We start from the raw sequence: 83,200 nt of genomic DNA on the forward strand, positions 1-83,200 counted from the left end.
GGGGGTTTTCGTTGCCACTCCGCGGGTGGTGCGGGAGGCGGGGGGGGGGGTAGGCCACCCCCCCCTCTTGGGGTGGGTTTTTGTCGTCAAACTCCCGTCTGCCCGGGCGACGACGGGAGTTTGACGACAGGCCCTACGCGTCCGTGTGGTGGAGGGTTTCCAGGCGGGCCAGGTCGTGCCCGGTCAGGCGGAGGGCGCCGGCGGCGACGTTGGCGTCGAGGTGGGCGGGGTTGCCGGTGCCGGGGATGGCGAGCATGTGGGGGCCGCGGTGCAGGGTCCAGGCGAGGCGGACCTGTGCGGTGCTCGCCCCGTGCTCCCTGGCGACGGCGAGGAGTTCACCGCTCTCGGAGCCGCCCGCGCCGTCCTCGCGGCCGGCGGCGGCGATCGAGTAGAACGGCACGAAGGCGATGCCCTGCTCCCCGCAGTGGCGGACGAACGCGTCCTGCTCGGGGCGGACGCCGATGCCGTACATGTTCTGCACGCAGACGACCGGCGCGATGGTCCGGGCCTCGGCGAGCTGCTCGGGGGTGACGTTGGAGACGCCGAGGTGACGGATGAGCCCGGCCTCGCGGAGCTCGGCCAGGGCGCCGAAGCGGTCGGCGACGGAGTCGGTGCCGAGGACGCGCAGGTTGACCAGGTCGAGGTGGTCGCGGCCGAGCTGGCGGAGGTTCTCCTCGACCTGGCCGCGCAGTTCGCGTGCGGTACGGGCGTGCTCGGCCCATTCCCCGGAGGGGTCGCGCCGGGGGCCGACCTTGGTGGCGATGACCAGGTCGTCCGGGTAGGGGCCGCCGAGGGCCCGGTTGATCAGCTCGTTGGCGGAGCGCAGCGGGGAGAAGTAGAAGGCGGCGGTGTCGATGTGGTTCACCCCGAGTTCGACGGCGCGGCGCAGCACGGCCACGGCCCGGTCGCGGTCGCTGGGCACGGCGTCGGCCCGGAGGGCGGGTCCGTCCTGGGGCACCCGCATCGCCCCGAATCCGATGCGGTTGACCGTCATGTCCCCCAGGGTCCAGGTGCCCGAGGCGGCGGCGGTGACGGTGATCGTTTCTGTGGTCATCCGGTGATCATCCCGCGCGTGCCGGGATCCGCACCAGGGGTTTCGGGGGCTCGGGGCCGGGTCCGTCCGCAGGGGGGCGGGGTGCGTTGGCGCCCGCGGCCCCGTCGCGGCTGAGGCGACGGGGCCGCGGGGGCGGGTCATGGGGTCAGGGGGGTCAGGGGGTGAAGGTCCAGCGTTGGGCCGGGGTGGATGCGCACGGGGTGCGGGTGAGGAGGCCGTCGCCCGACGGGGTGAGGCACTGGCCCGCGGCGCGGAGGCTGCCGTCCGGGCCGGGCTGCCAGGTCTGGGTGGGGGTGCCCGCGCAGGGTTGGACGGTGACGCGGGCGGCGTCGGCGGCGTCCAGGCAGACGCCGTTCAGGCCGGTCAGGCGGCCGTCGCTCTGGAGGGTCCAGCGCTGGTTGGGGCCGCCGTGGCAGGAGTAGAGGGTGGGGGCGGTGCCCGGGGCGGTGGCGCTGTGGGGAAGGTCCAGGCAGGACGCGGAGGCCGCGTTGACGAGGGTGGCGTTCGACGGGAGGGGGGTGGGGCGGCCCGTGAGGGTGATCTCCGCGGCGCTGGTCCACGGGCCCCGGCCCCCGGCTTCCGTCAGGGCCCGCAGGCGGAGGTAGCGGCCGGTGCGCGGGGCCAGGGTGACGGATTTCAGCGTCGCGGTGTCGGCGAAGGTGCCGGTGGCGGCCGGGGTGCCCCAGTCGGTGGTGGTGTCGGAGACGTAGACCTCGTAGCCCCCGATCCGGCCGTTGACGCCGCCGTCCTGGCGCGGCAGGTAGCCGAGGCCGTCGACGGTGTAGCGGGCGCCCAGGTCGATCCGGATCTCGTGCGGCAGGGGGGCCGGCTTGTTGGAGGACCAGGCGGTGTGCCAGAAGGTGGCGGGGTTGCCGTCGAAGGCGTTGACGGCGGCCCCGTTCTCGGCGGCCGTCTCCTGGCTGTCGGCGGAGACCAGGGTCCAGGCGGACTGGGAGAGGGGGGACGAGGTGACCGGGATCGGGTCGGCGGCGGGGATCGTGGTGCCGGTGGCCGTGAGGGAGAAGGCCGTGGCCTTCGGGCCGGTCTTGATCCAGAGGACGCCGCCCCGGTCGGCCGGGTCGAAGAACCAGCCGGTGGTCGCCGCGTCGTAGGCGGCCTTGCTCGTCAGCCGGGGCGGGGTGGCGCCGTCCAGGGTGAGGGCGGAGGGCGCGGAGGCCACGTGGAGGGTGAACTCGTAGCCGCGGGAGGCGGGTTGGCCGGCGTAGCTTCCGGTGGGGGCGCCCACGTCGACGGTGACCGTGCCGGCGCCGCTCGCCGGGGCGGTGACGTCGACGCGCTGGCGGGCGTAGGCGCCGGAGGCGTAGGCGCGGGTGCGGCCGTCGTCCTCGTAGAGGTCGAAGGAGGAGGCGCCGCGGGGGTGGATGTCGTAGGTGAGGGTGGAGACGGGCTTCTCGCCGCCGTAGTTCATCTGCGGCCACATCGGGACGACGGCCCCGCCCTTGACGAAGAGGGGGAGGGTGTCGAGGGGTGCCTGGTAGCCGTTCAGCCAGCCGGGGCCGCTGTACGTCCTGCCCGTCCAGTAGTCGGTCCAGGTGCCGGCCGGGAGGTAGATGCCGTCGCGGACGGCGGTGTCGGAGACGACGGGTGCGACGAGGAAGGAGTCCCCGGCCATGAACTGGCCGCTGGTGAGGTTGCCGCGGGCCACCGGGTCGTCGGGGTACTCCAGGACCATCGCACGGGTGCTGGGGACGCCGGTGTCGTGGGCGACGCGGCTCATCGTGTACAGGTAGGGCATCAGCCGCATCTTGAGCTGGAGGTACTTGCGGTTGATGGAGAGGTAGGGCTCGGTGAAGCGCCAGGGCTGCTTGTCCTGGTAGCCGGCGGACGGGTTGGTCGCGCCCCAGCCGGACATGGTCATGAAGGCGGGGGTGAAGGCCTTCCACTGGAGGTCGCGGGTGTACGTCTTGGGGCTGCCGCCGAAGATCCCGTCGACGTCGCCCGAGGCGTAGTTGAGGCCGGAGAGGCCGGCTCCGGCGATGGCGGGGACGTGCCAGCGCATGTCGTCCCAGGTGCCGTGGGTGTCACCGGTCCAGACGACGGCGTTGCGCTGGGTGCCGGCCCAGCCGTCGACGGTCCAGACGTAGCGGCGGGCGTCGGAGTTCTTCTCGATGCCGTCGACGGCCTGCTGGACGCCCTGGAAGGCGGTCTTGTAGCCGCCGCCGATCCAGGCCACGTCGGTCTTGACGCCGCGGGAGCCGGCCGTGCCCACCTCGTCGGCGATGGAGCCGAGGCCGGTGGAGGTCCACAGGCCGGTCTGGAAGCCCTTGGCCTTCAAGGCGTCGACCGTGGACTTCAGGGGGGCGGTGTAGCCGCAGCCGTAGCCGTCGTTGGGCAGGAACCAGCCCGAGGGCATGTCGGCGGCGCGGGCGTCGGTGGCGTAGCCGACCACGTCGGGCGTGGTCTGGTGGCGGAGCCTGTTGTGGTCGCCCTGGTAGGCGGGGTTGGAGGCGTTGAAACAGTCGGCGTTGCCGAGTTCGAAGCCCCACATCGGCGCCATGAAGGGCTTGCCGCTGACGTCGGTGTAGGCGTCGAGGACGGATTTGAGGGAGTCGCCCGTGAAGTACCAGGCGTCGAAGCGGTTCTCGTCGTGGGTGAGGGTGGTGGGCGCGTTGAAGGCGTACGAGCCGGGGGCCCAGGTGTTGCGCATGACGCCGTAGTCGCGGGTGGACATGTAGAAGGGGGCGGGGCTGGCGTTGTCGTTCTCGCGCCAGTTGTTGTCGACGGCCACGGGGACGGTCTTGTCGCGCAGCGCCCACTCGCCGAGGCGCAGGCCGGTGCCGTAGAACTGCTCGTCGGCGCCGCGGGCCAGGGTCTGGACGGTCTTGCCGCCGCCCCACCTGGTGGGCTGGGTCTCCTGCCAGACGGGGGTGGTGTCGTCGGCCCGGTAGAGGGAGAACATCAGCGGCGACTTGTTGACGTGGAGGGAGAGGGAGCCGGTGGTGATCCGGTAGTACGCGCCCGCGTCGGCGTAATTCGCGGCCACCGGGCCGAAGTCGGTGGTGGGGGCGAGGTCGGAGCCGGCCGGGTCGTCGGTGAAGGAGCCGTCGGGGGACAGCCAGAGCCGGAAGATGTCGGCGCGGGCGATGGTCACCCGGGCCTTGGCGCCGCTGGTGGTGCTCACGGTGAAGGTGCCGCCCGACTGGGACAGGGCGGTGGCCGAGCCGGCGGTGGTGGACGGTGCCGCCGGGGCGGCCGCCGCGCGGGCGGTGGCCGGCCCGGCGGCCGCGAGCCCGGCGACGGCGAGGGCACCGGCGAGTAGGGCCGCGAGGCCGGGGCGGATGCGGGTGCGGGGGTGTGGGGGGTCGTGCCGGGTGCGGGGGTGGTCGTGCCTCGTGGTCGGACGTTTCTGACTCATGGGGCAGCTCCTCGTGCGGTCCGGATCGCGGACAACCGCTTTGGCATGCACCCGGAAAGATAGCGACCCCGGCACGGTTCTTGAAGGAACTTGCTCGAAGTCCCGCGATAGCGCGCAGATTTGAGCAGAGGGAGGCAGCCGGTCTCCCGGCTCCGTTACGCCCGGGCGGAGGGCCCGCGGCGCGGCCGACGGGGGCGGAGTATGACCGAACGGTCACAGGCCGCCGGGCGCGGAACGCGGGGGCGGGGTCGAACATCTAGGTGATCAGCGGGCCGGAGACGGCCCTGTCGACATGACGGCGAGACCGGCGCGGCCGGGTACGAACAGCAAGGTGGCGTGGATGAAGGCGGAAACGGTGCCGGGCGGCGAAGGAACCCTCGCCCCGGCCGGGCGGGTGGAGGCCGACGCGGATGCCCGCGCCCTGGCCGTGCAGGAACAGGGCGGCGCGGAGCCGGAACAGGATGCCGCCTCCGCCCCGGAGAACCCGCCGTCCGCTGCCACGCCCGAGGACGCGGACGCCGCCGCCCCGAAGGCCTCGGAGGACGAGGCCCCCCGGGCCGCCGGCGCCTCCGCCCGCACGGAGCGTACGCGGACCGGTGCCGATGCCCCGGCCGGGCGGAAGCCCGGCGAAGCGGAGACGGCGTCGGGCGGCGGCGCCGGGCGGGAGCGGGCCGACGTCATGGAGCCGCCGGCCACGGCCCGGGACGCAGCCCCCGCGGCGCCGGGCACCCCGGACCTCCCGGACCCCGGGACCGCCGGCACCGGCCCCGTGGCCGATGTCCCCGCGGAGGCGGAACCCGGCTCCGTGGCCGATGTCCCCGCGGAGGCGGAACCCGGCTCCGTCGCGGGCGGCGCCGCCGACCGGGATGCCACGGCCGCGGTGCGGCACGCCCCGACGGTGAAGAAGCCCCGCGTCGCGGACGCCGCCGCCTCCGGCCGGGCCTCCGCCGAAGCCGAGCCGACGGCCGGGGACGCCCCGGCCGGGGACGCCCCGGCCGGAGGCGGCACCCCCACGGAGAGGGGCTCCCGCCACGGTCAGGACGACGGCCCCGAGCACGGGGATGCGGACGCCGCCGCGCCGGAGCCCGACGCGCTGGACGAGGAGGCCCCGGCCGAACCCGCCGCCACCGCGGAAGGCCCGGCAACCGAGAGCGGGGACGGCCCCGCGCGGCCGCGCCCGACGGTGGCCGAGGCCTCCCGTACCGCGCACTCCGGCGAGCCCGGCGCCAGGGCCGAGGACGCGAGCACGGTCGCCGCTCCCGAAGAGGACGGCGCCCAGGGCCCGGCCGCGGGGGACCGCGTCACGCGGACCGGCGGCCCCGGCCCGCAGGACGACCGCCGTTCCGCGGCGAAGGCCGGCGACGGCGGCACGACCGGGGCTGGCGGCGCTGCGGCACCCGTACGCCGTCCCGCGTGGGCGAAGCAGGACGACCGGCCGGACGGCGAAGCCGCGACGGGCACGGCGAAGCCGGACGGGACCGCACGCGCCCCCCGCCCCTCCTGGGCCAGGGGCGACGACGAGCCGGAGCGCCCCGAGGACGACGGCGCGGCCGCCACCGGTTCCGGAGGGACAGCGGGGGCGACTCGGGACCGGCCCCCGACCGGGGCCCGGGAGGGCGGCCCGGCCTCCCCCGAGGCGGCGCCCGACGCCCCGGAGCCGACGGCCGGGGAGCAGCGCGAAGGCGAGACGCGCGACCACCGTACGGGAGGACGCGACGAGCCCCCCGCGCAGCGGAAGGGCACGCCGGCCGGCCGACCGGCCACGCCGCACTCCGGCCCCACGGCAGCGCGGCCCCGTGACCCCGAGCGGACCCGCGAGTTCCGCGCGCTCAAGGACACCGGCGCCGCCGGGCCGAAGCCCGGGCCGGCCCCCACGGCCCCGCCGTCGGCCCCGGTCCTGGAACCCACCCGGGAGACCCCCCGCCCGGCCCTCGACCTGCTCGCCGAGCTCACCAACACCCCTGCCCCGCCGGAGACCCCGCGCCGTACCGTCACGCGCCGCGTCAAGGTGTGGACCCCGATCGTCCTGCTGCTCGGGGCCGCCGTCGCGGGCGGCCAGATGCTGCGCCCGCTCCCGGCCCCGCGGCTCGTCGCCGCAGAGGACTCGGTCACCCTGGAGGGCTCGCTGTCCATCCCCTGGCCGGCCAAGGGCCAGGGGGCCGTCCGCGTCTCGGGTTCCGGCGACATCGCCACCTTCGGGGAGCAGAAGCCCGTGCCGACGGCCAGCGTGGCGAAGGTGATGACGGCGTACGTCATCCTCAAGAACCATCCGCTGCGCACGGGCGATGCGGGTCCGCAGATCGAGATCGACGCGCAGGCGGCCGCCGAGAGCGCCTCCGGGGACGAGTCGCGGATCAAGTTCCTCAAGGCCGGGCAGAAGTTCAGCCAGCGGGAGATGCTCAAGATGGTGATGATCCCGTCCGCCAACAACATCGCCCGCCTGCTCGCCCGTTGGGACGGGGGCAGCGGCGGTGAGGCGGCCTTCGTCGCCCAGATGAACGCGGCCGCCCGGGAGCTCGGGATGCGGAACACCACGTACACGGACCCCAGCGGCCTGAACGCCGGCACCGTCAGCACCGCCGTCGACCAGCTCAGGCTCGCCGAGGCGGTGATGCAGGACGAGACCTTCCGCGCGATCGTGGCGACGCCCTACGAAACGATCAAGGGCGTGGTCGAGCCGCTCATCAACAGCAACACCCTGCTCGGGGCCAAGGGCCTGGGAAGCAAGGGCATCAAAACGGGGTCCAGCACTCCCGCCGGCGGCACCCTGGTGTGGGCCGCGGAGAAGTCGGTCGGCGACGAGACGCCCCTGCTCCTCGGCGCGATGATGGACCAGCACGCGCCCCCGCCCGACCGGGACGCCGCCGACAGCCTCGACCTGGTGCTGAAGAACAGCGGCACGGTCATCGAAGCCGTCCGCAAGGCCCTCGCCTCCACCCCCGTGATCCACAAGGGCCAGCTGGTGGGCCACGTCTCCGACGGCCTCGGCGGCCGTACCCCGCTCGTCGCGACGAAGGACCTGTCGGTGATCGCCGTACCGGGCCAGACGCTGCGGCTCACGCTCGGCCCGGCCGGCGGCACGTCCGTGCCGCACGAGGCCCGGGAGGGGACCGAGGTGGCGGTGCTGACGGTGGGTGAGGGTCCGGGTGCGAAGACCGTCCCCGTGGCGGTCGGCACCCGGCTCGCCGAGCCCTCGTTCGGCAGGCGCGTGACCCGGCTCTCCTGACGGGGAACCGGCGGGGGCGCGCCGCTACGGGTTGGCGATGACCAGCAGGGTGCGGGCCGGGGCCGCGCCGTCGGGCAGGGCGCAGCGGTGGGGGACGTCGCCGCGGTGGTGGGCGCTCTGGCCCGCGCGGAGGGTGAGGGGGGTCTCGCCGCGGAGCTCCAGGACGATTTCCCCCTCCAGGACGTACAGGAAGTCCTCGCCGGGGTGCTCGAACCAGCCCCGCTCGCCCTGTCCGGGCTCGAAGTGGTGCTCGTACGCCTCCATCAGCCCGCTGCGGCCGCCCGGGATGAGGACCTGGGCCACCTGGCCCGCGGCCTCGGAGACCCGGATGACCTGGGGGTCGCTCTGGTGGCTGATCACGCCCGGGCGTTCCGGGGGGCGCAGGAAGGTGCCGGGGGCCACGTCGAGGGCTTCGGCGATGCGGTAGATCGAGCTGAGGCTCGGTGTGGCCAGGCCGCGCTCCAGCTGGCTGAGGAAGGGCTGCGAGAGCCCTGAGCGGGAGGCGAGTACGGCCATGGAGACGCGGCGTGCCGTGCGGCAGTCGCGGATCGCCTGGCCCACCTCTATCGCTTCGGGCGCGGGTTCGGTTCGGGGTCGGGACACGCTGGTGAACGTACCCCATCGGTTTCGGGGCCCCGGGCGGGCGCCGAAGGTTTCGTACTGCTGCAACAGCCCGTTCATAAGTGTGGTCAATTATTGATCTCACTTATCAACGGCGGCCGCCGCCGGAACGAACCGAGGAGTACCCCGTGCAAGCCACCCCCTCCCCCGCCGCCCGGGTCGGCCCCGCGCTCGGCGCGGCCGGCGCCGTGCTGGCGCTCTGGTCGCTGGCGGCCTGGTCCGGTGCGGTGGCTCCGGGTCTGCTGCCCGGTCCGGCCGCCACGGCGGCCGCGCTGGCCGAGGGCGTCCGCAGCGGCGTCCTGGCCGAGGACCTCGGCGCGAGCCTGGCCCGCGCGGGCCAGGGCTTCGCGCTGGGGGCGTCCGTCGGCGGCTCGCTCGGGTTCGCCACGGGCTACCTGCCGCGACTGTCGGCGGCCGTCACCCCGGTGGTGTCCTTCCTCCGCCCGATCCCGGCCGTCGCGCTGGTCCCGCTCGCCACCGCCTGGTTCGGGATCGGCGAGAGCGCCAAGCGCCTGCTGATCGCGTACGCCGTCGCCCTCGCGGTCTGGCTCTACGTCCACGACGGGGTCTCGCGGGTGCCGGTCTCGCACCTGCGGGCGGCCCGCACGCTGGGGGCGCCGCTGCACCGGCGGTTCACCGAGGTGCTGCTGCCGGCCGCCGCGCCCGCGCTGCTGGCCGCGCTGCGCTACGGCGCGTCGGTGGCGCTGCTGGCGTTGGTCGCCGCCGAACTGGGCGGCGCCGACAGCGGGCTGGCGTACCGGCTCCAGGTGGACGGCCAGTTCCTGCGGGTGGACCGGATGTTCGCGGGTCTGATCGTCCTCGGACTGCTCGGGGTGGCCGCGGACCTGGTGCTGGCCGCCGTCGGACGCCGCTTCGTGCACTGGAGCGCCTCATGAGCCTGGAGGTACGGCTGGAGGGACTGTCGGTCGGGTACGGGGGCGCCGCGCCGGTGCTGGAACCGATGGACCTGACGTTCCCGGCGGGTTCGTTCACCGCGCTGCTGGGCCCCAGCGGCTGCGGGAAGTCGACGGTGCTGGGCGCGGTGGCCGGCTTCGTGCGGCCGACGGCGGGACGGGTGACGGCCGGTTCCGAGCCGGTGCGGGAGCCGGGGCCCCAGCGGGGCGTCGTCTTCCAGCACTACGCGCTCTTCCCGTGGCGGACGGCCCTGGGCAACGTCGAGTTCGCCCTGAAGCGGCTCGGGCTGCCGCGCCCGGAGCGGCGCGCGCGGGCGCTGGCGGCGCTGGAGGAGGTCGGGCTCGCCGACGGGGCGCGCAAGTACCCGGCCGAGCTGTCGGGCGGGATGCAGCAGCGGGTGGCGCTGGCCCGGGCGCTGGCCGCCGAGCCGGAAGTCCTGCTGCTGGACGAGCCGTTCGGGGCGCTGGACGCGCTGACGCGCGGCCGGATGCAGGAGCTGCTGCGGGAGCTGTGGCGGCGGCGCGGCACGACGGTGCTGTTCGTGACGCACGACATCGACGAGGCCCTTGCCCTGGCCGGGCGGGTGGTGGTCCTCGGCGGCTCCCCGGCCCGTGTCCAGGCCGACCACCCGGTCGCCCCGGGCCCCCCGGACCCGTCCCTGCGGGCCCTGATCGCCGGCCACCTGGGCACTGCCTGACCCCGCCACGACCGAGGCACCCAGCCCCCATACGGCGACCCCGGCCGGCCCGGCGGACCGTGCCGTCCGGCGGGCGGTGGGACCGGCGCACCGCGCCGGCCGGACCGCCAAGCCCCCCCCGTAGAACTCCCCCTCCCCCCTCCCGAAAGGACCCCCCATGCCCAGACCCCGTGCGGCCGCCGCCGTGCTGTTCGTCGCCGTCCTGTCCCTGTTCGCCACCGCCTGCGGAAGTGGCGGCGGTGACGGCGGCGGCAGCAGCGGGAAGCCCGCCGCGCGCCACGAGGCCACCATCGCCGGGAGCGACCAGCTCGGCGGGGCGCCCGTGTACCTCGCGCAGGAGCGGGGACTGTGGGCCGCGGAGGGCGTCGCCGCCACCGTGACCACCCTGCCCACCGGGCGGGACGCGCTGAACGCCGTGCTCGGCGGGCAGGCCCGGTTCGGGGTCGTCGGCGACCTGCCCGCCGTCACGGCGGCGCTCGGCGGCCGGGACGTGCGGATCGTCGCCGAACTGTCCCGGTTCTCGGACTGGCGGCTGCTCACCCGTACCGACCGGCAGGTCACCGGCTTCGCCTCGCTGAAGGGGCGCAGGATCGGGGTACCGCAGGGCACGAACGTCGAGTACGCCCTGAGCCGGATGCTCGCCTCCGCGCAGCTGACGGCCGCCGACGTGACGGTGGTCAACCTGGCCCCGAACCAGGTCACGGCCGCCCTCGCGCGGGGCGACGTCGACGCCGGGGTGACCTTCCCGAGCTTCTACGCGGCCGCCCGCACCGCCCTCGGCGAGCGCTACGCCGAACTCCCCTTCTCCGGCTACACGGCCCGCACCCTGCTCGTCGCCGGGCCCGGCGCGGCCGACGGGGACACCACCGCCGTCCTGCGTACGGTGCTGCGCGCCCGGCAGGCCGCGGAGGCCGACCCGGCCGCCGCCCGCGCGGCGGTCGTCAAGCAGTCCAAGGGCGCGCTGGAGCCCGGCTACGTCGAGGACTTCCAGCCCCGCTACACCTACGGCCCGAGCCTGACCCCCGACCTCCTGGCGCAGCTGGCCGACGAGGCCGCCTGGGCCAAGGCCGCCCAGTCCCTCCCCGGCCCCGCCGACCGGCAGGCCCTCCGCGCCCGGCTGAACCCCGGCCCGCTCAAGGCCGCGGACCCGGCCGCCGTCACCCTCACCGACTGACCCCCTCCCCTGACATCCCCCGACACCCCCCATGTCCCGAACCACCCCAGCGACCGACAGGAGCACCCCATGAGCGTCGACCAGAACACCCTGCGCCGCCGCGGCACCGGCCTGCGCGCCCACGACCCCGGGCGCAGCTACGGCGGCTACACCCTCTACACGCCGATCGCCGGCGAGGGCCGGATCCACCTCGTGGACATCGAGGGCAGGACCGCCCACACCTGGAACTCCCCGCACCCGCCCGGCCGCCAGGCCCGGCTGCTCCCGAACGGCAACCTCTTCTACGCGGCCAAGGACACCTCGGGCCCGACCCTCTTCCCCATCTGGGACGTCTACCACGGCGGCATCTTCCAGGAGCTGGCCCCCGACTCCACGGTGCTGCGCGAGGTGCGCCACCCCTTCCACCACCACGACGCCACCGTCCTGCGCAACGGCAACCTGCTCATCACCACCGTCGAGCCGCTCGCGCCGGCCGACGCCGCCCGGATCCGCGGCGGCATCCCCGGCTCGGAGGCCCCGGGCGGGGTGATCTACGGGGACGTGGTGTACGAGCTGACCTGGGAGGGCGAGACCGTCTGGCGCTGGGCGGCGATCGAGCACCTGGACCCGGAGGAGGTGCCGCTGAACCGGCACTTCGCCCGTGAGCACTGGCCGATGGCCAACACGGTCGACGAGCTCGCCGACGGCGGTGTCGTGGTGGGCTTCCGCAGCGCGTCGACGGCGGTGGGCATCGACCGGGCCGACGGCTCGGTGCGCTGGCGGATCGGGCCGGACGTGCTGGCGCAGCAGCACTACCCGCACGAGCTGCCGGGCGGCACCATCCTGGTGTTCGACAACGGGACGTACCGGGACACGACTTCGGTGCCGTACTCGCGGGTGCTGGAGCTCGATCCGGCCACGGGCAAGGAGGTCTGGTCGTACGAGGACAACCCGCCGCAGAACTTCTACAGCCCGTACATGTCGAGTGCGCAGCGACTGCCGAACGGGAACACCTTCATCGCGGAGGGCTCGTTCGGCCGGCTCTTCGAGGTGACCCCGGAAGGGGACGTGGTCTGGGAGTTCGTGGTGCCGGAGTTCGGTTCCTTCCGCGAGGGGACGGGCATGGAGTCCTCCCGGGGCGCGCAGAACTCGGTGTTCCGCGCCTACCGCCACGGCGCCGACGAGATCCCCTGGCTCTGACGCTCCGGGCGGAAGCGAATGTTCCACCGGCGGGATCCGGCCACCCGGGTCCCGTCGGCCTGTCCGGCCGCCGCTCCGGCGGCGCCAGCGGCGGCCGGCCGGGGTGGCCGGAAGCAGACCAGGCGGGATGAACGGCACCTTACGGGCTGGTAACTTGCGCGAGTTGATCAAGGTCGGAGTCCGGCACCCTCCCGGTGCCCCCGGCCCGAGCCACCCCCCTGACCGAGGAACCACATTGGCACGCACCGTCCGCACGACGGCCCTCTCACTCGCGCTCCCCTTCGCCCTGCTCCCCGCCGCCCCGGCCTTCGCCGACGCCCCCACCCCGCACCTGGACTCCGTCGAGCAGGCTGTGCGCCAGTCCTCCCCCGGGCTGGAGGGCTCGGTCTGGGAGCGCACCGCGGGCAACCGGCTGGGCTCCTCCGCCCCCGGCGGCTCCGACTGGCTGCTCCAGACCCCCGGCTGCTGGGGCGACCCCTCCTGCACGGACCGGCCGGGCTCGCGCCGCCTGCTCGACACGATGCGCGAGGACATCGCGAAGGCGAAGCAGAGCGTGGACATATCCACGCTGGCACCCTTCCCCAACGGGGCCTTCCAGGACGCGATCGTGGCGGGCCTGAAGGAGTCGGCCGCGCAGGGCAACCGGCTCCAGGTGCGCATCCTGGTCGGTGCCGCGCCGATCTACCACGCCAACGTGATCCCGTCCTCCTACCGGGACGAACTGACCGCCAGGCTCGGTCCGGCGGCGGCGAACGTCACCCTCAACGTGGCCTCGATGACGACCTCGAAGACCGGGTTCTCCTGGAACCACTCCAAGCTCGTCGTGGTCGACGGCGGCACGGTGATCACCGGCGGCATCAACAGCTGGAAGGACGACTACCTCGACACCACGCACCCGGTGAACGACGTCGACCTGGCGCTGTCGGGCCCGGCGGCGGGCTCCGCCGGCCGCTACCTCGACACCCTGTGGGACTGGACCTGCCGCAACAAGGGCAGCTGGGCCAGCGTCTGGTTCGCCTCGACGAACGACGCGGGCTGCATGCCCACCCTCCCCCGGCCGGCCGCCCCGGCCGGCGGCGGTGACGTCCCGGCCCTCGCGGTCGGCGGCCTCGGCGTGGGCATCCGCCAGAACGACCCGGCCTCGGCGTTCAAGCCCGTCCTGCCGACGGCGTCCGACACCAAGTGCGGTGTCGGGGTGCACGACTACACCAACGCCGACCGGGACTACGACACGGTCAACCCGGAGGAGAGCGCCCTGCGGGCGCTGGTCGCCAGCGCGACCAGCCACGTCGAGATCTCCCAGCAGGACCTCCACGCGACCTGCCCGCCGCTGCCCCGCTACGACGTCCGCCTCTACGACGTCCTGGCCGCGAAGCTGGTCGCCGGGGTCAAGGTGCGCATCGTGGTCAGCGACCCGGCCAACCGCGGCGCGGTCGGCAGCGGCGGCTACTCGCAGATCAAGTCGCTGAACGAGGTGGGCGACGCGCTGCGCGGCCGGCTGACCGCGCTGACCGGCGACGAGCGCCGGTCGAAGGCAGCGATGTGCCAGAACCTCCAGCTGGCGTCCTTCCGCGCCTCGGACCGCGCGACGTGGGCGGACGGCAAGCCGTACGCCCAGCACCACAAGCTGGTGTCGGTGGACGACTCCGCCTTCTACATCGGCTCGAAGAACCTGTACCCGTCCTGGCTCCAGGACTTCGGCTACGTCGTCGAGAGCCCGTCGGCGGCCCGCCAGGTGGCGGACTCACTGCTGGCGCCGCAGTGGAAGTACTCGCAGGCGACCGCGACGTACGACTACGCGCGCGGCCTCTGCCAGAACTGAGGGCCCGCGGCCGCTCCGGGTCAGCGCCTGCGCTGACCCGGGGTGGCCGCCGCCAGCAGCAGCGCCTCGGAGACCAGGCGCGCGCCCCGGGAGAGCCGGCCGAGCTGCTCCAGCTCGATGGCGTACATCCGGATGGTGTTCTCGATGACCGACTCGGCGACGCCCATGGTCGGCAGCTCGGCCCGGCTGGTGTGCAGGGCGACGCGGACCGCGCGCATCTCGTGCTGGAGCTGGAGCTGTACGTGCCGGGCCAGCAGGGCGTGGTGACGGGTCAGCGTCAGGTAGCTGCCGTAGCGGGCCGGCAGGAGGTCCCGCAGCCAGCGCGTGGCGGTGCGTTCCCAGTCGTGCGTGCCGGGGGCCTTGACCTGGAGGGGCCAGTCCGGGCTGCGCGTGAGGGTGGCCGTCTGGGGCATCTCGTCACTTCCGAGGGGTGTGGAACTCTGATCGAGAGACTGTCGAAAGGGGGCGGCCTCGGCCCAGGGGTTGACCGAGGCCGCCAGGGGCGCTCCTCCGGGGATCCGTAAGCCCTGACCCGACACCCGGTGCCGCCGTGAGGAGGTTCGGCGTACTGGGTGTCCGTTCGAGGTGGACGCGGGGAACGTCCGCCTTGGCGTCGATGGGATCCGGAGCGCCTGCGTCAGTAAACATATATACCGTCGAGTAAGCAAGGGTATGAAAAATTTCATGCATACCCGGCTCGTGAATATCTGCGGTGCGCACGGGGTGGAGAACCGCCCCTAGAGGAAGAAACCGTGCTGGTCAGCGGCCTGCTCGTACTGTTCGAGCCGGGCCTGGGTCCGTTCGGGGTCGGCGTCCGCCATCGCCTGGAGCAGGGCCGCGGAGAGCATGCCGGGAGCCGCGTAGGAGTCGAAGACCAGCCGCGATCCGGTGCCGGCCGTCAGCACGATGTCGGCCTCCTCCACCAGCGGGCCCACCGTGGGGTCCGTGATCAGGACCACGCTCAGCCCCGCGCTGCGGGCCGCCCGCAGCGCGGCCAGGGTCTCGTGGGCGTGCCGGGGCATCGCGAAGGCCAGCACCCAGCTGCCGCCCGCCGCCCGCGACTGGAGCAGGGCGTCGTAGGCCACGCTGCCGCCCCGGGTCACCAGGCGCACGTCGGGATGGATGCGGCGGGCCGCGTACGCGAAGTACTCGGCGAGCGAGACGGAGATGCGCAGACCCAGCACGGTCAGCGGGACCGAGCGGGCCAGCTCGCGGCCGATGCCGAGGACCTGGTTGGTGTCGGCGAGCAGGCGCCGGACGCTCTCCAGGTTCTCGATCTCGGCGTCGACGGCGGCCTGGAGCTCGTTGTGCCGGATCTGCTCGCGGGTGTCCGGGGTACCGCCGGCCACCGCGCTCAGCGCCATCGGCTGGAGCACCTCGCGCAGGGCCGGGTAGCCGCTGAACCCGAGGGAGGCGGCGAACCGGGTCACCGAGGGCTGGCTCACGCCGACCCGCTCGGCGAGTTCGGTGATGGAGAGGAACGCGGCCTCGGTGAGGTGGTCGATCAGGTACTGGGCGATGCGCCGCTGGCCCGGGGAGAGCCGGTGGCCGTCGAAGAGCGCCAGCAGCCGGTCCGCCGCCGGTTTCTCCCGCTCCGGCGGCGGGCTCTGGCTGGGCGTGATCGCGGCCGCCTGCGCGCGTGCCTGCTGCCCGGATGACACCGGCGGCCTCCTTCTCACGTCACTCTCCTTCCAACATAGCCCACGCTCCGTGGCCGGATGATCGTCCGGCACGGTACGGGGTGGCCGCGCGGGTGCGCCGCACCGGTACCGGGTACCGGTGCGGCGCCGGGTCACCCCTGCGGCCGGGCCGGGCGGCCCGAACCCCTGGTCAGGGAGTACCCCCAGATGCCCGCGAGGGCCCCGAGGACCCCGCCGGCGGCGGTCCACAGCCAGCGGTCGGACCACCAGCCGCCGGACCAGCCGCCCTCGGGAGCGCGCGCCTCGCGCTGCTGCTCCGAGGCTCCCCCGATGCCCGGGACCAGGGGCTCGCCCAGGGCGGCGTCGACCGCCTGCGCCCCGCCCGTCTCCTTCACCTCGGCCTCGACCTGCGCCTTCACGGGCAGACCGTGGTCGTCCTCGGGCACGCCGACGACCGTCAGGCGGACGTAGTAGCTGCCCGGCAGCGGGTCGTTCGACCACGGCTCGGCCCCGGAACGGACCGTGCGCAGGGTGCAGGACAGCTCGGCGGTGGCGGCCTCCTTGGCCACCGCCACGTGCTGGTTGCCGTACGTGCAGGGCTGCCGGCGGCGCAGGCCGTCGTACAGGTCCAGCTGCCAGGTCTGCGCGCCGTGCCGGGAAGCGGACGCGGGCAGGGTCACGGTGGCCCGTACGGTGAGCCGCTGGCCGGTGTCGGCGGGCACGGCCCAGTAGAGGTAGTCGCCGGTGGACGCGGCGGCGGTGGCCTTCTGGCCCGGCCGGAACAGGGCCGCGGTGCGGAACCCGGTACCGGCCTCGGTGGGCGCGGCGCCGTCCTTGCCGGTGCCCCCGGCCGCGCTGGGCGTGGGGCTGGGGGCCGCGGTGGCGGCGGCCGCCGGGGCCAGCAGGGCCGCGCCCGCGAGGAGGGCGGCGGCCAGGGTGCGTACGGTACGCATCAGTTGGTCCTCCAGACGGAGATGCGCCAGCGCGAGATCCAGCCCCAGACCAGACCGGCGAGGAGGCCGGTGAGGACCAGCAGGCCGAGCAGCCACCAGCCGCGGCCGAGGCCGAAGGAGGCCACGTCGGAGCCGTCGTCGGGGCCGTCGACCAGGTCGACGGTCAGCTCGACGGGCATGCCGGGAGCGGTCTTGACGGCCGGGCCGGCGGAGAAGGAGTTGCCGACCTGGAGGCAGACGGTCTCGGGCTTGTCGGCCTCGTCCCCGTCCGCCTCGGCCTTCGGGTAGCGCAGGCCGGTGGAGATCACGTCGGTGCGGCCGTCGCCGGCCTCGGAGCCTCGGACGATCTCCCGGCCGTGCACGGTGGTCGCGCGCAGCAGGATCCCGTAGTCGTTGTTGACGGCCCGGTCGGCGCCGATGCTGACCGAGGCGCGCAGCTCCTGGCCGGGGCGGACGTCGACCTTGTACCAGCGGTGCTCGCCGAAGGTCTCGCGGTCGCTGTAGAGGCCGGCCTTCAGTGCCGGGGCGTTCTCGCAGCTCTTGGCGCCCTCGGTGGCCACCGGGGTGGCGACGGGATCGGCGGCCCGGACGACGAGCTGTCTGACCCTGCCGGAGAGTTCGGCGGTGTGCGCGACGGAGGTGTAGGTGCCTCCGGTGGCCTCCGCGATGCAGGTCAACTGGGCGCGGGTCTTGGCGTCGGGGACGAGCCCGAGGGTGTCCACGACGAGGTGGATGCCCTTGGCGGCGATGTCGCGGGCCACTTCGCAGGGGTCGAGCGGGGCGCAGGTGTCCTCGCCGTCGGTGATGAGCACGATGCGGCGGGTGGCGTTGCCCCCGTCCAGGTCCTGGGCGGCGGCCTGGAGGGCGGGGCCGATGGGGGTCCAGCCGGTGGGGGCGAGGGTGGCGACGGCGGTCTTGGCCTCGGTGCGGTTGACCGTGCCGACGGGGTAGAGCTGCCTGGTGTCCTTGCAGCCGACCGCCCGGTCCTCGCCCGGGTAGGTGGCGCCCAGGGTCCTTATGCCCAGGCGGACTTCGTCGGGTACCGCGTCCAGGACCTCGTTGAAGGCCTGTTTGGCCGCGGCCATGCGGGACTGGCCGTCGATGTCGGTGGCGCGCATGGAACCGCTGACGTCGAGCACGAGCTCGACCTTGGGCGGCTCCTTGGCCGGCCCGTCGGCAGCGGCGGCGGTCTGCGGGAAGAGCCCCGCGCTCAAGGCGACGAACAGGCCGAAGGCCCCGGCCGCCAGCCGTTTTCTTGTGATCATCGCCGGATCGTATTGAGGATCCGGCGGGCAGTCCAAACCGCGTTCGGTGACCGGGATCCGTCCCGGCCCGGCCGGGACGGCCGGGCGGGGACGCCTTCCTGACGGGGGGACTACCAGCGCACGGGGAGGCGGCTCACCCCGTGCATCAGGGCTCCCGGGAGCCACTCCAGCGGGCCGCCGGCCGGATCCAGCGCCAGGTCCGGGAAACGTTCGAGCAGGCCCCGGACGGCGATCCGGCCCTCCATGCGGGCGAGCGGGGCGCCGATGCAGAAGTGCAGCCCGTGCCCGAAGGCGAGGTGGCCGCCCGGGGGGCGGCGGATGTCGAACACGTCGGGTTCGGGGAAGCGGCCGGGGTCGCGGTCGGCGCCGGCCAGCGAGACCAGGACGGCCTGGCCGGCCGGAATGGTCACCCCGCCGATCTCCACGTCCTCGGCGGTGTAGCGGTAGGTGGAGTTCTGCACGGGGCCGTCGTAGCGGAGCATCTCCTCGACGGCCCCGCCCAGCAGCCCGTCGTAGTCGGCGCGCAGGTCGGCCAGTTGGGCCGGGTGCGCGAGGAGGGCCCGTACGCCGTTGGAGATGAGGTTGACGGTGGTCTCGTGCCCGGCGACCAGCAGCAGGAAGGCCATGCCGATCAGCTCCTCCGGGGAGAGCTGGTCGCCGTCCTCGTCGCGCGTGCGGATCAGCGCGCTGAGCAGGTCCTCGCCCGGGGACTGGGCCTTGGCCGCGACGAGGTCCGCGAGGTAGGCGCTGAGCTGCCGGTGGGCCGTGTTGTCGAGGGTGCCGGGCTTGGGGGCGACGACGTCGTTGGACCACTCCCGGAAGCGCTCGCGGTCGAGGTCGGGGACGCCGAGCAGTTCGCAGATGACCGTCATCGGCAGCGGGAAGGCCAGATCCCGGATCAGGTCCGCCGACCGTTCGGGGCGGGCGGCCATCGCGTCCAGCAGCTCGTCGGTGACCTGCTGGACGCGCGGCCGCATCGCCTCCACCCGGCGGGCGGTGAACTCCCGGGCGACCAGACGGCGCAGCCGGGTGTGGTGGGGCGGGTCGGATTCGAGCATGTTCGCGTTGGCGGCGGTGGGCTCGATCTCCGGGAACAGGTCCGTGGCGTGCCAGTCCTTGCGCAGGCCCGGGTGCGTCAGCGCCGCGCGGGCCTCCTCGTAGCCGACGACGAGCCAGTACGGCTCGGACAGGCGGGTGTTGTGGTCGCTGACCAGGTGCACCGGGCCCGCCGCGCGCAGCTTCGCGAAGAAGGAGTGCGGGTCGGCGTCGAAGTCCGGGCTGAGGGGAACGATGTCCGATACAGGCATCTCGCCACACTACGACGGCGACCCCGCGCCGCGCCCAGGGGAATCCGGCCACTCACCGGCGGGAGTGGCCGGTCTCCGGCGGTCAGCCCGTGCGGTCCGCGAGCCCGGCCGGGAGCCGTCCGGTGTGGACGACGCCCAGGTGCTGGGTGGCGCGGGTGAGGGCGACGTAGAGGTCGCTCGGCGGGAAGCGGTCCGGCTCGGCCACGACGACCGTGTCGAATTCCAGCCCCTTGGCCTGGCGCGGGTCCAGCAGGACGACGGGGCGGGTGAGGTCCGGCTCCTCCCCCGCCCGTACGCCGGGCAGCGCGGCGGCCAGCTCCGGGTGCAGGGCGCGCGGGGCGATCACCGCGAGCCTCCCCTCGGCGGGTGCGGTCTCGCGCACGGTCGCGGCGACGGCCGCCGCGAGGTCGTCGGCGCGGCGCACCAGGGGCCGTGCGCCGGTGGAGCGCACGGAGCGGGGCGGCTCGAAGCCGGGGTGGTGGGCGCGCAGCACGGCGGCGGCCAGCTCCATGATCTCGGCGGGCGTGCGGTAGTTGACGCCGAGCCGGACGCGCTCGAAGCGGTCGCCGACGTACGGGTCGAGGATCCGCTTCCAGGAGCCGCAGCCCGCCTCGTCGCCGGTCTGCGCCGGGTCGCCGACGAGGGTCATGGAGCGGGTGGGGCAGCGGCGCATCAGCAGCCGCCAGGCCATCTCGGACAGCTCCTGCGCCTCGTCGACGATGACGTGCCCGAAGGCCCAGGTCCGGTCGGCGGCGGCGCGTTCGGCGGCGGTGCGGTGGTCGGCCTCCTCGTGCCGCTCGGCCATCCGCTCGGCGTCGATGACGTCGTGCGCGGCGAGGTACTCCTTCTCCGTGTCCTCGAACTCGTAGGACTCCGAGCCCAGGGAGAGGTCGAGGACGCCCTGGGCGTAGGCGACGCGCTCCAGCCGGTCACGTTCGGCGGCGGCCCGTTCGGCGGTGTCGTCGACGCCGAGGAGTTCGGCGGCCTCGTCGAGCAGCGGGACGTCGGCGGGGGTCCAGTCCTCCGCGTCGGCGGCGGGCCGGCGGATCAGCGCGGCGTCCTCCTCGGAGAGGTGCGTGGGGTCGGCGAGGAAGTCGGAGACCAGCTGCCGGGGGGTCAGGTGCGGCCAGAGGGTGTCGATGGCGGCGTGCACCTCGGCGCTGGTGGCGATCTCCTTGCCGAGCTGGGCGACGTCGTCCGGGCCGAGGAGGTTGGGGCCGCCGTAGGGGTCGGCGCCGAGCCGGTCCGCGAGCTGTTCGGTGAGGGCGTCGATGACGGCGAACGCGAAGTAGGGGCGGGCCAGGTTGTGGGGCAGGCCGGTGGTGCGGGCCCGGTCGCGGGCGGCGTGGGCGATGGTGCGGTCCAGCAGGAGGGTGCCGTAGTCGTCGTGGTCGATCTCCAGGGCGGCCTCGGGGACGACGTCGTTGTCCTCGCCGCTGCCGGCGGGCACCGACTCGGGGAGGGTCTGCCGGTCCGCGACGGCCTTGGCGAGCACCTCGGCCATGGCGGCGCGGCCCTTGACCTCGGCGGCTCCGGGGCGGTCGGTCCCGGTCGCGTGGAGGCCGGGGAACAGGTCGCCGGGGGCGGCCAGGAGGACCCCGGTCTCACCGAGGGAGGGCAGGACCTCCCCGATGTAGCCGAGGAAGGCGGGGTTGGGGCCGACGATCAGCACGCCGCGCTTGCCGAGGAGCTCGCGCTGGGCGTAGAGGAGGTAGGCGGCGCGGTGCAGGGCGACGGCGGTCTTGCCGGTGCCGGGCCCGCCCTCGACGACGAGGACGCCCTGGAGGGGCGAGCGGATGACGTGGTCCTGCTCGGCCTGGATGGTCCGCACGATGTCGTGCATGCGGCCGGTGCGGGCGGCGTCGAGGGCGGCGAGCAGCACGGCGTCCGCGTCGGCCCCCTCGTAGCCGGTGCGCTCGGTGTCGGTGAGGTCGAGGATCTCGTCGTGCAGGGCGGTGACCTCCCGGCCCCGGGTGGTGAGGTGGCGCCGGCGGCGCAGGCCCATGGGGACGTGGCCGGTGGCGAGGTAGAAGGGGCGGGCGACGTCGGCGCGCCAGTCCAGGACGAGCGGGGTGCGTTCGGCGTCGTCCTGTCTGATTCCGATGCGGCCGATGTGGTGGTCACGGCCGTCGGAGAACTCCAGGCGGCCGAAACAGAGGCCGTTTTCGGCGGCGTTCAGAGCGGAAAGCAGCCCGGACTGCTCGGCGACCATCACATCGCGTTCCAGCCGCGCCTGGTATCCGTTGCCACTGGCGGCCAGGGCACCTCGGACGGCGCGTTCGGCCTTGTCCCGCAGGTCTTCGAGGCGCGCGTAGAGCATGTCGATGAATTGCTGCTCGCTCTGGAATTCCTTGTTTGACAATTTCGCTCCCTGCGCGATACGATGTCCCTGCAAAGCTTCCTCACGCCTTCTTTCCATTCTAGGCGTGAATCATCGAATATACGCAGACGCACGCCCCGGACGTCAATTCGTCCGGGGCCTTTTTCGTATCTCCGCAGGTCTCCCCCGCCGGGCCGTCCGCACCGCTCGCCGCGCGGGCGGGGGCGCCCGGACGAGTCAGGGGGTTCGCGTCATTCGCGTCATATGAGGTGATATGTACGTGATCTTCTAGCATGGCGTTCCTCCCCTCCCGCCCCGGCCTTCGTCCACCGAGGAGCGCACCGCATGTCCCGAAGAGCACCCCGGTCCGCCGCCCTGTCGGTCGCGCTGGCCGCCGCCCTGGCCGCGAGCGCCTTCCTCACCGCTCCCGCCGCCCGGGCCCACGAGGGCGGCGCCGACCACGAGCACGCCGACGCCGAGGCCGCCTTCATCGGCGCCGACCACGCCCGCGCCCACGCCGAGCGGCGCAGCGCGGCCGCGGGCGCCGCCGACTACCCGCAGGCCACGCGTACCGCGAGCCTGGCGGCGCTGACGAAGTCCCAGGCGGCCGCCAACCGGGCCGTCGTCCCGGCCCGGGACGGCCGGTTCGCGGAGTTCTTCCCCTCCCCCGACTTCGGCGTCCACCTCGCCCAGCTCCCCACCGGCAAGGTGCTGCTCTTCTCCTTCGAACGGGTCGAGGTCAACCCCACCAAGGAGACCGGCCCCACCGACCGCATCGGCCGCACGAACGCGGGCCGCGCCTTCCTGTGGGACCCGGCCAGGGGGACGGGAGCACGGGCCTTCAAGGAGGTCCGGCCGCCGACCGTGCTGATGCCGGACGGGACCCACGTCCCGCGCCCCGCGCCGTTCTTCTGCGCCGGGCACGCCTTCCTGCCCAACGGGATGCTGGCCGTCTTCGGCGGCAACGCCGGCGGCAAGGGCGGCAGCGGGGCGAAGCTCTCCTTCGTGTTCGACCCGTGGACCGAGACCTGGTTCCGCAACCGGGACATGTCGGTGGGCCGCTGGTACCCGTCGGTGGTCACCGGGGCCGACGGCCGCCAGACGATCATGTCCGGCCAGTCCGAGCGCGGTACGGGCACCCCGACGGCGGTGGTGGAGCGCTTCCCGGCGAAGGGGCTGCCCGTGCCGTGGCGGCCGTACGACATCCCGGCGGGCATGGCCGTGCAGCGGTTCCGGGCCGACGCCCCGTTCCGCAACGACTACCCGCACCTGTTCTCGCTGCGCGACGGCATGATCTACGGGCTGGGCCGCGACGCCGACCAGCAGTGGCTGTTCGACCCGGTCCGCGAGACCCGCGCCGACCTGCCCCGCCGCCCGGCGGACTTCCGCGGCTACGGCTCGGCCGTGCCCCTGCCGGCGGGACTGCGCGGCCCGGACTCGGTCCTGGTCCTGGGCGGCGACCCGCACGACCCGAACACCTACCGGCTGGCCGGCGGCCGCTGGAGCACCGAGGAGCCCCGGGCCTTCGGCCGCACCCAGGACGACACCCTGATCCTCCCCGACGCCACCCTCCTCACCGTCAACGGCGCCCTGAGCACCCGCGACTACGGCCACGGCCCCTTCAACCCCGAGGCCGACCTCAAGTACCGGCGGACGGAGCTGCGCGACGCCCGCGGCCACTGGCGGCTCGGCCCGGCCCAGCGGCTGCCCCGCGGCTACCACTCCAACGCCCTGGTGATGCCGGACGGGCGGGTGATGGTGACCGGCGACGAGCTCCAGCAGATCGCCAACGACCCCGACATCCGCGACGCGATGGACGGCAGCATCGAGATCTACGAGCCCGCCTACCTCCACCAGGGCGGCGCCCGGCCGGCCCTGGACCGGGTCCCGGGCGGCGAACTCGCCTACGGCGCCCCCTTCGAGGTCCGCAGCCGCACCGCGTCCGCCGTCCGCCGGGCCGTCCTGCTGGCACCGACGACGGTCACCCACGCGGTGAACACCAGCCAGCGGCACCTGGAGCTCGCCGTCACCGCCGTACGGGGCGACGCGATCACCCTGCGCACCCCGCCGGGCGCGGCGGACGCCCCGCCCGGGTACTACATGCTCTTCCTCCTGGACGGGCGCGGGGTGCCCGGCACCGCCAAGTGGGTGAAGCTCGGCCGCCGTTAGACCGTCCGGCCGTCCGGCCGTCCCGGGCGGGTCGCCCGGACGGCTGTGGACAACCCCTTCCCGGCGCGACACGCCCACGAACGGCCTCGTAGCGTCGTCAACGCCGGGCCCTGCGGGCCCGCCCAGGGGGAGATCTCCTGCCGAGAGGCCGTGACGATGCCCAGCGAAGACGCCCTGTCCAGCCTGCTCCGGGTCCACCGGGGCACCGCCTGCCCCGAGGAACTGGCCGCGATCACCGTCGTGGTCGCCTGCCTCGCGGGCCGCGCCGGGCAGCCCCCGGCCGCCCCCGGGCACACCGCGGCGCACCGCCGCCCGCACCCGCGGCCCGGGGGCCGCGGATGCTGGGCGGGGTGCTGGACCTGCCGCTGAGCCGGGCGCCCGTCAGGCGCGCCGCAGCAGCCGCGCCATCGCGTCCTGGAGCGCCCCGCGCGGATCGGCCTCGGCGCCCTCCGCGCGCCAGGCGACGAACCCGTCCGGGCGGACGAGGACCGCTCCGTCGGCCGGGAGCTCGTGCAGCTCCGCCCAGTCGGCGCCGTCCGGCTGGACCAGGTCGGCCTCCGGCGCCGCGCCGACGGTGTAGGCGTCCAGGCGTGCGCCCAGCTCCCGCGCGACATGGCCGGCCGCCTCCTTCCAGGGCGTGCCCGGGCTGCTGAGCAGCACGAAGGAGGTCTCGTACAGGTCGAGCAGGGAGATCCGCCGCCCCGCCCGCGTCAGCCACATGTGCGGGGCGCGGGTGCCGACGTCCCCCTTGAGCCGCATGGTCTCGGGGATGATCGGCCGGCCGGGGTCGCCGCCGACGACGGCGCCCCGGGGGTAGCAGTAGCCCATGGCGGTGGTGAGGACCCCGCTGCCGGGGCCGCCGCCCATGGTGGGCGGGGGCACGTACCCGGGGTGGCTGTGCTCGGCCGAACGGGCGGAGGCGCGCTCGCTGGTGGCGCGGGCGACGGGGAGCCGCTCGTCCTCGTAGGTGTGCAGCAGGGCGGGTCCGGCGGAGCCGTTCAGCACCGCGGCGATCTTCCAGGCCAGGTTGTGGGCGTCCTGGATGCCGGTGTTGGAGCCGAAGGCCCCGGTCGGGGACATCTCGTGCGCCGCGTCGCCGACGACGAACGCCCGGCCGACCCCGTACTGCTGTGCGACCCGTTCGGCGGCGTGCCAGGGGGCCTTGCCGCCGATCTCCACGTCCAGGTCGGGCACGCCGATGGCGGCCCGGATCTGGGCGATGCAGCGCTCCTCGGTGAAGTCCTCCAGCGTCTCGCCCGTCTCGGGGTGCCAGGGGGCGTGGAAGACCCACTGGGTCTCGTTGTCCACCGGCAGCAGCGCCCCGTCGGCGCCCGGGCGCATCAGGTAGCAGACGATGAACCGCAGGTCGCCCAGGAGGCCGGCGAGGCGCTCGGAGCGGAAGACGATGCTGACGTTGTGGAAGAGCTCGCCGCTGCCCGCCTGCCGGATGCCCAGGGCTTCGCGGACGGGGCTGCGCGGGCCGTCGGCGGCGATCAGGTAGTCGGCGCGGACGGTGAGGTGCTCGCCGGTCTCCCGGTTCTTCACCAGGGCGCTGACCCCGTCGGCGTCCTGGTCGAAGCTCATGAGCTCGGTGGAGAAGCGCACGTCGGCGCCCTGGGCGCGGCTCTGGGCGGCCAGTACCGGTTCGATGTTGTTCTGGCTGCACAGGCACCAGCCGGTGGGGCTGAAGCGGGCGAGCGCCCCGGAGGGGTCGACGGCCTTGATGAGCCACTTGTGCTCGCCGCCGATGAGCGCCTGCGTCTGCAGGATGCCCTGGTTGGCCTCCAGGGCGGAGGCCTCCTTGCGGATGGCGGGTTCGACCCCCGCCGTCCGGAACAGCTCCATGGTGCGGGCGTTGATCCCCCGTCCGCGCGGGTGGACGGAGGTTCCGGCGTGCTTCTCGACCACCATGTGCCTGATGCCGTGGCGGCTCAGGAACAGCGAGGTCGAGAGGCCCACGAGGGAACCGCCCACGACGAGGACCGGTACACGGACATCGGCATGCTCTTCCATCGGCTGCGGGCTCCTGTTTCGTGTGGGGGCTGTGGAAGGACAGTGGACGGCTTATGCCCTCGATCGGCCTCATTGCCCGGGCGAGTCGCGTCTTGTCACCCGCTTGATCCGGAGATGTCGCGATCCGTACCCGGCCGGATGACGATGAGCGACAGCGGCGGCCCCTCCCGTCCGGACCGTCCGCGTCCGGTGACCGGGGGCCACGGGCCCGCCGTCGCCGGGCGGTGGCCGGGAAGTCGCCGCCGAACGACGCAGGGGAGCGCGTACGCGCCGGCGTCCGTGCCCTCACGAAGGAGTGAGCAGATGACAACCACCCTGTCCGAACGGGTGTCGCAGTCCGCGTTCGACGGATCCATGCTCCGGGTCGTCCTGCTGATGGACCTCCACGAGGGCGCCCAGCAGCGGTTCTTCGAGGCCTACGAGCGGCTGAGGCACGACATCGCCTCGGTGCCCGGGCACCTGGGCGACCAGCTCTGCCAGTCCTTCGAGAACCCCTCGCAGTGGCTGATCACCAGCGAATGGGAGAGCGCGCCGCAGTACCTCGCCTGGGTCAACAGCGAGGCGCACGCCGAGCAGGTCCGGCCGCTGGGCGCCTGTGCCCGCTCGATGCGCCCGCTGAAGTTCACGGTGCTGCGCGAGACCGGCCGGCGCTACGACACCCCGCAGAGGGGCTTCCGCGGGCGGCTGCAGGACGGGCCGCGGCTCGGCGAGGGCATCGTCCGGCACGCGCTGACCTTCACGGTCAAGCCGGGCAGCGAGGAGAAGGTCGCCGAGATCCTGTCCTCGTACTCCTCCCCGGCGGCCCGCGTCGACGACCACACCCGGCTCCTGCGCACCTCCCTGTTCATGCACGGGAACCGGGTGGTGCGGGCCGTGGAGGTGCAGGGCGACCTGACCGCGGCGCTGCGGCACGTCTCGGAGCAGCCCGAGGTGCGGGCCGTGGAACACGCCATCAACCCGTACCTGGAGCAGGACCGGGACCTGGCCGACCCGGAGTCCGCCCGGATGTTCTTCATGCGCGCGGGCCTGCCGGCCGTCCACCACGTCGAGGCGCACGGGCCGCAGCCGGACCGGATCACCCGGCACGCGCTGTTCTACCCGGCCAAGCCGGGCTGCGGCCCGCTCGTCGCCCGGTTCCTGGCCCGCCAGGACGAGGCCGCCGCGAAGATCCCCACGAGTCCGGTGCTGAGCAGCAGCATCTTCCAGCGGGACGACGTCGTGGTCCGCCTGCTCGACGTCACCGGGCCGGCCGACGGCCGCTTCGCGGGCGGGTTCGGCCTGGACGGCCCGCGCGGCGCCGCGGTGCTGGACCGGCTGCTGACCGGTGCCCCGCACGCCCCGCACCCCATGGACCTGATCACCGACCGCCGGGCTCCGGCGCAGCCTTGATCCGGACGGGCGGCGGCACCCGGCACCGGGTGCCCGCCCCCGGGCCCGTTCCACCCCCACCCCGACCGGCAGCCCGTGAGAGGGCTCCCGTCCGCCAGGAGGAAGTCCGCCGTGACGAAACATCACCCGCGCATCGTCGACCTCAGCGAGACCCAGCCCAACCGCAGGCGCGGAGGCGATCTGCGCGCCGTCCTCACCCCGACCTCGGTGGGCTCGACCAGCGGCTTCATGGGCCTGGCGGTGATGGCCCCGGGCGAGTCGATCGCCGAGCACTACCATCCGTACTCCGAGGAGTTCGTGTACGTGGTCGCCGGCACGCTGGAGGTCGACCTCGACGGGGACACCCACCCGCTGCGCACCGACCAGGGGCTCCTGGTCCCGCTCAACGTGCGCCACCGGTTCCGCAACGTCGGCTCGACCGAGGCCCGGATGGTCTTCCACCTCGGCCCGCTCGCCCCGGACCCGAAGCTGGGGCACGTGGACACGGAGGAGGCGCCGAACCCGGACGCCACCGCCTGGGCGGAGCGCCCGCCGGAGCGCACGGGAGCGGTCTCGTGACCCGCCGGCGGGTGGCCGTCACGGGGGTGGGGGTGGTCGCCCCCGGCGGCATCGGCGCCCCCGCCTTCTGGGACCTGCTGTCCAACGGGCGTACGGCGACCAGGGGCATCACGCTCTTCGACCCGGACGGGTTCCGCTCCCGGATAGCCGCCGAGGTCGACTTCGACCCCTCCGAGCACGGTTTCACCGGGGACGAGGCGGCGCGGGCGGACCGGTACATCCAGTTCGCCCTGGTCGCGGCCCGCGAGGCGATGGCCGACGCCGGCCTGGAGCTGGACGGCGAGAGCGCCTGGCGCACCGGCGTGTCCCTGGGCACGGCGGTGGGCGGCACCACCCGGCTGGAGCACGACTACGTCGACGTCAGCCAGCGGGGCGCGTGGTGGGACGTGGACCACCGCCTCTCCTCCCCCTTCCTGCACCGGGCCTTCACCCCCGCCACCCTCGCCTCGGCGGTGGCGGAACAGACGGGGGCGCGCGGCCCCGTACAGACCGTGTCCACCGGCTGCACCTCCGGGCTCGACGCCGTCGGCTACGCGGTGCACTCCATCCAGGAGGGCCGGATGGACGTCTGCGTCGCGGGCGCCTCCGACTCGCCGGTCTCCCCCATCACCGTGGCCTGCTTCGACGCCATCAAGGCGACCTCGGCGAACAACGAGGACCCGGCGCACGCCTCCCGGCCCTTCGACGCCGACCGGGACGGTTTCGTCCTCGGCGAGGGCGGGGCGGTCCTGGTCCTGGAGGAGCTGGAGCGGGCGCGGGCCCGCGGGGCGCGGATCTACTGCGAGATCGGCGGCTACGCGACCTTCGGCAACGCCCACCACATGACCGGGCTGACCGCCGAGGGCCTGGAGATGGCCCGGGCGATCGAGAAGGCCCTGGCGCAGGCCCGGGTCGACGCCCGGGAGATCGACTACGTCAACGCGCACGGCTCCGGCACCAAGCAGAACGACCGCCACGAGACGGCGGCCGTGAAGCGGGTGCTCGGGGACCACGCCTACAAGACGCCGATGACCTCCATCAAGTCCATGGTGGGGCACTCGCTCGGCGCCATCGGGGCGATCGAACTCGCGGCCTGCGTTCTGGCGATGACCCACCATGTGGTCCCGCCTACCGCGAACTACGAGACCCCCGACCCGGAATGCGATCTGGACTACGTGCCGCGCACCGCGCGCGGGCACACCCTGCGCAACGTGCTGTCGGTGGGGAGCGGCTTCGGCGGCTTCCAGTCCGCCGTGGTCCTGACCCAGCCCAAGGAGGTACGCGCGTGAAGAGCCGTACTGCCGGTCCCGTGGCGGCCGTCACCGGTATCGGTGTGGTCGCGCCGAACGGGATCGGCGCGGAGGCCTTCTGGAAGGCCACCCAGGCCGGCGACAGCGTCCTGGACCGGGTGACTCGGCAGGGCTGCGAGCACCTTCCGGTGCGGGTGGCGGGCGAGGTGCGCGGGTTCGACCCGGGCTCGCTGGTCGAGGACCGGTTCCTGGTCCAGACGGACCGCTTCAGCCACTACGCGCTGGCCGCGGCCGACCTCGCGCTGGAGCACGCCCGGCTGGGCCGCGCCGACTACGAGGACGACCCGTACGCGGTGGGCGTGGTGACGGCGGCCGGGTCGGGCGGCGGAGAGTTCGGGCAGCGCGAGCTCCAGCGGCTGTGGGGGCAGGGCCCCCGCTACGTGGGCCCGTACCAGTCGATCGCCTGGTTCTACGCGGCCAGCACCGGCCAGATCTCCATCCGGCGCGGGTTCAAGGGCCCGTGCGGGGTGGTGTGCAGCGACGAGGCGGGCGGGCTGGACGCCTTCGCGCACGCCGTGCGGGCGCTGCGGCAGGGCAGCCGGGCGATGCTGGTCGGCGCGACGGAGGCCCCGCTCGCCCCCTACTCGGTGGTCTGCCAGGTGGGGTACGAGGGGCTGAGCACCGCGGACGACCCGGAGCGCGCCTACCGGCCCTTCACGGCGAAGGCCTGCGGGTTCGTCCCGGCCGAGGGCGGTGCGATGTTCACCGTCGAGGACGCGGCCGGGGCCGCGCGGCGGGGCGCGCCCGTCCGGGCCCTGCTGGCCGGGCACTGCGCCACCTTCACCCCGCCCGGGCGGCCGGAGGACTCCGAGGGGCTGGCGCACGCCGTCCGCGGCGCCCTGCGGGAGGCCGGCTGCGCGCCGGAGGAGGTGGACGTGGTCTTCGCGGACGCCCTGGGCACCCCCGAGGCGGACGCGGCCGAGGCGGCGGCGCTGCGGTCGGCACTGGGCGCGCACGGGTCGAAGGTGCCGGTGACGGCGCCCAAGACCGGGACCGGGCGGGCGTACTGCGCGGCCGGGACCCTGGACGCGGCCGCCGCCGTCCTGGCGCTGGAGCACGGTGTCGTACCGCCCACGCCGAACGTCTTCGACGTCTGCCACGACCTCGACGTGGTCACCGGCAGCGCCCGCGTCGCCCCCCTGCGGACCGCGCTCGTCCTGAGCCGGGGCCGGATGGGGTCGAACGCCGCACTCGTCCTGCGCAAGGGAGATTGAGGCCGGCGCGCAGTGATCCGTACCCCGTCCTCCAGGGCCGTGCGGGCGACCGGCCGGCCCCCGGGAAGCAGGAGAGAGAAGGCACGATGTCCGACCGACTGACCATGGAAGAGCTGGCCACCCTCATGAAGGGCGCCGGCATCACCGTCGACCCCGCGGAGCTGACGAGCCGTCCGGACTCGCGGTTCGACGACTACGGCCTGGATTCGCTGGGCCTGCTCGGCATCGTGGGCGAGCTGGAGAACCGGCGCGGCCGGGCGCTGCCCGCCGACGCCGACCGCTGCAAGAGCCCGCGCGAGTTCGTCGACCTCGTCAACAACAGCCTCATGACAGGAGCCTGATATGCCCGGCCACACCGACAACGAGATCACCGTCAAGGCACCCGTGGACGTCGTCTGGGACGTCACGAACGACCTGCCGAACTGGCCCGAGCTGTTCAGCGAGTACGCGTCCGTCGAGATCCTGGAGCAGGCCGGGAACACCACCCGCTTCCGCCTGGCCATGCACCCCGACGAGAACGGGATCGTGTGGAGCTGGGTCTCGGAGCGGACGGTGGACCGCGCGGGGCTCACGGTGAAGGCGCGCCGGGTGGAGACCGGCCCGTTCGCGCACATGAACATCCACTGGGAGTACGGCGAGGTGCCGGGCGGCACCCGGATGCGGTGGGTGCAGGACTTCGCGATGAAGCCGGACGCGCCGATCGACGACGCGGGGATGACCGACCGCATCAACCACAACTCCAGGATCCAGATGGAACTGATCCGGGACAAGATCGAGCGCGCGCACCGGGCGAAGGCCACGTCCCCGGCGGGCCGGGGCTGACCGCCCTCCCCTCCCCCGCCCCACCTGAAAGGCGACCCTCGATGCACCAAGCCCTCATCGTGGCCCGGATGGCACCCGGTTCCGCGCCCGACATCGCCGGCCTGTTCGCCGCCTCGGACGCGGGCGAGCTGCCGCGCCTGGTCGGGGTCCGGCGCCGCAGCCTCTTCCAGTTCGGGGAGGTGTACATGCACCTGGTCGAGTGCGACACCGATCCCGGTCCGGCCATCGCCAAGGTCGTCGGGCACCCGGAGTTCCGCGACCTGAGCGACCGGCTCCAGGCGTACGTCAGCCCGCACGACCCGGAGACGTGGCGGAGCCCCAAGGACGCCATGGCCCACCGGTTCTACCTCTGGGAGCGGGACGCCGCCCGGTAGTCCGTACGGGTGCCCAAGCCGGCGCCGCACCGTCGGGCGGCCTGGGCACCCACGGCCAGTGACGGGGGGAATTCGGCAGGTAGTTTTTGAATGAATACCTGACTGAATTGCCGTCAACAAGGTTCCACCTCTTATCTCGATTTGATAACGACCTCGCTTTAATGGCCTGGACCTTTGTCGCGCGACGCGCGTAACTCCCTTGTTTTTTACGCAGATTGACAGTTCATCAAATCAGGCCCGTAGGTAACGGATAGATTTCCCGAGCCCGGCTCCCGTTTGTCCGAATTCTTCACGGCGCTCATCTGGCACGCTTCTGCGCACCCACTCCCCTGACCAGGACTTGAGGTGCGCATGACAGCACGACCCAAGGGCCGGCGCCGCCGGGCCGACCAACGCCGCTCACCGCGGAAGCTGATACTCCTGACCGCCGCGGCGGCGTCGGCGGCGCTGCTCGCGGGCGGTCTCGCCTACTCCCGCCTCGCCCCCGACGCCGGGGCGAGCACCCCCACGCTGGCCGGAGCCCCGGCCGCAGCCGCGGAGCCGGCCGCCGCCCCGGCCCGTGACGAGGAGCCGGCCCCGCTCGCGAAGAAGCCCGCGAACGAGGACGCCAAGGGCATGGTCTACGACGGCCTCGACGCCGCCCCCAAGGGCGACCGCTGCGCCGGCGTCTACCGCACGGGGGCCGGGCTCTGCACCCACGGACCCGACGCCCCGCCCAAGGACGTCGACATCAAGGCCGACGTCCCGCCCGTGGTCAAGGCCAAGGCCGCGGCGGCCGATCCGGCCGCCCCCGCCTCCGCCGATCCGGCCGCCACGGACGGCGGCGGGCGTCCTCAGGACGCGCCCGCCGCCGACGCCCGCAGCGTGGCGGCGAGCGCGAAGGCCCCGGCCCCGCCCTCCGGCGGCCAGGCGGTCGCCACCGGTCCGGCCGGCCAGACCGTCCAGTGCGACGGCGACGGCAGCACCGGCAACCGCGTCCAGGTCGTGTACGCGCACGGCCCGGGCCGCGACCGGTACGCCGAGTACGCGGCCTCGTTCCGCAAGTGGGCCGTGGACGCCGACATGATCTACGCGGCCAGCGCCAAGGAGACCGGCGGCATCCGCCACATCCGCTACGTGACGGCCGCCGACTGCACGCCCTCGGTGCTGGACATCGAGCTCCCGGACTCCGCCCTCGCCGAGTTCAGCGCCACCAACAACGCGCTGGCCGGCAAGGGGCTCAACCGCCGCGACCGCAAGTACATGATCTTCGCGGACACCCAGGTCTACTGCGGCATCGGCACCTTCAACGGCGACGAGCGCCACGGCCAGGACAACCTGAGCAACTTCGGCCCCTCCTACGGCCGTACCGACTCCGGCTGCTGGGGCGGGCACACCGCCGCCCACGAACTCGGCCACAACCTGGGCGCGGTGAACAACAGCGCGCCCAACACCAGCCGGGGCGCGCACTGCACGGACGAGTACGACGTCATGTGCTACTCGGACACGCCGTACTACCCGCAGATGCGCTACGTCTGCAACAACCAGGCGAAGGAGAACATCCTCGACTGCAACCACGACGACTACTTCCACACCAGTCCCCAGCCGGGCAGCTACCTCGCCACCCACTGGAACATCGCCGACAACCAGTTCCTGATGCGCACGGAGGGCGGGGGCGGCGGCACCGACCCGAACCCCTCCCCGAAGCCCACGCCGACGCCCACCAAGAAGCCCTCGGGCGGCCCGGCGGTGACCGCCGGCCAGATCCAGGCCGACTCCGTGGTGCTGAGCTGGCCCAAGGTCGACGGGGCCGCCTGGTACCAGGTGCTGCTCAACGACAAGCACCTGACCTGGGTCCAGTCCACGTCCCTGCGCGTCTACAACCTGCGTCCCGGCACCGCGTACACGGCCGCCGTCTCCGTCCGCGACACCGCCGGCCGTGACAGCGGCGCCGGCAAGGCCGCGTCCTTCCGCACGGCCGACTCCGGCGGCGGCGCCACGACCACCCCGGGCACCCGCTACGTGCTCGGCAACGGCAGCAGCGGCATGGCCGCCGAACTGTGGGGCGGCCGCACCGCCGACGGAACGGTCCTCGTCGCCGGCCGGTCCAACGGCTACGCGCAGCAGCAGTGGTACTTCGACGACGCCGGCAGCGGCCTGGTGCGGATCCGCTCGGCGGTCTCCGGCAAGTGCCTCCAGCCCGGCGGCGCCCCGGCGGCGGGCATGTGGATCGCGCAGCAGCCCTGCTCCGGCGGCTCGGCCGCCCAGCAGTGGAAGGTCTCCGCGCGCGACGGCGCGGTGACCGTGTCCGACCCGAGCGGCGGCTTCGCCCTCGCGGTGAGCAACCGGCCCTACTACGGGGACTGGCTGCTCGAACTCCAGCGCACGGACGGCCGTCCGGCGCAGGTCTGGACGGCCCGCAAGGCCGCCTGACCCCCGATGACCGGCGGGCGGCCCTACTCCCCTAGGGCCGCCCGCCCCCGTGTACCCCCTCCCGCACTCCACCTCATCTGGAGCACCGTGAGCACTCCGAGCACCGCCCCGGCCCGTATCCGGCGCGCCGCCGTGGCGCCCCTGACCGCGCCCGCCCTCACCGCGCTGGCCCTGACCGCCGTCGCCGTCGTCGTCACGGCCGGGCCCGCCCAGGCCCATGGCGACACCCTGAACGTGGTGATCACCGGCCAGGCGGCGGGACACGTCACCGCCGACGTCACCTGGGAGAACGACGGGGACGCCGTCGAGGAGGCCGTGGCCGCCACCGTGAACGCCGTCAGCGCCGACGGCACCCGGACGGAAGGCCCCTGGAAGCTGGTGCGCGACCCCGGCCGGGCGGCGGGCTGGACCACCGCCGAGACGCTCCCCGCCGGGACCTGGACGGTCACCGTCGAGGCGGGCTTCCCCTCCCTGGGCCGCGCCCGCAAGGAGGTCGGCGTCCCGGTGACGGACCCGGCGCCGTCGACGGCCGCCTCCACGCCCGCTTCCCCCGCCACCCCGTCCCCTCTGGTCACGGCAGCCCCGCCCGCCTCCTCCGTCCCTCCCGCCTCCACGGCTTCGGCGGACCCGGCGCCGGGCGGCAGCTCCGCCGGCTGGTGGACGACCGCCGGCGTGGCCGGGATCGCCCTGCTGGGCGCCGCCGCCGGGATCCTCCTGCGCCGCGCCCGCCGCCGCTGACGCAGCGCCGACGGAGTGTCGCCCCGCCCGGCCGGGCGGGGCCTTGCATGGTGGTTCCCGGCGGCGGATCGCCAGGGACACCGCTGCGGACGACTACGGCTGGGGACGGCACATGAAGGCCACGGAGGTACTCGCGGACGGCTTCGGGCGGATCCGGGAGGCGGTCCACGAGACGGTCGAAGGACTCACGGCCGAGCGGCTCAACGCCCGCCCCGACCCGGAGGCCAACTCGATCGCCTGGCTCGTGTGGCACCTGACCCGGATCCAGGACGACCACGTCGCCGGCGCCGCCGGGCAGGAACAGCTCTGGCGGTCCGCGGGCTGGGCCGGCCGCTTCGACCTGCCGCTGCCCGTCGCCGACCACGGCTACGGGCACACGGCGGAGCAGGCCGCGAGCGTCCGCGTCGACTCGGCCGAGCTGCTGCTGGACTACTACGACGCGGTGCACGAGGCCTCCCTGCGCTACGTGCGCGGGCTGGCCGCCGCCGACCTGGAGCGCGTCGTCGACGAGCGCTGGGACCCTCCGGTCACCCTGGGGGTCCGCCTCGTCAGCGTCCTGGCCGACGACCTCCAGCACGCGGGCCAGGCCGCCTACGTACGGGGTCTGCTGGAGCGGCGCTGAGCCGGCACCTCACCTCCCCCTCCATATTGCGGAAAAGAATTTCCACGATGCGATAGGTTATGGATCTCCGGTGCAGCCCGCACCGCAGACCCGCAGCTGGAGGAGAGAAGAAGATGAGCGAGAGTCGCGTCGCCCTGGTCACCGGTTCTTCCTCGGGGATCGGGGCCGCCGTCGCCGAGCGGCTGGCCGCCGAGGGGATCCGCGTGGTCGTCAACTCCGCCCGCAGCGCGCAGGCCGGCAAGGAGCTCGCGGCGCGGCTCCCGGACGCCGTGTACGTACAGGGGGACGTCTCCGACCCCGAGGACGCCCGGCGGATCGTGCGGGCCGCGATAGACGCCTACGGGCGGCTGGACGTCCTGGTCAACAACGCGGGCGTGACCCGCTTCATCCCGCTCGGCGACCTGGAGGCCGCCGACGCGCGGGCGTGGCGGGAGATCTTCGACGTGAACGTCATCGGGGCCTGGCAGATGATCACCGCGGCCGTCCCGCACCTGAAGGCGTCCGGGGCGGGTTCCGTCGTCAACATCTCCTCGGTGTCCGCGACCCGGGCGCTGGGGAGTTCGGTCCCCTACGCCGTGAGCAAGGCGGCCGTCAACCACATGACCCGGCTGCTCGCCTCCCAGCTGGGCCCTTCGGTCCGGGTGAACGCCGTGGCGCCCGGGCTGATCGACACGCCCTGGTACGACGGGGCGGAGGAGGTCTGGGAGAGCTCGCGCGAGTGGATCACCGAGAACACCCCGCTGCACCGGGTGGGTACGCCCCAGGACGTGGCGGAGGCGACGCTGTACCTGGTGAACGCCGCCTACACGACGGGCGACGTGCTCACGGTCGACGGCGGCCGGCACGTCGTCTGACCGGAGCCGCGGGTCAGTGGGACGGGGTGCGGGCGACCGCGCTCGCGTGGCCGGCGTCCGCCTCCAGGTCCAGGGTGCGGCCGGCCGCCGGATCGCGCAGGGCGTCCTCGGCCTCGCAACGGCCCGCGCCCGCCCGGCAGCTGACGCGGTACCGGGTGGCCGTGGGCAGGACGAGCGCCAGGCGGCCCGCGCCGACGTGTCCGGCGATCCGGTCCGGCGGCGCGGCGAAGGCGAGCTTCGCGGCCCCCGAGTCGGCGCGGACGTCGGCCTGCGGGACGGCGAGGCCGGAGGCGTCCAGGGTGCCCGAACCGACGCGGGCCCGCAGGGGGCCGCGCAGGTCGGCGAGGACCAGGGCGCCCGATCCCATCTCGGCGTCGACGGTGCCCGCGAGGCCGCTGACGGTGACCCGGCCGGAACCTCCGGAGACCCTGACCGGGATCCCGGCGGGGACGGTCACCGCGAGCCGGACCGAGCAGCCGGTGCCGCTGGTCACCCCCAGGGCCTCCCCGGGGCAGTGCGCGGTCAGTTTGAGGGTGTCGCCGAGCCAGCTCTCCTCGACGGTCGGCTCCCTGAAGGTCCAGCGCAGGTCGGCCCGGTAGCCGACCTGCTGGTCCCCGCGCGGGGTGACGGTCACGTCCGCCTCGCCGCCGGCGACCTCCAGCGCGGTCACGGCCCGCCCCGCGCTGCCCCCGGTGGCGACGCCGCTCCGGGCGCCGAGGTCCGCCCTCACCTGCCAGCCGGCCGCCGCCAGCACGAGGACGGCGCTCAGTGCCGCGGCCGTGTACCAGGCGAGGCGCTGTCCGCGCGGGGCCGCGCCGGCCGGGTCCGCGGGGCCGCTCACGAGGCGCCGTCCAGGAACCGCAGGACCGCGAGGACGCGCCGGTGGGCCTCGGTGGCCGGGGGCAGGTCGAGCTTGGCGAAGATGTTGTTGATGTGCTTGGCCACCGCGCTCTCGCTGACGACGAGTCCCTCCGCGATGCCCGCGTTGGAGCGGCCCTCGGCCATCAGGGCGAGGACCTCGCGCTCGCGCGGGGTGAGCCGCTCCAGCGGGTCCGGTCCACCGCGGCGCAGCAGCAGCTGGGCCACGACCTGCGGGTCGAGGGCGGTGCCGCCGGCGGCGACGCGGCGCAGGGCGTCGATGAACTCCTCGACGTCGGCGACGCGCTGCTTGAGCAGGTAGCCGATGCCCGCGCCGCTCTGGGAGGACAACAGGTCGGCGGCGTAGCGCTCCTCCACGTACTGGGAGAGCAGCAGGACGGCCGTGCCGGGGCTCTGACTGCGGATCATCAGGGCGGCCCGGACGCCCTCGTCGGTGAACCCGGGCGGCATGCGCACGTCGACCAGGGCGAGGTCGGGCCGGTGCTCCTCGACGGCGGCGAGCAGCCCCTCGGCGTCGCCGGTCTCGGCGGCCACCTCGAATCCGGCCATTTCGAGGACTTTGACAAGACCTATGCGCAGGAGGACGGAGTCCTCGGCGATCACAGCCCGCACGGCAGCTCCACGGTGACGACGGTCGGGCCCCCTCGGGGGCTGTTGATCAGGATGGTTCCGTCGACCGACCCTACGCGTTTGCGCAGGCCGGTCAGACCGGTGCCGCCGGCCGGGTCGGCGCCGCCCACCCCGTCGTCGGTGACGACGACGCGCAGCACCTCGCCGCGGCGGCCGCCCGGGACCCGGGCGACGGTGACCGAACAGCGGCGGGCGCGGGCGTGCTTGGCGACGTTGGCGAGGGCCTCGGAGACGACGAAGTAGGCGACGGCCTCGACGGTGGGGCCGGGCCGTTCGGCGAGGTCCACGGTGAGTTCGACGGGCAGCGGGGCGCGGGCGGCGATGCCGGAGAGGGCGGCGTCGAGGCCGCGGTCCTCCAGGACGGCCGGATGCAGGCCCCGGACCAGGTTGCCGAGTTCCTCGATGGCCTCCTTCGCCTCGCGGTGGGCCTCGTCGATAACGGCCTTGGCCTCGGGTGGGAGGCCGGTGAGGGTGGCGCGGGCGATGCCGAGGTTCATGGCAAGGGAGACGAGCCGCTGTTGGGCGCCGTCGTGGAGGTCGCGTTCGATGCGGCGGCGTTCGATGTCGGCGGCGTCCAGCACCCCGGCGCGGCTCTCGGCGAGGTCCTCGACGCGCCGTTCGAGCTCGCGGGCCCGGTTGGGGCCGAGGAGGGCGGCCGCGGCGAGGGCGTCGAGCCGGGTCAGGGCCGCGGCCATCCAGGGTGCGGCGAGCAGCGCGAGGACGCCGCCGGCGGTGAGGAGGTCGTACTCGCGGGTCCAGCCGAAGCCGGGGAGTCCGCCGTCGGAGGGCAGCAGCCAGACCCAGCCGTAGGCGGCGGCGCAGGCCAGACCGCCACCCCAGGTGAGCACGAGCGAGGCGGCGCCGAGGGCGGCGAGCGGGCTGACGACGAGGTGGTAGGTGTACTGGCGCCGGGTGGCCTCGGAGCGCAGCCGCTCGGCCAGGCCGCGGGCGGTCCGCCAGGGGTGCGTGTGGAGCACGGGCGGCACGTCGAGTCCGAGCAGCACCCGGAAGCGGCTGCGCTGGAGCGTCGTCAGCAGCGGGGAGAGCGCCAGGCACAGCAGGAGCGGGAGGGCGGTGCGGCCGGGGGCGGCCACGGTCAGCAGGAGGAGCCCGGTGGCGACCGGGAGCGCGGGCGGGATCGCCGCGACGCTGAAGGCCGTGTGGCGCCAGGCCCAGGCCGACCACGGGGCGTGCGCCGCGATCCAGGTGTACGAACGCTTCAGGGCGCCCCAAGTTGCCATACCCGTACGGTAATCGCACAGGTCAGGGTGGCCGCCACCCCCCTGGTGCCCGGTGGGGGGGTGTACCTGGCACCACCCCCGGTTCGGATCGTGGGGCTACTGATCATGGCGGCGTCGGCGGACAGAGTGGTGGTGTGCCCGGCGGACGGACCGCCGGCCCGGAAGGAGACCCGCAGTCATGGCCCTCGCCGCCCCGCAGTTCCAGGCCCACCGCCCCGCCGCCGCCCTGCGCACGCCGGCCGGCCGGCTGCGGGCCGGGTGGGCGGGCCGGGGGCTGCCCCGCCTCGCGACGGTGTTCACCGGGTGCGGGCTGGCGCTGCTGCCGTGGATGGTGGTGCTGGCGAAGACGATGCCGCGGACCGCCGAGGTGTCGAACTGGTCCGCCGCCTGGATAGGCCTCGACGCGATGCTCGCGGCCGGGCTGACGGGGACGGGGCTGCTGCTGCGGGCCGGCGATCCGCGGGTCGCGCCGGTGGCGGCGGCGACGGCGGCGCTGCTGGCGATGGACGCCTGGTTCGACGTCACCACCTCGCTCGGGACCGGAGAGCAGGGTCTGGCGCTGCTGCTGGCGGCCGGGGCGGAGCTGCCGCTGGCGGTGGCCTGCGCGGTGGTGGCCGCGCGGCGCACCGCCTGAGCGGCGGGACGTCCGAGGGCTACTCGATGACGAGCTCGACGGGGATGTTGCCGCGGGTGGCCTTGGAGTACGGGCACACCTCGTGGGCCTGCTTGACGAGCAGGGCGCCGGTCTCCCCCTCCAGGGACTCGGGCAGCTCGATGCGCAGGGTCACGGCGAGGCCGAAGCCGCTCGCGTCCTGGCCGATCGAGGCCTCGGCGGTGACGGAGATGTCGCCGGTGTCCACCTTGGCCTGGCGGCCGACCAGGCCCAGCGCGCTGGCGAAGCAGGCGGCGTAGCCGGCGGCGAAGAGCTGCTCGGGGTTGGTGCCCTGGCCGTTGCCACCGAGGGCCGGGGGCATGGCGAGCGCGAGGTCGATCTGGCCGTCGGAGCTGACGGCGCGGCCCTCGCGGCCGTTGGCGGTGGCGACGGCGGTGTACAGCGCGTCCATCGGAGGTCCTTTCGCAGGGGCGGGGCGGCCGGTGGGGCCGGCCCTCGACCACAAATAGAGCACACAATTCAGTTGTGCACAACTCAATCGCTCGCAAGAAGGCTCGGGTAGACTGGGCACCATGACCGAGCAGCCCCCGACCGAGCCGGGCGACACCCTCCGCGACCAGGACTTCCTGCGCCTCGACGGGCAGATCTGCTTCGCCCTGGGCGCCGCGAACCGCGCCTTCGGCGGTCTCTACCGGGTCATCCTCAAGGACCTGGAGCTGACCTACCCCCAGTACCTGGTGATGCTGGTGCTCTGGGAGCACGGGACGATGCCGGTCAAGGAGCTGGGACGGCACCTGCGGCTGGACTCGGGCACCCTCTCCCCGCTGCTCAAGCGACTGGAGGCGGCCGGCCTGATCCGCCGCGAGCGCAGCACCGAGGACGAGCGCTCCGTGCACGCGGTGCTCACGCGGGAGGGCGCCGCCCTGCGGGAGCGGGCGGTGGAGGTGCCCCGCCGGATCGCGCGGGCCACCGGCTTCGAGCTGGCCGAGATCCGCGAGCTCCAGGAGCGCCTGGGCCGCCTGACGGCCGCCCTGGACGCGGCCGTGGACTCCGTCGGACAGGACCTCGCGCAGGACGCCGCGCGGGGCTGACCGAAGCCCGGCCCGCGCCGGGCCGGGGCGGTGTTTTCACGCCTCCGGGCGGCGCTCCATGGCCGGGCGCAGGCGTTCCAGCAGGGCGTAGAGGGCCGCACCCTCCGCCTCGTCCAGCGTGTCGAGCGCCCCGTGCGTGGCCTGCATCTCCTCGCGCACGCGGCGCATCGTCTCGCGGCCCTCGTCGGTCGCCACGACGTTCTTGACGCGCCGGTCCCGCGGCTCGGGCTCGCGCCGCACCAGTCCGCGCGCCTCCAGCCGGTCCACGATCCCGGTGACGTTCGAGGCGTCACAGGCCAGCAGGGAGGCCAGGCCGCGCATCGGCACCGGGCCCTCCAGCTGGGCCAGGACCTTGGCCTGGGTGGAGGTCAGGCCGTACCGGGCCGCCGCGGCGGCGAAGTCCCGCCACTGGGCGGTGCCGATCGCGGCCAGCAGCTCCAGCAGTTGGAGCTTGGCGGGGCGGTGTGGGGCGGTGGTGCTCATGGCTCGGACCCTACTGGAGGATCGTTGACATTATCAACCTTTTACTTGACCACCTTAAGTATCTCTGGCTACCTTCGTCGAAGTACTTGATGACATGAAACATCTGCGTCCTCAAACACTCGACGCAGGACTCCGAAGCACTGAGAAGGTCCCCGCAGCCATGAGCTCCGCCGCATCCGCCCCCGCAGAAGGCAGGAACGGGAACGAGACGGTCATCGTCTTCGCCCTGAGCCTCGCCGCCATGGTCGTGTCGATGATGCAGACCCTGCCCGTACCGATCCTGGGCCTGATCCGCAACGACCTCGGCACCTCCACCGCCAACGTCAGCTGGGTGACCACCGCCACCCTGCTGTCCGCCGCCGTCTTCACCCCGCTGCTCGGCCGCTTCGGCGACCAGCACGGCAAGAAGCCCACCCTGGTGGCCGTCCTCGGCGTCATGGTCGCCGGTTCCGTGGTCGCGGCGCTCGCGAGCTCGCTGCCTCTGCTCATCCTGGGCCGGGTGCTCCAGGGCTCCGCCACCGCCATCTTCCCGCTGGCCCTCTCCGTCCTGCGCGAGGAGGTCCGCCCGCAGAAGCTCCCCGGGGCGATGGCGCTGGTCAGCGGCACCCTCGCGTTCGGCAGCGGCCTGGCGCTGGTCGCCACCGGCCTGCTGACCTCCGGTGAGGGCGCCGACTACCGCAACGCCTTCTGGATGGCCACCGGCTTCGCCACGCTGGCCCTGCTGGCCGTCGCCTTCCTGGTTCCGGCGACCCGCCACAAGACCGGCGGCCGCACCGACTTCCTCGGCGCCCTGACCCTGGGCATCGCCCTGCTGCTGCTCCTGCTGCCCATCTCCCAGGGCCACGAGTGGGGCTGGTCCTCCGCCCGCACCCTGGGCAGCTTCGCCGGCGCCGCCGTCATGACGGCCGTCTGGGTCCTGGTCGAGCGCAAGGTCGCCGAGCCGCTGGTCGACATGAAGATGTTCGTGCACCGCCCGGTCCTGATGGCCAACCTGGCCGGCATCCTCGTCGGGTTCGGCATGTTCGCCAACTTCCTGGGCGTCTCCTACCTCGTCCAGATGCCGCAGAAGCTCACCGGCTACGGCTTCGACGCCACCATCCTGCGCGCCTCGGTCCAGTTCCTGCTGCCCGGCGCCATCGTCTCCCTGCTCGCCTCCCCCGTCGGCGGCCAGCTGGTGCGCCACCGCGGACCCCGCCTGGCCCTGGCCGTCGCCGCCGCGCTCGGCGCCGCCGGCTTCGGCTGGCTCGCCCTGGACCACGGCCACACCGCCTCCGTCATCGGCGCGGGCGTCGTCGTCGGCGCGGCCGTCAGCTTCGGCTACGCGGCCATGCCCGCCGTGATCATGTCCAGCGTCCCGCACCACCAGAGCGGCATCGCCAACGGCATCAACTCGATCTCCCGCTCCACCGGCAGCGCGATCGGCAGCGCCATCGTCACCACGATCCTGGCGTCCAAGACGATCGAGCACCTCCCCCAGGGCGTTCCGCCCCTGCCGGCCGAGTCCGGATTCACCCTCACCTTCTGGATCGGCGCCGCCGCGTTCGCGCTGGTGGCCCTGATCAGCTGGCTGGGACTGCGTTCCGGCCACGGCCCGCGCGTCGTGCAGGCCGTGGCCGCGAACGTCACCGCGGAGCAGGCCCCGGAGACCGTCTCCGCCCGCTGATCCCCGTACGCGACCGCGTACACCCCCACACCGCTGCCCCCGGTCCCACGACCGGGGGCAGCGCTGTTCTCCGGTGCCGGACGCACCCGCCACGGGCGTTGTCAGTGGTGATCGCTAGTCTCCCGACATACCGCAGCCCAGCAGGCGTTGAGGCCTTCCTTTGGGCTGCGCAAGACGGTTTTCGGACAGGCGGAGGGGCACGGCTGATGGCTTGGCTGGCGGTGGACGAGGGGTACGAGGTCTCCCTCGTGGAGGGGCGGGTGGCCGTACGGCGGCCCTCGGGGCGGCAGTTGAAGGCGGTACCCAAGGCACTGCGCGACCATCCCGAGGTGGACCGGCTGCGCCGGCTCGCCGAGTGGCTCGACCGGCACGAGGCGGCCTGCGCGGCCCAGGTGGACGGCTGGATGGTCTCCTCGCTGCCGGTGCCGACCGCCCTGCTGGCCCGGGTCTGGCGCGACGAGGCCTGGCAGGCCGCCCTGCGCGACCTGGCGGTCGTCGGCGACGGCGACCCGGACGAGGTGGGCTTCCTGCGCGACGCCACCGACGCGGGCGAGCTCAAGGTGGTCAACCTCGACGGCGAGACCGTACGCCTCTCCCCGCGCACGGTGACCCTGCCGCACCCGGTACTCCTGCCCGACCTGGACGACGTACGCGAGTTCGCGGCCGAGCTGGACATCACCCAGCGCGTGGAGCAGATCCACCGGGCGACCTGGACGAAGCCCGCGGACCTCAAGGAGGCCGCCACCGAGGTCCGGGACTACGCCGGCGGGAAGTTCCCCTCCCGGTTCAGCCTCGCGGCCCGCGCCACCGGCCTCGGCCACCGGGTCTCCGGCGGCTACGCCACCTGCAAGGTGCGCGACGGCGGCCGGGCCGTGGAGGCGGCCGTGTGGATCGGCGAGCCCTACTGGGAGGACGAGTCGGAGACCGGCGCCCTGAGCTGGCACGACGAGGAGGGCCGGGCCGTGCGGCTCGGCGAGGTCGGACCGGTGGCCTGGTCCGAGGGGATGCGGATGGCCGCGGCGCTGTACGCCGGGCGCAAGATCGAGGAGGGCGGGGACGCATGAGCACGGACACCACGGGAACCCGGGCCGGTACGGACACCGGCGCGGACACGGCTGCCGGGACGGCCGCCGCCGAACTGCTCGCCGCCGGCGCCGTCCTGCCCGAGGACACCGCGGACGCGGGCCCCGGCGCCGTCCCGCTGACCGCCCGGACGTACCGCCACCCCGCGCTCGGGGACGGGCGGGTCGTCGTCCGGCTCGCCGCGGCCGAGCTGGGCGCCGCCGAGGACCTCGCCGCGGGCTTCCTGGGCCTCGTCCCGGACGGCGAGCCCGCCGTCGTCGGCCTCGGCCGCCGGCAGGCGCTCGGCTTCCCCGAGTGGGTGCTCGTGCACCACCCCGACGACGGCCACCACGCCCTCGCCCTCGTGCCGGAGCTGGACCGGCTGGCCCGGCAGGCCAAGACCAAGCCCAAGGCCGCCCTCGACGCCTGCACCGAGATCTGCGAACGTCTCGCCGCCTCCCTCCCGCACTTCCTGCCCGTCTTCCAGGAACAGGCCGCCCGCGTCTTCCTCGCCGTCGAGAACACCACGTACGCCGCCCAGCTGTTCGGCCGGGCGCGCGCCGCCGAGGCCCGCTACGGCCTGGCGGTCGACGAGGACCGTCTCGACGCCGTCTTCCTGGAGTTCGCCCTGGCCGGCGCCCTGCCGGTGAAGGTGCTCACCGGCTACGCCAAGGACCTCGCCCAGCGGGTCTCCCCCGCCGAGGCCTTCACCCGCTTCCGCCGCCTGTGCGTACGCCGCACCGCGGGCGGGCTCCCGCCGTCCGCGCAGGCCACGACCGAGCTGCGCCGCCTCGCCCGGGCCGCCGGGCTGACCGGTGGCGTGCCCGAACAGGACTACCTGGCCGAGCTGCTGCCGCTGCCCGCCACCCTGCGGGCCGCGGCCGGCTGGTGGAAGTCCCACCGCGCCGCGCTCATCGCGCTGGCCCGGCGGGTGCCGTCCGTGCGGGGCACCCTGCTCGGCATGGTGCCGGGCGGCACCGGCGAGGCGGGCGAGCTGGCCGCGATGTGGCTGGAGGTGCTGGAGGAGTCCGGCGCCACCGCCGGACTGGCCGACGACGCCGTGCCCGAAGAGCAGCGTTCCCCCGACGGCACCGCCGGCTGGCTGGAGCGCTTCCACACCGCCCGGTACGCCGGCTGGGGCAGCCCGCCCCCCGTGCCGGCGCTGCTCGCCCTCGTCGAACGCTGCGCCGGCAGGCTGCGCGCCGAACTCGCCCTGCCCGGCCGGGAACAGGGTCTGCGACTCGGTCTCCAGGACGTCAACCTGCTCGACCTGCTGCTCTCCCTCGGGCTGCCCGTGGCCGGCCCCGGGGAGGACTCCGGGGCCTTCCTGGGCCTGGAGGAGTGGAACCGCTCCCCGGAACCCCGCGACCTGCGGGCCCTGTGCGCCGACGCGCGGCTGCGCCCCGCCTTCTTCCGCACCCTCAACCGGTTCAACGGCCACATGGCGGGGGGCCGCGAGACCGTGCGGCGGCTCGCCGTGACCCCCGGCAGCGGCCCGCTGATCGCCGAGTGGGTGCGCGAGGTGGCCGCCGAGTCCACCGCGTCGGCGCTGCCCGACCTGCCCGAGGCGATCCGCCGGCTGACCTGGCTGCCCTCCGAGGCCCTGGCGCTGGCCCCCGAGGAGGTGGCCGAGGCCGCCGGCGCCGACCTGGCCGAGGTCCTCGCCCGCACCCTGCGCGGCGGCCTGTTCGAGGAACTGGAGTGGCCCGCCTGGGAGAGCGCCGTCCGCGAGCTGACGCCCGGCCGCGGGCGCGGCAACCTGACCGTGATGGACGCCTGGCCGTACGTCATCGTCGCCAACGCCACACAGGTGCGGGTCATCGATGCCGACTCCACCGTCCTCACCCACGACCTGCGGGCGCCGTCCGTGAACGGGCGGCAGCTCGGCTTCCACTACACCGACGGCGACCTGCTCGTCTTCTGGGCCTCCTACAACGGCCCCGTCGAGGGCTACTGGCTGAGCGACCCCGACCGCGTCCTGACCCTGGACTCCTCGGCCACCTACTGGTCGGTCCGCTCCGGGCACGTCGGCCTGCCGCTGCCCGGCGGCGGCCGCACCACCGGCGCCGGCGTGCTGCACCGCGGCGACAGCCTCGTCCCGGCCGAGCGGCCGGTCGTCTCCGACGGGACCTCGTACTGGGTGTGGGACGGCGACCGCGACTCCGGCGGCCCGGGCTGGACCGAGTACGACCCGGCCACCGGGGCCACCGGACGGCGTTCGGCGCCCCGCTTCCTCGCCGAGGCCCTGGAGGGCCACCCCGGCGGCAGCACCCTGCCCGACAACGTCGGCCAGAACTGGCTGCGGCCCGCGCCCGCCGTCGAGGGCTCGGTGCTGGGCAGGCCCGCGGACGGCCTGCTGGGCTGGCGCGCCGTGCGCGTGCCCGGCCGGGGCTGGCACGGCTCCGACACGGCCGGCGGCCGGGTCCGCGTCCCCGAAGGCGGCGCCAGGCCGGACGCGGCGGTCCGGCTGCCCGGCGACGACCGGCCGCGCGCCCTGACGAGCGACTGGCGCACCCTGTCCCTCAGCGACCCCGAGGGGGCCGTCACCGCCCGGACCACCGCCGCGCACCACGGCGCCCCGCACGCCGCCGGCCACGCGGAACTCCCGCCGCTCGCCTACTGGTACTGCCTGCGGCCCCGCGACCCCGAGGGCTCGGCGGCGCTGCGCGCGCTGGACGCCCCGGCGGCCGGGGCGCTGCTGAAGGCGGCCGCCGAGGCGGAGCGGCGCGAGGAGCTGCCCGCGCTGGTCCGCGAGGCCCTGCCCGCGATCGGCTCCCCCGTCCTGGTCGGCGGGGTGGTCGACGTGCTCCGCTCCGCGCTGGTCCAGCGCAAGGCCCTGGCGGGGGTCGCGGAGTCCCTCGCCGGCCGCCCGGCGGCCCGGCCGAAGCCGGCCGGCGAGCGGGGGCCCGCCGACCAGCTGCTCGACGCGGCCCTGCACGGGCTGACGGGCACGCCCTACCACCGCTCCTACGGCGGCCAGACCGACGCGGCGTTCGCACTGGTGCGGGCGCTCGGCGCGGCCGCGGCCGACACCGCCGCCGAGGCGGTGGCGGGGCGGGTGCACGTGGACGTGCCGAAGCTGGCCGAGTCCTCGTTCCCCTGGGCGGGACTGTTCCTGGAGGCGCCCGCCGCGGTCGCGTACCGCGCGGCCGTCACCGGCGCCGCCGGCACCACCGACGAGCAGCGGACCGCCCTGTGCCGGATGCTGGCCGAGGTGGACGCCCTGGGCCTGGCCTCGGCCGGGACCTCCGCGGCCCGCTGGCGGCGCCTGACGGTGCGGATCGACACCGCCCACCTGCTGGGCGCCGACGGGCGGGAGCGGGGCCGGGGCAGCCGGCACCGGGCGGTGCTCCCCCTCGGCGGCGGGGCGCTGCTCGCGCTGAACGAGCAGACCGCGGAGTACCCGCGGGGGCGGCAGTTCGACGCGCTGCTCCACGACCCGGCGGGCGCCTTCGCGGTGCCCGCGCCCTACACCGGCGCCGGTGAGGCGGTGACGGTCGGCGACCGGGAGCGCGGGGCCGGCTGGCTGACCGGGTTCCTGGAGCAGGCCGCCGAGCGCGGCCCGGCACCGTGGTTCCCGGCGGCGGCCGAGGAGTTCGGCCGGCTGACCGGGGTGTCGGCCGCCGTGGCCGCGCTGGTGGTCGCGGGCCTGCCGTACCTGGAGACGTACGAGCGCGGGTTCCTGCCCGCCGACGCGCGCAAGCTGCTCGGGGTCAAGGCCACCGAGGCCGCGCACGCCCGCAACGACCTGCGGGAACTGTCCCCGCAGGTGCGCCGCGAGCTGGTCGCGGCGCTGCTGCCCGCCGACCCGGCGCGCCTGTGGACCGACGGCCCGGACGCGGAGGCCGCCGCGCGGGTGTGGAACCGGCGCGCGGGCCGCCGTACGCCGGTGCCGGAGTGGCTGCTCGCCGAGGCCGGCAAGGAGGTCCGCGGGGCCTGGCCGGCGCACCGCGCCCTGCCGGCACTGCTGGACGCGGCGGCCTCGCCGGAGCTGTCCGCCGACACGGCGTGGGCCGTCAAGGGGGACCGCGCGGAGCCGGTGGTCCCGGGCGGGCGCCCCTTCGACGCGGGCGTGCTCACCTCCGCGGTGGGCTTCGCGGCCTGGCTCGCGCACCGGCTGCCCGCCGGGCACCCCGTACGGTCCTGCCTGCCGCCGGTGCTGACGGCGGTGCGGCAGCGGCTGGCCTCGCCGGAACTGCTGCTGAGCGTGGGGCACTACGTGGACCTCGCCGGCTTCCGCAAGGCCGCCGGCACCCCGACCGAGACGGCCGAGGGCTACGAGCGGTACGGCGCGGTGGTCCTGGCCACCCAAGACGGCCGCCCGCTCGCGGCGCTGCGCACCGCGCTGCTGGACTCGACCGGGTCCGACCCCTACCTGCCGCTGCTGCGCGGCACCGAACAGCTGCCCTCCGCGACGGAGACGGCGCTGCGCCTGGCCCACGACCCGGGCTTCGCCGCGCTGCTCGCCGACCCCGGGGCGCCGGTGGCGGGCGAGGCCGACGGGGAGGGCGCGTGGTGGCCGCAGGACGCGGGCCGCAGCGTGCCGGAGCTGGTGGCGGAGGTGTCCGCGGCGTGCGGGCTCGGCGTGGACGCGGCCGTCCTGTACCTGGCGCTGCTCGCGATGCCCGACCCGACGGACCGCAACACGGCGCGCTGGACGGGCTGGAAGCCGGCCCGGCTGAAGGCCGCCCGCGCGGAGCTGGCCGCCACCGACCTGGTGGTGTCGGCCACCCGGGCCCGGGCCGGGCGCTCCCTGTTCCTGCCCGGCCCGTGGGCCGAGCCGCAGGCGCCCGCGCTGCCCGTCGAGCAGTGGAAGCTGCCGATGTACGCGCTCGCCCCCGGCGGCCGGCCGGTGCTGGGCGCGCTGGTACCCGCCGAGCCGGCGGCGGAGCTGTACCGCCGGGCGTGGGCGCGGGTCCGCGAGGGCGACGTACCGCGCTTCGAGGAGCTCAAGGTCAAGCGCGCCGCCGGCCGGCGGCGCTGAACCCCGCCGGGTGACCGGCTCCGACGGGGCGCGGCCCTCCCGGGCCGCGCCCCCGCCCCCCTTCTCCATCTCCCTCCGGAACACGAGGACTTCCCGATGACCGTGACCGAACCGTCCGCCCCCGCACGGCAGGTCGTGCCCGCCGAGGAGCGGTACGCGACCGAACTCGCCTTCCTCGCCGCCCAGGACCCCGGCCCCCGTCCGCCCGGCTGGGCGCTGACCCCGCGTGCGGTGGTGACCTTCGTGTGCGGCAGCCAGGGCGAGGAGCTGGCCCTGCCGAAACGGCGCGCCGGACTGCCGTCGAAGCTGGTGATCGCGCCGAAGTTCGTCGGCGAACGCGCCCTGGTGGAGCGGTGCGTGGTGACCCTGGCCGGGGAGCGCGGCCTGCTGCTCACGGGTGAGCCGGGCACCGCGAAGTCGATGCTGTCCGAGCTGCTGTCCGCCGCCGTGTGCGGCACCAGCGCGCTGACGGTGCAGGGCACGGCGGGCACCACCGAGGACGCCTTCCGGTACGGCTGGAACTACGCGCTGCTCCTCGCCCAGGGGCCGACCCGGCAGGCCCTGGTCGACTCCCCCGTGCTCGCGGCGATGCGCGCGGGGCGGGTGGTGCGGGTCGAGGAGATCACCCGCTGCCTGCCCGAGGTGCAGGACGCGCTGGTGTCGATCCTGTCCGACCGGCGGGTGAGCGTGCCGGAGCTGACGGCGACCGAGGACTCGGTGGTCTCGGCGGCTCCCGGTTTCACGGTCATCGCCACCGCCAACCTGCGGGACCGGGGCGTCTCGGAGATGTCGGCGGCGCTCAAGCGTCGCTTCAACTTCGAGACGGTCGGCCCGATCGCGGACCCGGACGCGGAGGCCGCGCTGATCCGCCGGCAGGCCGTGGCCGCGGTGGAGCGGGCCGGGGCGGCGTTCGGGGTGGACGACAGCGTCCTCGACGCGCTCGTCACCGTCTTCCGGGACCTGCGCTCGGGGCGCAGCGCGGAGGGCTGGGACGTGGAGCGGCCGGGGACGGTCATGTCCACGGCGGAGGCGGTGCAGGTGGCGGCCTCGCTGGGGGTCGCGGCCGCGTACCTGCCGGGCGGTGACGTGCTGGACCTGCTGCCGGGCCATCTGCTGGGCGTCGTGCGCAAGGACGACCCGGCGGATCACGGCCGGCTGCTGGGCTACTGGGACGGCCCGGTGCGCCGCCGGGCCGAGGACGGCTCGGCGATGTGGCGCCGGCTCTGGGACCTGCGCGGGAGCCTGCGTTGACGCTCACCGCTGAACCACGGGAGGCCGTGGAGGCCCTGGCCTCCTCGCGCGTGCCGTACCTGCTGGGGGTACGGCACCACAGTCCCGCCCTGGCGGCGGTGGTGCCGGCGCTGCTGGACGCCGCGGACCCCGAGGTGGTCTGCGTGGAGCTGCCGGCCGACTTCGAGCCGTGGCTGACGCACCTGGCCGACCCGGAGACGGTCGCCCCGGTGGCGTTGGCGGGCCTGGGGCACGGGGGCCGGCTGGCGTTCTACCCGTTCGCGGACTTCTCCCCGGAACTGGCGGCGGTCCGCTGGGCCCGCACCCGCGGTGTGGAGGTCCGCTGCTGCGACCTCCCCCTGTCCCACCCGGCCTGGTCCCCGGCCGCCGCTCCGCCGCCACCGGCGGCGGGCCCCGCCGACGGCCCGGCCCCGACGGCCGACGCACACGGCCCGGGCACGGACACGGACACGGCAGGGTCCGGGGCCGTGCGGCGGCGGGCCTACGCGGACGCGCTCGCCGCGTCCGGGTCGGGGCGTGACGGGGACGACATGTGGGACCGGGCCGTCGAGGTCCTGGCCCCGGGCTGCTCCCCGGAGGCCGTCCGCCGCGCGGCGCTCGGCGTCGGGTGGGCCCTGCGCGCGGACGCGGGGGCCGTCCCGGCGACGGACCTGGCCCGGGAGTCCCACATGCGCCGGGTCCTCACGGAGGCCGCCGAGGGCGGCCGCCGGGTGGCGGCGGTCATCGGCGCCTTCCACGCCCCGGCCCTCCTGCCGGCCGACCCGCCACCGGGCCCGCGCGACGGCGACGCCGAGGCCCGGGCGGGGGAGGCCCCCGAGGGCACGGGCACGCCCGGAGCCGGGGCCGACGCCCTGGCCGGGGGCGGCGTCGTGGCCGGGTCGGAGGCCGGGGCCGGAACGGAGGCCGGGGCCGGTGTGGTGGCAGGGGGTGGCGCGCAGGGGGACGGGGTCGTGACCTCGTTCGTCGCGTATTCCCATGATCTGCTCGACTCCCGCTCCGGCTACCCCGCCGGGATCCGGGACCCCTTGTGGCAGCAGGCCGTCTTCGAGGCGGGCGGGGATCCGGTGCGGCTGCGGGAGGCGGCCTCGGCGGCCGTCACCGGGCTGTGCCGGGAGCTGCGCCGGGCCGGGCACACCGCGGGGACCGGGGAGGCCGCCGAGACCCTGCGGCTCGCCTGCGACCTGGCGGTGCTGCGCGGGCTGCCCGCGCCGGGCCGGGGTGAGCTCCTGGAGGCCGTCACCACGGTGCTCGGGCAGGGCGAACCGCTCGGCCGGGGGCGGGCGCTGGCCCGCGCCCTGGAGGCCGTGTTCGTCGGCACGGGCCGCGGCCGGACCACCCCGCACGCCCCGCGCTCCGGGCTCGGCCCTTCCGTGGAGGCGGAGTTGGCGGCCCTGCGGCTGCCGTCCCCGGAGGACCCGGCCTCCCGCGAGGTGCGCCTCGACCCCCTGCGCTCCGAGCTGGACGGGCGCCGTGAGGTGCTGCTCCGGCGTCTGCTGGTGTGCGGGGCCTCGTACGGGGAGCCGGTGGGGGTGGCCGCCACCGGCGACGGCACCGCGCTGGGGAGCAAGTGGCGGCTGTCCTGGACCCCTTCGGTCCCGGCCCGCCTGGACCTGGCGGGGGTCCGCGGCGTCACCGCCGCCCAGGCGGCCGCGGGTACGCTGCGCGACATCGCACGCCGCGAGGCCGCCGAGGGCGGCCCGACGGCCGCGCAGGTACTGGCCGGCCTGGCCGCCGCCGCACGCTGCGACCTGCCCGAGCTGGTCGACGTACGACTGGTGGAGGCGGCCGCCGTACTGCCGGAGACGGCCGGGGTGGCGGAGCTCCTGGAGGCCGTCGACCTGTTGGAGGGGCTGCGGCGCGGCCACCTGCCCGGCGCCTCCGCCGCGGCGCGGGCCGCCGCCGAGGCGCTGGTCGGTGATCTGCTGGACACCGCCGTACGGTCGCTGCCCGGCCTCGCGGGCAGTGACGACCCCGCGGACGCGGCCGCCCTGGTGGCCCTCGCCGACCGGGCTTCGGTCCGCCGGCTGGGGCTGCGGATGGACGCCGCCCTGGCGGAACTGGCGGAGGCCGGGAGTCCGTTGATGCGGGGCGCCGCGCAGGCCGTACGGGTGCTGCTGGACCTGGATCCGGCTGCCGGGCTCGGGGCCCGCGCCGCCGCCTGGGTGGACGGGGCCGTCACGGCGGACGGCCGGCGCGCGCTGGCCCGTCGCCTCGCCGGGCTGCTCACCGCCGCCGGGCCGCTGCTGGAGACCTCGCCCGCCGCGCTGACCCCGCTGCTGGACCGGGTGGACGGGCTGGCCGACGAGGCGTTCCTGGAGCGGCTGCCCGCGCTGCGCGCCGGGTTCGACGTGCTGGCCCCGGCCGCGCGGGACCGGCTGCTGGACACGGTCACCGAACGGCTCGGCGACCGGCTCGACCTCACGCTGGACGCACCGGCCGCCCTGCTCGCCCTCTGGGCCGCCGCCGACGCGGCCGGCCTGGCCGCGCTCAAGGGGCTGCCCCTGCCCACGCGTCCGGCCGAGACGACCGGTCCCCCGGGATCGGCCACCTCGGCGACGCCCCACCCGCCCGCGGGGCAGGCCCCGGGCGGGGCGGCCGAAACGGCGGTGCCGGGCGGGGCGGCCGGCGGCGGGGCGGCTTCGTCGCCGGCGGGGGGCGGGGGGCGGCGGTGGGCGGCCGCCGACCGGTGGCGGCTGCTGCTGGGGCGGCAGCGTGACCGGCTGCCGGCCGGGGCGCACCGTTACGCCCGGGCCCTCGACGAGCTGTACGGCGCGGGGCGCGGGGAGGGCTCCGAGGACATAGGCCGGACCGGTACCGGCGGCGGGGACGGGCCGTCCTTTCCGACGGCCCGTGAGTGGTCGGAGGAGCTGGAGTCGCTGTTCGGCGCCGACGTGCGCGAGGAGGTGCTCGCCGACGCGGCGGGCGCGGGCCGCACCGACGTGCTGGCCCAGCTCGACCCCGCGTCCGTACGGCCCTCCGTGGAGCTCCTGACCTCCGTGCTCTCGCTGGCCGGCGGCATGCCCGAGCAGCAGCTCGCGCGGCTGCGGCCGCTGGTGAAGCGGCTGGTCGACGAGCTGCGGGCGCAGCTGGCCCAGCGGATGCGTCCGGCCCTGTCGGGGCTGTCCACCCCGCGCCCGACCCGCCGCCCCGGCGGCCGGCTCGACCTGGCGCGCACCCTGCGGGCCAACCTGGCGCACACCCGGCGTCTCGACGACGGCCGCGTCGTCGTGGTCCCGGAGCGGCCGGTGTTCGCCACCCGCGCGTCCCGCGAGGCGGACTGGCGGCTGGTCCTGGTGGTGGACGTCTCCGGCTCGATGGAGGCGTCGGTGGTCTGGTCGGCGCTGACGGCCGCGGTGCTGGGCGGGGTCCCGACCCTGTCCACGCACTTCCTGGCCTTCTCCACCCAGGTCGTGGACCTGACCGGCCGGGTCGCCGACCCGCTCTCGCTGCTGCTGGAGGTCCGGGTCGGCGGCGGCACGCACATCGCGGCGGGCCTCGCGCACGCCCGCACCCTGATCACCGTGCCGAGCCGCACGCTGGTCGTCGTGGTCAGCGACTTCGAGGAGGGCGCCCCGGTAGGGGGCCTGCTCTCGGAGGTCCGCGCGCTGGCCGCGTCCGGCGCCCACCTGCTGGGCTGCGCCGCCCTCGACGACTCCGGCGCGCCCCGGTACTCGGTTCCGGTGGCGCGTCAGCTCGTCGCGGCCGGGATGCCGGTGGCCGCACTCAGCCCTCTCGCCCTCGCCCGCTGGGTGGGCGACCGACTCCGTGGGGAGCCCTGATGACCAGCCCGCTGTTGCCGCCCGTCGCCGCCGAGGTGACGGCGCAGGCCGTGGAGGACCTGAGTGCCCGGCTGCGCAAGAAGCTGGACGCGGCCGTGGAGGGCTGTGGGGAGGGGGCGGTGGCCGGGGCGGACGGGAGCGTCAGCCTCCGGTTCGGCGAGGACGCGGTGGTCACGCTGCGGCCGGGGCCCTCTGGGGTCGTGGCGGAGGCCGCCCAGGCCGTGTGCAGTTGCCTCCTGGCCCCGCGCTGCCTGCACCGCGCGGCGGCCCTGACGGCGTCGCCGGTGGCGGACGCGGGGCCCTGGCCGGGCGAAGGGGAGGCCGACGGGGCTTCGGCCACCGCCGCCGCTGCGGCCGCCTTGCCGGGGCCCGACGAAGCCGGACCGCTGCCCTGCGGGGCCGGTCCCCACCCCGCCCTTCCCCCGTTCCCCGGGCTCCGCCCGGACCCCGACGCAGACCCCGCCGACGGCAGCGATGCCGCCGACGGGGGCGCCGCCGACGGCGCGCGCACCGGAGGGGACGGCCCCGCCGGGGGAACCGGCGCCCCGAGCGGAACCACAACGCCGAACGCACCCGGAGCCGGGACCGCCGGTGGCGGCCCCGGCCGCGCCGGGGACACCACCGCAGACGCGGCGGCCGCCACGCCCCCGGGCGGCGCCGCAGCCGGGACCGGGCGGGACGGGGGCGCGGCCACCGGCGGGGCCGGCACGGTGCTCCCCGGGGGCGGGGGTGGACCCCGGGCCACGGCCGGGCAGGTGCGGGCCGGGGTCGCGTTGTGGGGGGTCGGGGCCGAGGCCCTGGCCGCCGGGGTGGCTGCCGGGGGTGCCGTGGTGCAGGCGGAGTTGCTGCGGGCCGCGCACACCGCCCGCGTCGCCGGGCTGCCCACCGCCGAGGCCGCCGCCCTGCGGGTGGTGCGGGGGCTGCGGGCGGCGCGCGAGCGCGGGGCCGGCCAGCGGCTGGCCGACCTGGCCGCCGCCTTCGAGGTGCTGCTGCGCACCGCCGCGCTGCTCGCGGCCGGTAGGGGCGGTCCCGGGCTGACCGGGAGCGGTCGCCGGGCCTACGCCTCCGGCGGCAGTCTCCGCGTCCACGGCGTGTGCCGGGAACCCGTGCTGACCGCGACCGGCTACGGGGGCGTGGTCACCCACCTGCTCGGCGCGGACGGGGTCCCCTACTCGCTGTCGGACGTACGCCCCGGCGGGCTCGCCCGCGCCCGGGGCGCCGGGGCCGCCTCCGTGGCCCTCGGCGGCGGCGTCCTCGACCATGCCGGGCTCGCCCGCGGGGGGCTGCGCATCACCGGGGCGACGGTGTCCGCCGACGGGCGGCTCGGCGCCGGGCGCGGGGTGCGGGCCACGCCCGTGCCGGGTGTCTCCTGGGACGGGGAGCCGCTCGCCGCCCTGTTCGCCCGCCCGGCGGCCGACGCCGTCGCCGAGCTGCTCGCGCAGGACGCCGAGCCGGGCCTGCTGGGCTGCGCGGTCCGGGTCGAGGGCGCGGCCGGCGACCACGTCCTCGTACGGGAGCTGTCCCCCGACGGCACGGTACGGGCGGACGCGCCGCTGCTCCGGCTGCGCCCGGCGCACCCGCACCCGGAGCTGGCGCACACCGCCAACCTGCGCCGCCTGGCCGGCTGGCCGGGGCTGGCGGTCCGGGTCGTGGGCCGTCCCGACCCGGACCGGGCGGCCACGCTGCGGCCGCTCGCGGTGGGGCCGGTGCCGGGGGCCGCGTACACGCTGCGGCTGCCGTCCGAGTGGCGGGACCGGGCCGACCTCGGCTACGACCGCCTCCAGGGCGGCCACGTCACGGACGGGGCGCCGGCCCCGGCGGCGGGCCCCGTCGAGCCGGGTCCGGACCCGCTGGCCGACTCGCCGCTGTGGCGGGTGGGCAGGCTGCTGGAGGCGGGGGTCGCGGGCGGCCGGCGCGCGGTGGCGGAGTCGGCGCGGTCACCCGAGCCCGCGGCGGGGTACGGGCCGTTGCGCCGGGCCGGCTTCACGGCGGCGGCCGAACTGGCCGCGGCCCTGGTCGCCGAGGCGGACCGGCGGCCCCGGGACGTCTTCGGCCGGCTCACCGACCCCACGGCCGACGGCTACGCGTGGGCCTGGCTGGCGGCGTCGGCACACCTCACGGCGGCGCGGCGGTCCCTGGTCGCCGCGTCCTGGGCGTAGGCGGCCTCCTCCGGGTGCGGCCCGGACCGCGTCGTCCGGTGCCGCACCGCGCCGACGTGCCGGTGAACGGCACCCGGGGGCACCTCCCGGCGGCGGCGGAGGAGAAGACGTGGGCCATTCGGCTTGCGGATCCCACGGGGCCGGAGCACACAATGGGCGCTAACGGTGTGAAAGTCGGATGAAATTGCATAAAACATGCAAGCATCCGGGGTTTCACCTTCCTGCGCCCGACCGGTGGGAGGGGAATGTGAGTTCCGAACCGCTGTCAGAGCGTCCCACCGGCCCGCCCTCCGGCCCCCTCTCGGGCCGCCCGTCCGGTGACCAGGCGGGTCCGCCGCCGCCCCCGCCCTCGGGCGGAGGCGGCCCTCCGTCGGGCCCCGGCGGTCCCGGCCCGGGCGGGCCGAAGCCGCCGTCCGGCGGGGACGGCCACCGCCCCTGGTGGCGGTCGGTGCCCCGGATCGCGGCGATCACCGCCGCCGTCGTCGTCGCCGTGGTCCTGGCCGTCGTCCTCGGCCGCCCGGGCGGCCAGACGGCGTCGGCCGGCGAGGTCATCCTCCAGCCCACGGACGACACGGGGCTGGACCCCTACACGCCGTCGACGGCGAACACGACCTCCGCCCTGCCGGCGGCCGCGCCCGCCACCGCTCCCGTGAAGAAGGACAACATCTCCAGCGTGGCGGGCTCGGAGCCCGGCCTCTACGGAGGCAGCCGCAACACCGCCAGCTGCGACGTGGAGAAGCAGGTCCGCTACCTGTCGGCCGACCCGGCCCGGAACCGTGCCTTCGCCTCGGTAGTGGGCGTCCAGGAGTCCGCCGTCCCCGGCTACCTGCGCTCGCTGACACCCGTCCAGCTGCGTTCGGACACCCGTGTCACCAACCACGGCTACCGGAACGGCGTCGCCACCAGCTACCAGTCCGTGCTCCAGGCGGGCACGGCCGTGCTGGTGGACAAGTACGGGGAGCCGAAGGTGCGCTGCGCCTGCGGCAACCCGCTGAGCCGGGTCGTCCCGCAGCAGGGCACCCCGCGGCCGAAGGGGCCCGGCTGGCCGGGGTACCAGCCGCAGAACGTCGTGGTCGTCAACCGCTCGACGACGGTGATCAACGTCTTCGTCATCTACGACCCGAAGGACAAGCAGTGGGTCCACCGGTACACCGGTGACCAGGTCCACCACGACCGGCCGGCCCCGCCACCGCCCCGGCACTGGCCGACGACCCCGCCGCCCCCGCCGACGACACGGCCCCCGTGGACGTACCCGCCGGGTACGCAGACGCCGGGTACGCAGACGCCGGGCACGCAGACGCCGGGAACCCACACGCCGGGAACCCACACGCCGGGCACGCAGAGCCCCGGCACGCAGAGCCCGGGGACCAGGCCGCCGTCGACGCAGTCCCCCGGGACGAAGTCGCCGGGCACCACGCCTCCGTCCACCCAGTCCCCCGCGACACAGACCCCGGGCGCGAAGACGCCCACGCAGACCCCCACGGGCACGCCGACCGGACCCACGTCGACGGGGACCGCGACCCCGGCCACGCCGACGCCCACGGCCCCCTCGCCGGCCAGCGAGACCCCGGCCGTGACCCCGGCGCCGACGCCGACCCCCACCGCGACCGAGAAGCCGTCGGCCACACCGACGCCGACGGCCCCGGCTCCGGTGGCCCCGAAGCCGACCGAGACCCCGGTCGCCCCGCGGACGGCCACCCAGCCGGCGCCCACCCCGCCGCCCGTCACGGAGAAGCCCGCGACGCCTCAGGCTCCGGTCCCCACCCAGGCACCGGTCACCCCGCCGCCGGTCACCCGGGCGCCCGTCACCGAACACCCGCAGACCGAGGCCCCCGCTCCCCCGACCGAGGCACCGCGTCCGACCCAGCGGCCCGCCGAACCGCCCGCCCCCGACCAGAACCAGAACCAGAACAACCAGAACAACCAGCAGAACCAGAACCAGAACCAGCAGCCCGGGTACTGACCCGCCCGTCAGGCCGTCAGACCTCCCGTCGGAGCCCCGGTTCCGGCGGGAGGTCCCTGACGAACACGAGCCCGTCGCTCGCGGCCAGGTGGGCGGGGTCGAGCGGGGCGTAGCCGAACCAGGAGGAGGGGCGCGGGGCCGGCGGCGTGCCGTCGAGGGCGGCGGCCAGCCGGCGGGCGTCGACGAGACAGCGGTACTGCGGGAGGGCGTACAGGAGCCCCTCGACGCTGTCCGGCGGCGGTGCGTCCACCCCGCGGTGCCGGATGGTGCCGAGGGCGGTGGGCACGAAGGCGTACTCCGCGCCGAGTCGGGCGCTCACCAGCGCACCGGCGCTCCACCACTCCAGCCGCTCCCCGCCCATGCGCATCGAGCTCCGCTCCCGCTGGAGGTGCGCGTTGTGCGCGAAGACCAGGACCGGGCCCCGTTCGGCGAGGGCGAGGAGGTTGTCGGCCATCATCCGGTCGCGTACGCCCGAGAGCCGGGCCCAGCGGGAGGGCGAGGCGTCCGCCGTCCAGTGGTGGTAGTGCAGCAGGCCGGTGGCGGTGCGCCCGTACAGCCGTGTCCGGTCCCACTCCTCCCTCGACGTGCCGTCGATCAGCAGCGGGGTCTGCTCGTCGAGCAGTTCCACCAGGTCGGCGGCGAGCAGCCGCAGCTCCCGGGCCTCGGCGGAGCGGCCCACGGACAGCGCCGGGTCCCACATCACGCCCTCGTCGGTCCAGGGTCGGTCGGGGCCCAGCAGGCGGTCGAGGGTGTCGGCGCCGCAGGGCAGCAGTGACGGGTCGACCGACGCCGCGAGCCGGGCGTGGAGGGCGGTGAGGGCCTGCCGGGGGCTCTCGGCCGCGGTCATCTCCAGCGGGCCGTCGAGGCCGGCGAAGCGGAGCCGGTCGGCGGCGGGCCGGCCGGCGTTGTACGCCCGCATCCAGCGCACGAGTTCGCGGTTGGCGGCGGAGGCGCCCAGCCCGTGGCTGAAGCCCCGCTCCATGACCGCGTCGAGGGTGCCCTCGCCCGTGGCGAGGTACTCGTCGACGACCAGGCCGCGCAGGCAGTCGCTTTCGATCGCGACCGTCCGGTAGCCCTCGTCCTCGACGAGGCGGCGGAAGAGTGCGTTGCGCAGTGCCAGGAGGGCGTCCTCGCCGTGGGTGGGCTCCCCCAGGGCGAGGACCCGGGGCCGGGTTCCGAGCAGCTCCAGGAGGGGGGCGGCCTCGACCGCGTGGACGGTGTCCTTGATGTCGGTTGCCATGGCTTCCACGCTATCGTTGAACCTTCGGTGGAAACTCTGGCCGCAGATCGCCCGGATATCGTGGGCCGCGTGGGAGAAAACCTTCAAACGGCCCGGAAGCTCAGGCCGGTCGACCTGGCGCGGGCGCACGGGCTGTCCACGCAGGCGGTCAGGAACTACGAGGAGGCCGGGGTCCTCCCGGCCGCCGCGCGCGGCGCGCACGGCTACCGCGTCTACACCCCGGGGCACGCCCTCGCCCTGGCCGCGTTCCTGGCGCTGGTTCCCGGGCACGGCCACGCGACGGCGACGGCCGTGATGCGGGCGGTGAACCGGGGCGCCGCCGACGAGGCCTTCCGGCTGATCGACCAGAGCCACGCGCAGTTGCTGGAGGACCGGCGGACGCTCGAAGCCGTGGAGCGGGCCCTGCGCGACCTGGCTCCCGCACCCGGTGCGCCGGCGGAGGAGGGCACGGGACGGGGCGGGCCGGACGGACCCGGCGGACCCGGCGGGCGGTTCATCGGACCGCTGGCCCGCGAGCTCGGGGTGCGGCCCGCGACCCTGCGCAAGTGGGAGGCCGCCGGGCTGCTGCGCCCGCGCCGCGACCCGCTGACCGGGTACCGCGTCTACGACGCGGCCGCCATACGGGACGCCCGGCTGGCGCACCAGCTGCGCCGGGGCGGCTACCCGCTGGACCGGATCGCCCCGTTGGTCGAGCGGGTGCGGACGGCGGGCGGGGTGGAGCCGCTGGAGGCGGCGCTGGGCGACTGGCGCGCCCGGCTGTCGGCCCGCGGCCGGGCCCTGCTGGCGGGGGCCGCGGAGCTGGAGGCGTACCTCCGGGAGGCTGTCAAGTAACGAACAGCCGGGGCTACGGCCCCGTCCCTCCCCCGGGCACGGTGGAAAGCCACCGCTCCGGCACCCACGGGTGCGGGAGCACCCGTCCGGACCGGAGGCATCATGTTCCATCGCGCGGGGGACCGCGTGACCCGCCGTCCCCGACTCGGGCTCCTCGCCGCGCTCGACTTCCTCGTATTGGTCCGCGTCCGCCGGTGCGGCGCGGCTGCGCGGCCGGGACGGCGGCGCGGCCATGCCGGTCCTGCTCGCGGCGTCGTCACCACCGCCGGCGCCCTGCCGGCGTTCACCCCGTTCGGCTTCGGCGCCTCGCGGGTCTCCCTCCTCCAGTTCGCCTGGAACTGGTGGACGCCCTGGCCCCTCGCCCAGGCGCGGGCGGCGCCGCGCCCTCCGCCGCGTCCGCCGGCCCCTCCCCCGCCGGCCGGCCGGTGCCCCACCCGTCCGCCCGTCCACACGGAAGACGAAGGAAGACCGTCATGACCGACATCGCCATCACCGGACTCGGCTGCCGCTTCCCGGGCGGCCGCGACACCTGCGCCGCGTACACCGACCAGGTCGCCTTCCCCTACGGAGTGGACCGCTCGCTGGTCGCCCTGGACCAGGCGGTCGCCCAGCTGGAGCGGGGCACCTGCCGGATCGCCGTCGTCGGCGGGGTCTGCCGCAACCTGACGCCGGACCGCCTGATCGGCTTCTCCCGGCTGCGCACGCTCTCCGCGGCCGGGGTGTGCCGCCCGTTCGGCGAGGAGGCCGACGGCTTCGTCCTCGTCGAGGGCGCCGGCACGGTCGTCCTGCGGCCCCTCGCCGACGCGCTCGCCGCCGGTGACCGGGTCCACGCCGTGGCGAGGGGCATCCGCTCCGCCGAGGGCCGGTTGCGCGCCATGTGCCGGGCCTGCGAGGACGCGGGGGGCGCCCCGTCCTCGGTGGGCCTGGGCCTGATCAAGGCGGCTCTGGTGGTCCACCACGCGACGATCGTGCCGCAGCCGCACACCGCCCCGTACCCGGACCTCGGGGTCGCCGCGGCCGGGCTGCGGTTCGCCGGGACGGCCCGGCCGTGGAGGGACGGGGACGGCCCGCGCCGGGCCGCCGTCGGCTCGTTCGGCTTCGGCGGGTCCACGGTCCGCGGGGTGCCGGAGCAACCGCCCGCACCGGTCGCCGGCGGCGCGGCGCACCGGTCGCCCCGGCTGGTCCTCCTCTCGGCGGGGAGCGTGCGGATGCTGGAGCGGCACGCCGCGGACGTGCTCGACGCCCTCGACGCCCTGGACCCGGCGGACCGGCCGACGGTCGGGGCGCTGGCCCACACGCTGGGCGGGCGGGCGCCGCTGAAGGCGCGGCTCGCGATCGTGGCCGCCGGTACGGAGGAGTTCACCGCGCGGCTGCGCCGGGCCCTGCGGCAGCTGGAGGACGGCGCCCGGGGCGACCTCGGCGACGACGCCTTCGCCGCCGAGGCCCCGCTGCCGCCGGCGCAGCGCCGCATCGCCCTCCTCTACCCCGGCCAGGGCAGCCTGCGGCCGGGCATCATGCGGGAGCTCTACGAGGGGTACGCCGGGTTCCGGACGGCCCTCGACGCCCTGGGCGCCGTGGCCGGACCGGACACGGCCGCCCTGCTGTACGGGACGGCCTCCGGGGCCGCCGACGGGGGGCGGCTCTCCGCCACCGAGGTGTGCCAGCCGCTGCTCGGGGCCGTCCAGCTCGCCGCCACCCGCCTCCTGGCCGACTGCGGCGTCACCCCGGACCTCGCGCTCGGCCACAGCGTCGGGGAGTTCGCGGCGGCCGCCGCGGCCGGGGCGCTGACCGGGGAGGACACCGTACGCCTGCTGGCCGGGCGGGGTGCGGCCCTGCGGCAGGCCCTGCGGCAGGCCCCGGAGAGCGGCCCGCCCGGCGGGCTGGTCGCCGTGCAGACGGACGAGGAGACCTGCCGGCGCCTGGTCGAGGGCATCGACGGCGTGTGGCTCGCCTGCTTCAACGAGCAGCGGCAGATCGTGGTCAGCGGCACCGCGGAGGGCCTCACGGCCCTGCGGCGGGCCTGCGCCGGGGCCGGGGTGGTCACGGCGGCGCTGGAGACGGCGGGGGCCTTCCACTCCCCGCTGCTGGCCCCGGCGGAGAAGGGGGTGCGCGCGGTCCTCGCCGGGCTGCGGATCTCCGCCCCCGTGCTGCCGTTCGTCTCGTCGGTGGACGGGGAGCCCTGCGCGGACCCCGCCGGGCTGCGGGAGCTGTGGGCCCGGCACGCCGGCGCGCCGGTCCGCTTCGGTGACGCCGTCCGCACCGCCTACGGGGCGGGGGCCCGCGTCTTCCTCCAGGTGAACGGCGGCGGCTCGCTGCTCACCCCGGTCCGCCGCACCCTCTACCACCGCGACGACGTGCACCTCTTCGCCGCCGACGATCCGGCGGGCGGCGACAGCCGCGCCTTCGTCCGGACCCTGGCCCGGCTCGCTGTCCTGGGCGTCCCGGTCGACCCGCGGGGCCTGGTCCCCGCCGAGGAGCGCCGACTGCCGGACCTGCCCCCGGCGGGGCCGGCCGCGCCCCCGCCCGTACCGCCCGCAGGGCCGGCGGTGGCCGCCGACATGTACGAGCTCCTCCGGATGATCCGACACCAGGCGGCCCTCCTGACCCACCTCACCACCGCCCTCCCGGCCCCCACCCCGGCCGGCCCCCGTGGTGGACTCTTCCCCGAGGTCTTCCCCTGAAGGAGGCCGCCGTCCAGGCCGACCGCAGCGGGGGCTGCGGCTCGGCCCCGCGCCGGATCCGTGAGACGGCGGACGGAGCACTGCGTTGGTGCTCCCCGCCCCGCCGGATCATGCTTGTCAGTGGAGCACCCTGGCCGGACTAGCGAGGGCGAGATGAGCGGCGATGGCGCAACTTCCCACCTTTCCCGGTGACCGGCCGCAGCGGACGGGCACCTCGGGCGGGGCGGCGTACACCGCCACGGCCACGATCGGTGAAGACGGGGTCGTGACCGAGTGGGGCGAGGACGCCCGCCGGCTCCTCGGCTACGCGCCCTCCGAGGTCGTGGGGCAGCCCGCCGCCCGGCTGCTGGCGGAGTCCGGGACGGCCGGGCAGGGCATCGGGCCGGGCCAGGAGCGGTGGAGCGGCACGGTGGCGCTGCGGCACCGCGACGGCCGGCGCGTGGAGGTGGCGCTGCTCGCGCACCGGTGGACGTCCTCGGGCGGGAGCGTGAAGTGGACCGTGCTGTCCGCCGTGCCGGGGCCGGCCGGCCAGCCGTGGGACGCGCCGCTGGACGAGTGGGCGTTCGCCCAGTCCCCCTGCTTCCTGGCGGTCTTCGACGCGGACCTGCGGCTGCTGCGGGCGAACACCGGCATGCAGCGGACGCTCTCCCTCTCGGAGGAGCAGATGCGCGGGCTGCGCCTGCCGGAGATCGCCCCCGACCCGGTGAGCGAGGAGACGGAGCGCAGGATGCGCCTGGTCGTGGAGACCGGCGAGCCCCAGGAGCTGACCGCCTTCGTCCCCCGGTCGGGTGAGGGCCCGGGTCAGGGCTGGGAGACCTCGCTGGCCCCGCTGCGCGACCGGGAGGGCCGGGTGCGGGCGGTGTGCCTGGCCGCGCACGACCGCAGCGGGGCCGAGGGCCCTCCGCACCCCGAGCACCTGCGGCTGGCGGAGGAGTTCACGGCCCGGCCGGCCGAGGAGGCCGGGCAGCGGCACGTCCCCGCCCGGGAGCACCGCGAGCACACCACCACCATGACGCTCCAGCGCAGCCTCCTCCCGCACACGCTGCCCCAGCAGGGGGCGCTGGAGATCGCCTCCCGCTATCTGCCGGCCGGCGGCGAGGCCGGTGTGGGCGGCGACTGGTTCGACGTGATCCCGCTGTCCGGGGCGCGCGTGGCGCTGGTCGTGGGGGACGTCGTCGGCCACGGCATCCGCGCGTCCGCGACCATGGGCCGGCTGCGGACCGCCGTGCGCACCCTGGCGGACGTGGACCTGCCGCCCGACGAGCTGCTCACCCACCTCGACGACCTGATCATCCACCTGTCCGCCGACGAGGCCGACCCGGACGTGCCGGAGGAATCGGCCGGGGGCATCGGCACGACCTGCCTGTACGTGGTCTACGACCCGGTCACCCGCCGGTGCACCGTGGCCCGGGCCGGTCACCCGCCGCCGGCCGTGGTGTCCCCGGAGGGCTCGGTGTACCTGCTCGACGTGCCGGCGGGGCCGCCGCTGGGCCTGGGGGGCCTGCCGTTCGAGACGGTCGAGGTCGACCTGCCCGAGGGCAGCCTCCTCGCCCTCTACACCGACGGTCTGCTCCAGGCCCGCGAGCACGACCTCGACGAGGCCCTGGACAGCCTGTTCACCGCCCTGACGCGGCCCGCGTCGAGTCTGGACACGGTCTGCGACCGGGTGCTGTCGGCCCTGCTGACCCACCGTCCCGAGGACGACGTGGCCCTGCTGGTCGCCCGGACCCGCGCCCTGCACGCCGACAAGGTGGTGGTCTGGGACCTGCCGTCCGATCCCTCGGTCGTGGCCGACGCCCGCCGGTACACCACGGACCAGCTGTCGGCGTGGGACCTGGACGAGGCCTCGTTCGTGGCGGAGCTGGTGGTGAGCGAGCTGGTCACCAACGCCATCCGGTACGGCGCGCCGCCCATCCAGCTGCGGCTGATCCACGAGAACGACACGCTGATCTGCGAGGTCTCCGACGCGAGCAGTACCGCCCCGCACATGCGGCGCGCCCGGACCTTCGACGAGGGCGGGCGGGGCCTGCTGCTGGTGGCGCAGCTGGCGCAGCGCTGGGGCACCCGGCACGCGCCCACGGGCAAGACCATCTGGGCCGAGCAGTCCCTCGTGGGGTTCTGAGGGACGGGGGCGGGGTGCCGGGTTCCGCGTTGCGGTTCCCTGTGACGCGCCTGTGACAGTCGACGGACAACTCCATGAAGTGCCGCCCGCAAGCTCTTTAACAGGGACATACAGCGACATTCCGATACATGTCCCTCTGCTTCCAAGGGTGTGAGCAGCAGCGATGACCGAGCCGACACGGCGGAGGAAATCCCATGAGCCTCACCCTCGTCATGGAGCACGTCGAAGCCCCCTCGACCTCGTCCTCTCTGGCCCCGCGTGAGCAGGAGGCGCTGCGCCACATCGCCGCCGGGTGCACCTACCTGCAGGCCGCCCGCAACATGGGTCTCTCCAAGCACACGGTCGACGCCTACCTGCGCCGCATCCGCGCCAAGTTCGGCGTCAACACCACGGCGGAGCTGACCCGCCTCGCCATCTCGATGGGGCTCTGACGGGGTCACCGGCCCCCGGGCCCCCCGGCCCCGGCTCCCGGCCCTACGGCCCGTACGGCACCGCGCCGTGCGGGCCGTCGTGCTGCGTGGGGGTGCGGAAGACCGGCAGGGCCCAGGCGGGCGGTTCCATCGGCGGCTCGGGGATGACCGAGACCTCGGTGGGCGGATGCGCGGCCCCCGTGCCCGGCCCCGCCTGCGGCCCGGCTTCCCCACTGCGGGCGGCGGTGCCGGTGGCGGCGCGCAGGGCGGCGACGAACTCCAGGCAGGAGTCGTAGCGGTCCTCGGGCACCTTCGCCAGCCCCTTGGCGAGCACCGCGTCGGCGACGGCGGTGATGTCCGGCCGTTTCCCGCTGAGCAGGGGCGGCGGATCGTACTGGTGGGCCCACAGCAGCGCGGTCGGTTCGGTGTCGCGGCCGAAGGGCGGACCGCCGGCGAGGGATTCGTAGACCAGGCACGCGAGGCTGTACAGGTCGCACCTGCCGTCCACCGGGCGGCCGGAGATCTGCTCGGGTGCCATGTAGTCGACCGTGCCGACGAACTCCCCGGCCGTGGTGAACCCGGTGGGCGACAGCACCTTCTTCGTGAGTCCGAAGTCCGTGAGGTAGATGTGCTCGGGGTGGTCGCTGTCGGTGCCCGCGGCGACGAGGACGTTGCCGGGCTTGACGTCGCGGTGAACGAGGTCGTGGTCGTGGGCCGCGTCGAGCGCGGAGGCCACCTGGCCGGCGATGCGCAGGGCGGTGGCGACCGGCAGCGGGCCCTCCCGGTCCAGCAGGGCGCGCAGGTCCAGGCCCGAGACGTAGCGCATGGCGATGTAGAGGACCCCGTCGGTCTCGCCGGCCTCGAAGACCGGCACGATGTGGGGGTGGTCGATGGACGCGGCCACCCGTGACTCGTGGGTGAAGCGGCGCCGGAAGGTTTCGTCGCGGGCACGTTCGGGGGCGATCAGCTTGAGCGCGACCGCGCGGTCCAGGCGCAGGTCCCTGGCCTGGTAGACGACGGCCATGCCGCCGCGGCCGATCAGCCGCTCGACCAGGTAGCCCGCGATCTGCCGGCCGATGAGGCCGGAGGCCCGGCCCGCGTACAGGTGCAGATTGGATGCCGTGCCCATCAGGCGCCGCCCTCACCCGGCCGCCGCGGACGCGCTGGGGCGCGGCGGGCCGCTCTTCGCTCATCGAAAGTCTATCGAGTGATCCACACGGCTGCCCCTCGCCGGGGGCGGGGACGGCGGGGACCGGGACGCGCGGGGCGCCCTCCGGGGGGTCGCTCCGGAGGGCGCTTCGGCGGGGGTGTCTCGGCGGGGTTGCCGCCGTCGGTCAGTCGGAGCCGCCGTCGCCGCCGCGGCCGCCGGCCCCGCTGGTCCCGCAGCCGACGCCGACGCAGATGCCGCCGTCGCCGCCCCGGCCGCCGTCGCCGCCGTCGCCGCCGGGCTGCGCGGCTCCGCCGTTGCCGCCGTTGCCGCCGTTGGCGCTGCCGTTGCAGACGCCGGCGCAGACGCCGCCCTTGCCGCCGTTGGAGCCGTTGCCGCCGGCCGTGCCGTTGATGCCGTCGCCGCCGTTGGCGCTGCCGTTGCAGAGGCCGGCGCAGACGCCGCCGTTGCTGCCGTTGGTTCCGTTGACGGTTCCGTTGCAGCGGCCGGCGCAGACGTTGTCGCCGACGCGGACGCTGCCGTGGCCGATCGACACCCCGCCGCTGCCGGAGCCGGAGCCGGAGCCTCCGAAGAGCTTTCCGAGCGGGTTGCCCGATCCGGATCCGTGGTGGGCGAGGACCTGGGCCGGCTGGACGGCCGGGGCGGCCGGGGCCGCGGAGGCGATCGGTGCGAGGGCCCCGGCGCCGAGGAGGGTGGTGGAGACGACGAGACCGAGACGAAGCTTCCAAGAACGTACACGCATGGCATTTCTTCCTTGCTGGGGAATTGTTTCCGCTACGGCTGAGAAGTCGTTTTCCCTTCGGATGCGCGAGGCGCCCCGGCCGTTTCGGGCCGGGGCGCCCGGGAGCCGTTCGGTTCCGGCTCGCCCGCCTCGCCGGTTCAGCCGGCGGTGCCGCTCATCAGGGCGAACCAGTCTCCGTCGAGGTACTGCTTCTTCCAGGTGTCGATCTGCTCGGTGCTGATCTTGTACTTGTCGGCGATCTTGTCCATCATCGCCTTGGAGTCGTCGGCGGCCATCACCGTGAGCACGATGCGCACCTTGTCCACCACGGTCAGCTCCGACTTGGGCTTGTCGGGCAGGTCGGCGAAGCCGAGGCACGCCGTCCCCCCGGGCTTGCCGGGCTCGCCCGGCTGACCGGGCTGCCCGCCCTTGCCGCCCTCGCCGCCCTTGCCGCCTTCGCCGCCCGCGCCGCCCAGGGTGCAGTTCGAGGCCTGGAGGGCCGGGGCCGAGGCGCTGGTGGCCGCCGGGGTGTGGGACACCGCCGCCTGCGCGGCGCAGGCCGTACCGGTGACGAGGGCCAGGGAGGCCGCGGCCAGGATGAGCGGACGCTGGAAGGGGATCGTGAACATTTGGGGTTTCTCCGTTTCAGAGAACGTTCGTGTCAGAGGAGTGGAGGGAGGGGGTCGAGCGGGGGGCGGGGGGGGTGGAGGCCCGGGGGCCTCCACCCGTCATGCCGGGCGTCGGTCAGAAGATGCTGCCGCCACCGGCACCGCCGCCTCCGCCGAGGCCGCCGAAGATGCCGAGGCCGCCCGTGCCGCCCTTGCCTCCGTTGCCGCCCTGGAAGACGCCGAACCCGCCGCCGCCGCCCTTGCCGCCGTTGCCGCCCTTGAGGAGGCCGTCGCCGCCGGCACCGCCGCCGCCGCCGTTCCCGCCGAAGAGGCCGGAGCCGCCCTTGCCGCCGCCGCCGCCGTTGCCGCCGATGACGCCGTCGCCGCCACCGCCGCCACCGCCGCCGCCACCGCCGGAGAGGACGCCGTTACCGCCGTTGCCGCCCTTGCCGCCGTCCCCGCCGGTGCCGAAGACGCTGCCGCCACCGGAGCCGCCGGAGCCACCGCCGCCGCCGATCAGACCGCCGCCGCCGTCGCCGCCGTCCCCGCCCTTGCCGCCGCCGTTGGGAAGGGCGGTGACCACGTGGGCCGGAGCGGGGGCCGCCATGGCCGCCGAGGCCGGGAGGGCGACGCCTCCGGTGACGATGGCCGCCGCGGCCGCCAGGGTGGCGAGGCGCAGGCCCCGGCGCTGCGGGCGGACGGTACCGGTGGTGTCAAACTTGCGGTTCATGACTTTCTCCTGACTGTGCCTGATATTTATTGGGGTGTCCCGGAATTCCGGGACGGTGCGGCGAGGGGGGCCGATCGGGAATTCCTCCGTGGAATTCGGAGGCTTTCCTTCTCTTTCCCTTTTTCCTCGTTTCCTTTCCGCACCTCAAGTAAGCCCCGGCGGGCAGGGTGGGGTCACGTTCCGGAAAGTCGGGACTTGACAGCGCCGCGGACGGCGGATAAAAGCCGGCGGTCAGCCGATCCGGTCGACGAGGACGACCGCCACGTCGTCGCCCAGGCGGCCCCGCGCATGGCGCAGCAGTGCCTGGCGCAGCCCCTCCAGGAAGGACTGCCGGGTGCGGTCGTGGAGCGCCTCCATGGCCGCCGCCAGGTCGAAGAAGGCGTCGTGCGCGTCGCGGGCCTCGATGATCCCGTCGGTGTGCAGCAGCAGCCGGTCGCCGGGGGCGAAGGGGTAGGTGTCGGTCCGGCCGGGGGGACCGGCGATGAACTCCTCCAGCCCGAGCGGCGGCAGCGGGAGCCCGGGCATCAGGGGGCGGACCTCGCCGGCGCGCAGCAGCAGCGGGGGCGGGTGGCCCCGGTTGACGACCTGGAGCTGGAGGCTGTCGGGGATCTGGGCCACCAGGACGGTCACGAACCCCTCCAGGAGGCCCTCGTCGCCCGAGGCCAGGCCCGCGCCCGGGGTGGCCGCGTCCCGGCGCAGGGCGGCGCCGCAGTGCTCGACGACCCCGACCAGGTCGTCCTCGTAGTGCACGGACTCCCGGAAGGCGCCCAGGACGACGGCGGCGGCGCGCACGGCGGGCAGGCCCTTGCCGCGGACGTCGCCGACGATCAGCCGGACCCCGTAGCGCGTCTGCACCGCGTCGTAGAGGTCGCCGCCGATCTGCGCGCCCGCCTCGGCCGCCAGGTACATGCTGGCGGCCCGTACGGGGCCCAGCCGGGCCGGTACGGGCCGGAGCAGGACCTCCTGCGCGGCCTCGGCGATCCGGCGGACCTGGCCCAGCTCGCTGTCCCGGCGGGTGCGGGCGGCGCGGCTGGTCATGACGCCGGCGGCGGACACCAGGAAGAGGGCGAGGAAGTTCGTGTAGACCTGCTCGCCGCCCCAGGCCTGGTTGTACGTGGCGGTGGCGACGCTGACGCAGAAGGCCAGCCCGGCCGCCGCGAGGGTGCCCCCGGGGCCCATGGTCACCGCCGCCAGGGCCGGGGTCGCGGCCAGCAGGGGGCCGGTGTAGACGACGTGGGCGGGGGTGAACTCGACGACGAGCACGCCGAGGGCGATCGCGAAGGGAAGGGCCTGCGCGAGGGTGAAGAGGACCTGGTGGTGGCCGCCGGCTCCCGGAACCTGGGGCGAGCGCGGGGGCGCTCTCATGAGTCAAGCCTGCCCCGCCCGGGCGTACGGCCGCCACTTCGTCCGGCGCGTCGCCCACGGCCGCCCTCCGGGGGCCCGCCGGAGCGGGTAGGGATGCGGGGACGGCCCGCCCGCCGGCCCCACGCCACCCCGGAGCGCCCCCATGAGCAGCGACCCCGGCCCGGTCCCCCGGGTCTCCCGCCAGGAGTTCGACGCCCTCTTCGCCGAGGTCCGCGCCTGGGGCCGCTGGGAGCCGGCCGACCGGGGCGCCTGGAACCGGGTCACCCCCGAGCACGTCCGCCGGGCGGCGGCCCTGGTCCGCGACGGCACGGCGGTCCCCCTCGGCCGGCCGTGGGACACCCGGCCCGGCCCCGACAACCCGCGGCCGGCCCTGCACCACATGACCGACCTGGGCGACGTGGAGCCCCCCGAGCCGTCCGCCCACAAGGACTTCCTCGGCGCCGACTACCACGGCAAGGCCGTCAGCCACCTGGACGCGCTGTCGCACATCGCCTACCGGGGGCGGCTCTACGGCGGCCGGCCGGCCCGCGACGCCGTCGGCGCGGGAGGCGCCCGCTTCGGCTCGGTGGCCGCCCTGGGCCCGCTCGTCACCAAGGGCGTGCTGCTCGACCTGCCGGCCGTCCTCGGGACCGGCTGGCTGGAGCCGGGGCGGGCGGTCCGGGCCGGCGACGTGCTGGAGGCGGAGCGGGCGCTCGGGGCCGTGATCGACGAGGGCTGCGCGGTGCTGCTGCGCACGGGCCGGTTCCGGCGCCGCCGCGAGCTGGGCCCGTGGGACCTCGACACGGCCAGCGCGGGCTTCCACGTGGACGCGGTGCCCCTGCTGGCCGGCCGGGGGGTCAGCCTGCTCGGGGCCGACGGGGACGGCGACCTGCGCCCCTCTCCGGTCGAGGGCCTGCACTCCCCGGTGCACACCCTCGCGATCGCCGCCATGGGGGTGCCCCTGCTGGACAACCTGGACCTGGAGGGCCTGTCCGCGGCCTGCGCCGCCGCCGGACGCCACACGTTCCTGCTCGTCGTCACACCGCTGGACGTCCCCGGCGGGACGGGCTCCCCGGTCAATCCGGTCGCCGTCCTATGAAGCGAGAAAACACCCGGAATATACTCAAAACACACTGATTCGACTTTCACCGCGGCGATCATCCCGACGGGGCCGGGCGCACCGGCAAGGGGAAGTGATGCAGATGGCGGTCACGGGAGACCAGTCCGGCCCCGCGCGCTCCCGTGAGCGGTTCCTGGGGGGCGAGCCGGTGGCGGCCGGAGTGCGCGGCCCCATCCTGGACTCGTGGCTGCGCTGCCGGCTGCTGGGCCTCTCCCCCGACCGGGCCGAGCTGCCCTACCGGGACGACTTCGACCCGGACAGCCGGCTCGTCCGGGCCGCCGGACCGGTCCTCGACGTGCTCCAGCACCGGTTCTCCGGCAGCCGGATGAACATCTCGGTCGCCGACGCGGACGGCATGGTGCTGCAGCGCCGCTTCGGCGAGCCCTCCCTGGCCCGGAGCCTGCCCCCGATCCAGACCGTGCCCGGCTTCGTCTTCGCCGAGCGGTACGGCGGCACGAACGGCATCGGCCTCGCGCTGGCCGAGCGGCGCCCCGTCCAGGTCTACCGGGCCGAGCACTTCGCCGAACGCGCCCAGTCCAACGCCTGCTGCGCCGCCCCCATCCGCGACCAGCTCAGCGGGCACATCGTCGGTGTGCTCTGCTTCGGGTACCCGTACGCCTTCGAGCACCCGGACCTGGCCGCCCTGCTCGGCCGCGCGGTCGGCACGATCGAGCGGCGGCTGATGGCGCAGAGCTCCGAGCGGGAACGCGGGCTGCTGCGCTCCTATCTCGACGCCCAGCGGAGCGCCGCCGGGAACGGGACGGCCGGGGACGGTCGGCGCGCCGCCGCCCGCACCGCCGGCCCCGACGGCCCGGAGGCGCTCCTCGACCCCGACGGCCTCGGCCTGGCCCCGCACGACCGCGCGGTCCTCACGGACCGGGCGACCGAACTGATCTCCACGGCCCGCAGGGGCTCCTTCGGCGTGGCGCTCCCCCACGGCGGCGAGGCCACCCTGCTCAGCCGGCCCGTCACCAGCGGCGCCGGGGTGCGGGGCATGGTGGTCGAGGCCGTCATCGGCGGCGACGACCACGCCGCCCGCCACCCCCCGGAGCCGCCCGGGCCGTCGCCCCGGCCGCCCGGCGCCGTCCGCGGACTGGTGCTGGTCGGCGAGCCCGAGGTGGGCCGGTACGCCGTCGAGGCGCGGCGGCGCCTGGAGCTGCTGGCCGACGCCAGCACCCTCATCGGCACCACCCTCGACGTGGGCCGCACCGCGCGGGAGCTCGCCGAGGCGGCCGTCCCGCGCCTGGCCGACTACGTCACCGTCGACCTGCCCGAGGCGGTCCTGCGCGGTGAGGAGTCGGCCCACCCGGCGGCCGAACTGCACCGCACGGTGGTGCACGGCATCCGTGACGACTGCCCCTTCTATCCTGCCGGGCAGCAGGTCGAGCTCCTGCCGGGCACCCCCCACATGCGGTGCCTGACCGGCAGGCACGCGGTCCTGGAGCCGGAGCTCGGGTCGGCGGCGGGCTTCATCGCCCAGAACCCCGAACGGGCCCGCAGGCTCCTGGAGCACGGCCTGCACTCCCTCATCGTCGTCCCGCTGCTCGCGCGCGGGGTGCTGCTGGGCATCGCGAGCTTCTACCGCTCGCAGGACCCGGCCCCCTTCGGCGACGACGACAGCCGGCTGGCCCAGGAACTCGCGGCCCGCGCCGCCCTCTGCATCGACAACGCCCGCCGCTACACCCGGGAGCACCACCTGGCCCTGGCCCTCCAGCGCAGCCTGCTGCCGCGCGGCCTGCCCGAGCAGGGCGCCGTCGAGGTCGCCCACCGCTACCTGCCCGCCGAGTCCGGGGTCGGCGGCGACTGGTTCGACGTCATCCCGCTTTCCGGCGCCCGCGTCGCCCTGCTCGTCGGCGACGTCGTCGGGCACGGGCTGCACGCCGCCGCGACGATGGGGCGGCTGCGGACCGCCGCGCGCACCTTCGCCGAACTGGAACTCGCCCCCGACGAACTCCTCACCCACCTCGACAACCTGCTGGTCCGCCTCGACCGGGAGGAGGGCGGCGACGACGCCGGGGGCAGCACCGGCATCGTCGGCGCGACCTGCCTGTACGCGGTCTACGACCCCACCACCCGGCTGTGCACCATGGCCCGGGCCGGGCACCCCCCGCCCGCCCTGGTCCACCCCGACGGCCGGGTGGCCTTCGCCGACCTGCCCGCCGGGCCCCCGCTGGGCCTGGGCGGGCTGCCCTTCGAGACGGCCGAGGTCGAGCTGCCCGAGGACGGCACGCTGGTCCTCTACACGGACGGGCTCGTCGAGGACCGCCACCGCGACGTCGACGTCGCCCTGGACCGGCTGCGGGACGTCCTCGCCCATCCGGAGCGGGGACCGGAGGAGACCTGCCGGGCCGTGATGGACGCCATGGCCCCCGAGCACCCCGAGGACGACATCGCCCTCCTCGTCGCCCGCGCCCGCACCGTGCCCGCCGACCGGATCGCCTCGTGGGAGCTGCCGGCCGACCCGGCGAAGGTCTGCGACATCCGCGCCGCCGCCACCCGGCGGCTGGCCGACTGGGGGCTTGCGGAGCTCTCCTTCGCCGCCGAGCTGCTGCTGAGCGAACTGGTCACCAACGCGATCCGCTACGGGGGCGAGCCGATCCAGGTCCGCCTCATCCACGACCGCACGCTGATCTGCGAGGTCTCCGACGGCGGCAGCACCGCCCCGCACCTGCGGCGGGCGGCCAGCACGGACGAGGGCGGCCGCGGCCTGTTCCTCGTCGCGCAGCTGGCCCAGGCCTGGGGCACCCGCTACACCCCCCGGGGCAAGGTGATCTGGGCCGAATGCGCCCTGGACGCGGCCTGACGTCCGTCGTACCCGGGATCGGGCCCCGGCGGCCAGTAACATCCCCCTGTCCCGCCCTCCCGCGCGGGGGATCCGAGGCCGGCCCCGGAGACGTGCGTGCATGACGCCCATGACGAGTACGACGCCCCACCGCGCGCGGGCGCGGAGCCGCTCGTGCGGATCCGGGGCCTGCGCAAACGGTTCGGCGGCACCCTCGCCCTGGACGGGGTGGACCTCGACCTGCACGCCGGGAGCGTCCTCGCGCTCCTCGGCCCCAACGGCGCCGGGAAGTCCACCCTCATCAAGGTGCTCGCCGGGGTGCACCGGGCCGACGCGGGCGAGGTGACCGCCGCCGGCCACCCGCTCGGCTCCGCGGCCGCCTCCGCAGCGATGTCCTTCCTCCACCAGGACCCGGGCCTGGTCGACTGGATGACCGTCGCCGAGAACATCGCCCTGGGCACCGGCTACGCGCGCCGCCACGGCCTGATCTCCTGGCGGCGCACCCGGGAGCGGTGCGCCGGGGCGATGGCGGCCGTCGCCGGGCACCTGGACGCCGACGCCCGCGTCGGGGACCTCGCCCCCGCCGAACGCTCCCTGGTGGCCCTCGCCCGGGCCCTCGCCCGGGATACCCGCCTCCTCGTCCTCGACGAGCCCACCGCCACCCTCCCGGCCGCCGACTGCGCCCGGCTCTTCGACGTCCTGCACGCCCTGCGCGACCGGGGCCACGGCATCCTCTACGTCACCCACCGGCTGGACGAGGTGTACCGGGTCGCCGACTCCTTCGCGGTCCTGCGCGACGGCCGCCTGGCCGCCCGGGGACCGCTGGCCGGGTACGATCCCGGCCGCCTGGTGCGGGACATCACGGGCGCCGCCCCCGCCGGGCGCGGGCGGCCGGCCCCCGCGCGGGCCGCGCCCGGGCGCCCTCCCGTCCTGCGCCTCGACGCCGTGACCACGGCCGGCTGCGGCCCGGTCGGCCTGGAGCTGGCGCCCGGGGAGATCCTGGGACTGGTCGGGCTGACGGGCGCCGGCCACGTGCAGCTCGGCCGCGCCCTCGCCGGCGTACTGCCGCTGTCCGGGGGCCGGGTCCTGCTCGACGGACGCCCGTACCGCCCGCGCGGCGCCGCCGGTGCCGTGCGGCGGGGCGTCGGCTTCGTGGCCGCCGACCGTCAGGCGGAGGGCTGCGCCCCCGATCTGACGGTCCGGGAGAACCTGCTGGCCAATCCGCGGGCGGCGGGGGTGCCGGCGTGGCGGCTGCTCGGGACCCGGCGCGAACGGCGCGAGGCGGCCGCGCTGGCCGAACGGTTCTCGGTGCGCCCCCGGGACACCGAGGTCCCGGTCGCCACCCTGTCGGGCGGCAACCAGCAGAAGGTCGTCCTGGCCCGCTGGCTGCGCGGGCACCCGCGGCTGCTGGTCCTGGAGGAGCCGACCGCGAGCGTGGACGTGGGCGCCAAGGCGGCGGTCCACCGGATGCTCGACGGGGCGGCCGCCGGCGGGACGGGCATCCTGCTGGTGTCCACCGACTTCGAGGAGGTCGCGGACCTGTGCCGGCGCGCCCTGGTCTTCGTCCGCGGGTCGGTGGCGGCCGAGCTGTCCGGTGCCCGGCTGACCCCGGCCGGACTCACCCGCACCGCCTCGGCGATGCCCGCCGTCACCGGAACCGCGGGGGCCCCGTGACCCGATGGTCCCCGCGCGGACACCTCGTCGGCGGCTACGGCCTGCCGGCCCTGGCCGTACTGCTGTTCGCGGCGTTCTCCCTCGCCCTCCCGGACACCTTCCCCACCCGCGACAACGTGTCCTCGATCCTGTCCGGCCAGGCGATCCCGGCCCTCCTCGCGCTCGGGGCGACGGTCCCGATCGCCACCGGCAGGTTCGACCTGTCCCTCGGCTACGGGCTGGGCCTGGCCCACGTGATGGTGATGCACCTGGTCGTCGACGCGGGAACGCCCTGGCCGCTCGCCTGCCTGGCCGTGATCGCGGGCGGGGGCCTGGCCGGCGCCGTGAACGGGATCGTCGTCGAGTTCGCCCGCATCGACTCCCTCATCGCCACGCTCGGCACCGGCAGCATCATGTACGCCGTCACCGGGTGGCTCACCGGCGGCGGCCGGATCGTGCCCGGCCCGCAGGGGCTGCCGTCCTCCTTCACCGCCCTCTACGACGCCGGGTTCCTCGGTCTGCCCCTGCCGGCCTTCTACGTCCTCGCCGCCACCGTGGCCCTGTGGGTGGTGCTGGAACGGCTCCCCTTCGGCCGGTACCTGTACGTCACCGGCTCCAACCCCCGCGCGGCGTCCGTCCTCGGCATCCCGACCCGCCGCTACTCGGTGGCCGCGTTCGCCACGTCGGGGCTGTTCACGGGCGTCTGCGGGGTGCTGCTCGCCGCGCAGCAGCAGACCGGGAACCCGAGCGTCGGCCTGGACTACCTGCTGCCCGCCTTCGTCGGCGCCCTGCTGGGCTCCACCACCGTCACGCCCGGCCGCGCCAACGCGCCCGGAACGCTGGTGGCCGTCACCGTGCTGGCCGTCGGGCTCGCCGGGATCGGCCAGCTGGGCGCCGACTTCTGGGCCACCCCGCTGTTCAACGGCGCCACCCTGCTGGCGGCGGTGGGACTGGCCGGCTACGCGGCCCGGCGCCGGCTGCGGGCCCGGGCCACGGCCGGCGGGCCGCCCTCCCCCGCCGCCGGCGGCTCTCCCCGGCCACCCGCGCACCAGCCGCCCGCGCACCCCTGATCAGGAGCACCGTGGACCCGTACCGCAAGCGCCTCCTCGCCGCCGCGGCCCTGTGCGCGGCCCTGTCCCCCCTGACCGCGGGCTGCGCGGGCGGCGGCCCCGCGCGCCCCTCGGCCCCGGCCCCGTCGGCCGGCTGTCCGGCCGCGCTCGCGCAGGCGAGGCAGGCCGTCGGGCGGGCCGAGCGGACCGGCACCGCCTGGAACGGTCCCACCACCGGTCCGGCGGCGGTCCCCGGCAAAACGCTCGTCTACGTCGCCCAGACGATGACCAACCCGGGTGTCGCCGGGGTCGCCGCGGGGGTCCGGGAGGCCGCGGAGGCGATCGGCTGGCAGGTCCGGGTGATCGACGGGGAGGGCACCCCGGCCGGGATCGAGGCCGCGCTCGGCCAGGCGGTCACCCTCAGGCCCGCGGGCATCGTCATCGGCGGCTTCGACCCGCGGCTGACGGCGCAGCAGACGCGGCGCGCACGGTCCCAGGGCACCGTGCTGATCGGGTGGCACGCGGTCGGCTCCCCCGGCCCGAGCGCGGACCCCCCTCTCTTCACCAACATCACCACGAAGGTGGAGGAGGTCGCGGGGATCAGCGCGGACTGGGTCATCGCCCGCTCGGGCGGCTCGGCCGGGGTGGTCCTGTTCACCGACGACTCCATCCCGTTCGCCCGCACCAAGGGGGAGCTGATCCGGCGCCGTCTCGCCGGCTGCGCCGGGACGGCCCTGCTCGCCACCGCGAACATCCCGATCCCCGACGCCGGCCAGCGCACCCCGCAGGAGGTCTCCTCCCTCCTGTCCCGGTTCGGGGACCGCTGGACCGACTCGGTCGCCATCAACGACCTCTACTTCGCCGACGCGGCCCCGGCCCTGCGCGCCGCCGGGCGGCCGGGCGGGGGCCCGCCCTTCAACATCGGCGCGGGCGACGGCGACCCGTCCGCCTTCCAGCGCGTCGACAGCCGCGGCTTCCAGGCGGCGACGGTCCCCGAACCGCTGTCCCAGCAGGGCTGGCAGGCCGTCGACGAGTTCAACCGCGCCTTCGCCGGGCGGCCCCCGAGCGGTTATGTCGCCCCGGTCCACGTGGTGACGGCGGACAACAGCGGCGGGGCCACGTCCTGGGACCCGGAGGGCTACCGGGAGGCGTACCGGGGGATCTGGCACGTGCGTTGACGCCGGGCCTGCCCGAGGGGTCGGTGCGGGGTTGGTTGTCCGGTTATGGGTAGTCTTCCCGGGTCGGTGTATGCGGAGTTCCGTCAGGGCGGGGTGGGATGGTCATGGTTCGTCAGACAGGCGTGCGCGCCGGGGTGGTGGCCGCCGTGCTGCTGCTCGGGGTGAGCGGGTGCGGCGGGCCGGGGGGTGCCGGGGACGGGAAGACCCCGCACGGGCCGGCCAAGAGCGCGGGCACCGCCCCCTCGGCACCGGCCGCTTCCGCCGCCCCGCCGGCCGGTGGCGCGAAGCCGGCGTCCGGGGACGTCCTGCCGGGCATGGTCGATGCCGCCGTGGCGCGCACGCAGCTGGCGGCGCTGACCACGGGCAAACCCGGCACGATGGCCGGCTACAGCCGCGACAAGTTCACGCACTGGGCCGAGCAGGGCGACAAGTGCGACACCCGCGAGGTGGTCCTCCAGCGCGACGGCGGCGACGTCACCCGGGACTCCGAGTGCCGGGCCGTGTCGGGCCATTGGAAGAGCCTGTACGACGGGGTCGTCGTCACCGAGGCGGGGAAGCTGGACATCGACCACATGGTCCCGCTCGCCGAGGCCTGGCGCTCCGGCGCCTCCGGGTGGGACGCCGCGAAGCGCAAGGCCTTCGCCAACGACCTGACCCGGCCGCAGCTGCTGGCGGTCTCGGCCGCCTCCAACCGGTCCAAGGGCGACCAGAGCCCCGACCTGTGGCAGCCGCCGGACAAGTCGAGCTGGTGCCAGTACGGGCGCGCCTGGACCACCGTCAAATCCCATTACGGGCTGACCGTCACCGAAGCCGAGAGGGCCATGCTCACCACCATGATCGACACGTGCGCCGCATGACCGGCCCCCAGCGCTACCAGTGGCAGGACGAGGTCCTCGCCGGCCCCGGCGGGGCCATGACCGACGAGGTCGGGGTCATCACCGGCCCGCTGACGCTGCGCACCACCGGCGGCCCGGACGGGAAGGTCCGCTTCGCGGTGCAGTACACGGACGCGGACGAGTGGTACACCCTCACCGGCAGCCCCGTGGCGCACGGCGACCCGTACGCGCTCCACACCGCGGCCCTCCGCGCGATCCGCGCGGGCGGCGGGGCCGAGGCGCCCGTACCACCCGTCTGAGCAGCGGCGCGGACGGATCGTTGGGCCGGTCGGGTGACGGGCGATAACCCCTGGAGCCGGGCGCAGTTGATCCAGGCGTCCCGCCGGGGACAGCTCATGCGACAGAAGGATCTCCACGATGCTCAAGAAGTTCATGGCCACCGCCGCGGTCACCGCCTCCATCCTGGGCACGGGCGCCCTCGCGGCCTCCCCGGCGATGGCGATCGGCAACGACAACGGCGTCAACACCGTCAACGGCAACGGCGCGCAGCAGATCTACGGCAACCAGGAGACCGCCGGTTCGATGAGCCCGCAGCTCAGCGCCATCCAGGGGTCGCTGAACAAGCTCTGCGTCGGCCTGCCGGCCAAGGTGAACGTCCAGTCCGTGCTGTCCGCCGTCAACATCGGCGTCCAGGACATCCCGATCGCCTCCAACCCGCAGAACCAGCAGTGCGCCGAGAACTCCACCCAGGCCAAGGGCGACGAGACCCTCTCGCACATCGCCTCCAACATCCCGATCCTGTCCGGCAACCTGTCGGCCGGCAGCTGATCCAGCGGTTCCGGAGCGGCGTGACGACACGGTCGTCACGCCGCTCCGGCGTTTCCGCGTACGGGACTTCGAACTTTGGTCCAGACCTTGACAGGTCCAGACCATTTCGGTTCAGTGGCGGTACCCGTCGCCCCCCACCCCGCCCCATGCGACGGACTCCCCCCACCAAAGGAGCAGTTCCGTGATGCGTGCGCTTCGCCGCCGTGCCCTCTCCCTCGCCACGGCCGCGGCCGCGACCCTCGGGCTCGCCGCCGCCCTGCCCGCCTCCCCCGCCGCGGCGGCCCCCGCCTGCGTCGGCGCCTGGAGCTCCTCCGCCGTCTACACGGGCGGCACGAACGCCTCGTACGGCGGCCACAACTGGCAGGCCAAGTGGTGGACCCAGGGCGAGACCCCGGGCACCACCGGCCCGTGGGGCGTCTGGTCGGACCAGGGCGCCTGCGGCGGCGGCCAGGACCCGGACCCGGGGACCGGCAACCCGTCCGGGTTCGTGGTCAGCGAGGCCCAGTTCAACCGGATGTTCCCGGACCGGAACCCCTTCTACACCTACAACGGCCTGGTGGCGGCGCTCTCCGCGTACCCCGCCTTCGCCACCACCGGGGACGACACGGTCAAGCGGCGCGAGGCGGCGGCCTTCCTCGCGAACGTCTCCCACGAGACGGGCGGGCTGGTGTACATCGTCGAGCAGAACACCGCGAACTACCCGCACTACTGCGACGCCTCCCAGCCCTACGGCTGCCCGGCCGGCCAGGCCGCGTACTACGGCCGCGGCCCCATCCAGCTGTCGTGGAACTTCAACTACAAGGCCGCCGGCGACGCCCTGGGCATCGACCTCCTCGCCAACCCCTACCTGGTCGAGCGGGATCCGGCCGTCGCCATGAAGACGGCGCTCTGGTACTGGAACACCCAGAACGGCCCCGGCACGATGACGGCGCACGCGGCGATGGTCAACGGGGCCGGCTTCGGCGAGACGATCCGCTCCATCAACGGTGCCCTGGAGTGCAACGGCGGCAACCCGGCGCAGGTACAGAGCCGGGTGGACAAGTACCGGGCCTTCACCGGGCTGCTCGGCGTCACCCCGGGCGACCGGCTGGGCTGCTGACCCGTCCGGGACGGCGACGTGCGCACCGGCCGCTCAGTGCCCCCGCAGCGCGGTGGCCAGCTGGGCCCGGGAGCGGACGCCGAGCTTCTGGTAGATCCGGGTGAGCCGGGCCTCGACGGTCTTGACGCTGAGGAACAGCTTCGCCGCCGCCTCCTGATTGCTGGCGCCCCCGCCGACCAGCAGGGCCAGCCGGGCCTCGGCGTCGGTCAGCGCCCCGGCCCCCGTGCGCGGGGCGCCGGCCGCGGGGGCGTCCTCCCGGGCCAGGGCCAGCCAGGGCTCGGCACCGGCCCGTTCGAACACCTCGGCGGCCTCGCACAGCGCGGCCCGGGCCGGCGCGCGGCGGCGCCGTCTGCGTTCCACGCGGGCCAGCGCGAGGAGCGTACGGCCCCGTTCCAGGGGCAGGCCGAGGTCCTCGAAGCGCCGGGCGGTGGCCTCCAGCAGGGCCACGGCGGATTCCGGTTCGCCCTGCGCCGACAGGGCGAGCCCCCGGGCCCGGTCCAGGGCGGCGAGGACCGGGGTCCGGCCCAGGGAGCGGGCGACGGGGGTGACGGAGTCGAGGAGCAGGGTGGCGCCGGCCGGGTCGTCGGCGGCCACCAGGGCCTCGGCGAGCTCTCCGTGCCAGCGCAGGACGGAGGGGTCGACCACCTGCTGGGCCTCCTCCAGCGCGGCGACCCGGCGCAGGGTGGCGACGGCCTTCGCGGCCTCGCCGGTGGCCAGTTCGACGGTCCCGAGGGCGTAGAGGCCCCGGGAGAGGAAGACCTGGTCGTGCTCCTCCTCGGAGGCGCGGATGCCCCGGCGGGCGTAGGCGGCGGCCCGGGCGAAGCTGCCGCCCGCGGCCTCGGCGGTGGCGGCGACGTACCAGGCGGGGCCCGGGGACAGACCCGCCTCGATGGTGAGTTCCAGGGCGCGGCGGGCGTGCGCGGCGCCCTCCACGCAGCGGCCGCGGCGCAGTTCGACCTCGGTGAGGCTGCGCAGCACCTCGAAGACGTCCTCGGCGGAGCCGGTGCGCTGGACGGCGGGCAGCAGGACCAGGAGCCGGCCGCGGGCGTCATCGAGGCGGTCGTCGAAGAGGGCGTGGCGGACGGCGAGGTACTGGGGCGCGTTGCGCATGCCGAGGGGGACCTCGGGGGCGGGCAGGGCGAGGGCCTCGGCCAGGATGTCCTCCGCGTCGGGGTCGGCGAGGATGCGGCCCATGCGGGCCCGCACGGTCAGGGCCATGGCCTCGGCCACCTGGTCCCCGCCGGCCTTGGCGAGGGCCCCGGCCTCGGCGGCGGCGTCGCGGGAGCGTACGGGATCGCCGTCGCTGAGGTTGTGCTTCCATGCGATGCGCAGCCGTACGGCGGCCAGGAGGGAGGGGTCGTCGGCGGCGTCGGCCTCGGCGCAGGCGAAGGCGAAGGTCTCGTCGAGGGCGGCCAGGGCCTGCCCGGCGGCATCGATCACGGCGAGCCGGGCCCGTACCCGCTGGGCGGGCGAGGCGTCGCGGACGAGGACGGCCCGGGTGGCCCGGCGGGCGAGGTCGGCCCGGCCGGCCCAGCCGGCGTCCTCGGCGGCGCCGACGAGCCGGTCGAGTTCCTCGGCGGGCCGGGAGGCGGGGGTGCGCTCGGCGGCGAGCAGCCCGAGTTCGGCGGCCAGGGCGCGCTGGCCGCGGCGGCGGCAGGCGTCGGCGGCCCGGGTGATCCCGTCGGCGAGTTCCGCGTCGGGGGCGTCGACGGCCAGCGCCCGATGGCGTACGGCCTGGACGGGGTCGTCGACGGCGGCGGCGAGCGCGGCGTGTCCGGCGGAGCGCTCGGGCCAGCCGGCGTCGGCGGCGAGGACGGTGGGCAGGGCGCCGGCGGTGAAGGCGACGGCGCCGTCCTCGCCGACGGTGACCAGGGCGGCCCGTTCGGCCTCGTCGAGTTCCGCTTCGGCGTCGGGGCGGCCGGCGCGGCGCAGCAGGGCCGTGGTGGGGCGGGTGGCGAGGGCCGCGAGCAGGAGGGTGGGGCGGGTCCGGGCGGGGGCTTCGGCGAGGAGCCGGCGGGCGACCTCGCGGGCCTGGCCGACGATGGGGAGGGGGTCGGCGTGGTGGGCGCAGCCGCCCTGGCTCCCGGCGGCCTCGGCGAGGGAGTGGCCGAGGGCGAGGGCGAGGCGGGGGTTGCCGCCGCTCGCCTGGTGGATGCGGCCGGCGAGGCGGGCGGGCAGGCCGTGGCGCAGGAGGAGTTCGGCGACCTCGTCGGCGCCGAGCGCGGGGACGCGGACGGCGGGGGTGCCGGGTCCGCAGAGGGCTTCGGCGACGGGGGCGACGCCCTGGCCGCGTTCGGCGACGAGGACCCGTACGCGGGGCGGGGTCAGGCGCAGGGCGAAGCGGAGCAGGTCGGCGCTCTCGGCGTCGAGCCACTGGGCGTTGTCGAGGAGGAGCAGGACGGGGCCGGGGGCGGCCAGGGTGCGCAGCACCTCGACGACGGCCAGGCGCAGTGCGACGTGGTCGCGTCCGGCGCGGGGTGCGTCGGCCTCGCGGCGCAGCAGGGCGATGGCCTCGCGCTGGGGCCCGGCGAGGAGGTCGAGGGCGCGGCGGGGGACGGAGGCGAGCAGGGCGGCGGCCGAGGCCTCGGGTATGTGCCGGTCGGCGGCTTCGGGGGCGAGCCGCAGGACGGTCTCGCGGCGGGCGGCGGCGGCGGCCGCGACGGCGTGGGCGACCTCGCTCTTGCCCGCTCCGGCGGGGCCGGTGAGGATGGCGCGGCCGCGCGTGCCCAGCGCGCGGCCGACGGCCTCGATGAGTACGCCGTGTCCGACGTTGGTGTCAGCCTTCGCCGTCGCCGCCACGCACAGCCACCAGCCTTTCGCTCCCCGGTCCGTGCCTTCCTGTGAGACGCGACAATACGAGGTCAGCCCCCCGGCGGACCCGGATTGTGACGCAGAATTCAGTCGGGCGACAGGAATGTCCCGGGGGGAAGGGGGGGGGGGGGGGGGGGGGGGGGGGGGGGGGGGGGGGGGGGGGGGGGGGGTTTTTTCCCCCCCACTAT

The 83,200-nt window shown here is 75.5% G+C and carries 62 protein-coding genes and 1 pseudogene; 41 read left to right on the forward strand and 22 right to left on the reverse strand.

What is annotated here, in order from left to right; translation table 11 throughout:
• Positions 1-133: 133 nt before the first annotated feature.
• Positions 134-1,054 (reverse strand): aldo/keto reductase, encoded by a 921-nt coding sequence (locus ACZ5NJ_RS26285; RefSeq protein ID WP_468767715.1) that lies wholly within the window; start codon positions 1,052-1,054, stop codon positions 134-136.
• Positions 1,055-1,208: 154 nt separating this feature from the next.
• Entirely contained in the window at positions 1,209-4,430 is a 3,222-nt protein-coding gene (locus tag ACZ5NJ_RS26290) for a TIM-barrel domain-containing protein (RefSeq protein WP_468767716.1), read from the reverse strand.
• Positions 4,431-4,770: 340 nt separating this feature from the next.
• On the opposite strand from ACZ5NJ_RS26290, the gene ACZ5NJ_RS26295 reads away from it, so the two are divergent.
• A complete protein-coding gene (locus tag ACZ5NJ_RS26295) occupies positions 4,771-7,656 on the forward strand; it encodes a D-alanyl-D-alanine carboxypeptidase (protein ID WP_468767718.1) in 2,886 nt (961 codons plus the stop codon).
• 24 nt (positions 7,657-7,680) lie between these two features.
• Here ACZ5NJ_RS26295 and ACZ5NJ_RS26300 read toward each other — a convergent pair whose 3' ends face one another.
• On the reverse strand, positions 7,681-8,259 hold the full coding sequence (locus tag ACZ5NJ_RS26300) for a helix-turn-helix domain-containing protein (RefSeq protein ID WP_468767719.1): 579 nt from the start codon (positions 8,257-8,259) through the stop codon (positions 7,681-7,683).
• Positions 8,260-8,405: 146 nt separating this feature from the next.
• Here ACZ5NJ_RS26300 and ACZ5NJ_RS26305 point away from each other — a divergent pair, with 146 nt between their 5' ends.
• From ACZ5NJ_RS26305 to ACZ5NJ_RS26325, 5 genes are all read left to right on the forward strand, one after another.
• On the forward strand, positions 8,406-9,173 hold the full coding sequence (locus ACZ5NJ_RS26305) for an ABC transporter permease (RefSeq protein WP_468767720.1): 768 nt from the start codon (positions 8,406-8,408) through the stop codon (positions 9,171-9,173).
• Positions 9,170-9,889, forward strand: coding sequence for an ABC transporter ATP-binding protein (locus ACZ5NJ_RS26310; RefSeq protein ID WP_468767721.1), 720 nt, complete (start codon positions 9,170-9,172; stop codon positions 9,887-9,889). Before ACZ5NJ_RS26305 ends, ACZ5NJ_RS26310 begins: the two co-directional genes overlap by 4 nt.
• A gap of 157 nt (positions 9,890-10,046) precedes the next feature.
• Positions 10,047-11,063, forward strand: a complete 1,017-nt coding sequence (locus ACZ5NJ_RS26315; RefSeq protein WP_468767722.1) for an ABC transporter substrate-binding protein — start codon at positions 10,047-10,049, stop codon at positions 11,061-11,063.
• A gap of 69 nt (positions 11,064-11,132) precedes the next feature.
• Positions 11,133-12,242 (forward strand): aryl-sulfate sulfotransferase, encoded by a 1,110-nt coding sequence (locus ACZ5NJ_RS26320; RefSeq protein WP_468767724.1) that lies wholly within the window; start codon positions 11,133-11,135, stop codon positions 12,240-12,242.
• A gap of 235 nt (positions 12,243-12,477) precedes the next feature.
• Positions 12,478-14,064 (forward strand): phospholipase D-like domain-containing protein, encoded by a 1,587-nt coding sequence (locus ACZ5NJ_RS26325; RefSeq protein ID WP_468767726.1) that lies wholly within the window; start codon positions 12,478-12,480, stop codon positions 14,062-14,064.
• 20 nt (positions 14,065-14,084) lie between these two features.
• Here the strand turns inward: ACZ5NJ_RS26325 and ACZ5NJ_RS26330 are convergent, their stop codons facing one another.
• The 6 genes from ACZ5NJ_RS26330 to ACZ5NJ_RS26355 all read right to left on the reverse strand — a co-directional run bounded on the left by ACZ5NJ_RS26330 (position 14,085) and on the right by ACZ5NJ_RS26355 (position 21,549).
• The gene (locus ACZ5NJ_RS26330) at positions 14,085-14,477 is read right to left on the reverse strand and encodes a hypothetical protein (protein ID WP_468767728.1); all 393 of its coding nucleotides are present in this window, start codon (positions 14,475-14,477) and stop codon (positions 14,085-14,087) included.
• A 324-nt stretch (positions 14,478-14,801) separates the two neighbouring features.
• On the reverse strand, positions 14,802-15,725 hold the full coding sequence (locus ACZ5NJ_RS26335) for a MurR/RpiR family transcriptional regulator (RefSeq protein ID WP_468767729.1): 924 nt from the start codon (positions 15,723-15,725) through the stop codon (positions 14,802-14,804).
• A 131-nt stretch (positions 15,726-15,856) separates the two neighbouring features.
• Positions 15,857-16,657 (reverse strand): hypothetical protein, encoded by an 801-nt coding sequence (locus ACZ5NJ_RS26340; protein WP_468767730.1) that lies wholly within the window; start codon positions 16,655-16,657, stop codon positions 15,857-15,859.
• Positions 16,657-17,922: a VWA domain-containing protein gene (locus ACZ5NJ_RS26345; protein WP_468767732.1), complete on the reverse strand. Its 1,266-nt coding sequence runs from the start codon at positions 17,920-17,922 to the stop codon at positions 16,657-16,659. The genes ACZ5NJ_RS26340 and ACZ5NJ_RS26345 overlap by 1 nt, the downstream gene beginning before the upstream one ends.
• Before the next feature lie 110 nt (positions 17,923-18,032).
• On the reverse strand, positions 18,033-19,229 hold the full coding sequence (locus ACZ5NJ_RS26350; protein ID WP_468767734.1) for a cytochrome P450 family protein: 1,197 nt from the start codon (positions 19,227-19,229) through the stop codon (positions 18,033-18,035).
• An 82-nt stretch (positions 19,230-19,311) separates the two neighbouring features.
• Positions 19,312-21,549, reverse strand: a complete 2,238-nt coding sequence (locus ACZ5NJ_RS26355) for a HelD family protein (protein WP_468767897.1) — start codon at positions 21,547-21,549, stop codon at positions 19,312-19,314.
• A gap of 345 nt (positions 21,550-21,894) precedes the next feature.
• Between ACZ5NJ_RS26355 and ACZ5NJ_RS26360 the strand changes: the two genes are divergently transcribed.
• Both ACZ5NJ_RS26360 and ACZ5NJ_RS26365 read left to right on the forward strand, forming a co-directional pair.
• Positions 21,895-23,718 carry a galactose oxidase-like domain-containing protein gene (locus ACZ5NJ_RS26360; protein WP_468767736.1) on the forward strand — a complete coding sequence of 608 codons (1,824 nt, stop codon included), beginning with the start codon at positions 21,895-21,897 and terminating at the stop codon, positions 23,716-23,718.
• Between the two features lie 156 nt (positions 23,719-23,874).
• Positions 23,875-24,087, forward strand: a complete 213-nt coding sequence (locus ACZ5NJ_RS26365; RefSeq protein ID WP_468767739.1) for an acyl-CoA carboxylase subunit epsilon — start codon at positions 23,875-23,877, stop codon at positions 24,085-24,087.
• 12 nt (positions 24,088-24,099) lie between these two features.
• Here the strand turns inward: ACZ5NJ_RS26365 and ACZ5NJ_RS26370 are convergent, their stop codons facing one another.
• The gene (locus ACZ5NJ_RS26370; RefSeq protein WP_468767741.1) at positions 24,100-25,731 is read right to left on the reverse strand and encodes an FAD-dependent oxidoreductase; all 1,632 of its coding nucleotides are present in this window, start codon (positions 25,729-25,731) and stop codon (positions 24,100-24,102) included.
• Positions 25,732-26,034: 303 nt separating this feature from the next.
• On the opposite strand from ACZ5NJ_RS26370, the gene ACZ5NJ_RS26375 reads away from it, so the two are divergent.
• The 11 genes from ACZ5NJ_RS26375 to ACZ5NJ_RS26425 all read left to right on the forward strand — a co-directional run bounded on the left by ACZ5NJ_RS26375 (position 26,035) and on the right by ACZ5NJ_RS26425 (position 36,003).
• On the forward strand, positions 26,035-27,120 hold the full coding sequence (locus tag ACZ5NJ_RS26375) for a SchA/CurD-like domain-containing protein (RefSeq protein WP_468767743.1): 1,086 nt from the start codon (positions 26,035-26,037) through the stop codon (positions 27,118-27,120).
• 111 nt (positions 27,121-27,231) lie between these two features.
• On the forward strand, positions 27,232-27,678 hold the full coding sequence (locus ACZ5NJ_RS26380; protein ID WP_468767744.1) for a cupin domain-containing protein: 447 nt from the start codon (positions 27,232-27,234) through the stop codon (positions 27,676-27,678).
• Positions 27,675-28,946, forward strand: a complete 1,272-nt coding sequence (locus tag ACZ5NJ_RS26385) for a beta-ketoacyl-[acyl-carrier-protein] synthase family protein (RefSeq protein WP_468767746.1) — start codon at positions 27,675-27,677, stop codon at positions 28,944-28,946. Before ACZ5NJ_RS26380 ends, ACZ5NJ_RS26385 begins: the two co-directional genes overlap by 4 nt.
• Positions 28,943-30,181: a beta-ketoacyl synthase N-terminal-like domain-containing protein gene (locus tag ACZ5NJ_RS26390; RefSeq protein WP_468767748.1), complete on the forward strand. Its 1,239-nt coding sequence runs from the start codon at positions 28,943-28,945 to the stop codon at positions 30,179-30,181. The genes ACZ5NJ_RS26385 and ACZ5NJ_RS26390 overlap by 4 nt, the downstream gene beginning before the upstream one ends.
• Positions 30,182-30,267: 86 nt before the next feature.
• Positions 30,268-30,522 (forward strand): acyl carrier protein, encoded by a 255-nt coding sequence (locus ACZ5NJ_RS26395; protein ID WP_079424051.1) that lies wholly within the window; start codon positions 30,268-30,270, stop codon positions 30,520-30,522.
• Between the two features lies 1 nt (position 30,523).
• On the forward strand, positions 30,524-31,003 hold the full coding sequence (locus ACZ5NJ_RS26400) for an SRPBCC family protein (protein WP_468767750.1): 480 nt from the start codon (positions 30,524-30,526) through the stop codon (positions 31,001-31,003).
• 41 nt (positions 31,004-31,044) lie between these two features.
• Positions 31,045-31,377, forward strand: a complete 333-nt coding sequence (locus ACZ5NJ_RS26405) for a TcmI family type II polyketide cyclase (RefSeq protein WP_468767751.1) — start codon at positions 31,045-31,047, stop codon at positions 31,375-31,377.
• 351 nt (positions 31,378-31,728) lie between these two features.
• Positions 31,729-33,789 carry an RICIN domain-containing protein gene (locus ACZ5NJ_RS26410; protein WP_468767753.1) on the forward strand — a complete coding sequence of 687 codons (2,061 nt, stop codon included), beginning with the start codon at positions 31,729-31,731 and terminating at the stop codon, positions 33,787-33,789.
• 87 nt (positions 33,790-33,876) lie between these two features.
• Positions 33,877-34,527 carry a hypothetical protein gene (locus ACZ5NJ_RS26415; RefSeq protein ID WP_468767755.1) on the forward strand — a complete coding sequence of 217 codons (651 nt, stop codon included), beginning with the start codon at positions 33,877-33,879 and terminating at the stop codon, positions 34,525-34,527.
• A gap of 112 nt (positions 34,528-34,639) precedes the next feature.
• Entirely contained in the window at positions 34,640-35,149 is a 510-nt protein-coding gene (locus tag ACZ5NJ_RS26420; RefSeq protein WP_468767756.1) for a mycothiol transferase, read from the forward strand.
• A 113-nt stretch (positions 35,150-35,262) separates the two neighbouring features.
• The gene (locus ACZ5NJ_RS26425) at positions 35,263-36,003 is read left to right on the forward strand and encodes an SDR family NAD(P)-dependent oxidoreductase (protein ID WP_468767758.1); all 741 of its coding nucleotides are present in this window, start codon (positions 35,263-35,265) and stop codon (positions 36,001-36,003) included.
• 13 nt (positions 36,004-36,016) lie between these two features.
• Here the strand turns inward: ACZ5NJ_RS26425 and ACZ5NJ_RS26430 are convergent, their stop codons facing one another.
• The 3 genes from ACZ5NJ_RS26430 to ACZ5NJ_RS26440 are packed head-to-tail and all read right to left on the reverse strand — an operon-like array spanning position 36,017 to position 38,753.
• Positions 36,017-36,844 carry a DUF4097 family beta strand repeat-containing protein gene (locus ACZ5NJ_RS26430; RefSeq protein ID WP_468767759.1) on the reverse strand — a complete coding sequence of 276 codons (828 nt, stop codon included), beginning with the start codon at positions 36,842-36,844 and terminating at the stop codon, positions 36,017-36,019.
• Positions 36,841-37,494, reverse strand: coding sequence for a response regulator transcription factor (locus ACZ5NJ_RS26435; RefSeq protein WP_468767761.1), 654 nt, complete (start codon positions 37,492-37,494; stop codon positions 36,841-36,843). The genes ACZ5NJ_RS26430 and ACZ5NJ_RS26435 overlap by 4 nt, the downstream gene beginning before the upstream one ends.
• On the reverse strand, positions 37,482-38,753 hold the full coding sequence (locus ACZ5NJ_RS26440; protein ID WP_468767763.1) for a sensor histidine kinase: 1,272 nt from the start codon (positions 38,751-38,753) through the stop codon (positions 37,482-37,484). The genes ACZ5NJ_RS26435 and ACZ5NJ_RS26440 overlap by 13 nt, the downstream gene beginning before the upstream one ends.
• A 178-nt stretch (positions 38,754-38,931) precedes the next feature.
• On the opposite strand from ACZ5NJ_RS26440, the gene ACZ5NJ_RS26445 reads away from it, so the two are divergent.
• Positions 38,932-39,387 (forward strand): hypothetical protein, encoded by a 456-nt coding sequence (locus tag ACZ5NJ_RS26445; RefSeq protein ID WP_468767765.1) that lies wholly within the window; start codon positions 38,932-38,934, stop codon positions 39,385-39,387.
• A 19-nt stretch (positions 39,388-39,406) separates the two neighbouring features.
• Here ACZ5NJ_RS26445 and ACZ5NJ_RS26450 read toward each other — a convergent pair whose 3' ends face one another.
• Positions 39,407-39,817, reverse strand: a complete 411-nt coding sequence (locus ACZ5NJ_RS26450) for an organic hydroperoxide resistance protein (RefSeq protein WP_468767766.1) — start codon at positions 39,815-39,817, stop codon at positions 39,407-39,409.
• Positions 39,818-39,938: 121 nt separating this feature from the next.
• Between ACZ5NJ_RS26450 and ACZ5NJ_RS26455 the strand changes: the two genes are divergently transcribed.
• Entirely contained in the window at positions 39,939-40,457 is a 519-nt protein-coding gene (locus tag ACZ5NJ_RS26455; protein WP_468767768.1) for a MarR family winged helix-turn-helix transcriptional regulator, read from the forward strand.
• A 36-nt stretch (positions 40,458-40,493) separates the two neighbouring features.
• Here ACZ5NJ_RS26455 and ACZ5NJ_RS26460 read toward each other — a convergent pair whose 3' ends face one another.
• Positions 40,494-40,940, reverse strand: coding sequence for a MarR family winged helix-turn-helix transcriptional regulator (locus ACZ5NJ_RS26460; protein ID WP_468767770.1), 447 nt, complete (start codon positions 40,938-40,940; stop codon positions 40,494-40,496).
• A 160-nt stretch (positions 40,941-41,100) separates the two neighbouring features.
• Here ACZ5NJ_RS26460 and ACZ5NJ_RS26465 point away from each other — a divergent pair, with 160 nt between their 5' ends.
• From ACZ5NJ_RS26465 to ACZ5NJ_RS26495, 7 genes and pseudogenes are all read left to right on the forward strand, one after another.
• On the forward strand, positions 41,101-42,603 hold the full coding sequence (locus ACZ5NJ_RS26465) for an MFS transporter (protein WP_468767772.1): 1,503 nt from the start codon (positions 41,101-41,103) through the stop codon (positions 42,601-42,603).
• A 206-nt stretch (positions 42,604-42,809) separates the two neighbouring features.
• Positions 42,810-43,667, forward strand: coding sequence for a DUF4132 domain-containing protein (locus ACZ5NJ_RS26470; RefSeq protein WP_468767773.1), 858 nt, complete (start codon positions 42,810-42,812; stop codon positions 43,665-43,667).
• On the forward strand, positions 43,664-48,649 hold the full coding sequence (locus tag ACZ5NJ_RS26475) for a DNA-binding protein (RefSeq protein ID WP_468767774.1): 4,986 nt from the start codon (positions 43,664-43,666) through the stop codon (positions 48,647-48,649). The genes ACZ5NJ_RS26470 and ACZ5NJ_RS26475 overlap by 4 nt, the downstream gene beginning before the upstream one ends.
• Before the next feature lie 96 nt (positions 48,650-48,745).
• Positions 48,746-49,900: an ATP-binding protein gene (locus tag ACZ5NJ_RS26480; RefSeq protein ID WP_468767775.1), complete on the forward strand. Its 1,155-nt coding sequence runs from the start codon at positions 48,746-48,748 to the stop codon at positions 49,898-49,900.
• Complete coding sequence (locus ACZ5NJ_RS26485; protein ID WP_468767776.1) at positions 49,897-53,679, forward strand: DUF5682 family protein; 3,783 nt, start codon at positions 49,897-49,899, stop codon at positions 53,677-53,679. The genes ACZ5NJ_RS26480 and ACZ5NJ_RS26485 overlap by 4 nt, the downstream gene beginning before the upstream one ends.
• Positions 53,679-55,838, forward strand: coding sequence for a hypothetical protein (locus ACZ5NJ_RS26490; protein WP_468767778.1), 2,160 nt, complete (start codon positions 53,679-53,681; stop codon positions 55,836-55,838). Before ACZ5NJ_RS26485 ends, ACZ5NJ_RS26490 begins: the two co-directional genes overlap by 1 nt.
• Positions 55,839-56,085: 247 nt before the next feature.
• A pseudogene (locus tag ACZ5NJ_RS26495) lies at positions 56,086-57,345 on the forward strand (DUF6777 domain-containing protein); the annotation flags it as partial.
• Positions 57,346-57,817: 472 nt separating this feature from the next.
• On the opposite strand, the gene ACZ5NJ_RS26500 reads toward ACZ5NJ_RS26495, so the two are convergent.
• A complete protein-coding gene (locus ACZ5NJ_RS26500; RefSeq protein ID WP_468767780.1) occupies positions 57,818-59,041 on the reverse strand; it encodes an erythromycin esterase family protein in 1,224 nt (407 codons plus the stop codon).
• A 69-nt stretch (positions 59,042-59,110) separates the two neighbouring features.
• Here ACZ5NJ_RS26500 and ACZ5NJ_RS26505 point away from each other — a divergent pair, with 69 nt between their 5' ends.
• From ACZ5NJ_RS26505 to ACZ5NJ_RS26520, 4 genes are all read left to right on the forward strand, one after another.
• Positions 59,111-59,872 (forward strand): TioE family transcriptional regulator, encoded by a 762-nt coding sequence (locus ACZ5NJ_RS26505; RefSeq protein ID WP_468767781.1) that lies wholly within the window; start codon positions 59,111-59,113, stop codon positions 59,870-59,872.
• Positions 59,873-60,345: 473 nt separating this feature from the next.
• Positions 60,346-62,553, forward strand: a complete 2,208-nt coding sequence (locus ACZ5NJ_RS26510) for an acyltransferase domain-containing protein (RefSeq protein ID WP_468767783.1) — start codon at positions 60,346-60,348, stop codon at positions 62,551-62,553.
• Positions 62,554-62,716: 163 nt separating this feature from the next.
• Positions 62,717-64,675 (forward strand): SpoIIE family protein phosphatase, encoded by a 1,959-nt coding sequence (locus tag ACZ5NJ_RS26515; protein WP_468767785.1) that lies wholly within the window; start codon positions 62,717-62,719, stop codon positions 64,673-64,675.
• Positions 64,676-64,869: 194 nt separating this feature from the next.
• A complete protein-coding gene (locus ACZ5NJ_RS26520) occupies positions 64,870-65,106 on the forward strand; it encodes a response regulator transcription factor (RefSeq protein WP_468767787.1) in 237 nt (78 codons plus the stop codon).
• 43 nt (positions 65,107-65,149) lie between these two features.
• On the opposite strand, the gene ACZ5NJ_RS26525 is transcribed toward ACZ5NJ_RS26520, so the two are convergent.
• The 5 genes from ACZ5NJ_RS26525 to ACZ5NJ_RS26545 form a co-directional block, all read right to left on the reverse strand.
• The gene (locus ACZ5NJ_RS26525) at positions 65,150-66,214 is read right to left on the reverse strand and encodes a serine/threonine-protein kinase (RefSeq protein ID WP_468767789.1); all 1,065 of its coding nucleotides are present in this window, start codon (positions 66,212-66,214) and stop codon (positions 65,150-65,152) included.
• Positions 66,215-66,419: 205 nt separating this feature from the next.
• A complete protein-coding gene (locus tag ACZ5NJ_RS26530; protein WP_468767791.1) occupies positions 66,420-66,995 on the reverse strand; it encodes a hypothetical protein in 576 nt (191 codons plus the stop codon).
• A gap of 137 nt (positions 66,996-67,132) precedes the next feature.
• Positions 67,133-67,603, reverse strand: a complete 471-nt coding sequence (locus ACZ5NJ_RS26535; protein ID WP_468767793.1) for a transposase — start codon at positions 67,601-67,603, stop codon at positions 67,133-67,135.
• A gap of 115 nt (positions 67,604-67,718) precedes the next feature.
• Positions 67,719-68,312: a hypothetical protein gene (locus ACZ5NJ_RS26540; RefSeq protein ID WP_468767794.1), complete on the reverse strand. Its 594-nt coding sequence runs from the start codon at positions 68,310-68,312 to the stop codon at positions 67,719-67,721.
• Between the two features lie 231 nt (positions 68,313-68,543).
• A complete protein-coding gene (locus ACZ5NJ_RS26545) occupies positions 68,544-69,677 on the reverse strand; it encodes a PP2C family protein-serine/threonine phosphatase (protein ID WP_468767796.1) in 1,134 nt (377 codons plus the stop codon).
• 142 nt (positions 69,678-69,819) lie between these two features.
• On the opposite strand from ACZ5NJ_RS26545, the gene ACZ5NJ_RS26550 reads away from it, so the two are divergent.
• The 9 genes from ACZ5NJ_RS26550 (at position 69,820) to ACZ5NJ_RS26590 (ending at position 80,201) form a co-directional block, all read left to right on the forward strand.
• Positions 69,820-70,755, forward strand: a complete 936-nt coding sequence (locus ACZ5NJ_RS26550) for a cyclase family protein (protein ID WP_468767797.1) — start codon at positions 69,820-69,822, stop codon at positions 70,753-70,755.
• Positions 70,756-70,858: 103 nt separating this feature from the next.
• Positions 70,859-73,579, forward strand: coding sequence for a SpoIIE family protein phosphatase (locus ACZ5NJ_RS26555; RefSeq protein WP_468767799.1), 2,721 nt, complete (start codon positions 70,859-70,861; stop codon positions 73,577-73,579).
• A 96-nt stretch (positions 73,580-73,675) separates the two neighbouring features.
• Complete coding sequence (locus tag ACZ5NJ_RS26560; protein WP_468767800.1) at positions 73,676-75,232, forward strand: sugar ABC transporter ATP-binding protein; 1,557 nt, start codon at positions 73,676-73,678, stop codon at positions 75,230-75,232.
• On the forward strand, positions 75,229-76,281 hold the full coding sequence (locus ACZ5NJ_RS26565) for an ABC transporter permease (protein WP_468767802.1): 1,053 nt from the start codon (positions 75,229-75,231) through the stop codon (positions 76,279-76,281). Before ACZ5NJ_RS26560 ends, ACZ5NJ_RS26565 begins: the two co-directional genes overlap by 4 nt.
• Positions 76,282-76,292: 11 nt before the next feature.
• A complete protein-coding gene (locus ACZ5NJ_RS26570) occupies positions 76,293-77,438 on the forward strand; it encodes a substrate-binding domain-containing protein (protein WP_468767804.1) in 1,146 nt (381 codons plus the stop codon).
• A gap of 104 nt (positions 77,439-77,542) precedes the next feature.
• Entirely contained in the window at positions 77,543-78,295 is a 753-nt protein-coding gene (locus ACZ5NJ_RS26575) for an HNH endonuclease family protein (protein WP_468767805.1), read from the forward strand.
• Complete coding sequence (locus ACZ5NJ_RS26580; RefSeq protein ID WP_468767898.1) at positions 78,292-78,573, forward strand: hypothetical protein; 282 nt, start codon at positions 78,292-78,294, stop codon at positions 78,571-78,573. Before ACZ5NJ_RS26575 ends, ACZ5NJ_RS26580 begins: the two co-directional genes overlap by 4 nt.
• Before the next feature lie 118 nt (positions 78,574-78,691).
• A complete protein-coding gene (locus tag ACZ5NJ_RS26585) occupies positions 78,692-79,102 on the forward strand; it encodes a rodlin (RefSeq protein ID WP_468767807.1) in 411 nt (136 codons plus the stop codon).
• A gap of 184 nt (positions 79,103-79,286) precedes the next feature.
• Positions 79,287-80,201, forward strand: coding sequence for a glycoside hydrolase family 19 protein (locus ACZ5NJ_RS26590; RefSeq protein WP_468767809.1), 915 nt, complete (start codon positions 79,287-79,289; stop codon positions 80,199-80,201).
• Positions 80,202-80,234: 33 nt separating this feature from the next.
• Here the strand turns inward: ACZ5NJ_RS26590 and ACZ5NJ_RS26595 are convergent, their stop codons facing one another.
• Entirely contained in the window at positions 80,235-83,000 is a 2,766-nt protein-coding gene (locus tag ACZ5NJ_RS26595) for a helix-turn-helix transcriptional regulator (protein ID WP_468767810.1), read from the reverse strand.
• Positions 83,001-83,200: the final 200 nt, after the last annotated feature.

Source organism: Streptomyces sp. NPDC032091, assembly GCF_055580265.1.

Excerpts from the sequence above, each read along its gene's own strand:
- ACZ5NJ_RS26285 (WP_468767715.1), bottom strand. The coding sequence starts at position 1,054 with ATGACCACAGAAACGATCACCGTCACCGCCGCCGCCTCGGGCACCTGG.
- ACZ5NJ_RS26290 (WP_468767716.1), bottom strand. The coding sequence starts at position 4,430 with ATGAGTCAGAAACGTCCGACCACGAGGCACGACCACCCCCGCACCCGG.
- ACZ5NJ_RS26295 (WP_468767718.1), top strand. The coding sequence starts at position 4,771 with ATGAAGGCGGAAACGGTGCCGGGCGGCGAAGGAACCCTCGCCCCGGCC.
- ACZ5NJ_RS26310 (WP_468767721.1), top strand. The coding sequence starts at position 9,170 with ATGAGCCTGGAGGTACGGCTGGAGGGACTGTCGGTCGGGTACGGGGGC.
- ACZ5NJ_RS26315 (WP_468767722.1), top strand. The coding sequence starts at position 10,047 with ATGCCCAGACCCCGTGCGGCCGCCGCCGTGCTGTTCGTCGCCGTCCTG.
- ACZ5NJ_RS26320 (WP_468767724.1), top strand. The coding sequence starts at position 11,133 with ATGAGCGTCGACCAGAACACCCTGCGCCGCCGCGGCACCGGCCTGCGC.
- ACZ5NJ_RS26330 (WP_468767728.1), bottom strand. The coding sequence starts at position 14,477 with ATGCCCCAGACGGCCACCCTCACGCGCAGCCCGGACTGGCCCCTCCAG.
- ACZ5NJ_RS26340 (WP_468767730.1), bottom strand. The coding sequence starts at position 16,657 with ATGCGTACCGTACGCACCCTGGCCGCCGCCCTCCTCGCGGGCGCGGCC.
- ACZ5NJ_RS26345 (WP_468767732.1), bottom strand. The coding sequence starts at position 17,922 with ATGATCACAAGAAAACGGCTGGCGGCCGGGGCCTTCGGCCTGTTCGTC.
- ACZ5NJ_RS26350 (WP_468767734.1), bottom strand. The coding sequence starts at position 19,229 with ATGCCTGTATCGGACATCGTTCCCCTCAGCCCGGACTTCGACGCCGAC.
- ACZ5NJ_RS26355 (WP_468767897.1), bottom strand. The coding sequence starts at position 21,549 with ATGCTCTACGCGCGCCTCGAAGACCTGCGGGACAAGGCCGAACGCGCC.
- ACZ5NJ_RS26360 (WP_468767736.1), top strand. The coding sequence starts at position 21,895 with ATGTCCCGAAGAGCACCCCGGTCCGCCGCCCTGTCGGTCGCGCTGGCC.
- ACZ5NJ_RS26365 (WP_468767739.1), top strand. The coding sequence starts at position 23,875 with ATGCCCAGCGAAGACGCCCTGTCCAGCCTGCTCCGGGTCCACCGGGGC.
- ACZ5NJ_RS26370 (WP_468767741.1), bottom strand. The coding sequence starts at position 25,731 with ATGGAAGAGCATGCCGATGTCCGTGTACCGGTCCTCGTCGTGGGCGGT.
- ACZ5NJ_RS26375 (WP_468767743.1), top strand. The coding sequence starts at position 26,035 with ATGACAACCACCCTGTCCGAACGGGTGTCGCAGTCCGCGTTCGACGGA.
- ACZ5NJ_RS26395 (WP_079424051.1), top strand. The coding sequence starts at position 30,268 with ATGTCCGACCGACTGACCATGGAAGAGCTGGCCACCCTCATGAAGGGC.
- ACZ5NJ_RS26400 (WP_468767750.1), top strand. The coding sequence starts at position 30,524 with ATGCCCGGCCACACCGACAACGAGATCACCGTCAAGGCACCCGTGGAC.
- ACZ5NJ_RS26405 (WP_468767751.1), top strand. The coding sequence starts at position 31,045 with ATGCACCAAGCCCTCATCGTGGCCCGGATGGCACCCGGTTCCGCGCCC.
- ACZ5NJ_RS26410 (WP_468767753.1), top strand. The coding sequence starts at position 31,729 with ATGACAGCACGACCCAAGGGCCGGCGCCGCCGGGCCGACCAACGCCGC.
- ACZ5NJ_RS26420 (WP_468767756.1), top strand. The coding sequence starts at position 34,640 with ATGAAGGCCACGGAGGTACTCGCGGACGGCTTCGGGCGGATCCGGGAG.
- ACZ5NJ_RS26425 (WP_468767758.1), top strand. The coding sequence starts at position 35,263 with ATGAGCGAGAGTCGCGTCGCCCTGGTCACCGGTTCTTCCTCGGGGATC.
- ACZ5NJ_RS26440 (WP_468767763.1), bottom strand. The coding sequence starts at position 38,753 with ATGGCAACTTGGGGCGCCCTGAAGCGTTCGTACACCTGGATCGCGGCG.
- ACZ5NJ_RS26445 (WP_468767765.1), top strand. The coding sequence starts at position 38,932 with ATGGCCCTCGCCGCCCCGCAGTTCCAGGCCCACCGCCCCGCCGCCGCC.
- ACZ5NJ_RS26450 (WP_468767766.1), bottom strand. The coding sequence starts at position 39,817 with ATGGACGCGCTGTACACCGCCGTCGCCACCGCCAACGGCCGCGAGGGC.
- ACZ5NJ_RS26455 (WP_468767768.1), top strand. The coding sequence starts at position 39,939 with ATGACCGAGCAGCCCCCGACCGAGCCGGGCGACACCCTCCGCGACCAG.
- ACZ5NJ_RS26460 (WP_468767770.1), bottom strand. The coding sequence starts at position 40,940 with ATGAGCACCACCGCCCCACACCGCCCCGCCAAGCTCCAACTGCTGGAG.
- ACZ5NJ_RS26465 (WP_468767772.1), top strand. The coding sequence starts at position 41,101 with ATGAGCTCCGCCGCATCCGCCCCCGCAGAAGGCAGGAACGGGAACGAG.
- ACZ5NJ_RS26470 (WP_468767773.1), top strand. The coding sequence starts at position 42,810 with ATGGCTTGGCTGGCGGTGGACGAGGGGTACGAGGTCTCCCTCGTGGAG.
- ACZ5NJ_RS26475 (WP_468767774.1), top strand. The coding sequence starts at position 43,664 with ATGAGCACGGACACCACGGGAACCCGGGCCGGTACGGACACCGGCGCG.
- ACZ5NJ_RS26480 (WP_468767775.1), top strand. The coding sequence starts at position 48,746 with ATGACCGTGACCGAACCGTCCGCCCCCGCACGGCAGGTCGTGCCCGCC.
- ACZ5NJ_RS26490 (WP_468767778.1), top strand. The coding sequence starts at position 53,679 with ATGACCAGCCCGCTGTTGCCGCCCGTCGCCGCCGAGGTGACGGCGCAG.
- ACZ5NJ_RS26500 (WP_468767780.1), bottom strand. The coding sequence starts at position 59,041 with ATGGCAACCGACATCAAGGACACCGTCCACGCGGTCGAGGCCGCCCCC.
- ACZ5NJ_RS26510 (WP_468767783.1), top strand. The coding sequence starts at position 60,346 with ATGACCGACATCGCCATCACCGGACTCGGCTGCCGCTTCCCGGGCGGC.
- ACZ5NJ_RS26515 (WP_468767785.1), top strand. The coding sequence starts at position 62,717 with ATGGCGCAACTTCCCACCTTTCCCGGTGACCGGCCGCAGCGGACGGGC.
- ACZ5NJ_RS26520 (WP_468767787.1), top strand. The coding sequence starts at position 64,870 with ATGAGCCTCACCCTCGTCATGGAGCACGTCGAAGCCCCCTCGACCTCG.
- ACZ5NJ_RS26525 (WP_468767789.1), bottom strand. The coding sequence starts at position 66,214 with ATGGGCACGGCATCCAATCTGCACCTGTACGCGGGCCGGGCCTCCGGC.
- ACZ5NJ_RS26530 (WP_468767791.1), bottom strand. The coding sequence starts at position 66,995 with ATGCGTGTACGTTCTTGGAAGCTTCGTCTCGGTCTCGTCGTCTCCACC.
- ACZ5NJ_RS26535 (WP_468767793.1), bottom strand. The coding sequence starts at position 67,603 with ATGTTCACGATCCCCTTCCAGCGTCCGCTCATCCTGGCCGCGGCCTCC.
- ACZ5NJ_RS26540 (WP_468767794.1), bottom strand. The coding sequence starts at position 68,312 with ATGAACCGCAAGTTTGACACCACCGGTACCGTCCGCCCGCAGCGCCGG.
- ACZ5NJ_RS26545 (WP_468767796.1), bottom strand. The coding sequence starts at position 69,677 with ATGAGAGCGCCCCCGCGCTCGCCCCAGGTTCCGGGAGCCGGCGGCCAC.
- ACZ5NJ_RS26550 (WP_468767797.1), top strand. The coding sequence starts at position 69,820 with ATGAGCAGCGACCCCGGCCCGGTCCCCCGGGTCTCCCGCCAGGAGTTC.
- ACZ5NJ_RS26555 (WP_468767799.1), top strand. The coding sequence starts at position 70,859 with ATGGCGGTCACGGGAGACCAGTCCGGCCCCGCGCGCTCCCGTGAGCGG.
- ACZ5NJ_RS26575 (WP_468767805.1), top strand. The coding sequence starts at position 77,543 with ATGGTTCGTCAGACAGGCGTGCGCGCCGGGGTGGTGGCCGCCGTGCTG.
- ACZ5NJ_RS26580 (WP_468767898.1), top strand. The coding sequence starts at position 78,292 with ATGACCGGCCCCCAGCGCTACCAGTGGCAGGACGAGGTCCTCGCCGGC.
- ACZ5NJ_RS26585 (WP_468767807.1), top strand. The coding sequence starts at position 78,692 with ATGCTCAAGAAGTTCATGGCCACCGCCGCGGTCACCGCCTCCATCCTG.
- ACZ5NJ_RS26590 (WP_468767809.1), top strand. The coding sequence starts at position 79,287 with ATGCGTGCGCTTCGCCGCCGTGCCCTCTCCCTCGCCACGGCCGCGGCC.